Annotated in this window: 104 protein-coding genes, 5 tRNA genes, 1 pseudogene and 1 other annotated feature (2 of these 111 running past the window's edge); of the genes and pseudogenes, 11 read left to right on the top strand and 99 right to left on the bottom strand. The window is 51.1% G+C overall.

Annotation, left to right across the window (positions count from 1 at the left end; translation table 11 throughout):
• The 4 genes from KE531_17130 to KE531_17115 all read right to left on the bottom strand — a co-directional run.
• On the bottom strand, positions 1–782 hold the 5' portion of the coding sequence (locus KE531_17130; GenBank protein ID MBR9955313.1) for a YgiQ family radical SAM protein. The gene continues 1,279 nt to the left of window position 1, outside the view; the window shows 782 of its 2,061 coding nt (coding positions 1–782); its start codon is at positions 780–782; its stop codon lies beyond the left edge, outside the window.
• Between the two features lie 7 nt (positions 783–789).
• Complete coding sequence (locus tag KE531_17125) at positions 790–1,449, bottom strand: HAD family phosphatase (GenBank protein MBR9955312.1); 660 nt, start codon at positions 1,447–1,449, stop codon at positions 790–792.
• Positions 1,446–2,171, bottom strand: a complete 726-nt coding sequence (locus KE531_17120; GenBank protein ID MBR9955311.1) for an rRNA pseudouridine synthase — start codon at positions 2,169–2,171, stop codon at positions 1,446–1,448. The genes KE531_17125 and KE531_17120 overlap by 4 nt, the downstream gene beginning before the upstream one ends.
• A gap of 75 nt (positions 2,172–2,246) precedes the next feature.
• Complete coding sequence (locus KE531_17115) at positions 2,247–3,047, bottom strand: M23 family metallopeptidase (protein MBR9955310.1); 801 nt, start codon at positions 3,045–3,047, stop codon at positions 2,247–2,249.
• 53 nt (positions 3,048–3,100) lie between these two features.
• Here KE531_17115 and KE531_17110 point away from each other — a divergent pair, with 53 nt between their 5' ends.
• A complete protein-coding gene (locus tag KE531_17110; GenBank protein ID MBR9955309.1) occupies positions 3,101–4,093 on the top strand; it encodes a nucleoside recognition protein in 993 nt (330 codons plus the stop codon).
• Here KE531_17110 and KE531_17105 read toward each other — a convergent pair.
• The 34 genes from KE531_17105 to KE531_16940 all read right to left on the bottom strand — a co-directional run bounded on the left by KE531_17105 (position 4,050) and on the right by KE531_16940 (position 31,304).
• Entirely contained in the window at positions 4,050–4,631 is a 582-nt protein-coding gene (locus KE531_17105; protein MBR9955308.1) for a vacuolar family H+-ATPase subunit H, read from the bottom strand. The genes KE531_17110 and KE531_17105 overlap by 44 nt on opposite strands.
• 21 nt (positions 4,632–4,652) lie before the next feature.
• A complete protein-coding gene (coaD, locus tag KE531_17100) occupies positions 4,653–5,141 on the bottom strand; it encodes a pantetheine-phosphate adenylyltransferase (protein MBR9955307.1) in 489 nt (162 codons plus the stop codon).
• 24 nt (positions 5,142–5,165) lie between these two features.
• On the bottom strand, positions 5,166–5,720 hold the full coding sequence (gene rsmD / locus KE531_17095; protein MBR9955306.1) for a 16S rRNA (guanine(966)-N(2))-methyltransferase RsmD: 555 nt from the start codon (positions 5,718–5,720) through the stop codon (positions 5,166–5,168).
• 165 nt (positions 5,721–5,885) lie between these two features.
• Positions 5,886–6,098, bottom strand: coding sequence for an alpha/beta-type small acid-soluble spore protein (locus KE531_17090; GenBank protein MBR9955305.1), 213 nt, complete (start codon positions 6,096–6,098; stop codon positions 5,886–5,888).
• A 136-nt stretch (positions 6,099–6,234) separates the two neighbouring features.
• Positions 6,235–7,092 (bottom strand): peptidoglycan editing factor PgeF, encoded by an 858-nt coding sequence (gene pgeF / locus KE531_17085; protein ID MBR9955304.1) that lies wholly within the window; start codon positions 7,090–7,092, stop codon positions 6,235–6,237.
• Positions 7,093–7,106: 14 nt separating this feature from the next.
• A complete protein-coding gene (locus tag KE531_17080; GenBank protein ID MBR9955303.1) occupies positions 7,107–7,454 on the bottom strand; it encodes a YraN family protein in 348 nt (115 codons plus the stop codon).
• A gap of 15 nt (positions 7,455–7,469) precedes the next feature.
• Positions 7,470–8,117 carry a ribonuclease HII gene (locus KE531_17075; GenBank protein MBR9955302.1) on the bottom strand — a complete coding sequence of 216 codons (648 nt, stop codon included), beginning with the start codon at positions 8,115–8,117 and terminating at the stop codon, positions 7,470–7,472.
• Between the two features lie 3 nt (positions 8,118–8,120).
• Positions 8,121–8,987 (bottom strand): ribosome biogenesis GTPase YlqF, encoded by an 867-nt coding sequence (gene ylqF / locus KE531_17070; GenBank protein ID MBR9955301.1) that lies wholly within the window; start codon positions 8,985–8,987, stop codon positions 8,121–8,123.
• Between the two features lie 10 nt (positions 8,988–8,997).
• On the bottom strand, positions 8,998–9,474 hold the full coding sequence (gene lepB, locus KE531_17065; protein ID MBR9955300.1) for a signal peptidase I: 477 nt from the start codon (positions 9,472–9,474) through the stop codon (positions 8,998–9,000).
• A gap of 149 nt (positions 9,475–9,623) precedes the next feature.
• Positions 9,624–9,971 carry a 50S ribosomal protein L19 gene (gene rplS, locus KE531_17060; protein MBR9955299.1) on the bottom strand — a complete coding sequence of 116 codons (348 nt, stop codon included), beginning with the start codon at positions 9,969–9,971 and terminating at the stop codon, positions 9,624–9,626.
• Between the two features lie 120 nt (positions 9,972–10,091).
• Entirely contained in the window at positions 10,092–10,865 is a 774-nt protein-coding gene (gene trmD, locus KE531_17055; protein MBR9955298.1) for a tRNA (guanosine(37)-N1)-methyltransferase TrmD, read from the bottom strand.
• A 13-nt stretch (positions 10,866–10,878) separates the two neighbouring features.
• A complete protein-coding gene (gene rimM / locus KE531_17050) occupies positions 10,879–11,391 on the bottom strand; it encodes a ribosome maturation factor RimM (protein MBR9955297.1) in 513 nt (170 codons plus the stop codon).
• Between the two features lie 63 nt (positions 11,392–11,454).
• Positions 11,455–11,682, bottom strand: coding sequence for a KH domain-containing protein (locus KE531_17045; protein MBR9955296.1), 228 nt, complete (start codon positions 11,680–11,682; stop codon positions 11,455–11,457).
• Positions 11,683–11,697: 15 nt separating this feature from the next.
• Positions 11,698–11,943 carry a 30S ribosomal protein S16 gene (gene rpsP, locus KE531_17040; GenBank protein MBR9955295.1) on the bottom strand — a complete coding sequence of 82 codons (246 nt, stop codon included), beginning with the start codon at positions 11,941–11,943 and terminating at the stop codon, positions 11,698–11,700.
• A gap of 68 nt (positions 11,944–12,011) precedes the next feature.
• A complete protein-coding gene (gene ffh, locus KE531_17035) occupies positions 12,012–13,367 on the bottom strand; it encodes a signal recognition particle protein (GenBank protein MBR9955294.1) in 1,356 nt (451 codons plus the stop codon).
• Between the two features lie 18 nt (positions 13,368–13,385).
• The gene (locus KE531_17030) at positions 13,386–13,727 is read right to left on the bottom strand and encodes a YlxM family DNA-binding protein (protein MBR9955293.1); all 342 of its coding nucleotides are present in this window, start codon (positions 13,725–13,727) and stop codon (positions 13,386–13,388) included.
• Between the two features lie 554 nt (positions 13,728–14,281).
• On the bottom strand, positions 14,282–14,689 hold the full coding sequence (locus KE531_17025) for a hypothetical protein (GenBank protein MBR9955292.1): 408 nt from the start codon (positions 14,687–14,689) through the stop codon (positions 14,282–14,284).
• A 175-nt stretch (positions 14,690–14,864) separates the two neighbouring features.
• Entirely contained in the window at positions 14,865–16,007 is a 1,143-nt protein-coding gene (locus KE531_17020; protein ID MBR9955291.1) for an aminotransferase class V-fold PLP-dependent enzyme, read from the bottom strand.
• A gap of 203 nt (positions 16,008–16,210) precedes the next feature.
• Positions 16,211–16,447 (bottom strand): DUF3343 domain-containing protein, encoded by a 237-nt coding sequence (locus KE531_17015; GenBank protein ID MBR9955290.1) that lies wholly within the window; start codon positions 16,445–16,447, stop codon positions 16,211–16,213.
• A 12-nt stretch (positions 16,448–16,459) separates the two neighbouring features.
• Positions 16,460–16,666, bottom strand: coding sequence for a sulfurtransferase TusA family protein (locus KE531_17010; GenBank protein MBR9955289.1), 207 nt, complete (start codon positions 16,664–16,666; stop codon positions 16,460–16,462).
• A 5-nt stretch (positions 16,667–16,671) separates the two neighbouring features.
• Positions 16,672–17,757 (bottom strand): YedE-related selenium metabolism membrane protein, encoded by a 1,086-nt coding sequence (locus tag KE531_17005; protein ID MBR9955288.1) that lies wholly within the window; start codon positions 17,755–17,757, stop codon positions 16,672–16,674.
• Between the two features lie 139 nt (positions 17,758–17,896).
• A complete protein-coding gene (locus tag KE531_17000; protein ID MBR9955287.1) occupies positions 17,897–18,826 on the bottom strand; it encodes a LysR family transcriptional regulator in 930 nt (309 codons plus the stop codon).
• A 10-nt stretch (positions 18,827–18,836) separates the two neighbouring features.
• Positions 18,837–20,747 (bottom strand): selenocysteine-specific translation elongation factor, encoded by a 1,911-nt coding sequence (gene selB / locus KE531_16995; GenBank protein MBR9955286.1) that lies wholly within the window; start codon positions 20,745–20,747, stop codon positions 18,837–18,839.
• Positions 20,748–20,753: 6 nt separating this feature from the next.
• A complete protein-coding gene (gene selA, locus KE531_16990) occupies positions 20,754–22,172 on the bottom strand; it encodes an L-seryl-tRNA(Sec) selenium transferase (protein MBR9955285.1) in 1,419 nt (472 codons plus the stop codon).
• 37 nt (positions 22,173–22,209) lie between these two features.
• A tRNA-Sec gene (locus tag KE531_16985) sits at positions 22,210–22,303 on the bottom strand.
• Between the two features lie 250 nt (positions 22,304–22,553).
• Positions 22,554–23,672 (bottom strand): glycine reductase, encoded by a 1,119-nt coding sequence (locus KE531_16980; protein MBR9955284.1) that lies wholly within the window; start codon positions 23,670–23,672, stop codon positions 22,554–22,556.
• Positions 23,673–23,702: 30 nt separating this feature from the next.
• Positions 23,703–25,253 (bottom strand): glycine reductase, encoded by a 1,551-nt coding sequence (locus KE531_16975; protein ID MBR9955283.1) that lies wholly within the window; start codon positions 25,251–25,253, stop codon positions 23,703–23,705.
• A 94-nt stretch (positions 25,254–25,347) separates the two neighbouring features.
• Positions 25,348–25,821 (bottom strand): glycine/sarcosine/betaine reductase complex selenoprotein A, encoded by a 474-nt coding sequence (locus tag KE531_16970; protein MBR9955282.1) that lies wholly within the window; start codon positions 25,819–25,821, stop codon positions 25,348–25,350.
• 156 nt (positions 25,822–25,977) lie between these two features.
• Positions 25,978–26,295 carry a thioredoxin gene (locus tag KE531_16965; GenBank protein MBR9955281.1) on the bottom strand — a complete coding sequence of 106 codons (318 nt, stop codon included), beginning with the start codon at positions 26,293–26,295 and terminating at the stop codon, positions 25,978–25,980.
• A gap of 36 nt (positions 26,296–26,331) precedes the next feature.
• A complete protein-coding gene (gene trxB / locus KE531_16960; protein MBR9955280.1) occupies positions 26,332–27,273 on the bottom strand; it encodes a thioredoxin-disulfide reductase in 942 nt (313 codons plus the stop codon).
• Between the two features lie 37 nt (positions 27,274–27,310).
• Positions 27,311–28,624, bottom strand: coding sequence for a glycine reductase complex selenoprotein B (gene grdB, locus KE531_16955; protein MBR9955279.1), 1,314 nt, complete (start codon positions 28,622–28,624; stop codon positions 27,311–27,313).
• A 9-nt stretch (positions 28,625–28,633) separates the two neighbouring features.
• The gene (locus KE531_16950; protein ID MBR9955278.1) at positions 28,634–29,914 is read right to left on the bottom strand and encodes a glycine/sarcosine/betaine reductase component B subunit; all 1,281 of its coding nucleotides are present in this window, start codon (positions 29,912–29,914) and stop codon (positions 28,634–28,636) included.
• A 21-nt stretch (positions 29,915–29,935) separates the two neighbouring features.
• Positions 29,936–30,325 (bottom strand): GrdX family protein, encoded by a 390-nt coding sequence (locus tag KE531_16945; protein ID MBR9955277.1) that lies wholly within the window; start codon positions 30,323–30,325, stop codon positions 29,936–29,938.
• 226 nt (positions 30,326–30,551) lie between these two features.
• A complete protein-coding gene (locus KE531_16940) occupies positions 30,552–31,304 on the bottom strand; it encodes a hypothetical protein (GenBank protein MBR9955276.1) in 753 nt (250 codons plus the stop codon).
• Between the two features lie 157 nt (positions 31,305–31,461).
• Between KE531_16940 and KE531_16935 the strand changes: the two genes are divergently transcribed.
• Positions 31,462–32,442, top strand: coding sequence for a sigma-54-dependent Fis family transcriptional regulator (locus tag KE531_16935; GenBank protein ID MBR9955275.1), 981 nt, complete (start codon positions 31,462–31,464; stop codon positions 32,440–32,442).
• A gap of 27 nt (positions 32,443–32,469) precedes the next feature.
• Complete coding sequence (gene selD, locus KE531_16930) at positions 32,470–33,507, top strand: selenide, water dikinase SelD (protein MBR9955274.1); 1,038 nt, start codon at positions 32,470–32,472, stop codon at positions 33,505–33,507.
• Here selD and KE531_16925 read toward each other — a convergent pair.
• The 24 genes from KE531_16925 to KE531_16810 all read right to left on the bottom strand — a co-directional run bounded on the left by KE531_16925 (position 33,504) and on the right by KE531_16810 (position 63,346).
• Positions 33,504–34,073 carry an SOS response-associated peptidase gene (locus KE531_16925; protein ID MBR9955273.1) on the bottom strand — a complete coding sequence of 190 codons (570 nt, stop codon included), beginning with the start codon at positions 34,071–34,073 and terminating at the stop codon, positions 33,504–33,506. The genes selD and KE531_16925 overlap by 4 nt on opposite strands.
• Before the next feature lie 12 nt (positions 34,074–34,085).
• Entirely contained in the window at positions 34,086–34,862 is a 777-nt protein-coding gene (locus KE531_16920) for a hypothetical protein (GenBank protein MBR9955272.1), read from the bottom strand.
• Between the two features lie 176 nt (positions 34,863–35,038).
• A complete protein-coding gene (gene thrS, locus KE531_16915) occupies positions 35,039–36,976 on the bottom strand; it encodes a threonine--tRNA ligase (protein ID MBR9955271.1) in 1,938 nt (645 codons plus the stop codon).
• Between the two features lie 115 nt (positions 36,977–37,091).
• Positions 37,092–37,291, bottom strand: a binding site (T-box leader).
• Positions 37,292–37,397: 106 nt separating this feature from the next.
• Positions 37,398–38,657 (bottom strand): chloride channel protein, encoded by a 1,260-nt coding sequence (locus KE531_16910; protein ID MBR9955270.1) that lies wholly within the window; start codon positions 38,655–38,657, stop codon positions 37,398–37,400.
• 9 nt (positions 38,658–38,666) lie between these two features.
• A complete protein-coding gene (locus KE531_16905; GenBank protein ID MBR9955269.1) occupies positions 38,667–39,893 on the bottom strand; it encodes a threonine ammonia-lyase in 1,227 nt (408 codons plus the stop codon).
• A gap of 8 nt (positions 39,894–39,901) precedes the next feature.
• The gene (gene ftsY / locus KE531_16900) at positions 39,902–40,855 is read right to left on the bottom strand and encodes a signal recognition particle-docking protein FtsY (GenBank protein ID MBR9955268.1); all 954 of its coding nucleotides are present in this window, start codon (positions 40,853–40,855) and stop codon (positions 39,902–39,904) included.
• Between the two features lie 12 nt (positions 40,856–40,867).
• Positions 40,868–44,428, bottom strand: coding sequence for a chromosome segregation protein SMC (smc, locus tag KE531_16895; GenBank protein MBR9955267.1), 3,561 nt, complete (start codon positions 44,426–44,428; stop codon positions 40,868–40,870).
• Between the two features lie 13 nt (positions 44,429–44,441).
• Positions 44,442–45,149 (bottom strand): ribonuclease III, encoded by a 708-nt coding sequence (gene rnc / locus KE531_16890; protein MBR9955266.1) that lies wholly within the window; start codon positions 45,147–45,149, stop codon positions 44,442–44,444.
• Positions 45,150–45,242: 93 nt separating this feature from the next.
• Positions 45,243–45,473, bottom strand: a complete 231-nt coding sequence (gene acpP, locus KE531_16885; GenBank protein MBR9955265.1) for an acyl carrier protein — start codon at positions 45,471–45,473, stop codon at positions 45,243–45,245.
• A gap of 21 nt (positions 45,474–45,494) precedes the next feature.
• Positions 45,495–46,517 (bottom strand): phosphate acyltransferase PlsX, encoded by a 1,023-nt coding sequence (gene plsX, locus KE531_16880; protein MBR9955264.1) that lies wholly within the window; start codon positions 46,515–46,517, stop codon positions 45,495–45,497.
• Positions 46,518–46,663: 146 nt separating this feature from the next.
• Positions 46,664–47,878 carry an LL-diaminopimelate aminotransferase gene (locus KE531_16875; GenBank protein MBR9955263.1) on the bottom strand — a complete coding sequence of 405 codons (1,215 nt, stop codon included), beginning with the start codon at positions 47,876–47,878 and terminating at the stop codon, positions 46,664–46,666.
• A 12-nt stretch (positions 47,879–47,890) separates the two neighbouring features.
• Positions 47,891–49,639, bottom strand: coding sequence for a CTP synthase (locus KE531_16870; GenBank protein MBR9955262.1), 1,749 nt, complete (start codon positions 49,637–49,639; stop codon positions 47,891–47,893).
• 278 nt (positions 49,640–49,917) lie between these two features.
• Positions 49,918–51,903 carry a carbohydrate-binding domain-containing protein gene (locus tag KE531_16865; GenBank protein MBR9955261.1) on the bottom strand — a complete coding sequence of 662 codons (1,986 nt, stop codon included), beginning with the start codon at positions 51,901–51,903 and terminating at the stop codon, positions 49,918–49,920.
• A gap of 20 nt (positions 51,904–51,923) precedes the next feature.
• Complete coding sequence (locus KE531_16860; GenBank protein ID MBR9955260.1) at positions 51,924–52,601, bottom strand: DUF4956 domain-containing protein; 678 nt, start codon at positions 52,599–52,601, stop codon at positions 51,924–51,926.
• The gene (locus KE531_16855; GenBank protein ID MBR9955259.1) at positions 52,594–53,319 is read right to left on the bottom strand and encodes a polyphosphate polymerase domain-containing protein; all 726 of its coding nucleotides are present in this window, start codon (positions 53,317–53,319) and stop codon (positions 52,594–52,596) included. Before KE531_16855 ends, KE531_16860 begins: the two co-directional genes overlap by 8 nt.
• Positions 53,320–53,477: 158 nt before the next feature.
• Positions 53,478–56,552 carry an insulinase family protein gene (locus tag KE531_16850; protein ID MBR9955258.1) on the bottom strand — a complete coding sequence of 1,025 codons (3,075 nt, stop codon included), beginning with the start codon at positions 56,550–56,552 and terminating at the stop codon, positions 53,478–53,480.
• Positions 56,549–57,385 carry a CPBP family intramembrane metalloprotease gene (locus KE531_16845; protein MBR9955257.1) on the bottom strand — a complete coding sequence of 279 codons (837 nt, stop codon included), beginning with the start codon at positions 57,383–57,385 and terminating at the stop codon, positions 56,549–56,551. The genes KE531_16850 and KE531_16845 overlap by 4 nt, the downstream gene beginning before the upstream one ends.
• A gap of 101 nt (positions 57,386–57,486) precedes the next feature.
• A complete protein-coding gene (locus KE531_16840) occupies positions 57,487–58,290 on the bottom strand; it encodes a response regulator (protein ID MBR9955256.1) in 804 nt (267 codons plus the stop codon).
• On the bottom strand, positions 58,290–59,579 hold the full coding sequence (locus tag KE531_16835) for a histidine kinase (GenBank protein MBR9955255.1): 1,290 nt from the start codon (positions 59,577–59,579) through the stop codon (positions 58,290–58,292). Before KE531_16835 ends, KE531_16840 begins: the two co-directional genes overlap by 1 nt.
• Before the next feature lie 114 nt (positions 59,580–59,693).
• Positions 59,694–59,876, bottom strand: a complete 183-nt coding sequence (gene rpmF / locus KE531_16830) for a 50S ribosomal protein L32 (protein MBR9955254.1) — start codon at positions 59,874–59,876, stop codon at positions 59,694–59,696.
• 2 nt (positions 59,877–59,878) lie between these two features.
• Positions 59,879–60,406 (bottom strand): DUF177 domain-containing protein, encoded by a 528-nt coding sequence (locus KE531_16825; GenBank protein MBR9955253.1) that lies wholly within the window; start codon positions 60,404–60,406, stop codon positions 59,879–59,881.
• A gap of 193 nt (positions 60,407–60,599) precedes the next feature.
• Complete coding sequence (locus KE531_16820; GenBank protein MBR9955252.1) at positions 60,600–61,790, bottom strand: acetate kinase; 1,191 nt, start codon at positions 61,788–61,790, stop codon at positions 60,600–60,602.
• Positions 61,791–61,880: 90 nt separating this feature from the next.
• Positions 61,881–62,882: a phosphate acetyltransferase gene (pta, locus tag KE531_16815; GenBank protein ID MBR9955251.1), complete on the bottom strand. Its 1,002-nt coding sequence runs from the start codon at positions 62,880–62,882 to the stop codon at positions 61,881–61,883.
• Positions 62,883–63,013: 131 nt separating this feature from the next.
• The gene (locus KE531_16810; protein ID MBR9955250.1) at positions 63,014–63,346 is read right to left on the bottom strand and encodes a cyclic-di-AMP receptor; all 333 of its coding nucleotides are present in this window, start codon (positions 63,344–63,346) and stop codon (positions 63,014–63,016) included.
• Positions 63,347–63,598: 252 nt separating this feature from the next.
• Here KE531_16810 and KE531_16805 point away from each other — a divergent pair, with 252 nt between their 5' ends.
• Complete coding sequence (locus tag KE531_16805) at positions 63,599–64,816, top strand: nucleotidyltransferase family protein (protein ID MBR9955249.1); 1,218 nt, start codon at positions 63,599–63,601, stop codon at positions 64,814–64,816.
• Here the strand turns inward: KE531_16805 and KE531_16800 are convergent.
• From KE531_16800 to KE531_16770, 7 genes are all read right to left on the bottom strand, one after another.
• Entirely contained in the window at positions 64,811–65,989 is a 1,179-nt protein-coding gene (locus KE531_16800; GenBank protein ID MBR9955248.1) for an SAM-dependent methyltransferase, read from the bottom strand. The two genes, KE531_16805 and KE531_16800, sit on opposite strands and share 6 nt — an antisense overlap.
• Positions 65,979–66,623 carry a histidine phosphatase family protein gene (locus KE531_16795; GenBank protein ID MBR9955247.1) on the bottom strand — a complete coding sequence of 215 codons (645 nt, stop codon included), beginning with the start codon at positions 66,621–66,623 and terminating at the stop codon, positions 65,979–65,981. Before KE531_16795 ends, KE531_16800 begins: the two co-directional genes overlap by 11 nt.
• A gap of 13 nt (positions 66,624–66,636) precedes the next feature.
• Entirely contained in the window at positions 66,637–67,434 is a 798-nt protein-coding gene (locus tag KE531_16790) for an MBL fold metallo-hydrolase (GenBank protein MBR9955246.1), read from the bottom strand.
• A complete protein-coding gene (gene coaE, locus KE531_16785; GenBank protein MBR9955245.1) occupies positions 67,421–68,023 on the bottom strand; it encodes a dephospho-CoA kinase in 603 nt (200 codons plus the stop codon). Before coaE ends, KE531_16790 begins: the two co-directional genes overlap by 14 nt.
• A gap of 3 nt (positions 68,024–68,026) precedes the next feature.
• Positions 68,027–70,660: a DNA polymerase I gene (gene polA / locus KE531_16780; GenBank protein MBR9955244.1), complete on the bottom strand. Its 2,634-nt coding sequence runs from the start codon at positions 70,658–70,660 to the stop codon at positions 68,027–68,029.
• Between the two features lie 19 nt (positions 70,661–70,679).
• The gene (locus tag KE531_16775) at positions 70,680–71,033 is read right to left on the bottom strand and encodes a zf-HC2 domain-containing protein (GenBank protein ID MBR9955243.1); all 354 of its coding nucleotides are present in this window, start codon (positions 71,031–71,033) and stop codon (positions 70,680–70,682) included.
• 75 nt (positions 71,034–71,108) lie between these two features.
• On the bottom strand, positions 71,109–72,074 hold the full coding sequence (locus KE531_16770) for a pyridoxal-phosphate dependent enzyme (GenBank protein MBR9955242.1): 966 nt from the start codon (positions 72,072–72,074) through the stop codon (positions 71,109–71,111).
• 176 nt (positions 72,075–72,250) lie between these two features.
• On the opposite strand from KE531_16770, the gene KE531_16765 reads away from it, so the two are divergent.
• Together KE531_16765 and KE531_16760 are read left to right on the top strand one after the other, a co-directional pair.
• On the top strand, positions 72,251–75,613 hold the full coding sequence (locus KE531_16765) for an Ig-like domain-containing protein (protein ID MBR9955241.1): 3,363 nt from the start codon (positions 72,251–72,253) through the stop codon (positions 75,611–75,613).
• 525 nt (positions 75,614–76,138) lie between these two features.
• Positions 76,139–77,329, top strand: a pseudogene (locus KE531_16760) (IS256 family transposase).
• Between the two features lie 432 nt (positions 77,330–77,761).
• Here the strand turns inward: KE531_16760 and KE531_16755 are convergent.
• The 15 genes from KE531_16755 to KE531_16685 form a co-directional block, all read right to left on the bottom strand.
• The gene (locus tag KE531_16755; GenBank protein MBR9955240.1) at positions 77,762–78,619 is read right to left on the bottom strand and encodes an FAD-binding protein; all 858 of its coding nucleotides are present in this window, start codon (positions 78,617–78,619) and stop codon (positions 77,762–77,764) included.
• Between the two features lie 28 nt (positions 78,620–78,647).
• Complete coding sequence (locus KE531_16750; protein MBR9955239.1) at positions 78,648–79,724, bottom strand: hypothetical protein; 1,077 nt, start codon at positions 79,722–79,724, stop codon at positions 78,648–78,650.
• The gene (locus KE531_16745) at positions 79,721–81,232 is read right to left on the bottom strand and encodes a polysaccharide biosynthesis C-terminal domain-containing protein (GenBank protein MBR9955238.1); all 1,512 of its coding nucleotides are present in this window, start codon (positions 81,230–81,232) and stop codon (positions 79,721–79,723) included. Before KE531_16745 ends, KE531_16750 begins: the two co-directional genes overlap by 4 nt.
• 22 nt (positions 81,233–81,254) lie before the next feature.
• Positions 81,255–82,301, bottom strand: a complete 1,047-nt coding sequence (locus KE531_16740; protein MBR9955237.1) for a polysaccharide pyruvyl transferase family protein — start codon at positions 82,299–82,301, stop codon at positions 81,255–81,257.
• A gap of 80 nt (positions 82,302–82,381) precedes the next feature.
• Positions 82,382–83,632, bottom strand: coding sequence for an O-antigen ligase family protein (locus tag KE531_16735; GenBank protein MBR9955236.1), 1,251 nt, complete (start codon positions 83,630–83,632; stop codon positions 82,382–82,384).
• Between the two features lie 21 nt (positions 83,633–83,653).
• Complete coding sequence (locus KE531_16730) at positions 83,654–84,781, bottom strand: glycosyltransferase family 4 protein (GenBank protein ID MBR9955235.1); 1,128 nt, start codon at positions 84,779–84,781, stop codon at positions 83,654–83,656.
• Positions 84,782–84,791: 10 nt separating this feature from the next.
• Positions 84,792–85,925 carry a glycosyltransferase family 4 protein gene (locus KE531_16725; protein MBR9955234.1) on the bottom strand — a complete coding sequence of 378 codons (1,134 nt, stop codon included), beginning with the start codon at positions 85,923–85,925 and terminating at the stop codon, positions 84,792–84,794.
• 1 nt (position 85,926) lies between these two features.
• Positions 85,927–87,114, bottom strand: coding sequence for a polysaccharide pyruvyl transferase family protein (locus tag KE531_16720; GenBank protein ID MBR9955233.1), 1,188 nt, complete (start codon positions 87,112–87,114; stop codon positions 85,927–85,929).
• Positions 87,114–87,896, bottom strand: coding sequence for a glycosyltransferase family 2 protein (locus KE531_16715; protein ID MBR9955232.1), 783 nt, complete (start codon positions 87,894–87,896; stop codon positions 87,114–87,116). Before KE531_16715 ends, KE531_16720 begins: the two co-directional genes overlap by 1 nt.
• Before the next feature lie 752 nt (positions 87,897–88,648).
• On the bottom strand, positions 88,649–88,939 hold the full coding sequence (locus KE531_16710) for an acyltransferase family protein (GenBank protein ID MBR9955231.1): 291 nt from the start codon (positions 88,937–88,939) through the stop codon (positions 88,649–88,651).
• Between the two features lie 6 nt (positions 88,940–88,945).
• Entirely contained in the window at positions 88,946–90,178 is a 1,233-nt protein-coding gene (locus KE531_16705; protein ID MBR9955230.1) for a nucleotide sugar dehydrogenase, read from the bottom strand.
• 114 nt (positions 90,179–90,292) lie between these two features.
• The gene (locus KE531_16700; GenBank protein MBR9955229.1) at positions 90,293–91,342 is read right to left on the bottom strand and encodes a GDP-mannose 4,6-dehydratase; all 1,050 of its coding nucleotides are present in this window, start codon (positions 91,340–91,342) and stop codon (positions 90,293–90,295) included.
• A gap of 1,471 nt (positions 91,343–92,813) precedes the next feature.
• Positions 92,814–92,896: transfer RNA gene (locus KE531_16695), tRNA-Leu, on the bottom strand.
• A gap of 237 nt (positions 92,897–93,133) precedes the next feature.
• Complete coding sequence (locus KE531_16690; protein ID MBR9955228.1) at positions 93,134–94,312, bottom strand: phosphoribosylaminoimidazolecarboxamide formyltransferase; 1,179 nt, start codon at positions 94,310–94,312, stop codon at positions 93,134–93,136.
• Between the two features lie 17 nt (positions 94,313–94,329).
• A complete protein-coding gene (locus KE531_16685) occupies positions 94,330–95,046 on the bottom strand; it encodes an IMP cyclohydrolase (protein ID MBR9955227.1) in 717 nt (238 codons plus the stop codon).
• A gap of 188 nt (positions 95,047–95,234) precedes the next feature.
• Here KE531_16685 and KE531_16680 point away from each other — a divergent pair, with 188 nt between their 5' ends.
• Both KE531_16680 and upp read left to right on the top strand, forming a co-directional pair.
• Positions 95,235–96,053, top strand: a complete 819-nt coding sequence (locus KE531_16680) for a DUF4163 domain-containing protein (protein MBR9955226.1) — start codon at positions 95,235–95,237, stop codon at positions 96,051–96,053.
• Between the two features lie 87 nt (positions 96,054–96,140).
• A complete protein-coding gene (gene upp, locus KE531_16675) occupies positions 96,141–96,770 on the top strand; it encodes a uracil phosphoribosyltransferase (protein ID MBR9955225.1) in 630 nt (209 codons plus the stop codon).
• A 49-nt stretch (positions 96,771–96,819) separates the two neighbouring features.
• Here upp and KE531_16670 read toward each other — a convergent pair whose 3' ends face one another.
• The 9 genes from KE531_16670 to KE531_16630 form a co-directional block, all read right to left on the bottom strand.
• Positions 96,820–97,497: a UDP-N-acetylglucosamine pyrophosphorylase gene (locus KE531_16670; GenBank protein MBR9955224.1), complete on the bottom strand. Its 678-nt coding sequence runs from the start codon at positions 97,495–97,497 to the stop codon at positions 96,820–96,822.
• 33 nt (positions 97,498–97,530) lie between these two features.
• On the bottom strand, positions 97,531–98,277 hold the full coding sequence (locus tag KE531_16665; GenBank protein ID MBR9955223.1) for a PD-(D/E)XK nuclease family transposase: 747 nt from the start codon (positions 98,275–98,277) through the stop codon (positions 97,531–97,533).
• 129 nt (positions 98,278–98,406) lie between these two features.
• Positions 98,407–100,458, bottom strand: a complete 2,052-nt coding sequence (locus KE531_16660; GenBank protein ID MBR9955222.1) for a type IA DNA topoisomerase — start codon at positions 100,456–100,458, stop codon at positions 98,407–98,409.
• Between the two features lie 477 nt (positions 100,459–100,935).
• A complete protein-coding gene (locus tag KE531_16655) occupies positions 100,936–101,985 on the bottom strand; it encodes a galactose mutarotase (GenBank protein MBR9955221.1) in 1,050 nt (349 codons plus the stop codon).
• A 21-nt stretch (positions 101,986–102,006) separates the two neighbouring features.
• Positions 102,007–103,092, bottom strand: a complete 1,086-nt coding sequence (gene asd, locus KE531_16650; GenBank protein MBR9955220.1) for an aspartate-semialdehyde dehydrogenase — start codon at positions 103,090–103,092, stop codon at positions 102,007–102,009.
• Positions 103,093–103,174: 82 nt separating this feature from the next.
• Positions 103,175–103,891 carry a purine-nucleoside phosphorylase gene (deoD, locus tag KE531_16645; protein ID MBR9955219.1) on the bottom strand — a complete coding sequence of 239 codons (717 nt, stop codon included), beginning with the start codon at positions 103,889–103,891 and terminating at the stop codon, positions 103,175–103,177.
• A 24-nt stretch (positions 103,892–103,915) separates the two neighbouring features.
• Positions 103,916–106,153, bottom strand: a complete 2,238-nt coding sequence (locus tag KE531_16640) for a DNA topoisomerase 4 subunit A (protein MBR9955218.1) — start codon at positions 106,151–106,153, stop codon at positions 103,916–103,918.
• Positions 106,154–106,165: 12 nt separating this feature from the next.
• Positions 106,166–108,085 (bottom strand): DNA gyrase subunit B, encoded by a 1,920-nt coding sequence (locus tag KE531_16635; GenBank protein ID MBR9955217.1) that lies wholly within the window; start codon positions 108,083–108,085, stop codon positions 106,166–106,168.
• Positions 108,086–108,196: 111 nt separating this feature from the next.
• Positions 108,197–108,781, bottom strand: a complete 585-nt coding sequence (locus KE531_16630) for a LysE family transporter (protein MBR9955216.1) — start codon at positions 108,779–108,781, stop codon at positions 108,197–108,199.
• A gap of 114 nt (positions 108,782–108,895) precedes the next feature.
• On the opposite strand from KE531_16630, the gene KE531_16625 reads away from it, so the two are divergent.
• The 3 genes from KE531_16625 to KE531_16615 all read left to right on the top strand — a co-directional run bounded on the left by KE531_16625 (position 108,896) and on the right by KE531_16615 (position 110,692).
• Positions 108,896–109,447: a helix-turn-helix transcriptional regulator gene (locus tag KE531_16625; GenBank protein MBR9955215.1), complete on the top strand. Its 552-nt coding sequence runs from the start codon at positions 108,896–108,898 to the stop codon at positions 109,445–109,447.
• 118 nt (positions 109,448–109,565) lie between these two features.
• Positions 109,566–110,108: a chromate transporter gene (locus tag KE531_16620; protein MBR9955214.1), complete on the top strand. Its 543-nt coding sequence runs from the start codon at positions 109,566–109,568 to the stop codon at positions 110,106–110,108.
• Entirely contained in the window at positions 110,108–110,692 is a 585-nt protein-coding gene (locus KE531_16615; GenBank protein MBR9955213.1) for a chromate transporter, read from the top strand. Before KE531_16620 ends, KE531_16615 begins: the two co-directional genes overlap by 1 nt.
• A gap of 42 nt (positions 110,693–110,734) precedes the next feature.
• Here the strand turns inward: KE531_16615 and KE531_16610 are convergent, their stop codons facing one another.
• From KE531_16610 to KE531_16585, 6 genes are all read right to left on the bottom strand, one after another.
• Positions 110,735–111,691, bottom strand: a complete 957-nt coding sequence (locus KE531_16610; protein ID MBR9955212.1) for a DUF4340 domain-containing protein — start codon at positions 111,689–111,691, stop codon at positions 110,735–110,737.
• 236 nt (positions 111,692–111,927) lie between these two features.
• Positions 111,928–112,000 (bottom strand) — tRNA-Thr (locus KE531_16605).
• 3 nt (positions 112,001–112,003) lie between these two features.
• A tRNA-Glu gene (locus KE531_16600) sits at positions 112,004–112,075 on the bottom strand.
• A gap of 10 nt (positions 112,076–112,085) precedes the next feature.
• Positions 112,086–112,159 (bottom strand) — tRNA-Pro (locus KE531_16595).
• A 178-nt stretch (positions 112,160–112,337) separates the two neighbouring features.
• Positions 112,338–113,705: a sodium-dependent transporter gene (locus KE531_16590; protein ID MBR9955211.1), complete on the bottom strand. Its 1,368-nt coding sequence runs from the start codon at positions 113,703–113,705 to the stop codon at positions 112,338–112,340.
• A gap of 40 nt (positions 113,706–113,745) precedes the next feature.
• A protein-coding gene (locus tag KE531_16585; protein MBR9955210.1) for a PolC-type DNA polymerase III crosses the window boundary here: on the bottom strand, positions 113,746–115,343 show its end. The gene runs 2,983 nt beyond the window's last position; only the last 1,598 of its 4,581 coding nucleotides appear in the window; the start codon falls outside the window, past its right edge; the stop codon is at positions 113,746–113,748.

Genomic DNA, 115,343 nt, shown 5'->3' with positions numbered 1-115,343 from the left:
GGCGGATTCTGCACCACGAACACGTCGCCGTAGGGCTCCGCTAACCGCTTCCCGGAAAACGGGTCGGTGTTGCTGTACTGGATATAAAAGCTCTCCGCATACTTTCTCTTTTCCGCCTTCAGCTCATCATAATCCGGCAGGAATACGGCGTCGTAAATGCTGTCCTTTTTCTTTGTCTTATAAACTGTCCCGTCAATAAATGTAATGTCCTTTACGTCAAGGCCGGAATTTAAGGCATCGGCAATCTCCACAATGGATTTTTCCCCCATGCCGTAGGAAATGAGATCCGCCTGGGAATCTAAAAGGATCGACCGCTTCATCTTCCCCGACCAGTAATCGTAATGGGCCAGGCGCCGTAAGCTGGCTTCGATGCCGCCGATGATAACCGGCGTCTTCTTATAGACCGTGCGGATCAGGTTGCAGTAGACGACCGTCGCATAGTCCGGCCGCTTTCCCATGACGCCGCCCGGCGTGTAGGCGTCCTTCTCCCTTCTGTGCTTGGAGACGGAATAGTGGTTCACCATGGAATCCATGTTTCCGGCGCTCACCAGGAAACCGAGACGCGGCTCGCCGAGGGCCATGATGCTCTCCTTGTTTTTCCAGTCCGGCTGAGCTAAAATTCCCACCTTATAGCCATGGGACTCCAGCACACGGCTTATGATGGCATGTCCGAAGGACGGATGATCCACATAGGCGTCGCCGCAGACATAGACGAAATCGCACTGCTCCCAACCGCGTTTTTTCATATCATCCCGGCATACCGGAAGAAAGTCCTGTATCATAAAAACCTCACTGAAGTAATTCAAAATAGTCGCGGATGAAACCGTCCGCAAGCTCTCGTTTCTCTGTCTCCAAATCCTTTGAAAATTCATCCTGGACGGCCAGCACCGTCATACCGGCCCTCTTTCCGGCCACGATTCCAGCCGGGATATCCTCGAAAACCAGGCACTCCTCCGGCTCTACGGAAAGCCGTCTTGCCACCTCCAGATAGATATCCGGCTCCGGCTTCCCGGCCTCCACCTCGCAGGCCGTCGCTACCTCACCAAGATAATCCCCGATTTTTAAGGATTCAATCACCGCGTCCACCATGTCGCGCCCGTTGCTGGTGGCGACACCCGTGCGGATCCCGCGCTCCCGGCAGTATTTTAAAAACTCCAGGGCGCCGGGCTTTAACCCCACTTCCGTCCTGTATTTTTCGATGGACATGGCAATCCAGCAGTCCTTGATCTCCTCGACCGTCATCGGGAGCGAGAACCGCTCTTTAAAATAAGAAGCCGTCTCCGAAAAGCTCATGCCCTCGATCTCCCTCTGGAGATCCTCCGGCAAACCGTATCCGAACCGTCCCAGAAACTCGATGTCGATGTCCTTCCACATCCACATGGAATCCACCAGCGTCCCGTCGAGATCAAAAAGGACGGCTTTTTTCCCATTTAAAAATTCGTTCCTCATATCTGCTTTAAAAGCTCCAATTCTTCTTCATTTAACGGCCGGTACCCGCCGGGGGAAAGGCTTTCATCAAGCGTAAGCGGCCCCATGGAAAGGCGCTTTAAGTAGCGGACGGGGCAGCCGATGGCTTCCATCATCCGCTTCACCTGATGGAACTTCCCCTCGTGAAGGGTCAGGCGCACTTCTGCTTCGCCGTCTGTCCCGTCCGCGAGAACCTCAAGCTCTGCCGGCATACAGGAAAGCCCGTCGGGAAGCAGAAGTCCCTCCCGAAACTTGGAAACCGCATCCTCCGGGATTTTCCCGCCGCACCTGGCGTAATAGACCTTGTCCACATGGCGCTTCGGCGACAAAAGCCGGTGGGCCAGCTCCCCGTCGTTTGTGATGAGAAGGAATCCCTCCGTGTCCAGATCGAGCCGCCCCACGGGGAACAAGTCCTTCCTGTTCCGCCCGTCAATCAGGGAAAGTACCGTGGGATAACGGCCGTCCTCGGTGGCGCTGACGGTGCCGGCCGGCTTATAAAGCATGTAATATTCAAAATCCACATAGCCGACGGCATGTCCGTCAAACTCCACCTGGTCACATTCCGGATCCACCTTCATCTCCGGCTCTTTTACCGTTTCGCCTCCCACGGATGCCCGGCCTTTTTTTATGGCATCGCGGATCTGGCTCCTGGTTCCAAGCCCCATGTCCGCCAGATATTTATCGAGACGCAGCTTCTTTGCCATCTGCCTTTTCCTCCAATATCTCCCGCTGTCCTTCTATCATACCAGAATTAGGCGGAAAGTACAATTCCAAACGCGCTAATAGGCGTATTCCAGCCGGTATTTTTCCAGAAACCGCAAAATCCAGTAGGGATTTACGGAAAGCTCTTCATAGTGATCCGTCCTTAAATAGACGCCGAGATGGAGATGGACATCGAACATGCCCGTCGTTCCCTCTGGCCCGTAGCCGGAATCCCCCATGAATCCCAAAAGCTCCCCGGCGCGGACTTCATCGCCCTCGCTCCATTCCTTTTCATACCGGTACAAATGGGCATAATAAAAATAAGCCCCCGACGGTGCGCGGATGCCGATGCGCCATCCGCCCTTTTCCAGCCAGCCCACCTTCTCCACGGTGCCGTCGGTGATGCTGACGACGGGGTAAAACCCGCGCTCCCGCTCGCTTCCCATGATGTCGCAGCCCTCATGTCCCCGCTCGCCGCCGTAGCTTCTTTTCTCCATCCAGCCGTCGGAATAGGAAACGTCCGGCGTATCGGAAAACAGGCTTTTCGGCACCGGAAAATATTTGAGATCGTCAAACAGCATCCCGTATGCGGCAGAAAGCTTTTTAAAGCCTGCCGTCCTCTCCTTCGGATAACGGATGGAAAGCGGCGTCCGAAGCTTAAAGCCCGTAAGGTCAAAGCCATGTTCTGCCATAAGCGCCGCCACGGCATCGCCGTCCAGGTTCGCTTCTCCCGCAATGGCCTCACCGAGCTTTAAGGCGCGAAACTCGTCGCTCTCCCAGGCATAGGAAGAAAGCCTGTCATAGTTGGTATAAGAGTCCAGCCACCCGGCAAGGAAGCTGTTAAAAGCCGCCAGAAGGAAAAGGAGCAGAAGCCTCATACAATCGCCGCCGTTTTCATAAGCTTTATCAATGAGATTCTATTCAGGTGCCCATGAAAAAATCCGCCGCTTCCCTGGTTTCTTCTCTTCTCCTCTGCGCCCTCTGCCCACTCATGCTCCTTCATTCTGCCTATGTGACGGAAGGCGCAAAAAACGGTCTGCTCCTGTGGTACAGCTTCGTAGTTCCGGCCCTTTTTCCCTTTATGGTGCTCTCCGGCCTCATCGTCTCCGGCGGCGGCATCGGGATCCTGACGGCGCCCTTTCATCTTATTCTCGGCCCGCTTCTTGGCCTCTCAAAGCCAGGCGTCTACGTGCTCTTGGCCGGTTTTTTCTGCGGCTGCCCCATGGGCGCCAAAACATGCGCCGACTTTCTGCACGAAGGGCGGATTTCCGAAAACGAAGCGCGGTTCCTTCTCGCCGTCTGCAACCATCCGAGTCCCATGTTCCTGTTGGGGTACGTCTGGCCGCTTTTTTCCGGGCAGGCGTCCCTTTTTTCCGTCGTTTTCTCCATGTACGGGCCGCTTCTTCTCATCGTCCCCCTCGCCATGGTTCTCTATCCCGGACGTCAAAGAGAACGGAACCGTCCCGGCGGGCTTTTGCGGCCTGCGCCCTCCCAGACAAGCGACGAGGCGATCTTAAACGCCATGGGAATCCTCTGTAAAATCGGCGGGTATTTAATGATTTTTTCCATTGCCATCGTTTTCTTAAAAAGCAGCCGGGTTCTCCCGCCTCTTTTAAGGCTCCTTCTCATTGGCGCCATGGAAATGACGACCGGCATCAAAGAACTGGCCGCCGCCCTGCCGTTCCCCTTTTCCGGCGCCGCCTCCATGGCTGCGCTGGCCTTCGGCGGCTTTTCCGGCCTGTTCCAGACAAAAGCTGTCCTGGCCGTTCCGGATGCGCCAGAAACTCCGGCGGCAGACGAAAAAAAGGCCGGACTTTCCATCCGGCACTATTTTTTCTGGAAACTCCTTCACGGGGCGCTTTCCTTTTTCTTTTTCTTTCTTACTGTTCGCCGCTTTCCTGGCTTTCCTCTTCTTTTTCCGTGATGATGCCGGCGGAAAGCTCCTGACGGTTAGAGGAAACGATATCATAGCTGGACTTCATGGAATTCATGTAGGCGTCGAAACGGCTCTGAGCGCCTTCCATGGAGTGATTGATGATGGTCTGAAGGCTCTTTAACATGTCGTCCGTGTACTGGATGGAGCCCTGGCGGATGTTGTTGGCGTCGTTCACCGCGTTGTCCAGGATGGCCTGGGCCTGCGCCTGGGCCTGTTCAATGATCTCGTTGGCGTGGGCATATGCCTTCTGCATGATCTCATGCTCGTTCACAAGCTCGTTTGTCTGAGCCGTCGCGTCGGCTAACATGGCGTCGGCCTTTGCCTGGGCATCGGAGATAATCGCATCCTGATTGCTGATAATCTTCTGATACTGCTTGATCTCATCAGGGATCCGCAGCCGCAGCTCCACAAGAAGCTCGTCCAACTCCTCTTTATTTACAATGATTTTCGTCGTAGACAGCGGCTGGAATTTACAGCTGTCGATATATTCTTCAATTTCGGTGATTAACTGCTCGATTCTGCTCATAACCTCTTACCTCGCCCTTTCTTATTTTTCTATCCTTTGAAACTTTTCATGAACCCGCTCTTCCACATACGGCGTCACAAACGAGCTGATATCGCCGCCGTAGGCTGCCACCTCCTTGACGGAGCTGGAGCTTAAATACGCATATTTCAGATTTGTCGTGAGAAATACCGTGTCAATCTCCGGCGCAATCACCCGGTTTAGCTGGGCGAGCTGGAGTTCGTACTCAAAATCCGTGACTGCACGAAGCCCGCGCACAAGTGCATGGGCGCCGCATTCCCTGGCAAATTCCACCGTCAGGCCGCCGAAGCTTAAAACCTCTGTGTTGGGGATGTCCTTCGTGACCTCCTTTAACATATGTACCCGTTCCTCCACGGTAAAGAGCGGCTTCTTCGCACTGTTATTGAGAACGGCAATAATCAGGTGGTCGAAAAGCTCCGCAGAGCGCCTGATTATGTCGATATGTCCAAGTGTGACCGGGTCAAAGCTGCCCGGATAAATTGCATTTTTCATGGTTTTGCTGTCTGTCCTTTGCTTTTATCTTTTTTTAAAGAATACATGCTTATTGGTCTTATAGACCTTGCACCGCACAAGCTCGTACCCCAGTCCTTCGGCATAGGAGAAGTCCGTCTCCTTTGAGGCCTCTGCGATGATGAGGCTGTCTTCATCAATGAGCGGCGATGCTTTTAACGCCAAAAGGACGTTTTTTTCGTGCTCCATTCGGTAAGGCGGATCCATGAACACGAAATCGAACCGGAGCCCGCGCCTTTCCAGCTCACGAAGCCCCGAAAGCACATCCGAAGCCAGCACCGTGGCTTTCTCCGCCAGATGCGTCGTCTTAAGGTTTTCCCGGATGCAGGAAAGCTGTTCCGTGCCGTTTTCCACGAACACGGCGCACTCTGCGCCGCGGCTTAAGGCTTCGATGCCGATGGCGCCGCTGCCGGAAAACAGATCGAGGAACCGGCTCCCGTAAATGTCATCCTGAAGCATGTTGAATAAAGTTTCCTTGATTCGGTCGGTCGTCGGCCTGGTCTCCATTCCAGGGGCGGTTTTTAGCTGCAGCCGCCTCGCGCTGCCGGCAATTACTCTCATAGGCATTCCTTTCTGACGCTGTTTCTGTTTCATTATAATATCAAAAGCTCTGAGATACAAGCTGTTTTTCCCGAAATTTTCCGGCTTTCTCCCGCCGGCCGCGACATAGAAAATCCCCTTCCGAAATTTCTTCGGAAAGGGACCTTCTTCATGGCTTTTTATGCTTTATTTGCCAGCCATCTGCTTTTCCTGGGCCTCGATCATCTTCTTAACCATATAGCCGCCGACGCTGCCGTTCTGGTAAGACGTCAGGTTCCCATTATAGCCATTGGTAAGCGGCACACCTAACTCGGTAGCAACCTCCATTTTGAACTTGTCCATAGCCTCCTTGGCTTCCGGTACGGATACACGGTTGGAAGAACTGTTTGTGTTAGACATAAAAACGCCTCCTTTTTTAGTATTACCGGAGTCAGATTCAAGTGATTGCTCCGGTGCTTCTTGGTACATTCCTAGTATGGACGCAGAAAAAGAATATACACTAGAAGGTTTTTCGTTTTTTGTCATTAACAGGAAATTATGAACGATTCAAACAAAGGAACGCACAGAGGTTGCCGCGCTTTTCGGGGCTCCGCCTGTGGGAGAACAAAAGCTCCGGGTTGCAGTGGGTGCAGATATCCGTCACAGAAAGATTTTCTTCCCGGATCCCGGCGTCCGTGAGGACAATCCGGTTGGCCTCCCATAAATTTAACATGTACTTCCCATTTTCCTTTTTATAAAAAAGCCGGTCATGGACGGCTTCCGGAAATTCAGCCGCGAATTCCTCGATGACCTCGCCGCCGACCTCGTAGCAGTCCATGCAGATGCTGGGGCCGATGCAGGCGGTCACATCCTCCGGCCGCGTCCCGAAGGCCTCCGCCATGGTCTCAAGGGTCTTTTCGCCCATCCGCTTCACGGTGCCGCGCCAGCCGGAATGGGAAAGCCCGATGGCATGGTTCTTCTTATCCAGAAAATATAAGGGCACACAGTCGGCAAAAAATGTCACAAGCGTAACGTCCGGCATGTCCGTCACAAGCCCGTCCACATCCCGGTAGTCCCGCTCCTTTATAATCCCCTTCCCAAGGTCTTCCTCGGAGACGACACGCACATTCGTCGTGTGAGTCTGCCAGGTGAGAACCATCTTTTCCATGTCCACGCGGAGGGCTTCTGCCATCCGCCTGTAATTTTCCCTCACGGCCTCCGGGTCATCGCCGCGGGTAAAGGAAAAATTCATCGTGGCATACGGCCCTTCGCTTACGCCGCCCATCCTGGTGGAAAAGCCGTGGCGCACCATGCCGCTCTCTAAAAGCGCCGGGAACGCAAGATATGTAACGCCGGCGCTTGTGATCTCACGCATCGGCGTGCTGCTGTTGTCTTTTCGGATCCACTGATACATAAAATCCCTCCGGGTCAAAATGCGTCCTTCCTGTACGTGACAGTCTCCCCGTCAACTCCCGCCGCATCAAACCGGCAGGGCGTGTCCTCGGGAAGCCCTTTTTCATAGAGATAGTAAGCTGCGGTCTGCCTGACCTTCAAAACCTTTTTCGGCGAAATGGCTTCCAGGGCCGTACCGGCCGCGCCGCTTTTCCGGTATTTGACCTCAATAAACACAAGGTACCGTCCGTCCCTTGCAATCAGGTCGATCTCCCCGCTCCGGCACCTGTAATTTTTTTCAAGAATCACAAACCCGCGCTTTTCCAGATACGCGGCGATTTCTCTCTCGTAACGGCTTCCGGTTTCCCTGTTATTGTACCCCATTTTCCCTCTTTCGGCTTACTCGGAAACGAAATTTTTGATAAAGCTCTTTCGGTGGATCGGGCACGGCCCAAACTCCCTTAAAGCCGCAATATGCGCCGCCGTTCCGTACCCCTTGTGCTTTTCAAAGCCGTACTCGGGGTAGAGCTTCGCATACTCCGCCATCATATGATCCCTCGTCACCTTAGCTAAGATGCTGGCCGCCGCAATGGACACGCTTTTGGCGTCGCCTTTGATGATCGGCACCTGGCGCAGCGCAATGTCTGGAATCGTCACCGCATCGTTTAAAAGCACCTGCGGCTGTACGGAAAGCCCTTCGATGGCCTCCCGCATGGCCTCATACGTGGCGTTTAAGATATTGATTTCGTCAATCCGCTCCGGGGAGGCCATGCCGGTGCTCCAGGCCACGGCCTTTTCCTGAATCTCCAGAAACAGTTCCTCTCTCCGCTTTTCCGAAAGCTTCTTGGAATCGTTTAAATAAAGGATTGTGCAGTCGGCAGGAAGTATGGCCGCCCCGGCAACCACCGGCCCGGCCAGGGGCCCTCTCCCCGCCTCGTCGATGCCGCAGACAAGGCCAAAGCCCTCATATTCCCGCTCAAATTCCTTCATGGCGTCAAGCCTTAAAAGCTCTTTTTCCAGCCGTTCTCCCTTCAGTGTCCTTCCCATTGCCTACTCATCCGCCTTTTTGTATTCCTCCGGGAACTCCAGCGTAATCCGCCCCAGCTTCCCGTTTTTAAAATCCTCCAAAAGCAGCCTTGCCGCCCGTTCCGTGTCGAACTCCCCGCCTTTTTTTAAGCAGGAGCGCGCCTCTGCAATATCGCCAAGGACCTCAGCCGGGGCGCCGTTTTCATCCGGAAGGCCGTATTTTTCCGCCAGAAGGCCGGGATTCCGCCCGGAAAGCCATGCAATCAGCTCACATGCCAGCTCTTCCTTGTTTAAGATCTCCTCGTTGATGGAACCGAGAAACGCCAGTTTCAGACCCACGGCCTGATCCTCAAACTTCGGCCACAAAATTCCCGGCGTGTCGAGAAGCTCCACCTGCTTATTTAAGCGGATCCACTGGTTCCCCTTCGTCACGCCCGGCTTGTTCCCGGTTTTCGCGCAGGCTCTTCCCGCCAGGCTGTTGATAAACGTGGACTTTCCCACGTTGGGAATGCCGGCCACCATGGCGCGGACGGGACGGTTTAAAATTCCACGCTTCCTGTCCCTCTCGATTTTTTCCCGGCAGGCCGCCTGGACAGCCTGGCTGATCTGCTTTAACGTCCCCTTGGCGCGGGCGTCGATTTTTAAGACCTCAAAGCCAAGCTCCTTAAAATACCGGCTCCATGCCTCATTTCCCGCCTCGTCTGCCAGGTCAGATTTATTTAAAAGGATCAGGCGTCCCTTCCCCTTTCCAAGCTCATCAATATCCGGATTCCGGCTGGACATGGGAGCCCTGGCATCCACCAGCTCAATAATCAGATCCACAAGCCGGATATCTTCCTTCATGGCGCGGACCGCCTTTGTCATATGTCCCGGATACCACTGTATATGCATAAATTTCCTCCTAAGAATGGATCAGCCCGAATTCCGAAAAGGGTTCCAGTCGGAGCCAGACCTTTCCTAAAATCTGCTCTCGCTTCACATTTCCCGTCCCGGAAAACCGGCTGTCCTCGCTGGAATCCCGATTGTCGCCCAAAACAAAATATTCGTTTTCCGAAAGTTCCACAGGGAACTCCGCCGCGCCTGCGATGGAGACGGCTTCCAGACCGCTCTCCGCCTCCAGGCGCTCGCCGTTGATGTACACGGCCTGATCCCGGATCTGAACCGTCTCGCCAGGAAGGCCGATGACACGCTTGATGCTCACGGCCGAATCGCCCTGCCGGAACGCGATAATGTCAAACCGATCCGGCTTTCCCAGGTCATACGCCAGGCGGTTTAAAAGAACCACATCCCCCGAAGCCAGCACCGGCTCCATGGAATGCCCGTTCACTGCCGCCCGGCCGCCGAAGGCATAGACCGTATAGCAGGCCAGCACAATCATCACAACAATGTCCACGATCCAGTTCACGACGAGATGGATCCGATTCTGCTCCAATTCAAACACTCCTTCGCCGGTCTGTGCCGGCCTGTTGCATGCGTATATATAGAACAAGGGACAATTTGCATTGTCCCTTGAATCCGCCAGATCAATTACTTAACCAGTTCTTTTACCTTAGCAGCCTTGCCGACGCGGTCTCTTAAGTAGTAGAGTTTCGCACGTCTTACCTTACCTCTTCTTACGACTTCCACGTTCTCTACGGACGGGGAGTGAAGCGGCCAGGTCTTCTCAACGCCGATACCGTTGGAATTCTTTCTTACGGTGAAGGTTTCTCTTACGCCGCCGTTCTGTCTCTTGATGACAGTTCCTTCAAATACCTGGATTCTCTCGCGGTTGCCTTCCTTGATCTTTGCATATACCTTAACGGTATCGCCTACGTTGAAGCTCGGAACAGTCTCTTTTAACTGAGCAGCTTCAATATTCTTAATAATATCGTTCATGTTTCATGAACCTCCTTGATATAGTCGACGTTCTTACCCGCAAAATCAGGCGGCAGAGGAACATCTCTTGTTTCACGAGTTAAAATTATAGCATAAGGGCCTTAAAAAAGTCAAGCCCAATTACGGCAAATTTTCCTTCTCCTGGGCCGTCTCTTCCTGCCGTCTCTCCTCCAGAAGCTTTTCTAAAAATGCCCGCTCTTTTTTGGAAAGCTCCGCCTCCGAAAGGAGCTCCGGCCGCCTCTCGAGCGTGCGGATAATCGACTGCTCCCTGCGCCATTTGTCAATGTTGGCATGATGGCCGGAAAGCAGGATTTCCGGAACCTTTCTCCCCATGAACTCCTCTGGCCTGGTGTACTGGGGATATTCCAGAAGATTGTCATGGAAAGACTCAAACTCCGCCGAATCGCCGTTATTTAAAACGCCGGGGATCAGCCTGGAAATACAGTCGATCATCATCATGGCCGGAAGCTCTCCGCCGGTCAGCACATAGTCCCCGGCCGACAGAGAATCCGTCACGATCATATCCAGAACCCGCTCGTCAACGCCCTCGTAATGGCCGCAGAGAAACACAAGCTCTTCCTCTTTTGACAGCTCCTCTGCGATTTTCTGGTTGAACACGCGGCCCTGGGGCGTCATGTAGACGACCCGCGGCCGCTTTCCGATCCGCCCGCAGAGCACCTCGTAAGCCCGGTAGATGGGCTCCGCCTGCATCACCATGCCTGCGCCGCCGCCGTAAGGATAATCATCTACCTGCCCATGGCGCTCCAGCGTATAATCCCGGATATTGACAGCCTCAAAAGACAAAAGCCCCTTGGAGGCCGCCCGCCCCAGAATGCTGGTGTTTAATCCGTTTGTCACCATCTCGGGAAATAAAGTCAGAACATGAAAATTCATCCCGTACCTCCGCTTAAAGATCCAGAAGGCCGTCCATCACATGAACGGTCATTTCCTGGGCTGCAAGATCCACCTTCAAAACGCATTCGCCGATGGCTGGAAGCAGAAGCTCCTTTCCCGCCTCCGTCTTCACCACATACACATCGTTGGCGCCGGTCTGGAGCACGTCCGAGAGCGTCCCGAGCCGCTCCCCGTCTTCATCCACAACCGAAAGGCCGATGAGATCCGCAATGAAATATTCATCCTCCGAAAGCTCCACTGCCTGCTCCCTCGTCACGAGGAGATCCTTTTTCCGGAAGCCCTCCACGTCGTTCATGGAATCGAGCCCTTTAAATTTCAAAATTACCAGGTTCTTAAAGAAACGAACCTGCTCGATCTCCAGCGTCCGTTTCTCCCTTCCAAGATCCAGGATCACGGATTTCAGTTTTTTAAAGCGTTCCGCGTCGTCGGTAGTCGGGAAAACCTTGACCTCCCCGCGGACGCCATGGGTCGTCGTCACGACGCCCACCCTGAGAAGCTGTTCCATCAAATTCTCCTTTATCAGAAAAAGAGCCGCAATCAAAGTGAACTCTGATTACAGCCCTCTGCGTTACTGAATTTCAACAATAACTTTCTTTTCCATCTTGGAGGATGCGGCCTTTACGACGGAACGGATCGCTTTGGCGATTCTGCCCTGCTTTCCGATTACCTTTCCCATATCGCCGGAGGCAACCTTCAGCTCGACAATAATCTCGTCTTCCTTCTCCGTTTCCGTAACCACAACCTCGTCTGGATTATCAACCAGTGCTTTAGCAATCACTTCGACCAATTCTTTCATCAATCACACCTCGCATTACTGGATGATGCCGGCTACTTTTAAAAGCTTGCCAACTGTCTCTGTCGGCTGAGCACCTGTGGATAACCACTTTTTTGCTGCTTCCTCGTTGAACTTCACTACGCTCGGCTCACAGTTCGGATCGTAGTATCCAACCTCCTCGATGAATCTTCCATCTCTCGGGGAACGGGAATCAGCAACGACAATTCTATAAAAAGGAGCCTTTTTCTGACCCATTCTTCTAAGTCTCATCTTTACTGCCATGTTATTTTCACCTCCTTGGAATCTGTTTCTATAAGCATGCGGAATGCATTGCTGTCTTCATTTTGCGGCTAGAACGGGAGCTTAAACTTGCCCATCATTCCGCCGAGGCCGCCCCTTCTCTTTCCGCCCATCATGCCGGGAAGCTGTTTCATGAGCTTCTTCGACTGCTCGAACTGCTTGACGATCCGGTTGACTTCGGCGATATCGACGCCGGCGCCCTTTGCGATCCTCTGCTTTCTCGAGGGGTTCAAAAGAGACGGATTGGTGCGTTCCTCTTTCGTCATGGACAGGATAATGGCTTCCACCCGATCCATGGACTTTTCATCTATATCAAGATTTCCCTTCATCTGGTTCATGCCGGGCATCATCGTTAAGATACTCGCCATGCCGCCCATCTTTTTGATCTGGCGCATCTGATCCAGGAAATCATTGAAATCAAACTCGGCCTTCCGGAGCTTCTGGCTCATCTCTTTGGCCTTTTCCTCGCTGACATCGAATTCAGCCTTTTCGATCAAGGACAGGATATCTCCCATTCCAAGAATCCTTGAGGCCATCCGGTCAGGATAAAACTGTTCCAAATCGGAAAGCTTCTCTCCCATACCGACGTACAGAATTGGCCGCCCCGTCACTGCGCGGATGGAAAGCGCCGCGCCGCCTCTCGTGTCGCCGTCCAGCTTCGTTAAAATCACGCCGTCGACGCCGATTTTCTCATTGAAGGTACCGGCCACATTGACGGCATCCTGGCCCGTCATGGCGTCCACCACGAGGATCGTCTGATCCACCGTCACGGCCGCCTTGATGTCCACCAGTTCATCCATCATGGATTCATCAATCTGGAGACGTCCGGCCGTATCGAGGAACACCAGGTTCATGCCCTCTTTTTTCGCATGCTCAATGGCCGCTTTGGCGATATTGACCGGGCTCTGGCTGTCTCCCATGGAGAACACCGGCACGCCCACCTTCTCGCCGTTGACCTGAAGCTGCTTGATAGCCGCCGGGCGGTAGATATCGCAGGCCGCAAGAAGCGGCTTCCTGCCCTTGGCCTTAAACTTTCCGGCTAACTTCGCCGTCGTCGTCGTCTTGCCGGCGCCCTGGAGACCAATCATCATGATGACCGTAATCTCGCTCTGGGGCTTTAAGGCGATTTCTGTCGTCTCGGAGCCCATGAGCTTCACAAGCTCTTCGTTTACGATTTTTATGACCATCTGCCCCGGCGTCAGGCTTGTCAGCACATCCTGGCCGACGGCCCGCTCCTGGACAGAGCTTATAAACTGCTTTACAACCTTAAAGCTTACGTCCGCCTCGAGAAGCGCCATCTTGACTTCCTTTAAGGCTGTCTTCACATCGGCTTCCGTAAGGCGGCCCTTGCCTCTTAAATTCTTAAAGACGTTCTGAAGCTTATCGGCCAAACTCTCAAATGCCATGCAATCTCTCCTTCAATGTCAAAGCTGTCCGATTTCCCCGGAAATCTCTTCGATGCGGTCGATCAGGCTCATATCGCCGGTTTCCTTATAAGCACCGGCCAGCGTCCTGATTTCCTCGACCATTTTCTTCGTCCTGTTGAACTTGTCAACAAGCCCGAGCTTTTCCTCGTAGCCGCCAAGAATCCTGTCACAGCGCTTCACCAGGTCATGAACCCCCTGCCTGCTGATCCCCTGTTCCTCGGCGATTTCGCTTAGGGACATGTCATTGAAGACCACATCCTCATAGATGTGCCTCTGATGCTCGGTCAGGAGCTCACCGTAAAAATCATACAAAAGCCCCTGTTCCACAATTTTTTCCATTTCCGATCACCTGCGTAATCATACTATAAAACAGGGCGGGTGTCAAGTGTTTTTTCTTTACGAACTTATGTTCTGTTTCTTCCTTCTCCTGCGCTGGTTTACTAAAGGAAATTCTGCACGTGACAGATCGGTTAAAAGAAAGAATCCGCTTGCACCATGCCGCCGGTTGTGTTATATTGATAATAGAAAGAAGGAAAGCCAGAAACACACGGCCTACCCTCAACAATAAGTAGCTTTACCTCACACGAGGTCAGCCGTCACTATTGCTGGTAGTGGCGGCTATTTTCTTCCCTTGAGCATCTGATAAATCAGACTTACAAGGGCTACAATGAATATTCCAATCTGGACTAAGTCCTGATATGTAACATACATTGGCTCGCCCTCCTTTCTTTCATCTGGAGGGTTAGCCCCTCCGATCTTGGGAGGGTAGGCCGCCATTATGATGTGCTCTGACTTTCCGTGTCACCAGTATAACACATTCTTTCCGGCTTCTCAATGACAGGATTCTGTTTTCCCTGTGTGCTGACAGAAATACCGACAAATTTCCCATCCCGTCACTGCGCCCGGTTCTCATGCAGTCGAATAAGAATCCCCGCTCCCATTTCAAAATACATGAGAGCCAAAAGCAAAACAGCCGCATCCGGCAAAGGAGCTGTCTTCGCTTCAAAATTCCTTACAGTAAGAGCGGCAACCAAAAGCATGCTGACAACCGGAAATCCGAACATCCTTTTTCCTTTCGGCAAAGCAGAAAGGATACCGCTCTGGGCATCCAGCGCAAATAAAAGCGCCATCGTAAAATGCATCAGAAAAACGAATCTCTCTAAAGGCTGAAACAGAGAAAACATTTGCGGGAAAATGCAGCCAAGCCATGCTCCCTCCGCTATGACATACATCCACAAAAGTGTGTTCTCCATGCTTTCCGCTTCCATCTCCCGCTTCCACACATGCCCTTTTCGGAGCATCAGGCAAAAATTCTCCCGATTTTTCCACACGAGGAAAAAGGCTGCGGCCCGAAGGATTAGAAAAAACGCCGCAAAAATGCGAAGCCATTCCTCTCCCGGTTCAAGAGGCCGAAGAAACTGCCAAAAGCAAATCAGCCCCAGCAAAAAGTACCATACATAAAGTTTTTTATACATTTTACTCTTCCGCAATCTCTCTCACCGCTCTTATGGCCTCATCGATCTCTTCTTCCGTATTGAACCAGGAAATCGAAAACCGCACCATCCCCTGTTCCACGGTTCCCATGGACTCATGCATGAGCGGCGCGCAGTGGGCGCCCGGCCGCGTGGAAATCCCATAAGTAAAGGAAAGCTCGTCGCTGATCTCCGACGAATCGTAGTCCCGGATATTGATGGCGATGACGGCCGCCCGGTGATCCGTGGAGAAATCGCCGTAAATCTTCACGCCGGGAATGTCCTTAATCCCGTCATAGAACCGCCGCATCAGCCGGACTTCCTTTTCATGGACCGCATCGGTGCCCGTCTCCATAAGGAAGCCTAAAGCCGCATGGAGCCCGGCAATGCCGTGGCCGTTTAACGTCCCGGCTTCAAGAGCCGTCGGCATCTCATGGGGATGTTCCTTTAAATATGTCTGCACACCGCTGCCGCCGGATTTCAGCGGCGCCACCGCAACGCCTTCCCGGACGCAGATTCCGCCGGTACCCTGAGGGCCGTAAAGCCCCTTGTGCCCCGTAAAGCAGAGGACATCAATGTTCATCTTTTCCATATCAATCGGAAGAACTCCTGCCGTCTGGGAGGCGTCCACCACAAAAAGCAGTCCGTGTTCCCGGCAGAATTTCCCGATAAACTCCAGGTCATTGGCATTCCCCGTCAGGTTCGACGCATGAGTGCAGACAACCCCCTTCGTCTCCGGCCGCAGCGCCGAGGAAAGCAAGTCTGTCCGCAGCCTGCCAAGCTCATCGCAGGGAAGGAACGTCACCGACGCCCCCTGCTTTTCCATACGGTAAAGGGGGCGCAGCACCGAGTTGTGCTCCATCACCGTGGAAATAATATGGTCACCGGGCCCGAAAAGCCCGAAAATCGCCGTGTTTAACGCCTCTGTGGAATTGCAGGTGAACGCCACCTGTTTCGGGTTCCCCAAATGGAACATGGAAGATAACCGCTCCCTTGTCTCAAAAATCACCCTGGACGCGTCGAGGGACGCCTCGTGGGCCCCGCGCCCGGAATTTCCCATATGCCTCATGGCTGACACCACCGCGTCAATCACACAGTCCGGCTTTTTCATGGTTGTCGCCGCATTGTCAAGATAAATCTCTGCCATACCTTTTCCTCCTCGTATAAAAAAGTGTGCGCTACGGCGCACACACGCGCCAAAGCGCGGCTGCGCCGGCAGCCATATTCCTCTGCGCGAAGTGCACATCCTCGCGGAGCGTTTTTGTTACATAGGACGCAATTTCCTATGAAACAAAAAGGGCATCCGGCCATTCCCCGGAAAGCCGGTGAAAACCATCTGCCCTTTCATCCTTAGTATAAAATCTCCGCCATCTCCTCTGACTCCAGGTTCAGGGAAGAAAGCAGCCCTTCCATCTTTTCCCGGCCCTCCGGCGCCATGCACCAGGCTAAACCGCAGCCGGCGGAAAGCTCCCTGGGAACCGGAATCATCCGTCCGGGGATTTCCCTTTCCTTACACGCCTTCTCCACCGCAATGGCATCGGCCGTCGTATGGAAGGTAACAATCAGTTTCAGCTCTTTTTTTCTCATGAAATCTCTTTTCTACTGGATCACCAGCTCAAATTCGTCGCCCTTTTCCGTCACCGTCACGGTACGGCCCTGGCTCTTTGCGAATTTCTCCACATTCGCACGTGTATGCGGCTCGCTGACAAGAACCTTGATGGCTTCCTTTCCATGGCTCTTTAAAGCCTGGGACGTCAGCATAACCGGCTCCGGGCACGACAATCCTCTTGCATCTACTTCATACATGGCAGTTACCTCTCTTTCTTTCCAAACCCGATGATGAACAGCACCACAATACAGATAATAACGGCTGCCTGTCCGTAGATTCCCGGGCCGCCTGCAACAGCCGCCGTCGTCTCCGTAGCCGCCGCGGCAGCAACGCCTGCCAGGCTGAAATTATGGCAGAAGGCAGCACCCACAAGAAGGCCTAAGAACGTCACGGCAGAGTCAGAGGAACCCTGACCGGCCAGAATCAGCTGTCTTAAGGGGCATCCGCCTGCCAGGACAGCAGCAAATCCTACGGCATAAAGGCCAAGGAAGTTCCAGATGTGCTGTGCATGGGCAACGGGCTGTCCGTCGAAGGAGAGCTTAAACCCGCCAGTGGCCAGGTTAAAGACTAACATCACGGCGAAAAAGCCGCCAATGATGGTAATCAGGTCGAAATTCTTCATTAAAATCACGTCGCGGATGCTTCCTGCAAAGCAGGTTCTGCATCTCTGGGCGATGGCTCCGAATACGAGGCCGCCGATCAGAGAAACGAGAAGCGGCGCATGCATGCTTCCGGGGCCGCTCTCACTGAAGGCAAATAACGGCGTGGCAACGCTTAAAATCAGAAGGAAAACAAGCACAATCGGAAGGATGGCTCCCGATGCCTTCTGGATCGTATAGGAACGTCCCAGGGAGAAGCCGCGCTTTAACGCCAGCGTTCCCGTAAAGATACCGGCCACAAAGCCCACGAAGCCTACATAAGCGTTCAAATCACCGGCAGACATACGGATCACCATACGCAGCGGGCAGCCAAGGAAGGCCAAAGACCCGATCATCATGATGACGCCGAGGATAAACCGGATCATCGGCGACGAACCGGCCGTCGAGCGGTACTCCTTCATGCAGACGGAAACCAAAAACGCGCCGCAGACAATGCCGACAATTTCCGGCCGCATGTACTGTACAATAGGCGCCGTATGGAGCTTCATGGCACCGGCCGAATCACGGATAAAGCAGGCGATACACATCGCCATGTTCTTCGGGTTCCCCATATAAGCGAGAACCGCGGCAATCACGCCGAGAATGACGCCTGATACAAGGAGCGTCTTTTTGTTAGCAGCTAAATTCATCTCAAATACCCCTTTTCTTTTGGCAAACTTGGACGGAACGAACGAAAAACGTCCCAGTCCGTACCGTCAATTTTACCAAAAGAACCATCTTTCGTCTAATTCAAAAAACCAATTCATAGGAATATTCGATAGAAAAATCCTATACCTGGCAATAACTGCCCTCCTGCACTGCCCTGGCCTCCCGTTTGACAAAGGTCAGAAACTCCTCGGCCGCCGGCGACAGGCAGCGGTTCTTATTGTAAGTCAGATAGAAAATCCGTTTTTTCTTAAGGCCCTCGATCTTAAAATACCGGAGTCCCTCGCTTTCCGCACAGTGGCGCACCGCCAGCTCCGACACGATGGAGACGCCAAGCCCCAGGCTCACGGCCTGCTTGATGGCCTCCATATGGTTCATCCGCGCCACAACGGCCACATTCTTAAAGACGGCTTTCCCGTCCACCAGCGCCTTTTCCATCTCTTCCTTCGTCCCGGAGCCCTCCTCCCTGAGGATGAACGGGCATTTTAAAAACATCTCCGCCGGCATTTTATCACCGTTCTTATAATCGGCATAGCAGGGCTCGTCCGGCGTAATAAGCACCATGTCGTCGGTGAACACCGGCTCGTAGGCCAGCCCGGAATTCCCCTTATAGCCGGTAAAGCCAAGCTCGCCCTTCTGGTTCAAAAGGTTCTCGTTGACGTTCCGGCTGTCCGACTGCTCCACGTAAAAGCGAACCTTCGGATTCTTTTCGTGAAACCCCTTCATGAGCCTGGGAAGAAGGTACTGTCCCGGAATCGTCGAAGTCTGGATATCCAGGATCCCGGAAAGCTCTCCGCTCCCGCCGTGTACCGAAAGGAGCGCCTTGGCTCTCGTATTTAAGAGGGACGTAGCGTAGGGATAAAACTCCCGCCCCTGGGGCGTCAGGGTAATTTCCCTGCCGTTTCTGTGGAACAAAAGCACGCCAAGCTCACTCTCTAAGTTGCTCACATGGGCGCTGATGGTGGGCTGGCTCAAAAACGTCGCATCGGCCGCCCGCGAAAAGCTTTTGTATTTTACGGCATTGACAAATGCCTCAAGCTGTCTGAATTCCATGGCCGCCCCCTTACTTTAAGAGCACCCGGACATCATCCTGCTTCTTCGTAATTTTCTGCTGATCCAGATACTCTAAAATCATCAGCACATACTTTCTCGACGTCCCAAGCATATCCCGGAACTCTGCAAGCGACATGGTCGCGTTCGTCTCAAAATGCTTGTGAAGAAGCGCCATGGCCCTGTCATAATGGGTCTTATGGATGTAGGCGCCGGGATTTAACTTCACAAGCGTTCCATCCTTAAACAGATCCATAAGCACCTGCTTCGCCTGCTTCTTATCCTTAAACTGCGCCATCACATCCTCCGTCGCCGGCGCCTCCACGCCTGCGTCCAGATACACCTTTAAGATCTTGTCACGCATGCCGGAATGCTCGTCTGAATACTTGGCGAGGAAGCCGGCCGCAGCCACGGTGCTTCCGGAAGCCGTAATGGTTCCGCGCTTGATTAACTCATTTAAAAGCACGTCGCCCTTTTTCGCATCCTTCAGATAGAAATGGTCGAGAAGGCGGCTCTTAAACTCTTCCTTCTCCATACCGGCCGCAATGGGATTTTCCTTATGGAATGCCGTCAGGATCGAAAGTCCTGCCGCCGTCACCTTATCCCAGAAATTCTTATGGAAGAAGTTGCCGTCGTTTAAAGACAGCGCTTTTTTCTTCTTCTTTAAGGTCTCCAGCATGTCTCCGGTTTCCTTGTCCGTCCAGTTCATCTTGGCTGCCAGCCAGTGAACGCTGGGGAAGCGGATGCTCTCCTCCTCCAGAACAAGCTCCAGGACTTCCTCGTCGGTGCCGGATTCCCGGATCGAAAGGCTCTTAATCAGCTCCTCCTGGTGTCTCTTATGCTTGGCCGGGCTGGCGTCTAAGATCACGCCGCCGCCGAAGGTCTCCACCGGCGAATAGAAGCGGATGATAAACCGGTCGGTACGCTTGACGGCCACCGGCTCGTCAAACCGGAGCTGCACAAAGGCGCCGTCGCCGGGATCCACCGCGTCCTTATCAAGCAAAACTGCCTTTGCGATGGTCTGCGCCGAACCGTAGTTAAAATGGATGCGGTCGCCGTTTTTAAGCTGGCGCTCCGTCGTCTTAAACAGGTTGATTTTTACGTCCAGGAACGTGCTGTTCGTGAGGGAGCCGGGTGATGCCAGCACCTCGCCGCGCAGCAGATCCTCTTTTTTCACATTCGCCAGGTTGATGGCCGTACGCTGGCCGGCAAAGGCCTCGTCCTCTTTCTGTCCGTGGCTCTGGATCCCGCGGATTTTAAGCACCCGCTCCTGGGGATAAACCATGACCTCCTCGCCGGCCTGACAGCTTCCCTCAAGAAGCGTCCCCGTCACGACGGTGCCGAAGCCCTCCATCGTAAAGACACGGTCGATGGGAAGTCTAAAAAGCTCCGGTTCGCTGCGCCTCATGCCGACGGAACGCACCTTATCGAGGATCATGTTCTTTAATACGTCAATATTTTCTCCCGTAAAGGAGGAAACGCGGATCCTGTCGGCATGCTCTAAAAAGCTGCCTTCCACAAGCGCCGACACATCCTCTTCCACCATCTCGGCCCAGTCCTCATCCACCAGGTCGGACTTGGTAAATACGATGATGCCCTGGCGGATATGGAGCATCTTTAAGATCTCAAAGTGCTCCACGGTCTGCGGCATGACGCCCTCATCCAGGGCGATCACCAAAAGCACCAGGTCGATGCCGCCGATACCAGCCAGCATGTTCTTCACAAACTTCTCATGGCCCGGCACGTCGATGATGCCGATATGGAGCCCCTCGTCATTGGGCAGGTTCGCAAAGCCAAGCTCGATGGTAATGCCCCTCTTTTTCTCTTCTTTAAGCCGGTCGGTGTCCACACCGGTCAGCGCCTTAATCAGGCACGTCTTTCCGTGATCCACATGACCCGAAGTTCCTACGATTACATTCTGCATCCGCCGCTACTCCCCCTTTGATCCGTTATCCTGGGCTGCCGCGAAAGCGAAAGCCTCCGCCACTGCCGCCATCTCCTCCTCGCGCACCGTTCTGACAGAAAGGACAATCTTATCGTGGGCGACCCGCACGATAACCGGCACGGCCGCCTTCCTGAGAAGCCGCTCCAGCCGCTCCGCCGTCATATGCTCCGACGAAACCGTCACCGCATAGCCGGAAAGCAGCGTCGTCGGCGCCGAACCGCCGCCGATCTGATCCTTACAGGGCTCCGTCCCGAGGGTAAACGCCTCTGTCTTCTCCGAAATCCGCTGTTTTAAAAGCTCTGCCCGGCTCTTAAGCTCCTCGGTGGATGTGGTAATCATCTTTAAAACCGGAACCGAGCGTTTTGCGCTCTCCATGTCCAAATACTCAAAGAACGTCGCCTCCAGAGCCGCCAACGTCAGCTTGTCGACGCGGAACGCCCTGGCAAGAGGATGCTTTTTCATCAGATCCACATATTTTTTCTTTCCGATAATAATGCCGCCCTGTGGCCCGCCAAGAAGCTTGTCACCGCTGAATAACACCACGTCGGCCCCGTCCTTTAAGGCGTCCAAAACCGTCGGCTCATCGACGCCGTAGCGGGAAAGGTCGGTCATCAGGCCGCTTCCCATATCATAGATCACCGGAAGCCCAAGCTCTTTTCCGAGAGCTGCCATCTCCTTCACCGTCACCTCCTCGGTGAAGCCAAGGATCCGGTAATTGCTTGTATGCACCTTCATAAGGGCACCGGTGTGCTCCGGGTCATAGGCATTCCGGTAATCGGCCATCTTCGTCTTATTGGTCGTTCCGACCTCCTTTAAATGACAGCCGCTCTGTTCCATGATCTCCGGCACCCGGAAGGAACCGCCGATTTCCACCAGCTCGCCGCGGGAGACAATGACCTCCTTTTGCCATGCCATAGCCGAAAGGCAGAGCATGGTGGCAGCCGCATTGTTGTTGACAACCATGGCCGCCTCAGCGCCGGTGATCCGCGTGATGATCTTCTCCACGTGGTCATGGCGTGAACCGCGAATACCGTTTTTCACATCGTATTCCAGGTTGGAATAGGAATCGGCCACGGAGAGGATGCTCTCCACCGCCGCACGGCAGAGGTTGGAGCGCCCCAGGTTCGTGTGCAACACAACGCCTGTGGCATTGATGAGGTTTCTCAAATCCCGCTTCTTCTCGCCTGTAACCTGCGCGCAGATGGCGGCAATCATCTCATCCTTTCCGGGAACCTCTGTCCTCTCCCCCGATAAAATCTCTTTTCTTACCCGATCCGTAATCTCTCTTGCCGCGTCAACAACCACGGCTCTCGGCGTCGATTCCATAAAAAAAACGAGCTGCTCATCCAGTAGCAACTCATCCATTTTAGGAATACTCCGCAGAATCTCCTGCTTTTTTTCCATATGCTGTTTCCTCCTACACTACTTGATGGGATAAAAACGGAGGAGGTGGGAATCGAACCCACCCAGGAGGCTCTTAACCCCCTACAACGGTTTTGAAGACCGCGCGGCACACCAGCAACCGATCTACCTCCACATCTTGCAGTATAACATGGCCGATTGTACCATCTCGACTATCGTCTCGATGGAAATGCCCGTCAAATGGTTGCCCATGCAAGCATAGCAGCCACTTTCCTCGCCATTTTACCATGTATTTTTCACTTTGTCAACGACAAATTGAGCGAAATTTCGCAACAATTAAGTCATTTTATGGTATGTCAAAGAAGCACTGGGCCGGCGCCCTGCGGGACATTCCGCAGGGCCTCCGATCCAGCACGGAAAGGATTAGCCGACGTATCCGGCTTCCTTTAAGATCTCGTATGCGCGCTCCTTCTTGTCGGCAGCCATGAGCACAATCGGGCCGGTACAGCCCATGCCGCTCTCGGCGTAAATGCCGGCCTTCCAGAGGGCCTTTACAGCATCCTCCAGATCCATAACCTCGATGCCAGGGATCTGATCGGTGCAGATTTCCTTCGGCGGAGCTACAACGGTCTCCTCAGCAGCAGCTTCCTTCTTGCCTGCGGAACGAATCTCGTCGAGAATTGCGTCGAGACCGGCCTTCTTTGCCTTTGCAAATTCAGCGTCCGCAACAGCCTTCCAGTTGTGCTTAACCAGGTTCGTTGCAAACTCCATGGCGCCTGCGATTACAGGTGCGCCGGAGGCACGGGATACGATCATAATCAAACGGCCATAGCCGTCGCCGATTCCCGGGCCGTATCCGAAGCCCAGGGACTCGTAGCTTCCGCCTGTTGTATAAGCGGAGAAAATCTTCATCATCAGGTTTCCGGTCAGGGAATCCATAACCATGATGTCCGGCGTACCGGCAAGCAGGTCATTTCCTCTCATGACGATTCCGCCGTCAGCCCTTGCAGACTGTGCGAAATTGATGTCATAGCCCTGCTCTGCGAGCTTTAAGAGAGCCTTCTCTGTCTGTCTTGCGCCGTCGATGTTTGCGATGCCGACCGTCGGGTTCTCAATGCCCTCAGCCTTGGCCGCAATGATGCCGTAAATGGCATTCTTTACCATGCCGCAGACACGGTCCGTATCGGACGTACCTGTGGTCGTGGCAATATACATAGCCTTTCCGATGCCGGGGGTGATGACCTTTCCGACGGTGGAAACGCCGATGGGGAATGGATAATGCATCGTAACGGCAGCGTCAATCTCGCCGGAATCCAGCATCTTCTCCATATCCTTATGGATATCTTCCCCTTTAATCAAAACAGCTTTGAGGCCCTTGGCGGCTGCCAGCTCCATCGCTCTTTCGATATTATCCTCACCATGCTCACTGCCTTCGCTGGCAAAGCCGATCACCGGCTGTTTTCCATACTGACCGGTTTCCAGGGCGTCTGCCACTTCCAGGAAGGTTTCCGCAATGAGCTTTTTAATTTTCGTATCTGACATAAAACCTCAATCCTTTCTGACAGCAGATGCTTATTCGCCGAGAAGTCCCTTTGCAAAGTCTCTCATGGCCTCGCCGATCATGGTCTTAACCTTTGCCTCATCGAAGCCAGCGTCGCCGCCGTCTTTTGCGGAGCCGTCGTTAGCCTGGACAACAAAGGAAACGCCGTCGAACAGGTTTGTCATTCTTCCAAGGAACAAGCTTCCCTTGCCGATGATCATGGCGCGGTTGGTCTCTCCTGCAAGAACCTCATCGCGCAGCGGCCCAAGGTACGGAACGCCGGACGGGATGTGGCCCTGGGTCGGAGCCCAGCCGGTCATACCATGCTCTTTTACGAACTTGGCAATGTCAGCACGTGCGATCTCGCCCTTCTTAACGCCGAGGGCTGCGATCATCTTATAGTTTGCCTCCGGAACATCGCCTGCGCCGGCCGGCTTTGTGATATCCGGATTCTGCATCTCCGGAGAATACTTGTCGATATCAAGGATTCCAAGTCCTGCTGCATCAAGCGGGTTGGTAACCAGGGCAGAAATTACGTTCTGCGGAGCAGAACCTGTGCCGATGGTGTGGCGTCCCACGATATCCGTGCGGATCTGCGGGCTAACGCCGTCATCCTCGCTGATTAAAACAGAGAAGCCTGCAATGGCATCCTCAAGGATCGGAAGGCCTTTCTTTACATGATCCTTGCCGTTCATACCGAGCTTAGCGGTACAGCCGCCAGCCGTAACGACAACGTGCTTGAAGGTTCCTGCCTTAACCATAGCAGCAGCATGCAGAAGCGCATGAGCCGGGCCGGCGCAGAAACCGCGGACATCGGAACCTGTTGCGTTTGTGAAGCCGGCAATCTCAGCAGCAGCTTTCGCAAAGTTTCCGCCGCCTCTCTGGTTCATATCGCCGCAGGCCTCCTCGCAGCAGTCGATGACATAGTCCACTTCCTCCGGATTTACGCCGGCCTTCTTAACCAGCTCGATCAGGGAAAGGACGTTGGAAGCCTTCGTCACAAGGTTCTCAAGCATAACATGAGCAGACAGGTTTACGTCTACGTCATGGGCACGCTTTACAGCGCCTACCAGCTTGCCCTCGTGATAGAGGCCCTCGGAATGCTCATCGTTTACGAGAGCAGCGATTTCCTCCGAAGTGCTTGTGTTTTTATCAAGAACTGCCAGCTGATCTTCTTTCAAAAGATTCTGGGCAGCCAGTTTCGCCTTTACAGCCTGTGCAAAATCTTTCTCAAGCAGCACCAGGTCAAAAACATCACAGATCTGCATCAGTCCGTAGAACTCGTCCTGCGGCATGATCTGACCGTACTTGCCGTCGCGGGAAGCGTCCGGCCACTTCTTGTCATAGAACGGAAATTCCGTAGCAGCCAGGTCTGCCGGCTTGGCATTTCCAATATACACCTGATTCGGTATGTAGGATACCGCATCCTCAAAGCTTCTCAAATGTCCCGGAAGTTCCTTTAAATACTCGGAGTCCGGATTCACGACCATTTCTGTTGTCTGTGTCGTACCGTTATGGATTACCATATCCGGTGTAATTGCCAGTGTATAACTGGCCCCTTTTAATACTGGATACCCGTTCATCACTACACCTCATATTTTGAAATGGGGGCGCTTTTTACGGCGCCCCTTTACGTTTGCCACAGCGCACAAGAAGGCTGCCGGGCAGGCAGTTTTGTTACAGATACTTACAATACTGCTCGCGGATAGAGGACATCTCGTTTGCAATATCGTCCACATCCATAACCATTTCCATCATACTAATCTGCTCATCGTAGACAGCGGCATCTACCTCTGCCTTCATCTCGTCCTCACAAATGTGATATACAGTCAGTCCCAACTGGACTCCTGCTAATGGGCCTGCGAACGTCGGGTCACCCGCAGTAACGGTCTCGGCTGCCAGTCCGGCTGCCTCACCCTCAGCGGCACCGAGAACAACAACTAAATTCTCCGGTCCGTATTTTTCTGCGAAATCTTTAACCCTCTTCTGGTTCTCAAGGTCCATAGCACCCGCGGACGTTCAGACAAAGCACTCGGTAGATGAAAATACTACATCTGCGCCTGCCGTCTTAACGCATGCTTCGATGGATGGCCCTGGAATACCGTCGCGGTCTCCGATGATAACTACTTTCTTACCATTCAGGATAGCCATAGCATCTTTTCCTCCTTTATTTATTTGTGGCTTTCAGCACAGGAAACCCTGCGCCGCTGCATTTGCCTGCGGCATCAGAGACACCGCAGATTTTTGAAAAACACATAAACGTGTAATTCACATCTTTAGTCTGCCGCGAAATACGGCATCTCATCCTTACAGATGAGCCTTGATCATAGCCTCAATGTTCTCAACGGTTGCGTCGTCCTTTACGCACTCAGCGATCTTCTCGCCGTCCTTGTAAAGAGCGATAACCGGAAGGCCCAGGATCTTCTGGCCGATAGCCAGACGGCGAGCCTTTGTGGTGTTGAGAGCCGTGAATTTGATGTCCTTGCCGTAGGTGTCTTCCATAGCATGAACATGCGGCATCAGAGCCTGGCAGGGAACGCAGCCGTCGCCGTAGAAGTCTACGAGAACAGTGCCCTCAGCCTTTAATACTTCTTCTTCAAAGGTTTCCTTTGTTAACTCTACCATATCTAAGACATCCTTTCTTCCATATATGTATGGAAATTAGTGAAGGTCAGCAATATACTTCTCAGCCTGCTGTGCAGCGATAGCGCCGTCAGCAGCAGCCGTTACAACCTGGCGGAGGCTCTTTACACGGATATCACCTGCCGCATATACGCCCGGGATATTGGTGTGCATGTTGTCATCCGTCTTGATGTAGCCGTTCTCCATGTCGATCATGCCCTCGAACAGTTCGCTTCTCGGGTTGTAGCCGATGAAGCCGAAGAGGCCGAACATGCCGTCATCGGGATCTGCATCAATTCTCGTAAGTTCGCCGGTCTTCGTATTCTTGACCGTCATTCCGTCGAGGATGCCGTCACCGTGGAGCTCGTCCACAACCGTATCCCACATGAAATGCAGCTTCGGGTTCTTGAATGCTTTCTCCTGGATGGATTTGGCAGCGCGAAGCTCATCTCTTCTGTGGATAATCGTGACCTTCCTTGCGAATTTCGTCAGATACATTGCCTCTTCCACAGCGGAATCTCCGCCGCCGACTACGAATACTTCCATATCCTCGAAGAAGTTTGCATCACAGGTGGCGCAGAACGATACGCCCTTGCCCATGAATTCGCCCTCTCTCTTGCAGCCGATTGGCCTCGGGAATGCACCTGTCGCAATGATCAGTGCGCGGCACTGATAGGTGTCTTTGGTTCCGTAGAGCTTCTTGATGTCGCCATCCAGCTCTACCTTGTTGATGGTGTCGCTCACGCGCTCTGCGCCGAACTTCTCCACCTGCTTTGTCATCCTCTCGATCAGGGACGGGCCGCTCTCGCCTTCCACCATCTGACCGGGATAATTTTCGATTTCATCCGTGATTGCGATCTGCCCGCCATCCTTGGCCTTCTCGATTACCAGGGTGGAAAGGCGATATCTTCCGGAGTACAGGCCGGCTGCTAATCCAGCCGGGCCTGCCCCCAGGATAATCACATCATATATCTTATCCATGGGATGTCTCTCCTTTTTTCGATTGATTTAACTGAAACTATTTCCACTCAAAAACAGTCTGGTCTTCAACCGGTGTCTGTAATGCTTCCAAAGCCTTGGAAACAATCTTTCTCCTGATTTCCTTCTCTTCCTCAAGAGTCAGGGCGGGGTTTCCTAACGGATGCGGAATTGCGACAGCCGGGACGATACGGTTTGCGCCCACGGTCTGGGAAATCGGGACTACGGTTGCAATATGAACAACCGGAATACCATAGCTCTCAATAGCCTTAACCATCGTTGCACCGCAACGAGTACAGGTACCTCAGGTCGAGGTGAGAATTACGGCATCAACATGGTCGTCAACCAGCTTCTGGCCGATCTCCGTCGCAAACTTCTTCGCATTCGCTACCGCCGTTCCGTTACCAACGGTGGTGTAGAAATACTTATGAAGGCTGCCGATTTTTCCTTCCTTAATGAATTCGGTGATGATATCAATCGGAAGTACGCGGTCTGCGTCTTCGTTCGCATATACCGGGTCATAGCCGCCGTGAGCCGTCTCATACGTCTCAGCAGTCAGATCGGTAACGCCCTCAATGTCGTACTGTCCGTACTTGGAAGCACTGGAGGACTCGATATGATCCGGGTTGCCCTTCGGTACGATACCGCCGGATGTAACCAGGGCAATTTTTGCCTTGGACATGTCTTTGATCGCCTCACCAGGAGCAACACGGTCAAAGCTCGGCATCTCATACTCGGTCTCAAACTCTTTGCCTGCAAGCTTCTTAACAAGCATCTCAACGGCACGCTCGGAACCTCTCTTCTTCTCGAAGAAGTTCACACGAAGGCCGTTCGGCATGTAGCCTTCCTCAGCGGAAGCGCCGATCTTCTCACCCTTGGCAACCTTTAATGCCAGGGGAGCCATCTTCTTAACGGCGTCTCTCATGCCGGCTGCGCTGTTCTTTGTAGAAACGATATATACGTCTTTCTTGTACATATCAGCGCCCGGGTTCTCCTTGTACATACCGGTAACAACCGGAAGTCCAAGCTCTTTCTTTACGGCAGAAGCTACGGTACCGCAGGCTACGCCGTAACGTCCGGCGTTGAAGGCCGGTCCGCAGATTACCAGATCCGGATTCTGGCTCTTGATCATGTCAAGAACCGTCTTCGTTGCGGAGTCTACGTTCTCGTTGAAGTAGGAGTCGCCGCAGATAACGGTAGCAACGATCTCTGCCTCTTCACCGAAAGCCTGGTTGAAGGCCATACCAGGTCCAACCACGCCTTCCCGCAGTTCCGGCTGATAATCAGCTTTTTCTTCGCCGCCGATGTTGGCGAAGAACTGATTAATGTAGTGAACTACTCTTAACTTCGACATCTTTTCCTCCTATCTGGCGCTCAACTTGTTGAAGCCCATCTCGTTTGTAGCGCCGGTGATAACCTGAAGCTCAGCGACGATGGAGCCGTCCTTCTGAAGGCTGCCGTCAAATCCGCCTGCGATGATATCCGCAACTTCCGGATATCCGATTACCTTGTCCATCGGGCCAAGGTGAATCACTTCATTGGCATTTCCGCCTGTTACTACTGCGTTTGCAGCAGCATCAGCATCTGCTAAGGACTGGGAAGCGCCGTCGCGGCCTGCGTACTCATCGGTGATGATAACAGTCTTAACGCCCTTGCCCTCGATCTTCTTGCAGTTCATGATCAGGTCGGTATCCGGGTTTCCGAAGCCTTCCTGGGATACGATTGCGCCGTCTAAGCCAAGCCACTCGCAGAGTTTGCTTGTCCAGTCAGAGGAACGCATCTTATCAGCCAGGTACACGTTCTCATTTGTAATGATAACGCCTACAAAGTTCAAGGTCTTGCCATGCTGAGCAAACAGATCCTTGATAACCGGATTGTTCAGATGGTGGTAGGTGGTGTTCTTGTCGCATGCAGAAACGCAGTTTCCGCTTAAGATTGCGCCATCCATGGTTTCTGTCGGATTGATGATGGTCGGCAGAGACTGTTTCATGTCCACACCGTAGACATAGGTGTCATGCATAAGTCCCTGGCTCTGAAGCATCAGAACATAAGCGACTCTCGGAAGCTCCGGCCATTTTGCAAGGCCTTCCTTCACAGATACGGTCTCATACGTTTCAACCTCTTCTGCCTCAATGTCCTTAGCCAGCTTGCCGATGTAATCAGCAGCCTTAAGGCCAGCCATACGGACTGCATGCTCATGGGCATGCTTTGCAAGTCCGTCCACAGGCTCGCAAACAACCACCAGGTTGTTTAACTTGGAGAACGGTGTGTACTCCGCTCCTGTGCCGCACATGTCAATAATGCCTTCCTGGAATCCCACGATCTTTCCTGTGGTTACAACTGCGCTTCCGCGAAGGACGTTTGTACGTCCGCTTCCAACGGTTGCCACCTTGGAAATTACTCCTGGGAACATTGCCCCTTCTCCGCTAACCTTCACGCGCGGTTCAATTACATCTTTGACCGGCATGATGCGAACGCTCTCGCCCGGTTTGGCAATGTCAAACTCAACGGACTTGAGAGATTCGTCTTCCAGCAGAAGGGCTTTCAACTCGTCGGCATTCACATAGATGGTACCGTTTTCCACCTTGGATTCTGCTCCGAACTGAATGTCGCTAATCGGAATGATTCCTAATTCGAGTTTCATCGCTCTGCTTCCCCCGCTTTCTTAAAAATTTAGGATTTTTTGTAGCGCCCCTTCAATCAGCGAAAGATCCACTTCCCGGTAGTCTTCCCTGAGATGCTCCGGCCAGTCCGGCGTCTGCCGGATCGCCTGAAACTTCTGACAGATACTGACGCTGTTTTCCATGGTGATTTCCTGATTGTAGAAATCTTCACGGTCCACAGGCCGGTTCGAGATCATAACCGATTTATATGGGGTCTGGTTGGGCTTTAAGCTTCCCGTCATCGGATGTGTCTCCAGGCACCAGCCTTTCTGGATATAGTCCTTTACCTTCAGGAGCACGTCGAGATAGCTCCCGTTTTCCAGATAATCCATTTCGACCTGGCTGCCGTATTTATCACGGCAGAGCCTGTTGTTTGTCACAATCCGATACATCGCTTTCCACCCTCTATTGATTCAGGACATGTCCTGTTTCAATCTTTTCTATGCACACAAAAACCAGTATAGTTTTTTTCTATGCATCTATAAGATAACATACTTTTATCTGTTTGAAAAGAGGATTGAAATTTTTTTCTCCACTTTTCTCCAATGAGACCGAAGTTTTTTTCTCTCTTCGGAAGTTTTTTTCTCATTCGACGGCCGTTACACGGATAAGCCGCCGTTATGTGACTAATTTCCCCACCATACTGAGGATCAGCAGATGGAGCGGATAATAAATATAGAAGAAATACTTCCCGTTCTTCTTTCCCTGCGTCCCATCATACAGCCGGATTAAAAGGAAGGCAAGAGGCGCCGTCACCTCCACGGAGACGATGGCTGCGCCAAAAAGGAGCTGGTTTCTCTTATCGTTCCGAAACAGGTACAGGACGGAAACGAGAAGCGGCCCCAAAAAGCCGTAGTCACAGCAGGCAAGTTCCGCCGCCAGGCAGAAGGCCCCGGTCAGGAGAACGGCCCCGCCGAAAAAGGCAGGCATCTGTGCGCTTTTCGCCTCCCAGCGCGCCAGCGCTTCCATAAGCGCCAGGCAAAGGAACAGGGCTGCAAACACATTCTGGCTTTCAGGATCAAACCATGTCCCGGCCCGTGCCATATCATAAGGAAATTCTGAGACAACAGCAAAGCATGCAAGCCGAAGGGCATACCGTTTCCGGCTCCGCGTATGGAGAAAGCCTTCCGCAAGAAGGAAGCAGAAAATCGGGAAGGCCAGACGGCCGGCGTACCGGAGTACCACATCGAGCCAGTAAAGATAAGATGTCTCCCCTCCGGTCAGGAATGTTTCCGCCGCATAGGGGTTCGAGAATCCGGGGATTTTTGGTTCCACGAGGACAGCGCCGATGTGATCGAGCGTCATGGAAAGGACGGCAATCCATTTTAATTCCCGTCCGGTGACGGTCCGCTTTGTCTGCTGCTCTCCCATCAAGCCTTTCCTCCGGCCAAAATTCTCCTAATTTAAGTTTAAGCCCCTTTGGCCCATTTGTCAAGGAATCGTTTGGTTTTTAGAAACCATTGTCATTTTCCATGAAATCCGCTATAATACCAGATAGAATCTCACAGCGCTTTGAAAGGATCCACAGATGAATCAGCAGGAATTTGAAAGTTCCTTTTTCATGAAAACAAAATCAGCCGCCTACCAGAGGACGCTTCAGGACTGCCGGCGGGTGGCGGCTTCCAATGCCAACGTGCTTTTAATCGGCGAGTCGGGAACGGGAAAGGACGTGGCGGCGCAGTATATCCACCTTCTGAGCCGCCGTTCGGACAAGCCCTTTGTGGCCGTAAACTGCAACGCTTACACCGAATCCCTTCTGGAGCCGGAGCTTTTCGGCATGGAGCCGGGCATCTTTTCCGACACCATAAGGCGGCGGGTCGGAAAGTTTGAGCTGGCCGATCACGGGACGCTGTTTCTTGATGCCATCGGTGACGTCAGCCTGACGACCCAGGTGAAGCTTCTGAGGGCCATCGAGACAAAGGAAATCGAGCGGCTCGGCGGGAACAACAAAAAATATCTGGACTTCCGCCTGATTACGGCCACCAGCCGTGATCTGCCCACCGAGGTCTTAAACGGCACCTTCCGGGAAGACTTTTTCTACCGGGTCAGCACCATCGTCATCCGGATCCCGCCTTTAAGGGAGCGCAAAGAGGATTTGGAGGGGATGATCCACTTTCTTTTAAAGAAGGCCCAGGAGGAAAACGAGATCCGCATTGATAAGATCGAGGATAAAGCCTGGGAGTTTCTCACAAGTTATGACTATCCGGGAAATATCAGAGAGCTAAAAAACACCATCGACCGGATGGTTGTCCTGTCCCAGAACCATGTGATTACCACGGAGGGGCTCCCGATCCTCTATAATCTCCACAGGACGACGCCGACTTCCTCTTACAGCACCCATGAGATGATCTCCTGGAAGGAGTTTAAGAGGCGCAGTGAAAAGGAATATCTGGAATGGGCGCTCCGGCAGACCGGCTGGAACATCAACGCAGCAGCCAAGGAGCTAAACATCAGCGCCCGCCAGATTTTCAATAAAATCAATGAATATAACATCGAAAAGCCCTTCTAGGGGCGATCAGAAAAGGAGGTTGGCAGCATGTCATCCATCAAGCTCACATCCATGACAAAGCAGGGCGGCTGAGCGGCCAAGGTGGGCCCCGATGCCCTGGCACAAGTTTTGTGTCACCTGCCCAAATTTTCCGACCCGAACCTTTTAGTCGGCTTCGACACCAGCGACGATGCCGCTGTCTATAAAGTAAACGAGGAACTGGCACTGATCCAGACCGTCGATATTTTCCCGCCTGTGGTGGACGATCCCTACGAATATGGGAAAATCGCGGCGGCCAATTCCCTAAGCGATGTGTACGCCATGGGCGGCCGTCCGAAGTTAGCCATGAACGTGTTCTGCTTCCCGGAGGATCTCGCAAAGGAACACCTCCAGGCCATTCTCCAGGGCGGCTACGAAAAAGTGGCCGAGGCCGACGCCATGGTGGTCGGCGGCCATACCATCAAGGATCCCGTGCCCAAATACGGCCTTTCCGTCACCGGCTTCGTCCATCCGGACAAGGTGCTTAAAAACAATGCGGCGCCGGCCGGCGATGTGCTGATCCTCACAAAGGCATTGGGCTCCGGAATCCTGACGACAGCCGACCGCGGCGGGATCCTTACGCCGGCGGAGCACAAGGCGGCCGTGGATTCCATGGAATTCCTCAATAAGTACGCGGCGTTAGTGATGGAGAAAGAGCCCATCATCCATGCCTGCACCGACGTGACCGGCTTCGGCCTTCTGGGCCACTGCTACGAAATGGCGGCCGGCAGCGGGCAGAGCTTTTTCATCGACAGCAAAAAAATACCGGCACTCCCCGGGGCGCTGGATTACGCCTCCATGGGGATTGTACCGGCAAATGCATACAAAAACCGCGGATATCTGGACGGCCTCGTCTCCATTTCGGATTCCGTGCCCGAAAATGTCAGTGACCTGCTCTTTGACCCGCAGACGTCGGGCGGCCTCTTAATCGCCGTCCCGGAAGCGGCCGGCGAGGGCTTTTTAAGGCGGTTAAAAGATTTGGTTCCCGTGGCGGAAATCATCGGCCACACGGAGCCGTACCGGGAATACCCGATTTACGTCGGTTAAAACAGACGAAGCTGTTCATAGTCGGAGGAGCGAAGAAGCTCCTCCGGCCTTTTTTTCAGAAGCTTTCCGGCGGACTCTTCGTCGGCACACCAGCCGGCCAGTTCCTCTCTTTTAAGAAGCAGCGGCATCCTGTCGTGAACCGGCGCCATGGAGGCATTGGCCTCTGTCGTCAGAACCACGAAGCGGCCGCCGTCCTCTTCCTTCCTCCATAAGCCTGCCAGATACAAAAGCGGGCTGCCGCTCCCGTCTTCAAATTTCATCTTCTCTTTTTCCCGGTTCCACTCATAGAACCAGGAGGCGGGAATGATGCAGCGGCGTTCTTTGAAACACTGCTTAAACATCGGCCGCTCCCCGGCGCTCTCCGACCTGGCGTTGAAAACAAGGCCGCTTTTTCCTTCCGGGCGGAAGCCCCATCTCAAAATCTTCAGTCCCGGCTTCTCATCAAAGAAAAAGAGAACCGGCGACAAATCGCCGGGCCGGATCTCTCCTTCTTTAAATTCTTCAAAGCCGGGAAAGCCCTCCAGGAGCTTCTTCCCCCGGAGGCTTATGTGAAACCGGCTGCACATTGCATTTCCTCCTTACGCTGCCAAATCCAGCTCACTGATGTCAATTTCCGTGTACCCTTCCGTGGACGGGATCTCTACCGTAACCGGCTGGCCCGGGTTGTTGATGACTGCGTCCATGGAAACTGTCATCTCCACTTCCGTGCCTTCCACCGTCATTTTAAAGGTCATGTCAAGCTTCATATCTTTATAGTAGCCGTCTTTTCCCACCGTGTAGACGCCGGAGACGCTCTCGATTGTCATTCCGGAATCCGCCAGCTCATCAAAGGCGCCGGATGCGCCGAGAAGCTCCTGGACATAGGAATCCATCTTCGCCGGATCGGCTGTGAAGGTCAGGATCTTGTCATCACCGGACTCTTCCATGGAAATTTCGCTGATCCAGTCGGCCTCCACGGTGTCGATTCCCGCCTTTTCCGCTTCTTCCATCATCGTTTCTATATCCATGGCGTATTTCATCTTGTCCCCTTCCATGTCCAGATAATAATAGCCTTCCGTGTAAAACATGGTCATATTCAGGGATGTTCCCATAATGTTTGTCGAGGTCTCGGCATAGTATTTCAGATCGTCGGAAGACGCTCCGGACATTTTTACATCCATATCCGTACCGAAGTCAAGACTGTTTTCGCCCATCGCCATCGTCATGTTCATGGAGCTTGTCATGTCGATGGAGTCCAGCTCGGCATTTTTCTCAGCAGCCTTCTTGAACACATCCATCGGTTCTTCTTTCTTCTGGCACCCGGCGGCGGAAAGTGCCACAGTAACGGCCAGCAGGCAAGCAAATAACTTTTTCATAGAATTTCCTCCCATATCACTTATTTTCTCCTATTATATCGGAAAATTCTCCGAAAATCCCGCACTTTTTTCTTACATTTTCCCAAATATTTCTTCCAGTTTCGGAAATCTATGGAAACACAAACGTCCCGGGGAGAAATCCACCGGGACATTTGCATAAACGGCCTGCCGCCGCATTATTTTTCTTCTTTTTTCACTTCCACCTGACGGATTTCCCGGGAGGCAGTCTCTTTTTTGATGCTTTCGATGAAGTCGGCAAGGTTTGCAGAGCCTTCGTCGCCTTTGAAGCGGCTTCTCACGGAGACAGTGCCCTCTTCTTCCTCTTTCTGTCCTGCAATCAGCATATACGGGATCTTCTGGGTCTGAGCCTCGCGGATCTTGTAGCCGATCTTTTCGTTTCTCAAGTCGATTTCGGCGCGGATGCCGGCAGCATCCAGCTCATCCTTGATCTTCTGGGCATACGCTTCATGCTTTTCGGAGATCGGGAGCACCTTTACCTGTACCGGAGCCAGCCAGGTGGGGAATGCGCCTGCAAAATGCTCAATCAGGATACCGATGAAACGCTCGATGGAGCCGAACGCCACGCGGTGAATCATGATCGGGCGGTGTTTCTCGCCGTCTGCGCCGATGTATTCCAGCTCAAACCGCTGCGGAAGCTGGAAGTCAAGCTGGATCGTACCGCACTGCCAGGTACGTCCGATGGAGTCTTCCAGATGGAAGTCGATCTTCGGGCCGTAGAAGGCGCCGTCGCCTTCGTTCACCACGTAATCGACACCGAGGTCGTCCAGGGCGCCGCGGAGAGATTCTGTTGCCAGCTCCCAGTCCTCGTCGCTTCCCATGCTGTCCTCCGGCCTTGTGGAAAGCTCCACATGGTACTTGAAGCCGAACAAGGAGTAAACCTCATGGATCAGCCTTGCTACGTTCTTGATCTCGTCGCGGATCTGCTCCGGCGTCATGAAAATGTGGGCGTCGTCCTGGGTAAAGCAGCGGACGCGCATCAGGCCGTGGAGCTGGCCGGATTTTTCATGGCGGTGGACGATGCCCAGCTCACCCATCCGCAGGGGCAAATCACGGTAGGAGCGCGGTTCGGAGGCGTAGACGAGAACGCCGCCGGGACAGTTCATCGGCTTGATGGCATAGTCTTCCTCGTCGATGACCGTCGTGTACATGTTATTTTTATAGTGATCCCAGTGGCCGGAGGTCTCCCAGAGCTTCCTGTTTAAGATGATCGGCGTGGAAATTTCCACGTATCCGGCCTTCTTGTGGATCTCGCGCCAATAGTCGAGAAGCGTATTCTTTAAAATCATGCCCTTCGGAAGGAAGAACGGGAAGCCGGGGCCGGCCTCATGCATCATGAAAAGGCCAAGCTCTCTTCCGAGCTTTCTGTGGTCGCGCTTTTTCGCTTCCTCCATCATCGTGATGTATGCCTCCAGCTCTTCCTTTTTCGGGAATGCCGTCGCATAGATTCTCGTGAGCATCTTGTTTTTCTCGCTTCCGCGCCAGTAAGCGCCGGCGATGTTCATAAGCTTGAAGGCCTTGCCCACGTCTTTCGTGTTCATCAGGTGGGGGCCGGCGCAGAGGTCGGTGAACTCGCCCTGCTTATAGAAGCTGATGACGGAGTCTTCGGGAAGGTCTTCGATCAGCTCTACCTTGTACGGTTCGTCTTTTTCCTTCATGAGTGCGATGGCCTCGGCCCGCGGAAGCTCGAACCGCTCCAGCGGCAGCGCCTCTTTGATGATTTTCTTCATCTCAGCCTCGATCTTCTCCAGATCCTCGGCCATGATCGGCTCCTCGGAGTCCACGTCGTAGTAGAAGCCGTCTGCGATGGACGGGCCGATGGCAAGTTTGGTGCCCGGCCACAGCCTCTTGATGGCCTGTGCCATCACATGACTGGCCGTGTGGCGGAGTGCGGAAAGGCCCTCCGGATCCTTTGCCGTTAAGATGCTTAAATGGCAGTCCTTATCGAAAACCGTTCTCAGATCGGCCTCCTCGCCGTCGATCTCAGCGACGCAGGCCATCCTTGCCAGGCCTTCACTGATGTCCTTTGCGATGTCCAGGACGGACATCGGGTTCTCGTACTCTCTTACGGAGCCGTCTTTCAATGTGATCTTCATACTGATTCTCCTTTTTATGCCATCGGTTTCGTTTCCGCGGCCTCTTGTTTCTGACAGACAGATTTTCGGGCTACGAAACAAAAAAACGCCCCCTGGCCAATCCTCTCCGGATCTGCCAAGGGACGACTTTTACATCGCGGTTCCACCCTGCTTGCATGAAAATTTCATGCCACTCATTTGATGATAACGGAATCACCGTTCCCGATTAAGGGACACTCCAGGGTGGTCTTCCTCCTGATTCCCGTGAGGCGCTCACACCAAATGCACCTCTCTCTGAACCTTCCTCAGGGCTACTCTTCCTGTCAGCGTGTTTGCAATTTCATTTGTTTCTCTAGTATAGCATCTGGGCGCCGTTTGTCAAGGACTTTTTTCCGACGCCGCACTGCGGGCGCCGTTTTTTGGCATGCCGCAGGCGCGATTTTTAATTTGCCTTCCTGTTTATGAATTCCGTCTTTGTCTTGGAATATGTAAATTTCTGGCTGCTGTAAAGGCCGTAGTAGCCGGACATGGCAAAGCTTAACGCCACGGTCACAGCGAAATACAGGATCCCTTCCGTACCGAAAAGCTCAAAGCCCAGAAACAGCGAGGCCACCGGGCAGTTTGTGACGCCGGAAAACAGCGACAGCATCCCGCAGGCCGCGCAGAGCGCCGGAGAAATCCCAAACACGTTCCCGAAGGCCGCGCCAAGGCATGCGCCCACCGAAAGGCTTGGGCCAATTTCTCCACCCTTAAAACCGCCGCCAAGGGTCACAGCCGTAAAAAGCATCTTTAAAAGAAACGCCGCATACGGCACGCCGCCGGTCATGGCTGCGGCCATTAAGCCGGCGCCTGTGCCGCAGTAGTCCCGGTTCCCCACAACGGCCGTAAGGGCGATGAAAACTGCCGAGGCCGCCAGGATTCTCAGAAAAATGTTCCGGATCCGCGAAAGGAAAACCTTTCGTACGCCTCTTAAGAGGATGCAGAATAAGCCGCTGCAAACGGCCCCCGAAACGGCCAGAAGAAGGATTAAAAGGAACAGGCGGACGTCCGCAGCCGGCAGCGTTTCCAGAGGGAATTTATCGCCGGTGACGCCGAAAAGCCCCGCCACATGGGCAGCTAAAAACGCCGACAGCACACAGGGAAGAAGCGCCGCATAGTAAAGGACGCCGACGCTTATGACCTCCATCCCGAAGACAGCCGCCGCCAGCGGCGTGCCGAAGATGGCCGCAAAGCAGCCGCTCATGCCGCTCATGATGAGCACCTTTTTGTCTCTCTGGTCGAGATGGAAGATCTCTCCCACTATATTTCCAAAGCAGCCGCCCATTTGAAGTGATGCCCCCACTTTACCAGCAGAACCGCCGACAAAATGGGTAAGAATCGCCGAGCTGAAAATACACGGGAGCACCGACGGGCTGATTGTTTCATCCGAGGAAACGGATTCCAGCACCAGGTTCGTCCCCTTGTTTCCCACCTGATGAAACAGCTCATGGATCAGTACGATTACAATCCCGGCCGCCGGCATCAGGTATAACAGGAAGCCCAGGCGGCCGAAGGTTTCGGAAGCCAGGGACAAAAGCCGGCCGAAGGCGGCGCCGATCAGGCCGCAGCCGGTTCCCATCAGAAGGGAAAACCACAGCCACTTCGCCAGATAGACAGCGTTCTGTCTGGCTGCTGCCAGATATTCCTCTTTCTCCGTCTCCATGGCCGTCTCCTACATGTAAATTCCCGTGGGCCGCTCCACTTTCGGGGAGTATCCGGCTTCCTCGAGGGCCGCCACGATGGAATTCTTGTGGTCAGTTCCGAAGGTCTCCAGGGTGATCTTAAGCTCCACGGCGGAGTTTCGGTTGATGGTGGCAAACTGGTTGTGCTCCAGGCGGATGACGTTGCCCTGAAGCTCTGCGATTAACGCCGACACCTTGGCAAGCTGGCCGGGGCGGTCAGGAAGCCTTACGGATACGGAGAAGACGCGGTCGCGCTGGAGAAGGCCGTTCTGGACGACGGACGCCATGGTAATCACGTCCATGTTGCCGCCGCTTAAGACGGACACCACTTTTTTGTTTTCAAAATTTAAGTGCTTTAAGGCCGCTACGGTCAGCAGGCCGGAGTTTTCGACGATCATCTTGTGATTTTCCACCATGTCGAGGAAGGAAACGATCAGCTCGGAATCGTCCACGGTGATGACGTCGTCCACGTTCTTCATCAGGTACGGGAACAGCTTGTCGCCAGGCGTCTGGACGGCCGTGCCGTCGGCGATGGTGTTGATGTGGGGCACCGTCACCACATGGCCGGCTTTTTTCGACTCATACAGGCAGGCGGCGCCTTTCGGTTCCACGGCAATGACCTTGATGTTGGGATTTAAAAATTTCGCCAGGGTGGAAATACCTGTGCAGAGGCCGCCGCCGCCCACCGGCACCAGGATGTAGTCCACGGTCGGCAGCTCTTTTACGATTTCCATGGCGATGCTGCCCTGGCCCGTGGCGATTTCCAGGTCGTTGAAGGGATGGACGAAGGTGTAGCCGTACTCGTCCGCCAGCTTGTAGGCGTGGGCGCAGGCGTCGTCAAAAACCTCGCCCTCCAAAACCACCTCAGCGCCGTAGCCCTTCGTGCGGTTCACCTTGATGAGCGGCGTCATGACCGGCATGACGACCGTGGCCTTTACGCCGGCCAGCCTGGCCGCGTAGGCGACGCCCTGGGCATGGTTTCCGGCCGACGCCGTAATCAGGCCCCGCTCCCGCTCTTCTTTCGTGAGCTGGCTGATTTTATAGTAGGCGCCGCGCACCTTGTAGGCGCCTGTGTACTGCATGTTCTCCGGCTTAAAATAGACCTTGTTGCCGGTGCTGGCAGAAAAGTATTCGCTGTACACGAGCTTTGTCTCCAGCGTGATTTCTTTTACGATTTCCGATGCCTCTTCAAATTTTTCCAGTGTCAGTTCTTCTATCATCTCTGTCAGCCCTCTTCTTTCTCTCTGCTTTCGTCTCTCTGGAACAGTGCGTTTACAAAATCATGGGAATTGAATTTCTGGAGGTCGTCGATCTTCTCGCCGACGCCGATGTATTTCACCGGGATGCCAAGCTCCGACTGGATCGCCACGGCAATGCCGCCTTTGGCCGTCCCGTCTAATTTTGTGAGGATGATGCCCGTAATATTTGCCGCCTCCATGAACTGTCTTGCCTGGACAAGGGCGTTCTGGCCGGTGGTACCGTCCAGGACTACAAGTGTTTCCCGGTAAGCCTCCGGGTACTCCTTGTCGATGATGCGGTTGATCTTTTTTAATTCCTCCATCAGGTTCTTTTTGTTGTGAAGGCGGCCTGCCGTATCACAGATCAGGACGTCGGCGTTTCTGGATTTTGCCGCCGAAATGGCGTCATAAATCACGGCCGCCGGGTCGGAGCCCTCTTTCTGTGCGATGATCTCCACGCCGGCCCGGTTGGCCCACTCCGTGAGCTGTTCAATGGCCGCGGCGCGGAAGGTGTCGGCTGCCGCCAGGATCACCCGCTTTCCATCGGCTTTTAGCTGGTCGGCCAGCTTTCCGATGGACGTGGTCTTTCCGACGCCGTTGACGCCGATCACCAGGACGACGGATTTTCTGTTTTCAAATTCGTAGGCGTTTTCGCCGAGATCCATTTTTTTCCGGATGCTCTCGATTAACACCTCCCGGCACTGGGACGGATCCTTGATATGCTGTTCCTTTACGGTCTTTTTCAAATCCTCGATGACAGCCATCGTCGTCTGGATCCCCATGTCCCCCATAATCAGCGTCTCTTCCAGCTCTTCATAAAAGTCCTCGTCAATGGCGGAAAAGCCGGAAAAGATCGAATCCATTCCCGAGACGATGTTGTCCCTGGTTTTGGAAAGTCCCGCCACAAGACGGGAAAAAAAGCCTTTTTTCTTCTCTTCCATGGGAAGTCCTCCTTATTTATCCAGATCATTTTCTATGAGACTGACGGAAACAAGCGTCGAAACACCTTTTTCCTGCATGGTGATACCATACAGCCGGTCCGCTGACACCATGGTGCCGCGCCGGTGGGTGATGACGATGAACTGGGTATTTTTCGTCAGCTTGTGTAAGTATTTTGCGAACCGGTCCACGTTGGAATCATCCAGGGCCGCCTCAATCTCGTCAAGCAGGCAGAACGGCGACGGCTTTAAATTCTGGATGGCAAACAAAAGGGCAATGGCCGTCAGCGCCTTTTCGCCGCCGGACATCTGCATCATGTTCTGGAGCTTCTTTCCCGGCGGCTGCGAGATAATCTGGATCCCTGCCTCTAAGATGTCCTCGTCCTCGATGAGCTCCAGGGTTCCGTGGCCGCCGCCGAACAGTTCTTTAAACACCCGGTCAAATTCCCGTCGGATCTCGGCGAATTTTTCCGCAAACTGGCGGCGCATGCCGGTGTCCAGCTCCTCAATGATTTTATATAAGGTCTCCTGGGCCGCCGTCAAATCGTCGTGCTGGCCTTTCATGAACTCATACCGCTCTGAAATTTCCTTGTAGTCCTCGATGGCATTGACGTTGACATTTCCAAGGGCGCGGATACTTGTTTTTAACTCATGGATCTGTTTTTTCAGCTCGGGAACCGGCACTTCTTCACCGTTTGAAAGCTCTGCGGCAGTGGAATAGGTGAGCCCGTATTCGCTCCACATGTAATTTACGAGGCCCTCCTGGCGCTCCTCCTGCTTTTCCTTCTGATTTTGAAGGCGGAAGGCTTCTTTGTCAAGCCTGGAAATCCGGTCGGAAAGCTCTTCCCGCTTTTCGGAGAGCTGTCTTCTCGTCCTGTTCTTTTCCTCTTTTGCCTCCGAGGCCTGGCCGGCCTCCTCCGAGAGGGCGGCCGCCCGTTTTTTCTCCTCTTCAATCCGAATGAAAAGCGTTTCGATTTCTTTCTTTTTCCCTGCCACGGCCTCGGCGCTCTGCTCGGTGCCTCCGCTCAGGGCTTCTTTTTCTTTTAAAAGCTTTTCTTCTTCTTCCCCGAGGCGCTTCATGTTCTCCAAAAGGAAGTCCTCTTTCTGGGATAAGGAAGCCGCCGAAAGCTGGATGCCGGAAAGGAAACGTCTGGCTTCCTCTCTGTTTTCTCTTGCTGTCTCCAGGGCTTTCGTGTCCTCCTCGATGCGCCGGTTCCTGGCTTCATTTTCCTCTTCCAGGACTTTCATCGCCGCCAAAAGCTTTTCCGTCTCCGAGCGGATCTCCTGCATCTGTTCCTCCAGCTGGCGGTTTTCTAACTTCATGTCGGCCGAGGACTCCAAAAGCTCTGTCTGGCGCTCGGAAAATTTGGAGAGGTTCATGCCGGCCGTGTTTTCCTCCAGATACCTGGCCTGAAGCTCTTTCTTTACGGTCTCTAACTCCCCGCTCCGTTCCTCCAGAAGCCCCTCCTGGAACACCAGCTCCTTCTGGATGCTGTCCACCTGGAGAAGTGCCTTTTTGCAGAGCTCTTCAAACTCCTCCATCTCCCGCTTTCTGCCGAGAAGGTTGCTGGAGTTTTTATAGGCGCCGCCGCTCATGGAACCGCCGGGATTTAACAGCTCGCCGGCCGGCGTCACGATCCGAAAGGAATGGCGGTATTTTCTTGCAATGGCAATGGCCGTGTCGATGTCCTTTACCACCAGGACGCGCCCCAAAAGATACTGAATCAGGCCGTCATACTGCCGGTCTGCCTTCACGAGGCTGCTTGCAAGGCCGATGGCGCCCGGCTCTTTTAAGGCCTCCGGCCGCTCGAACCCGCCCCGCGCCGAGATACTGGTGAGCGGAAGGAAGGTGGCGCGGCCGAACTTGTTCTTCTTTAAGTATTCGATCAGCACCTTTGCCGTCTCTTCCGAGTCGGTGACGATGTTCTGGATGCTGCCGCCGAGAGCCGTCTCGATGGCCGTCTCGTATTCCTTCGGCACGTCAATCAGGTCTGCGACGACGCCGTGGATCCCGTGCACCCTGTCCCTCGTCTCCATCACCCGGCGGATGCTGTTTCCGTAGCCCTCGTACCGCTCCGCCAGGTTCCGCAGGGATTCGAGGCGTGTGGACGCCCTGTGGTATTCCTGCTGGGTATTGTTGAGGTTCCTGTTGAGCCTTGCAATCTCCCCGGAGGCCGCCTTGATCTCCTCCTCCAGGCCGTCTGCCCTGGCAAGCAGTTCTTCGATGGCCGCCTCCAGCTCCCTCTTTCTTTCTTCCTCTTCTTTTATCTTAAGGGCCCAGCCCTCTTCGTCGCTTTTTACCTTCAAAAGCTTCTGGGCCACCTCCGAGCGGCGCACCTGCACCTGCTCGAGCATCGTATCGTACCGCTGTTTTTTTACGGAAAACGAGGATTTTTCGTTGAGGGCGTCGATGATCCCGGCCTTCGTCTCCTCAATCCCCTGTTCCAGGCTGTCTGCCTCGGCTGTCCTGGCGGAGAGCGCCTCCTCGGCTTCCTCAAGGCGCTTTTTCATCTCCTCGGCCTGTCCTGTGAGGCCTTCCTTTTCACTTTGGTACTCTTTCTTTCTTTCTTCCCGCTCTTTCAGTTCTCCTTCGATGGCGGTGATCCTGTTTTTGATATGTTCGGCGTTCATCTCCTCGGTCCGGATCTGTTCCTTTAAGACATTGACCTGTCCTTCCAGGTTTCCGGCCGTCATGAGCGCCTCGTTTCCCGCCTCCTGCTTTTTTCGCTGGGCTTCCTCAAGGACGCGGATTTCCTCTTCCAGCGCCTCCTGGGTCTCGCGGATCCCGGCCGCCTCTGTGCGTGAGTTTTCCATGTCGCCGGTGACGACAGAGAGGTTTTCAGTGATTTCCGAAAGCTGTTCCCGTATCACTGCCGTCTCCGAGAGGAACAGGCCCACGTCGCACCGTTTTAAATCTTCTTTTAACCGCAGGTACTCCCTGGCCGTCTCCGACTGTTTCTTTAACGGGCCTACCTGCTTTTCCAGCTCGCTTAAGATATCGCTTATGCGGATTAAGTTCTGTTTTTCGTCTTCCAGTTTTTTCTGGGCAATGGCCTTTCTGCGCTTAAATTTCACGATCCCGGCCGCCTCGTCGAAAAGCTCCCGCCGTTCCTCGGGGCGTCCGCTTAAAATTTTATCAATCTGGCCCTGTCCGATGATAGAGTAGCCCTCTTTTCCGATTCCCGTGTCGTAAAACAGCTCGTTGATGTCCTTTAAACGGCAGGGGCTCCCGTTTAACATGTACTCGCTCTCACCGGAGCGGTAGATGCGCCTGGAAACCGTCACCTCGTCAAAGTCGATGGCAAGCTTGTGGTCCTGGTTGTCCAGGGTGATAGCCACATAGGCAAAGCCCTGGGGCTTTCTCGTCTCCGTCCCGGAAAAGATCACGTCCTGCATGCTGGCGCCCCTTAGCTGCTTGATGCGCTGTTCGCCGAGCACCCACCGGACGGCGTCGGCCACGTTGCTTTTTCCGCTGCCGTTGGGGCCCACGATGCCCGTGATCCCGTTGTGGAAGTCGAAGACGATTTTATTGGCAAAGGACTTGAAGCCCTGAACTTCGATACTCTTTAAATACATGTCTCACCTTTTCCTACTTTTTTACGGTACAAATCCCGTGGTAGGCCGCCACCTGCTCTGCCGCCTTCTTTGTCCGGCCGGTTCCGCGGCCGATTTCCCGGCCGCCGAGCTTTACGCATACCTCAAAGCTTTTGTTGTGGTCGGGCCCTTCCTCGCGCAGAAGCTCATAGGACAGGGATTCCTTCGACTCCGCCTGAACCATTTCCTGCAAGATAGTTTTGCTATCATAAAAGAGCTGTTTATGTTCAATGTCGTTTAAAATAAACCGGTGAATGAACTCTTTTGCATTAGCAAGACCACCATCCAGATAGATCGCGCCGATGACGGCCTCCATGGCATCGGAGACGACAGACGGCCGTTTTCTCCCGCCGGTCAGTTCCTCGCCCCGCCCTAAGAGCAGGTAGTCGCCGAGGCCGAACTGTTCGGCGCAGTAGGCCAGCGTCGGCTCACAGACAAGGCTGGCCCGAAGCTTCGTCATCTCCCCCTCCGGCATGGACGGATAGTGGGTGAACAAAAATTCGCTCGCAGCCACCTCCAGGACGGCGTCGCCTAAAAACTCCAGACGCTCGTTGCACTTCGTCTTGTCCCAGTGCTTTTCGTTGGCATAGGAGCTGTGGGTCAGCGCATGGGACAAAAGCCTCGGTGACTGAAAGCGGTATCCGATGATGTTCTCCAGTTTTTTCCATTTTTCTTCCAAAGCGGTTTCCTCTTTTCGTTTCATGGTTTCGCGGGCCGTAAGCCGTTTTTTTCGCCTGCCCGCGTAAATGGAAAATAAGGTGCCACCGTAACGGGACACCTTTTTTTCCAATGATCCTTAATTCAATGAAGTTCTGATCTGTTCTGCGGCATCGCCGACCGTTACGATTTTTTCGGCGGCTTCCGTCGGGATTTCGATGTCAAACTCCTCTTCGATTCCCATGATGATCTGGAAGATGTCAAGGGAATCGGCTCCCAGGTCGTCTACGAACGTGGTCTCCATCGTGATTTCCTCCGGATCCACGTTAAGCACCTCTGCAATGATCTGACGCAGTTTTTCAAATTCCATACGCTTCATCCTCTCTCTGCTTTACGCTTCCTGTGCATTCATATTTTCCTTTTTCCCCAGGCGTTCGCCGATTTTCTCGCCGATGGCCTGCTCTTTGAAGGAAATGCACTGAATAATCGAATTTTTCACCTCGTTGGCCTTGGAGCTTCCGTGGGTCTTTACCACAAGCCCCTTTAAGCCGAGAAGCGGCGCGCCGCCGTACTGGCTGGCGTCAAAGCTCTTCATGGTCCGCTTTAAGGCCGGCTTTATCAAGAGGGCGCCGATTTTGCTCCGAAGATCCGACATCAGGCCTTTCTTCACCATGGAAAGCATCGTGGCGCCGACGCCTTCATAGAGCTTTAAAATCACATTTCCCACAAACGCCTCGCAGACGATCACATCGGCGCCGCCGTGGGGGATCTCCCTGGCCTCGATGCTGCCGATGAAGTTGATGCCGGGGCATTCTCTTAAAAGCGGGAAAGTTTCTTTTACGAGGGCATTGCCCTTTTCTTCCTCAAGGCCGATGTTTACGATGGCCACCCGCGGATTTTTGATTCCCACCACATGCTCCATGTAGAGGGAACCCATCTGGGCAAACTGCACCAGGTGGGACGGCCTGGCGTCCACGTTGGCGCCGCAGTCGATTAAGAGGGATACGCCTGTCTCCGTCGGGATTAGCGGCGCAAGGGGCGGGCGCTCCACGCCCTTGATGCGGCCGACGATCACCTGGCCGCCCACTAAGATGGCGCCGGAGCTTCCGGCCGAAACGAAGCCGTCGGCCTCGCCGCTTTTTACCAGGTTCATGCCGACTACGATGGACGAATCCTTTTTCTTTCGGATGGCATTGACCGGCGGTTCTCCCGTTTCGATCACCTCCGAGGCATTCACGACGGTGATCTGGTCTTCTTTATACGTATGTTTTTTTAATTCCTGTTTTACCACATCTTCTTTTCCCGTCAGGAATACGTGGATATCTGTTCTCTCATTGACCGCCTCCACGGCGCCCTTTACGATTTCCGCCGGGGCGTTGTCGCCGCCCATGGCGTCCACTGCAATTTTTATCATGATTCTTATCTCCCTGCCTAAATCTACCAACTACTATACTAGATAAGATTCATAAAATCAATAACTTTTTCCGCCGTCTAAGCTCCATACGAAAATCCCGCCCCGGACATTTTCTTCCTTCCGGGGCGGGGATATAAGGCCGCTTTTTATAAATTCTTAATCCGCTCCAGGGCCTTTACGGAATTCTCGTAGGTTCCGAAGGCAGTCAGACGGAAATATCCCTCTCCCGACGGCCCGAAGCCGGCGCCCGGCGTCCCGACGATGCCGGCCTTGTTGAGAAGGAAGTCGAAAAACTCCCAGGAGGTCATGGAGCCCGGCGTCTTCATCCAGATATAGGGGGAGTTGACGCCGCCGTATGCCGTATAGCCGGCTTTTTGCAGGCCGTTTACGAGAAGCGCCGCATTTTCCATGTAACGATCCACCTGGGCCTTTACCTGGACGCTGCCCTCCGGCGAGTAGACGGCCTCGCCGGCCCGCTGGATGATGTAAGGTGTCCCATTGTACTTCGTACCCTGGCGGCGGCTCCAGAGGCTGTTAAGCGTAACGCCCTTCCGCTTTAAATCCTTCGGGATTACCGCGTAGCCCAGGCGAAGGCCCGTAAAGCCGGCTTTCTTGGAAAAGCTCCGAAGCTCGATGGCGCATGTTCTCGCACCGCGGCATTCATAGATGGAATGGGGGATCCCGTCCTCGCGGATATAGGCCTCGTAGGCCGCGTCAAAGAGGATGATGGCCTCGTTTTCATTGGCATAGTCCACCCACTTCTGAAGCTCGGGAAGACGGATGGCTTCGCCGGTGGGGTTATTGGGGAAGCAGAGGTAGATGATGTCGGCACGCTCTTTGGGAAGCTCCGGGACGAAGCCGTTTTCCTCAACGCACGGCATGTAAACCACCTTTTCAAAGCGGCCTGTCGCCTCGTCGTAATTTCCCGTCCTGCCGGCCATGACGTTGGTGTCCACATAAACCGGATACACCGGGTCGCAGACGGCCACAATGTCGTCGGCGCCGAAGATTTCCTGAATATTCCCGCAGTCGCATTTGGCTCCGTCGGAAATAAAAATCTCATCGGGGGCAATGTCACAGCCGCGCTCCGCAAAATCCTTTTCTGCGATGACCTTTCTTAAGAATTCATAGCCCTGTTCCGGCGCATAGCCGCGGAAGGTCTCGGCCTTTCCCATCTCGTCCACAGCCTTATGAAGCGCCTCAATGATGGCCGGGGCGATGGGCTGGGTCACGTCGCCGATCCCTAAGCGGATGATCTCCGTGCCGGGATTTTGTTCCTGGAACGCTGCCACCTTTTTCGCAACGGCTGCAAACAGGTAGCTCCCCTGTAATTTCAGATAATTTTCATTGATTGTAAACATCGTATTTTCCTCCTAATCTTCCGGCATTAACATCGTCACCATCTGGGCGCTTTCCATCATGGTGCGGCCTGTATCCATACTCGTCTTCTGGAGATAGCGGTGTGCCTCCGCCTCCGTCAGATGATTCCGTTTCATCAAAAGCTTTTTTGCACGTCTTAAAATCCCCTGTTCCTCGGCACTCTCCACGAACCCGGCAAACAGCGGGTGTACCCGGTTGGGCCTGGATTTGAATTCGGGATGGGCCTGGGTGCCAACGAAAAACGGGTGGTCGGAAAGCTCGATCATCTCCACGATCCGTCCATCCGGGGACGTACCGGAAATCATCATCCCGTTTTCTGAAAATGCCTGGCGGTAGTCGTTGTTCACCTCGTAGCGGTGGCGGTGGCGCTCGCTGATCTCCGGCTTCCCGTAGAGCTTATATGCTTTCGACTCTGCCGCCAGCACGCAGGGGTAGGCGCCGAGGCGCAGGGTGCCGCCGATGTTTTCCACACCGTTCTGTTCCGGCATGAGATCCACCACGGGGTGAGCCGTATCCGGGGCAAATTCCGCGCTGTTGGCATCGGCAAAGCCAAGGACGTTTCTCGCAAAGTCCACGATGGCCATCTGCATGCCAAGGCAGATTCCAAGGAACGGCAGCTTGTTTTCTCTTGCATAGCCGGCCGCCAGGATCATCCCTTCCGTGCCGCGGCTTCCGAAGCCGCCGGGAATCAGGATGCCGTCGACGTTCGCCAGATACTCGTCCAGGTTCTCCTTTGTCAAAAGCTCCGAATCCACCCATTTCATCTGCACCTTCGTGCGGTTTGCGATTCCGCCGTGCTTTAAGGCCTCTATAACGCTTAGGTAGGCGTCATGGAGCTTCACGTATTTTCCAACCAGGGCAATGGTCACTTCACTCTGGGGATTTTTTAAGGCGTCCACCATGTACCGCCAGTCGGCAAGCTTCGGCTCCGGACAGGGGAGATTTAAACAGGTGCAGACCGCGTGGGCCAGGCGCTCCCGTTCCATCACGAGGGGTACCTCATAGAGCGATTCCATGTCGGGATTCTGGAGCACGTTTCCCTCCGGCACGTTGCAGAACAGGGCGATTTTTGACCGCACATCTTCGGAAAGTGGAACCTCCGTCCGGCAGACGATGATGTCCGGGAAAAGCCCCATGCCCTGAAGGGCCTTTACGCTCTGTTGGGTGGGCTTCGTCTTAAGCTCGCCGGACGCCCTTAAATACGGCACAAGCGTCACATGGATCAGGACGCAGTTCTGGTAGCCGATCTCCTGGCGAAACTGGCGGATGGCCTCCAAAAACGGCTGGCTCTCGATGTCGCCGACCGTGCCGCCCACCTCGATGATGGCGATCCGGTTCTCTTCGGGATCTTTTCCATGGTAGAAGCGATTCTTGATTTCGTTTGTGATATGCGGGATCACCTGCACGGTGCCGCCGCCGAAATCCCCGTGGCGCTCCTTCTGGAGCACCGTCCAGTAGATTTTTCCTGTTGTCACATTGGAATTCCTATCAAGGCTCTCGTCGATGAACCGCTCGTAATGGCCGAGATCCAGATCTGTCTCCGTCCCGTCGTCGGTGACGAATACTTCGCCGTGCTGGATCGGGTTCATCGTCCCGGGATCCATATTGATGTATGGGTCAAACTTCTGCATTGTCACCTGGTATCCCCTGGCCTTTAAAAGCCGGCCTAAGGACGCAGCCGTGATGCCCTTTCCAAGGCCGGACACGACTCCGCCGGTCACAAAAACGTATTTCACTGACATGCTGCACCTCCGAAAACTTTCTGCTTTATAAAGAAAAAAGGTGACAGAATCCTCAGGACTCTGACACCATTGTCTTGACACCCAATCTGTTCTTATATTCTTTTCCAAAAACCGTTTTTCATACGGAATCTGTTCTTTTCATAGAAAGCACTTTACCGCTTCCCCGTGACAAAAAAATATGGAACTACTATATTCCTTTTTTGCCGATTTGTAAAGCAGTTTTTTCAGAAATTTTTAAGGGACGCCGGATTTTTTCAGCGTCCCATGGTTTTGTCTCTCTACACATCTTCTGCCCCGCCGGAAGCGGCTTCACTTTCCGGCGGCTGCTGGGATTCTCCGTCTGCCGAGGGCATCCGATCACCTTCTCCCGGCTTTTCCGGCCGTTCAGGGCCGTTTGTTCCGGCCTCCGGGGCTTCGGATTCGCTGTCCGGTTTCTCGAAGGCTCTTGGAGCTCCCGTCTCGCCTTCCGGTCTCTCAAAGGCTCCCGGAGCTCCGACCTCGCCTTCCGGCTTCTCGAAGGTGCTCGGATCTCCAGCTTCACCTTCCGGCTTCTCGAATGCGCCCGGCTCGCCTGCTTCGCCTTCCGGTCTCTCAAACGCTCCCGGATCCCCCGTCTCGCCCTCCGGCCTCTCAAACGTACCTGGTTCTCCCATCTCGCCCTCCGGACGCCCTTCCGCGCCGTCCAACCGGCGGCCTCCGGCGCCGCGGCCTCCGCGTCCCTGGAAGCCGCCATTTTCCTGGCCGGATTTTGTAATGGTACCGTCAATGGTAAGTTCTGTCTCCTCTTCGCCGGTCACAAGCCGGTACACATCCCCGTCCGCAAACTCCGGCAGGCTCAAAAGCAGGCACTCATACGTCTTTTCCGGCGTCCAGGAGAAGACCTCGTCCCCATCGGCGTTTGTCAGGCTGATGAACGTCCCAGCCTCTTTTCCTTCCTCATAGAACACATAGATCATCTTCTGTTCCGAATCCGAAGAAAAGCTCTGCATCATCCGGCTGCTGCCGACAGCAGCAAACACGCCGCCGCTTATCTCGGCCGTCCCGTTATAATCCAGGGCGCCGTCTCCGCCGGACTCCGGCCCGTTGATATAGGCGGTTCCGCCGGTCACATACAGGTTCCCGTTGGAGTCGATACCGTCGGCACCGGAATTCACGGTAATTTCCCCGCCGGAAATCCGCACATACACATCCGGATTGGCTTCCATTTTAGCTCGCTCGTCTTCCTGCTCATCGCCGGTGGAGACGGCCGCCGCATTGATCCCGTCATCGGTGGCATTCACCGAAATGATACCGCCGTTGATGTCGATTTTCATGGCCTCCAGCCCTTCATAGCTTTCCGTCACGTCAATAGTGCCGCCGTTGATGGTAAGCCAGGTCTCCCCGTGGATGCCGTCGTCGCCTGCCGTCACGGAAATAACACCGCCGTCGATCACCACATAGCCCTTGTCGGGATCGCTGTCGTTGTTGGACTTTAAGCCATCCTGTCCGCTCACGGCGGTAATCTCACCGTCCCGGATCATCAGGGCATCCTTTCCCTTGATGGCGTCGTTCTCCGCCGTCACCTGAATCGTTCCCGACACAATCCGCAGATCATCCTTGCTGCGGATGCCGTTGCTGTAATTTCCTTCTACCGTAAGGCTGCCCGTCCCGTTGATCGTCAAATCGTCCTTGCTGAAAATGGCAGCGTCCGGCTCATCGTCCTCCTCGCTATCAAACACATAAAGCGTCCCGTCCGACACGGTATTTTCCGTCCCGCCGGCCAACGTCAGGATCAGCTTCCCGCACTGGAGCCCGTAGACCGGCGACGATGTCACATGGGAAATGGAAAAGCCGTCGAACACCAGCCGTACTACGTCGTCCTTACCGGCATCCACCAGAATCTGTCCCTCATAGTCTCCACGGAACACATACGTTCCGGCGGCATTCACGGTCAGAACTCCGTTTTCCTCCGAAATTCCGCTTCCCTGAATTTCGGCCTCTTTCCCGCTGCACGCAATCACAGCGGCCGCTTCCTCCTCCGACCATTCCGCATTCAGGTCGTCCTCGTCATAGGAGGCGGAAATTCCTCCGGCCGCTTCCAGGCTGTCCTCGGCGGCTGCTTCGCTGCTCTCCGCCGCTTTTGTCTCCGCCTCTGTCCCGGCCGTGCTCTCCTCTGTCATGCCAGGCCCAACCTCCGTACTTTTCCGGCAGCCTGTCACCTGGAAAACCAGGCAGGCCACCATGAAGGCCGCGGCCCCTTTCGTCCACAGCAATCGTTTTCTCATCCCGTTCTCCTTCCTGTTCTCTATAAAACGCCGTCCTCCCGCTCCGCCAGCCGGGCGCAGGAGACCGTCAGGTTCCCGTTTCGGCAGCGGACAGCGTCCAGCATCTCTTTTTCCTTTTCCTGCTTCTTTAATAAAATCTCATATTCCAGCTCATAGAGGCTTCCCATGTTCACGGTCTTTGCCCGTACCAGGCTCGCTTTTCTTGTGTACTCCTTAAAAATATCGTCAAAAATCCCGGCGTACTCCAGGTTCTCCGGTATGGTGACCTTTAACGCCTTCTTTAACATTCTATCGTCCTCCGCGGGAATTGCAAGGAAAAGGAGCGTAAGCCCCGAAACCGCCGCCGCCAGGAACGCTGCCGCGCCAAGATATCCCATTCCCGTCGCAAGGCCGATGGCCATGGCGGCAAACACACTGGTAATCTCCCTGGCACTTCCCGGCATGGAGCGGAACCGCACGAGGCTGAAGGCGCCCATCACCGCGACTCCCGCGCCGAGATTCCCGTTTACCAGCATAATCACCATCTGCACGATGACCGGCAATAGAATCAGCGTCATTAAAAAGCTGCGGCTCGCGCTGTTTTTGTACCGGTGCACCGCCGCTAGGCACAGGCCAAGTACGGCTGAGCAGGCCGTACAGACGAAAAGATTCGCGGCTGTCATATCCACCGTACCATTTAATAAAAAACTCTCAAGCACAATCTTTGTTCTCCTCTCTCGTTTCTCTGCATGCCGCCTCAAGCTTCCGATAATACGTGCCGTATTTGGAAAAGGAACACGGGAAAATCCCGTTTTCGCTTAAGGCATGGCAGAGCCACATGGGAATGGCCCCGGCTGCCTTAAGCTCCATTAACACAAGCCCTTCCTCGATGATCCGGCTCCCGTAGCTTCCAAGGGAAAGCTCCAGCTCATAATCCCTGCCAAGAAGCTTCCGGTCAAAGGTGACGCGGAGCGACGGATCCTCTGTCCAGAAATACGCCGTCCGCTCGTAGGATATGTACGCCTTCGGCATGAGCCCGTACCGCGCGGCGGCAAAATCCAGCTCCTTAAAAATCTGGTCGTCCCGCCCCGTTTGCTCCCTGTTATAGAAACAGGCTCTGGCTTCCTTAAGCTCCATGGCGATCCGTCTTTTATAAACCACCGAGTCGTATTTCTTCTTTAACTCCATGAACACCTGGGAGTCGGAGCGCAGCTCCCTCCCATATGCCCGCAGCCTGAGCTTTTCCTTATAAACCGGCTTTTCCAGGGAGCGGCGCACCAGAAGAAAATCCGGCGTGTCAAAGTAGATGTTGCTTATCTGGTATTCCCCGTATTCGTCTTTCTGAAGCCGGCCTCCGGCGGCAAGCATGAGCCGTCCGTACTGGGCCTCCGTCATCAGATATTTTTTCTCCAGTCTCTGAAATACTTCCTGCACCATGCGTCTTTCCCTCCCTGCATGCAGTTTTTCTCTGTTTTCGCATTTAAGGGTACAGGGAAAATGTGACGGCGAGTTGTTCAAATTGTGAAGAAAATGCAAAAAGCGCCGAAGCCCCAGGGAATTTCTCCCCGCAGGCTCCGGCGCCTTTTTCTGTTCCTTTACTCCACTTCTTTATAAGAAATTACCGAATCATATGCTTCTGCCTCCGCCTTCAGCACCGCTTCGTTTCCCACGGTGGCGATGCTGGCGTTTTCAAGCAGCTCCGCAAAGAACGCGGCTGCCGCCTGCTGGTCGGAAAGCGACGCATGCTTCATATCGTTCACCGTTTCCGCCAACCGGCTGTTATCGCGTCCCATGATCTCGTTTTCGATGGCTGCAAGCGGTTCTGCCAGCACACCGCTTACCTTGCCGTAGCTGGAAAGGGCGCTTAAGATGTAGCCGTCCAGCTCTTCCTCCGTAAGCTCAAGCCCTGCAATCGCCTCCGCCAGGCCGTCAAATACGGCCAGGGTCTCTGACGCGTTGGGATCGCTGTAACTGTATGCCATGACGCCGCCGCTATTTGCACTGAATGAGAGACCGGCGCTGTATGCCCCCATCTGGTACCGAAGCTTCGGGACAATATACTGATCCGAGGCGGCCATCAGGAACGGGACATACCTTCCCTGGAACCCATCTGTCTCATACGCATACGCAACCTGTGCCGAATACTGGCTGGCTCCTTCGATGGCTGCGGCCTGCCTCATTCCGTACGCCGGGATCTGTATTTTTACGTCTCCCGCCTCCTGCTCCGGCAGAGCCCCAAGCTGCGCCGCGGTCACATTCCGGATCATCTCCAGCGATTCCTCCGGCGCCGCACACGCAAAAATAATCCGGCCTTTCTTTAGAAGTTTCCCGGAGGTTTCCGAAAGCTTTCCTGCCAGCTCCTCTCCGTAGGATGCGTCTTCGTCCAGCTTCTGTTCGCATTCCTTGAGATACTGATAAAATTCCTGCCCCAGGTAGGTCATCCTGTACGCATAGTCCCGGTTGATACCGGCTCCTGCCAGATCCCTGGCTAAACTCATGGGATCCGATGTTCTGGAAAGGTCGTACTGATCTGCGTTTCTTTCTAAAAGCTCCCGGATACGGGCCGTGTCGCTGTAATCCGCCTGACTGAGCGTTTCCAGAAGAAGCTTAAGGGACGCCTCGTAATCCTCCGTCAGCGCCGTCCAGCTAATCCGATACATCGGACGTCCGTCCTCACCTTCCGGGTAGATTTGAGTCGTACTGAGGGAATAAAAATACTCTCCGCCTAACGCCATGATTTCTTCCGTGGAATGTTCCCCGGTTCCAATTTCGCCGTGCAGCAGATCCACAAGGCCAAGCTCAAACATCTGTTCTTCCGTGAGCTCCCCGGCATCCAGGTAAAGGACGTAGCTCCCTACCTCTTCTGCCTCCGCCGGAGCAAGGAAGTACGTCACGCCGTCCTCCTCTGATTTCGTATAGGAAATATTTGCCTCCACATCTTCAATTTCATCGGGATCCACCACAAAATCATTGTTGGAAACGGTCTGCTCGTTCCATTCACGGAAGCTTTCCGTATCCTGAATTAACTGGTTGATCTCTTCCTCACTCATGGAGGCCTTCTTATCCGAAAGCCACTGCGCCCGCTCCGCATCGAGCTCTTCTGCAAGTCCCGGTTCTGGCACACTGCTCACAAGCGCCGTCCTTTTCGCATCCCTGGCCGCCGCTGCCAGACGGCGGATGGTTTCCTGTTCCGCATCCTGTTCCAGTTCGGAAAGCACGTTCTCAAACGTCTCGTAATAATCCGTCCGCCCGGTGTGAGCCCACTGGTTTATGATATCCGGAAAGGCGTTGACTCCCACGTTGGACGCATTTCTAGTAAGATAGGACGAAGTTTTTATCTGTTTCAGCACAGAATGTAAAAGCTCCTCCTGGATTCCTTCCTCCGCCACCTGGCTTAATGTATCAAGCACCGCTGTCCGGAAGGCCTCTGCCTGCTCCGGCTCGGCATAGGTGAGCACGAAGAACAGATACGGCTTTCCTGTCGTGATCTCCATCTTGACCCCCGCAGGATTCTGGATTCCCTGCGCCTTCAGGTTTTCATAGAAAGCACCGTTCTCCTGATTCAGGACGCTTGCTACCACCTGCCATGCAAGGAGATCCTCCCATGCGGCTTCCTCCATGCTGATCGCATAGTCAATCCGGGAGGCGTTTTCCGAGGCATCGCCTTCATAAGCCGGAACCGGCACCGTCACTTCCACATGGCCGTCTTCTGTCTTCGGATCCTCATAGGCCGAAAGATCCGTACCATTTACACCGGCCTTGGACAGATATTCACTGTCCAGGAACTGAAGCACCCGCTCGCAGTCCATATCCCCGTACAAAAGGATCAGGCTGTTGTCGAAATGGTACGCCCGCTCATAGGTGGCAATGGCCCCCTCGTAGGTCAGATCTTTGTAATTCCGATGCATCCGGCCGATGCTGTTGGCCGCATACTGTCCGGGAAACAGCGCGTCCAACACGTTGTTGTTTGCCTCAGAATTCACATCCGTCAGATAGGCATTGTCCTCGGCAAAGACCGTGCCCGTCATGACAAGCTCGCCGTCGGGGCTGTCAAGCTCATAACGGAGCGCCTCTCGCTTAAACAGATTCTCCTCCGTCAGAATCCCCGGTGCAGCCATGCAGCTCATGTACACATCCATCATTTTTAAAAGCTGGTCTTCACTCTCCGAGGCGAGCGGATACATGGTAAAGACCGAATAGGTAAAGGCATTCACGAACGTATTGTAGCTCTTGCCCATCAGGTCAAAAAACAGCGTCGTGCCGGGATACTTTTCCGACGAGGTGATGATGGCATGCTCAAAAATATGGTTGGTATCGGTCTCATCCACGCACGGCGTGTGATAGCCGATGCAGAATGCCAGCTCCGGATCGCTGTTGGCAATCCACGCCAGCTTTGCCCCGCTTGCTTCATGGGAAAAATGGTAGATTTCTCCCTGAAGAATCGCGCTTTCGGAAACCGAATCCAGGGTAAATCCCGCCGTGGTATTTCCTACCTCCCCAAAACTGGCTTCGGATTCCGCCTCCGCGCTTTCCGTTTCCGGAACCTCCGTGCTGCTTTCTTCTGTCTGGGCAGCCGTTTCCGTTTCCGGCGCCGCGCATCCGACTGCCGCCGCACCTGTCAAAAATGCCGCTAAAAGAAAGACGGCCGCTTTCGTTCTGTTTTTCCTCATCCTTCCTCTCCTTCCCAAAGCTTCCTGATTTCCTCCCTTTTCTCCCGCCGGATCAAATACAGCCCAACCGCCGTATAAAAAATGGTGGTTATGACTGCCGAAATGATCTGAAACATGGAGGTTTCCGGGTCACCCACAAATAAAAATGCCGTGAAATCAATGATGCTGTGGACGATCACCGGCCCCCAGAGGCTGCGCGTCCGCACATATACGGCGCCGAAGAAAATCCCCATTGCTGACGCATAGCATACCTGCAAAACCGTCGCCGGCAGATCTCCGTTTAACAGGTTGATGAGATGCACGAGGCCAAAGGCAATGCCGGAAGCCAGCACGCTCCAGAGAATGTAATTCTCTTTCTCCCTCCATCTTTGCATCATATTTCCCGCAGGAATCCCGCGGCAGGCAACCTCTTCAAAAAAGCCTGGGGCCACGCCGCATAAAAGCGCATAGAACACACCGCCAAGGGAAGCCCTGAACGGGAGTCCCGCCATGGAGTATTCCACCAGGTTTGACGCCGCAACGATGAGCGCAGGTGCCGCAAGCCAGAAGGAAAGCTTCCCATTCTCACTGCTAAAACCAAAGATAAATTTCCCGCCGTTTGTGCGCTTCATGACCGCGATCATGAGAAAGGCCAGCAGAATCCGCAGGACATCGTTGACGATGGCCGGCAGATCCCGGAACACCCGGATTCCCTCTCCAAACACGTTCAAAAGAACCAGGATCACGGCCTGCCCCAAAAGTGCCACCCCAAGGATGCCAAAAACCGGCAGGACAAATGCCGGAACCAGTGGATATTTCAAAAACCAGTGGCTCCGCTGTTTTTTTGTTCGCATGACAGATACCTCCCTTGCCTGCTCCTTTTCAGAAACATAGAATTCTCTGACAGTGTAACAGACCAGGCGCAACAAAAGCGCAACAAATCCGCCATGTTTTATCATTTTCCGCCATTTAAGCCGCGTTCAAATTCAAAGCTTCCGTTCCGCGCCTCGGCCCAGCTATAAGAAGGCAGATAATCGTTCCGGTACTGGTTGACGGCAATCGGATCGCCTTTTAAGAACCGGTAATAATCGCAGTCCATGTTTTCCGGCACAACCGCCATGGAATTGAAGCCTTTCACGAGGATCTCCTCTGCTCCGGCCTTCTTTAACGCCGTTTTCATGCTATGGACAATGGTACGGAAATAAGACTTTCCTGCCACCGAATTTTCCATGTCCTCAAACAGGGCTGCATAGGCCTCTCCCGTCGTCACTGCCGCGCCGCGGTGGTCGATCAGATACGCCAGCAGTTCCTTTGCTTTGGAACGCTCAAACCGAACCGGGACTCCCTCCACAAACACTTCAAACCCGCCGAAGGTCTGGACGCGGATGCGGCATTTCGTCTCCGGCTCCCCGTAAAGGAACGTCAGCTCCCGCTTAAGTGCCGCCTCGCTCACCGGCTTTAAAAGGTACCCCGACGCATGCATGGCAAAGGCCTCCACCGCATAGTCAGCATATCCGGTCACAAAAATAATATGCATGTCCGGGCGGAGGCGCTTTAACCGCACCGCCAGCTCAAGCCCTGTCATGCCGCCCATCTGGATATCCAGAAAAGCCGCGTCTGCCGGAACGGCTCCGGCCGCCGCAAGCGCATCCTCCGGCCAGGAAAAGGACAGGATCTCCGCCTCCGGACGCAGCTTTTTTAACATCATCTCCAAACCGTCCAACATCATTTTTTCATCGTCCACCACCAAAAAGCGCATCAGAACCCTCCCACCAACGGGATCCGCAGAGTCACAACCGTCCCTGCCCCGCTGCTTTCCATCTTCATTTCGCCTTCCACCATGCTCTCCAGCCGCTCCCTCACGTTTTCAAGCCCGATGTGGGCATGGTCTCCCAAATCCGGAAGCCCCGCCGCCTGTTCCATTCCGATGCCGTCGTCCATGACAACAACAAAGGCGTCCTCCTCCGTCTCAAACGTCCGTATGGTGACGGTTCCGCCCTCCTTTTTCTGGAGGATCCCGTGCCGCACCGCGTTTTCCACCAATGGCTGAAGGGACAGGGGCGGAACATAAAAGTCCGTGGCCCGGATGTCATAATTTACCTGAAGCCGCTCCTGAAACCGCTGCTTTTCCAGATACAGATAATGTTTCACATGGGCCAGCTCCTTTTCAAAGGGAATCGGCTCCCGGTTCTTTAAGCTGTCCATATTGGCCCGCAGGAACATGGCAAATTCCTCCGTCGCCCACTCCGCCTTTTCGGGATCCGTCCTGCATAAACAGGCGATGGTTCCCAGGGCGTTGTAAAGAAAGTGAGGCTTGATCTGGCTTAACATGATGTCGATCCGCTGTTCCGCCAGCGCCTTCTCCTGCCGCTTTAAGGCAAGCTCATGTTCAAACTGGATATTCACAAGGATAAATAAAAGCGCCAGGGCCACCCCGATATTGACGACAGCGATGCCGCGCAAAAACATCTGTGCCGCGCCGCAGCCAAGGGGCACAAAAATGTAAAGGAGAAAAAAGATCAGCTCCCGCCGTTTTAACTTCCCGTGGTAAAGGATTAAAAGCAGCGTAAACAAAAGATAGCAGAATAAAGGCACAAGCTGAGAAATCAGGAACAGGCTGCCGCGCTGGTAGCCATTGTCCGTCACATAAAAGAACGCGCCCGTAAAAGGGCTTAAAACTGCAAAAAAGACATGTACGCCGCACACCGCCGTCACCGCCCTGCGGCAGAGGCGCTGCGCCTGCTCCGAAGGCTTTATGTACTCCGTGATATACAGTGCGAAAAAGTACAGCACAAAGGCAGAAGAAACGTAAAAAAGCGCAGAAAGGGCCGCCAGCAGATTCTGCTGAAAGCCCGGGGACGGAGAGTGAAGCACCCAGTCCGCCAGATCCCCCACAATCATAAACAGATTGGAAATGCAGACGCCTAAAAAGAAGCGGTTCAGCTTCTCCTTGTACCGTCCGCCGCTTACAAGATAGACAATCGGGATCAGAGACAGAATGATTCCAAAGCTGTCGAGAGCGATGTTGGCTGCAAGCATTTGTTCCATGGATGATTTTTCCTCCGGTTAATAAAAAGAAGCTGATGAAAAATCTTCAACCAGCTTCCCTTTGTTTCCTGCTTTTCAATTTACACTCTTTGTCCGGATCATAAAGAACTGCAATTAGTCCTCAACCTTGACAATCTCGCGTTTATTATAGCTGCCGCATGCCTTGCACACTCTGTGCGGCATCATCAGCGCGCCGCATTTGCTGCATTTTACTAAGTTCGGAGCACTCATCTTCCAGTTTGCTCTGCGGCTGTCTCTTCTTGCTTTAGAAGATTTGTTCTTTGGGCAGATAGACATGGTTACACCTCCTTAAACTGTTTAAAAATATCCTGGATTACTGCCATCCTTGGATCAAGAGACCTGGTATCGCAGCTGCAAGTCTCATAATTGAGATTTGCTCCACATCTATTACAAATCCCTTTGCAATCTTCTTTGCACAGGACCTTCATAGGCAAACTCAAAGAAAGTTCGTTACACACCAGTTGGTCTGTATCCAGTTGATAACCGTTTAAATAAGATTGTTCATCCAAGTTTTTTACCCGTTCCTCATCGGAGATGCCAAGATCCAGCTCTTCGTCAAATTCCATGCTGCAAATATAGTCCACTGGCTCCAAACATCTGGCGCAGGGAATCCTCAGCGTCACCGACGTGCCGCCTGTCAGGGAAACCTTCCGCTTTCCGAGATTTTTGAGGACAATATGAACCGGCTCCGATGAAACCACCGGATAACTTCCCTCCGCGCCGTCGAAAACCGGCTTTTCAAAGGGGATGTCCCAGGTCTTTTCCCTGCCCTCATGGGTTAAAACTTCAGATAAGTGTATCAGCATATTGATCTCCTAATACGCACCTATGATATTATACATATGCAGGTAGTATTTGTCAACTACAAATTGTAACCGTTTCGCAGTTTCCAATCCATGCTTTCTGCACGGCTTGAACGGCCTGCGGGAAATTATCTGAAAAAGAATGTGGGGATGCAGACGTTCCATCCCCACAAACCTCTTTTCAAATTCTTACGGATTAAACGAGCGCCAGAGTCTCTCTTGCGATTGCTAACTCCTCGTTTGTCGGAACAACCATCACCATAACCTTGGAATCCGGTGCGGAAATGATCGTGTCCTTTCCTCTCACATCGTTGGCTGCGTCGTCGATCTTCACGCCAAGGTAGCTTAAGTGGCTGCAAACAGCCTTTCTCATGTTCTTGTCGTTCTCGCCGAGGCCTGCCGTGAATGCGATTACATCAACGCCGTCCATGGCTGCGGCATATGCGCCAATGTATTTGATTACGCGGTAATTGAAGGCATTCAGTGCCTTTGCCGCACGCTCATTGCCCTCGGCAGCCGCGCCCTCGATGTCACGGAAGTCGCTGGATACGCCGGAAAGGCCAAGAACGCCGGATTTCTTGTTGAGGACGTTCATCACGCCTGCGATGTCCAGGTTCTCTTTCTTTGCGATGTACTCCATGATAGCCGGATCCATATCACCGGAGCGGGTTCCCATGATTAAGCCCTCAAGCGGGGTAAGGCCCATGCTCGTATCAACGGATTTTCCGTTCTTTACTGCGGAAAGGCTTGCGCCGTTTCCAAGGTGGCAGACGATGATCTTAAGATCCTCGTAGGGCTTTCCGGCAAGCTCGGCAGCTTTCTTGGATACGAAGCTGTGGGAGGTTCCGTGGAAGCCGTATCTTCTTACCTTGTAGTTCTCATAGTATTCATAGGGAAGGCCGTAAAGATATGCCTCCTCCGGCATGGTCTGATGGAAAGCCGTATCGAAAACAGCAACCATCGGAGTCTCCGGCATCAGCTCCTGGCAGGCACGGATACCGATCAGGTTTGCCGGGTTGTGAAGCGGAGCCAGATCGTTGCACTCCTCAATAGCCTTGATGGCCTCTTCCGTAAGCAGCGTGGAGGTCGTGAACTTCTCGCCGCCGTGTACCACACGGTGTCCTACGGCGCCAACCTCGGCAAGGCTCTTAATAACGCCCGTCTTCTCATTGGTGAGGGCATCCAGAACCATCTGGATCGCCTGGGTGTGGGTCGGCATCGGAGAAACCGTAACCTCTTTCTCGCCGCCGGCCGGCTGGTAAGTAATCTGGCTTCCCTCAATTCCGATTCTCTCGCAGAGGCCCTTTGCAAGGACTGCCTCTGTGTCGGAGTTGATGAGCTGGTACTTTAAGGAAGAACTGCCGCAGTTAATAACTAAAATATTCATGACAAAAAAACTCCTTATTCCGCGCATTGCGCTTTCTCTCTGGCCGGGGCATCGTCCCCCGGCCGCATTTTTCGTTTCTTTTCAGAAGAATTAAGCCATCTGGGCCTGTACAGCCGTCAGGGCTACAACGCCTACGATATCCTCAGCAGAACAGCCGCGGGATAAGTCGTTGACGGGTCTTGCAATACCCTGGAGCATCGGGCCGTAAGCCTCTGCCTTTGCAAGTCTCTGAACCAGCTTGTAGCCGATGTTTCCGCAGTCCAGGTTCGGGAAAATTAAGACGTTGGCATGGCCAGCCACCTTGCTGCCCTTTGCCTTGGACTCGCCGATTGCCGGAACGATGGCAGCGTCAAGCTGAAGCTCGCCGTCCAGGTTTAACTCCGGATATTTCTCTTTTGCGATTCTCGTAGCCTCTGTCACCTTGTCCACCAGGGCATGCTTTGCGCTTCCCTTTGTGGAATGGGACAGCATTGCGATGACCGGCTCGTCGCCAACAAGGGCGCGGAAGCTCTTGGAGCTGCTGTCTGCGATGGCAGCCAGTTCTTCCGACGTCGGATCCTGGTTCAGGCCGCAGTCAGCGAACAGGAACGTGCCGTTGTCGCCGTACTCGCAGTTCGGAACATCCATGATAAAGAAGCCGGATACCAGCTCGGTTCCCGGTGCCGTCTTTAAAATCTGGAGTGCCGGTCTTAAGGTATCAGCCGTTGCATGGCAGGCGCCGGCAACAAGGCCGTCTGCCTTATTCTCCTTTACCATCATAACACCGTATGTGATAAAGTCATTCTTTAAAGTCTCCTGCGCCTTCTCAAGCGTCATTCCTTTGTGCTTTCTTAACTCATACAGAGCCTCGGCATAGTGGCCGAACTCCGGATCCGTCTCCGGGTCTACGAACGTAACGCCGTTTACGTCTGCGTTCAGGGCAGAAGCCTCTTCCTTAATCTTTGCTTCGTTTCCGATTAAGATCAGGTTTGCCGTGCCCTCCTCTAAGATCTTTGCGGCAGCCGTAATGGTTCTCTTGTCGTCGCTCTCCGGCAGGACAATCGTCTTCTTGTTCTGTCTTGCCTTCTCTTTCATCCGCTCAATGAATGACATGATTGATAAACTCCCTTCTCTTTCCGTTGTATTTGCACGCTGCAATAATTTTATTATATATCAGCAAAATATTCCATACAAGCCGATTTTTTCTTTTTCTTGCACTTTTTTCAGTACCTGGACAGGGAAGGTCAGATTTTCTCGTAATGCTCTACGTCGATGACGAAAATCGTCGCTCCGCCGACCTCTACGGTCATCGGCATCGTGGCACAGTTCATCATGGCAGCCCCGGAGATATAAGGCATGTTGATGGTAATTTTCTGGCGCTTTCCGCACTCCTGCTTGATGGTCTCGATGACGTCTGAGACATGCTCCGCTTCGGTACCGATTAAAAGCGTCGTATTGCCTTTTTTCAGGAATCCGCCGGTGGTGGCAAGCTTGGTGATGCTGTAATGTTTCTTTGTCAGGGCGCTGATCACTTCATCTTCATTGTCGTAACGGACGATTGCGTAAATTAACTTCATAAAATCATTCCTTTCCTGGTTCATTTCCGTCTCCGTCCTGCTTCCCGGCACATGCCGCCGGGGCAAAACAGGAGGCCGGACACCGTCTGCGGGCTTTCGCCTGCATCTCTTCTCCACCATTATAACACAATTATCTCTTAATAACAATTTAATATTGCTTTAAACTTATATTTATTATATATTTAATGGAAAGACCGGACAATATAAAACGAATGCAAAAAATAACAGATAGAACTCCAGGAGCCGACAGCCATGAAAACAGCAGGAATCATTGCAGAATACAACCCGTTCCACAACGGGCACCTCTACCAGCTTCAGAAAACACGGGAAATGACCGGCGCGGACTTTGTGATTATCGTCATGAGCGGCGATTTCATGCAGAGAGGCACGCCGGCCCTTTTTGACAAGTACCTGCGCTGCCGTGCCGCACTCCTTGGCGGCGCCGATCTGGTGATTGAGATGCCGGTGTTCGGCTCCCTTTCCAGCGCCGCCGACTTTGCCGACTGCGGCGTCTCGCTTTTAAATCAGACAGGCGTCACGGATTTTCTCTCTTTCGGCAGCGAATGCGGCGACATCGAGGCTTTAAAGGCGCAGGAAGCTTCTATGGATATTTCGCGGGAGGACGTTTCCGCGAAAATCCGGGATGGCGTAAAAAGCGGGAAAACCTGGCCGCAGGCCAGGGCCGATGCCTTTTTTGCCCTGTCGGATGCCCAGGCTCTGGCCGCCCCCAACGATATTTTGGCCGTCGAATACCTGAGGGCCTTAAAAAAATTCCATTCCAACATAGTTCCATATACGGTACCAAGGTGTGATGATGGCTACCACAGCGAAACCGTTGCCGGCTCTTTTGCCTCGGCCACGGCGCTAAGGCGCGCGTATCTCGAAGGGCGGAATGTGGACTTTGAAAGGGCCGTCCCTGCGTTTCTTCCGGGGCTTTTAAAGGACGGTGGCTGCGTCCCGGTGGAGTTTGACGATTTTTCCATGCTGCTTTCGGAAAAGCTTTTGACCTCTCCATTGGAGCGTCTGAAAGAGACGGCCTCCATGCCGGCGGATCTGGCGGCAAAGCTTTTCAGAGAGCGCCTGAATTTTAAAAAAGCCGGCGGGCTGACGGCGGCCGCCAAGGACAGGCAGTACACCTACACCCGCGTAAACCGTGCCCTCATGAGCGTAATCCTGGGAATTACAAAAGAGGAAACGAAAGCGTTTAAAGACATGGACAGCGCGCCGTGGCTCAGGATCCTTGGCTTTAGGCGGAGCGCCGTGCCGCTTTTATCGGAAATGAAAAAGAAAGCCGGGGTTCCCATGATTTCCAAGGTGGCCGACGCAGGAGAACGGCTTTCCGGGCCTGCCCTCTCTCTTTTTGAAAAGCATTTAAAAACGGCGGAGCTTTACCGCCTCGCCGCCCAGCTAAACCATGCGGCCGGGCGTCCGCTTCCGAACGAATACACCCGGCCGGTCATCATCCTATAAATCCGCTTCCCCGCTTTCGCTAAAAAGCCGGTATAACGTCGGGGTTACGGAAAGTTCCTTTAAAATATCTTCGATTTCATGCCGGTTGTCCTTTTTCTCCCCCTGCCGCACGGCGCGGATTAAAAGGTTTTTCGGCGTGTGTTCCATGTCGATGAACTCCAAAATCTGGACGCGGTAGCCCTGGCTCTCTAAAAGCTGTGCCCGGAGCGCATCCGTAAACAGGGCAGCCGTCCGCTCCTTGATAATCCCGTACTGGAACAGCGGTGCGAACCGCTCACTCTTCATCTGGGCATTTAACTCATGCTGGCAGCATGGCACCGAAAGAATCACCTTCGCGCCCCATTTGACGGCCTTATAAAGGGCGTAGTCCGTGGCCATGTCGCAGGCATGGAGCGTCACCACCATGTCCACATGGTCGACGCCTTCGTAGGAGGCGATGTCGCCGGTTAAAAACGTCAGGTTTTCATAGCCGTATTTTTCCGCAAGGCGGCTGCATGTGCGGATCACGTCTTCCTTTAAATCCAGGCCGATGATGCGGACGGGATACCCCTTTAATTCCTTTAAATAGTAGTACATGGCAAAGGTCAGGTAGGATTTCCCGCAGCCAAAATCCAGGATCACGTTTTCCCTGTTTTTATCAAGCTTCGGAAGCACGTCCTCGATGAATTCCAGGAAGCGGTTGATCTGGCGGAATTTATCGTAGCGGGCATGGACAATCTTTCCGTCCTTTGTCTGGACGCCAAGATCCACGAGGAACGGCACCGGGATTCCCTCTTCGAGGATGTAATGCTTTTTCCGGTTGTGGGACAGGGAGGCGCGCCAGGCGTCGGAAAGGACCGGCTCTGCCTTCTTTTTCTTATGGATCGTGACCTTGCCCTTTTTGCTCACGAGAACCGATGCCTCGAGGGCGGCCGTCTCCGCCTGGAGCTGCTTAAAGGAAGTACCCAAAAGGCCGGTCACGTAGCTTGCAGCCTCTTCCTTCGGAAGATTTTTATGGAAGGCCTGTTTGCCGACGAATTCTTCCGCCTGGAATTTTAACACGCCGCCTGTTAGAACCGGGCGGAGCCGAACCTTCATGGGGCCGTCCGCCTGCAGGCGGCCGCTTAACACCATCTGTCTTAAATCTTCTGTGAGAAGCTCCTCGATTGTTTTAAGAAGCCCGTCATTTTCCATCATTTTTTCCACTCCATCCGCTCCTTAAAAGCTCCGGCCACGGCTCCAGATGCCCGTAGTCGTTGATCCGGTTCACATAGTACCGGCCATCCTCTTTCTTTTCGATCTCCGTGATGCTGCAATTTTCCAGGTGGGAGGCGAACAGCCGGTTTTTCGCAAAGTCCAGGCCGAGGAAATAACAGAGCAGGCTCCGGATCACGCCGCCGTGGGTGATGACGGCAATGCGCTCCATCCCGCTCTCTTCCATCTCCTCGAAAACCGGCAGCACGCGCTTTGCCACATCGGCGCAGCATTCCCCGCCGGGATAGGGAAGATCCCGTTTCATCTTCGCTTTTTCCGCCAGAAATTCCCCGAAGGTTTTCACAATTTCCGCGTCGCTCATGCCCTCCATGTCTCCGAAGGAAATCTCTCTGAGATCCGGCCGGATCACATGGGGAAGGTTCCAGATTGTATTTGCGATTTCCGCCGTCTCCACGGCACGGAGAAGCCCGCTCGACCAGACGGCATCCGGGCGCTCTGCCTCAAGACGTTTGCCGAGAAGCTCTGCCTGGCGGCGTCCCTCCGGCGCCAGCGGCACGTCCACGTTGCAGAGCGGGCTCATCTGCCTTCCGTGGCGGATCAGATAAAATTTCATGGCTTCGTCTCCTCTAAACCGTAAGGATCTCGGACATCTCATCCCGCTTTGCCACGGCAATGTGGAAATCGGAGGCCCGGTATGGGCACTCTCCCATGTCGACTTCCACCTTTACGGTCTCGTAGGCCAGCTCGGGGAGATTGTTTTCCTTGCTCAGATGCCCCAGAAGGATATGTTTTAGCTTATCGTTTAAGATGCAGTTTAAAAGCCGTCCGGCATTCTCATTGGAGAGGTGGCCGTAATCGCCCATGATCCGGCGCTTTAAGTAGTAGGGGTAGGGGCCGGTCTCCAGCATGTGAAGGTCGTGGTTGGACTCCAAAAGGACAGCGTCCAGATCCAGAAGGTGATCGATGGTGTACTGGTCGTAATGGCCCAGGTCGGTCGCCACCGCAATGGACTTCCCGCCCTGCTGGATCCGGTAGGCCACCGGGTCGGCAGCATCGTGGTCGATGTGGAACGGCTTTACGGTCATGTCGCCCACAGCGAAATCCACATCCGGGCGGATCGGGCGGAAAAGCTCTCTCGGGTATTCCCCGAGATACTTCATTTTCCGGATCTCCTCCAGGGTCTTTTCCGTCCCGTAGATGGGGATTTCATATTTCCTCGAAAGGACGCCGAGCCCCCGCACATGGTCGGAGTGCTCGTGGGTGATGCAGATGGCCGAAAGCTCCGACGGCTTTACGCCCACGTCACAAAGCCCCTTTTCAATCCGCTTCGTGCTGATCCCGGCGTCGATGAGGACGTGAGTGGTTTCCGTCCCCGCATAGATGCAGTTCCCGCTGCTCCCACTGGCAATGCTAACAAATCTCATGTTCTAAAATTCCCTTCAGCTGCTCTTTTACTGTCTCCTTATCGCCGTTGTTGTCGATGACAAAGGTGCAGCGTTTTCTGTATTCTTCCTCGGAGTCCTGGCGTTTCATGATGGACTCGCATTTTTCTCTCGTATAGCCCCGGTCTTTCATGAGGCGGAGAATCCGGTTTTCCTTTGTGGTATAGACGTAGCCGACCGCGTCGAAAAAGCCTTCCGGCGCTGTGTCAAAAATCGCCGCCTCCACCACCACAATCGGCTCTTTGGCCTCGTCCGCCTCTTTTTTTATGGTCTCCCACACAAGAGGATGGATGATGGCATTCATGGTTTTCCTGGCCGCTTCGTCATGGAAAATCAGCGACGAAAGCTTTTCTTTGTCCACGGAGCCGTCTTCCTTTATAAAACCGGTTCCAAGGGCGGCCGTCACGCGCGAGAGCCCTTCGCTCCCCGGCTCCATCAGATCATGGGCCACCAAATCGGCCAGGATGATTTTCGCACCGAAGGACTCGGAAAGCACCTGTAAAACGCTGCTTTTTCCGGCCCCGACGCCGCCTGTGATCCCTAGAATCCGTTTTTTCTTCACTTCTTCCATCTCCTACTTGGCCTCAAACCAGTTTTTCCCGTCGTGCATGTCGATTTCCAGCTCCACCTTTAAGGCGGCCGCATGCTTCATCTCCTCGGAGAGGATGGTTTTCACCTGTTCTTCCTCATCCATGCTGGTCTCAATTAAAAGTTCGTCGTGTACCTGCAAAATCAGCCTGGATTTTAACCCCTCGTCGCGGAGGCGCCTGTCCACGCGGATCATGGCAATTTTTATGATGTCGGCCGCCGTGCCCTGAATCGGCGAATTCATGGCGACGCGCTCACCGAAGGAACGCTGCATGAAATTCGACGACTTTAATTCCGGCACCGGGCGGCGTCTGCCAAACATGGTCGTCACATAGCCTTCCGCCTTTGCCGTCTCCACGAGACCGTCTAAAAACTCCTTGACCTGGGGATACGTCTTAAAATACTGGTTGATGTATTCCAGGGCCTCTTTTCTCGTGATGCTGAGGTCCTCGCTTAAGCCGAAGGCGCTGATCCCGTAGACAATACCGAAGTTTACGGCCTTGGCGTTCCGCCTCTGGAGCGGCGTCACCTCGGAAAGGGGGATGTGGAACACCTGGGACGCCGTGATAGCGTGGATGTCCTGGGCGCTCCGGTAGGCCTCAATCAGGCGCTCATCGCCGGATAAATGGGCCAGGACGCGAAGCTCGATCTGGGAATAGTCGGCGTCCAGGAACACAAAGCCGTCCCGCGGCACGAAGACCTTGCGGATTTCCCGGCCCAGCTCCATGCGGATCGGGATGTTCTGAAGGTTCGGCTCGGTGCTGCTGATGCGGCCGGTGGCCGTGATGGTCTGGTTGAAGCGGCTGTGGATCCTGTTGTCGCTTCCGATGAAGGCGTCGAGACCGTCGGCATAGGTGGACTTTAATTTCGTGTACTGGCGGTAGTCGAGGATTTTTTTCACGACCGGGTAGTCGGGCGCCAGCTTTTCCAGCACGTCAGCCGCCGTGGAGTAGCCTGTCTTCGTCTTCTTCCCGCCTTTGATCTGCATGGTTTCAAACAGGACTTCGCCAAGCTGCTTGGGCGAGTTGATGTTGAACTCGCAGCCGGTTTCCTGCCAGATTTCCTTTTCGAGGATTTCAATTTTTCCCTTTAATTTCTCTCCGTAGGCACGAAGCTCTTCCCGGCGGACTTCGATGCCCTCTTCTTCCATATGGTAGAGGGCGTAGATGAGGGGAAGCTCGATGTCATGGTAGAGGGCTTCCATGCCGGTTTCATGGAGGGCTTTCTTTAACGGCTCTGCCGCCATGCAGGCCGTGTACGCCGTATAGCAGGCGCAGCGCTTCACTGTGTCTTCATCCTCTTCCCAGACGGCCTTCCAGCCCTTCTTTCCGAAAAGGTCTGCCTTTGACGGAACCGTAAGGCCGAGGTAATCTCTCGCCAGATCGTCGTATTCGTAGGTATCCGTCAGCGGATTTAAGAGGTAGGCCGCAACGCCGGCGTCGCAGACAACGTCGCCGTAATTTAAGTTTAAAAACGGAAGCTGGCTCTTTAAATCGAGAACCCAGACCTCCCGCGCTTTGCAGAGGGAGGTTAATGCATCCGCCAGATAGCTGCCTGTCAAAAAGCCCTCGGCCGGAAGAAACGCGCTCTCTTTTCCGTCCAGGCAGACGGAAAGGCCGAAAATTTCGTCTTTGTCGGTGAAAAGCTGTGCGCCGGCTTTTTCTGCCGTCTGCGCTTTTTTGAGGAAGTTTTCCGCCTCGGAAAAATCGCGGATCACGGCGAAGGTCTCTTCTACGCTGTTTTCCGACACGCATTCGGCGCCGAACCGCTGGAGCAGGGATTTAAAACCAAGGCGCGCCATCAGGTCATAGGCGGCCTGGGTATAAAGCTTCCCGATTTTGGCGTCGTCTAAGGAAAAGTCGATGGGGGCGTCGATGCAGATTTTCGCAAGGGTCCTGGAAAGCTCTGCCATGTCTTTATGCTCTTCCAGGGCCTTTTTCGCCCTCGGCGGCTTTACTTCGTCCAAATGGGCGTAGATATTTTCCAGGCTGTGGTACTGGACGATCAGGTTTGTGGCCGTCTTTTCACCGATGGAGGGAACGCCGGGGATGTTGTCGGAGGCGTCGCCCATGAGGGCTTTCACGTCGATGAATTCCGCCGGCGTCACCTGGTATTCCCGCTTTACGTCCTCCGGGTAATAGTCGTGGATTTCCGTGGTTCCGCGGCTCGTTTTGGGGATGCGGATTTTGATGTGGGTATCCGCAAGCTGGAGCAGGTCGCGGTCGCCGGAGACGATGGAGACCTCGATTCCCATGGCCTGCGCTTTTTTCGCCGCCGTGCCGAGGATGTCGTCAGCCTCATAGCCCTCTCTCGTTAAAATCGGGATTTCCATGGCAGCAAGGACTTCCTTCATCACAGGCACCTGCTCGTGAAGCTCCTCGGGCATGGGCTTTCTCGTCCCTTTGTAATCTCCGTACATTTCGTGGCGGAAGGTGGGCGCCTTCAAATCGAAGGCCACGGCCAGATGATCCGCCTTTTCCTCTTCCAGTATTTTAAACAGGATATTTAAAAATCCATAGACTGCATTCGTATGAAGGCCCTCGGAATTCGTAAGCTCCGGGACGCCGTAAAAGGCACGGTTTAAGATGCTGTGCCCGTCGATCAGAACAAGTTTTTCCATGTCGCTCTCCTGTGATGTTTTAGAAAAAGAGGAAGCCGGCCTGATGCCAGATCCGAAGCTGCAAGAGCACCGTGACGATGAGGCTCATGGCCATCAGGGTCCGCACGGCATAACGCGTGATCCGGAACATGAGAAGGCTCTTTAAAACGCGTCTGGATTCCGTAAGCTTCCGCTTTAAATCGCCGGCGATGTCGTAGGTTCCGTTGTCTTCGTCCAGATTTTTTAAACCCACGTCTACCATATAGTAGATTTCCAGCTCCTCCCGGCAGTTTTCGCATGTTTCGATGTGCTCCATGAACTCCTCAAGCTCGGAAAGGGACAGCTTATCTTCGATATAGGGAACAACCATTTTTTCCGCTTCCGTACATGTCACGTCCTCACGCTCCCTTCCTGTTTACTGGCTATCATCATACAACAATCCCAGCAGGATTTCAACTGAAATCGGGCATCATGCCTGTCCGGAAGACAGGATGTCCGAGAGCTGGCGAAGGTCGTTGTTTCCGCCGGAAAGGACGAAGCAGACCTTTTCTTCCGGCGTTACCGGAAGCTTTCCGGAGAGGGCCGCCGCGATTCCCATGACTGAGGACGGCTCTGCCACAAGCTTCGCTTTTCCCGCGAGGACGGCCATGGCTTTCTTTATGGCATCATCATCCGCCGTCACCAGCTCGTCCACCAGGCGCTCGATGGCCTTAAAGTTTTCGGGATCCGCATGGTCTGTCCTCGTCCCGTCTGCAATGGTGTCCACCTTTTTTAAGGTCACGGGACGGCCTTCCTTCCGGCTTAAGCTGTAACGCGGCGCGCCTTCCGGCTCCATTCCGATGACGCGGATGTCCGGCTTCATGCCCTTTACGGCCGTGGCGACACCGGTGATGAGACCGCCGCCTCCGATGGGCACGACGACCGTGTCCATATCCGGCTCGTCCTCTAGGATTTCCAGGCCGATGGTACCCTGGCCGGCGCGGACGCCGTCATCGGCGTAGGGGTGCACCTGGGTTCTGCCCTCGGTACGCACAAGTTCTTCGGCCTTCGCCTCTCTCTCGCTCCCCAAAGTCCCCACCAGAAGCACGGGAACGCCGTACTCTTTCACGCCTGCAAGCTTTGCCGGGTTGCAGTTTGTGGGCATGATGATGACGGCGTCGATGCCGCAGGATTTGGCAGCGCAGGCGACTCCCTGAGCATGGTTTCCGGAGGAGCAGGCCACGATTCCGCGGCTTTTTTCCTCGTCGCTTAAGGATAAGATCCGGTTTGTGGCGCCCCGGAGCTTAAAGGAGCCGGTGTGCTGGAGGTTTTCCGGCTTTAAATAGACCTGACAGCCCAGGATGGAATCCAGCGCCGGCACGCGAAGGAGCGGTGTTCTTAATACATAGCCGCTGATTCTCTCTTTTGCGGCTTTTACGTCTTCTAAAGTTATCATGGCAGTTCCCTCCGATTTTTTGATTTATCTTTACTTTACCATGTTTTGGAGCGGGCGGCAACCTTCGGAGAATTTTTATCGGGCAGTTCCTTCTTTTCCTATTTTATGTTATACTGTTGGAAAACAGGTTTCCGCCTTTTGCTTTGGCGGCTGAATCCATGTGAAAGGAGTCCCATATGAAAATCCATTTGTTCAGAAAAACTGCCAGACGGTCCCTTTCGGCTCTGCTGGCGGCGGCCCTTATGATGGGGAACGCATTTTCTTCCATGGGCGTCATGCCGTCTCAGGACAGCCCGCAGGCCGAAGAGGTTTCCTCTGAGCTTCTCCCTTCCCGGTTTTTATCCGCGGAGAATGTCTCCTATGTAAGTTTTCCCAGCCGTTTTGAGGACATGATTCCCGACGGTTATGATGAACAGTATTATGTATTCACTTTGGATGCCGTAAGAGATCTCAGCATCTCGGTGGAGTTTGAAGACAGAGACTTCGGTGTCGGGGCAGAGCTTCTCGACAGCTCTTTTGAAAGCCTTTCTGTCTCCCGCCGGAAAAACGGCCAGCGGATCACAAAAGCCAACACGTCTCCCGGTACATACTTTCTGAGGATCTTCCCTCTTTCCGGAAGCGACGGCTCGCAGCCGTTCCAGGTTTCTCTTCAGAAAATGGACATTGCCACCTCTTCTGTGGCAAAGGTGGACTATTCGGAGCTCCATCTGGCTGCCATGCTCCAGGGCACCGACTCGCCTTACCGCATCAATGGCTTCAGCCCCGAATATGAGAAGTTTTACAGCGATGACGGGGAAAGCTGTTTCTACCGGAAACGGGAAGAGCCCGTCTTTGAGGACGCCGGAGTCAATTCCGGCGGCTTCTATCCCATGCCGCAGCATTACTATTCTTCCTGGCTCGGCCCGGTGGCAGATCGCGTTCTCCCCATATCGGATATTCCGGCCAAAAAGGACTCGGATTCTGATGAGGACTACGCGCGCTTCCTTCAGGAAAAGGGGATCACTTATACCGGCGATCCCACGCCCCTGGTCCATGTGCAGAATGCCATCGCGCTTCCGCCCCGCTTTGCCGAACTGGAAGACGGAAATGAGGAAGAACTGCCTGGATGGGACAGCCATTTAAAGAACGCAATCATGACTTACGGGGCCGTCACCTCCGGAATTTACTGGGGCGGCGCCTCCTGTGAAAAGGAAGAAAACATTTACGTCAGCGGATGGGATTATGCTTGGGCAACGACCTCGGAAGGCAAAAAAGTGATTATCCCCGTCAACTTGTTCGAGGACAGCGATCCCCTGTCGGTGAACCATGAAATCGTCATTGTTGGATGGGACGATGCATATCCGCGGGAAAATTTCCGCTATGCCGTTCCCAAAGGCGTGGCTACCGGCTCGGACGCCCTGGATTCCGACGAATTTCTTCCGGAGCGCGACGGTGCGTGGATTATCCGCAACTCCTGGGGCGAGGATTCCGGCGACGGCGGCTACTATTACGTCTCCTACTGCGACAGACGTCTGGTGTCCAATGACAACAGCTGGGCTTACAGCGCGGCCGAGACGAACGACAACTATAATAAAATGTACACGACTGCCCTTCTGCCCTATGCTTCCGGTGAATACCTGAACACAGGCTCCGATGTCTTCCTGACCTCCACCGTCTTTACGGCTGAGAAAGGCGCGGCCGATGTCCTGAAGGCAGTCTCTTTTGACATTGCCAACAACAACATCCATTATCAGATCTGCGTAAACCGTGGAGATGAGGTCGGCGAGGGATGGAAGGAGGAAAACATCTATGCCTCCGGCTCCAAACAGTATGCCGGTATTTATACGGTTCGGCTGAACAAGCCGCTCCTTTTGACGCCGGGCGAAGAGTTTGAGGTCATCCTGCGGCTGGAAACCGAGGACGGCGATCCGCTCTCCATTCCCATGCTCCGCAATTCTGACACGTACTCAAACCTGCCTTCCAAAGAAGGTCTCGCCTTCTATTCCGACGACGGTGACGAATGGGAGGACTTAGGAAGCGGATTTATGGAACCTGCGGAAGCCAACAATCATTACGGCTATTTTACAACGAAGGCTCTCTGCTATGACGCGAAGATGAAAGACGGCGCTGTCAAGCGCATCCCCTCCATTGAGGTCGATCCGGACGATTATTATGCTCTGACGTCCTCCAACGCTTATGAGGCGGAGGCGACGGAAGAAAAAACGGCTGGCACCCGTTCCCGCTCTGGTGCCGGCGGCCATGTGCTTAAGACCAGGGAAATATCGGTGCTCGGCGAAACGGCTCTTCCGAAAGAAGTGGAAACACAGCTTCCGGAGGCCTTTGACCTCAGAAAGGTCAAGGCGCTCACACCGGTGAAAGACCAGGCTTCCACCAACACCTGCTGGACATTTGGATCCACGGCCTGCGTGGAGTCCAGCTTCCTGTTAAACGGAAGCAACCTTTATAATTACAATTATTCCTCCGGGATCCGGCTCGATACGTCGCTGCCTGTGGGAAGGGATGGAAAAGCTGTCTATTCTTTTGATCTGGGAGACGGGGATACTCTGGATGACGCGCTCTTTTTCCCGGCACTTCTCTCCTGGGACGGCGGCCCCATTGAGGATGCCGGCGGAAAGCTTCGCTGGGAATTTTCCGGCGATACATCGGCCGTAGACCTCACGGAGTTTTATGAGATGACAGATGGCACCGGCATCACGGAAAGCGGAGAAGAATTCCTGCTGTTTGAGCCGGTTGGGAGCGGCACCGTCACCGTGAGCGTCAGCTCTGCCGACGATCCCACGAAGACGGCTTCCTGTGAGATTGTCCTTATGGAGGAAAACCATGTGGAGCAGATCACGGTTTCGCCGGAAACGCTGCGGCTTAAGAGAGGCGCTTCCTATCAGCTTGAGGTTTCCATTGAGGCTGATGCGGATGCCAAGATCACGCCTGTTTTCACATCGGATTCCCCGAACATCGCGTCTGTCGATGACACCGGAAAGGTGCTGGCGCTCCATGCAGGAACCACGGCCGTGCGTGTCCGCGCCGGCGGCAAAGAAGCTGTATGCACAGTGACGGTATGGACAAGTTCCGGCGGAAGCGGCAGCTCCGGTTCTTCCACTTCCCCGCGCTCCGGCGGCAGCCAGGGGGCCCTTTACGGAAACTGGAGCCTTGGAAGCGACGGCTTCTGGCGATTTGAGGTCAATGGAATACAGTACCGGGATACCTGGGCTTATCTTTATAATCCTTATGGGAATGGTGGTTCTGGTGATACGGGCTGGTTCCGGTTTGACGCTGAGGGGCGGATGCTTACCGGTTGGTTTCTGGATGGAGATGGGAACTGGTATTATTTGAATCCGATATCGGATGGCAGCCTTGGGAAGATGTGTGTTGGATGGGTGTGGATTTCGGATGATAGTGGGGATGAGTTTTGTTATTATTTCTACCCGGAGGCGGGGGCACCTATGGGGGCTATGGCGAAGAATGGGGTGACGCCGGATGGGTTTGTTGTGGATGAGGACGGGAGATGGTGTGTGGATGGGGTGGTTATGAAGAGGGGGTAGAGGATTAGAAGGGTTGGGATAGCTCAGGTGGGAGGTGAAAAAGGCGATTTGCCTGAGAGTTTTCCTTCGAGAGTCTGTGGTATCCCTGGATGTCTGTGGTTATTTGGAGTGGTTTAGGACGGGAAAGAGGTAAAGGCATAGGGGGAAAAATACTCTTAACTCTGCGTTTACCTCTTCTTTTGATTAGGTTTCCTTTGACGCAACTCCGGCTCTTAAATTAGCCTATATCACTGCCCTGTTGTGGTCAAGTGTTCAGCGAACACTTGTGGCTAAAAAAGAGTCTGTAAAAATTTTTGTGTCTTTGAAAAGAGATCTTTCGTAAGCGCCAAATATTAATACGGTCAGATACAAAATTATCCCAGCCCTTTGCGAGTTGGAGTAATTCACTATAATTCACATGCGGATTTTGGGAGTATCCCAAAGATTGTGTAAACCTTCAAACTGATGTAAGATAAACTTACCAGTTTGGAGGTTTATTTTATGGCAAGGAAAAAAGATACCCCACAAAAAGCTGCCCTTCGGGAAATGATGGGCAACTATCTGAAAGAAAACAAGGTAAAGGTCAAGGACGGAACCGATGTTAATTCCATTATGCGGGATATGATGTCCATCATCCTGGAAGGCGCGCTGGATCAGGAAATGGATGAAGAGCTGGGATATTCCAAGTATGATTATCGCAACAAAGAAACGGATAATTCCAGAAACGGGCATTCCCAGAAGACCATGCATACCAGCTATGGCGATATGGAGATTGATATCCCCCGTGACCGGAAAGGCGAGTTTGAACCACAGCTTGTCAAAAAGTATCAGAATACGGTCACTCAGGACATGGAAGAAAAGATCATCTCCATGTATGCCAAAGGAATGACCACGAACGATATTGAAAGCCATATGCGCGAACTATACGATATCGAAATTTCTGACAGTACCATCAGCAGGATCACAGATAAGATCCTTCCCATCGTAAAAGAATGGCAGGAAAGACCCTTGGAAGAAATCTATGCGGTCGTTTTTATGGATGCGATCCATTACCATGTCCGCAACGAAGGCCGGATTGTGAAACGCGCGGTTTATATCGCCATCGGGATTGATATGGAAGGACACAAAGATGTGCTCGGCATGTATGTCGGGCAAAACGAAAGCGCAAAATTCTGGCTTTCGATCCTGAACGGGCTGAAAAACCGCGGCGTGGAAGATATCCTGATCGCATGTGTAGATGGTCTGACCGGTTTTCCCCAGGCAATCGAAGCTGTTTTCCCGGACACGGAGATCCAGCAGTGTATCATCCATCAGATCCGGAATACGACAAAGTTTGTTTCCTACAAGGAACTCAAACCGCTGATGGCTGACCTGAAGCGTATATACGCAGCTCCCACGGAAGAGATCGCTCTGGCTGAACTGGACAGCTTTGATGAAACATGGAGCGGGAAATACCCCAAGATCGCAAAGTCCTGGAAGGACAACTGGGCGAATCTTTCGACTTATTTCAAGTATCCGGAAGCGGTCCGCCGCCTGATCTATACCACAAATGCCATTGAAGGATTTAACCGTCAGCTACGGAAAGTCACAAAATCCAAGACCGTATTTCCATCCGATGACAGTCTCCTGAAAATGTTGTATCTGGCCATGATGGATATCACCAAAAAATGGACGGGACACCGGCAGAATTGGGGACAGATTCACTCGCAGCTGGAGATATTTTTCGAGGAACGATTATCCGGATTATATGTCGTTTCTGGGCTGGCAAGGTTGGCCAGGCCAGCCCTGCTTGACATGTCCAGAAACGGTATTATATATAAACCAAGGCAGAACCTCAAAAAAGTGGCTCTGCCCAGAGTAACGAATGACATATCTTATATCAGTTTTTTCAGTTTACACAAAACATGAAACGGTCTCTCAAGCCGCTAAGAAAGAAAAATAATTGGGTATGAAAAGAATATAGACATTGTCTTATAAAACCGCTTTGCGTAACATGCCCATACACTATCAATATGATACATAACCCCTTGGCAACATCTATCCACACAATTCTACCTTGCTTACTTGCTTACTTGCTTACTTGCTTACTTGCTTACTTGCTTACTTGCTTACTTGCTTAACAAATTAAGCCATAATATATTACCTCGTGTCAATTTTTTTCACAAAATTTTAATCAATCCACACCCTTACTTCCGCTCTGCATTTTTGTCCTAGTAATCTATGTACTTTTTTTATATTTTCCAATAGAGAAATGGCCTCTTTAAAAGAGCCTTGAGGGCCATGCAGCATCCAATTCTTCGTTTTATCAGAAAAATGACATCCATTCCTTTTACCTATATGTAAAAGTTTTACCAAAGACATAATATACTTATTAGATTCACAGAATACCGTACCAAAATTAGGTGCAGACATGTCCTGCTTTTCCTTACATAAATCTAGTCTTTCTTTAATCCTATTATCGCATTCAGATTTGCTCATAGACGGAAATTCAAATAAGGCACCTATAATAATACAATTCTTCATTGTCTGAAAACTAGAATTCCTATATGAGAAGGTACCTTCCTCTCTAGGAACGGTATTAAGTATTCCATCAATAAGAACATCGACACTTATAATGTAGTCACTTATGCATTGTTTATGTTTCTTTCCACGGCCAGCATTCATATAAATTGCGCCACCAATCAAGCCAGGTACTGAAAACAAATACTCAATTCCACCATATCCTTCATTATTGATTGTCTTAATTGCTTTTTGCAGTCGAACAGATGCTCCAATATAATATTTTCCATCTTTTATATGCTTGATATCATTATTGAAATTTCTCACGCATAAAACTTCCCCAAATTCCTTACAATCATTAATGAGTAAATTCGACCCTCCCCCAATAATATATTTAGTCAAGTCAGGTTTTTCAGTTATCAGTGACTGTAATTCAGAAACTGATTCCGGAAAATACATTTTCTTAACATTCCCACCCATTTTAAATGTGGTATACATAGCTAATGGTTCATTTTCTTTAATCAGCATTCATCATATCTCCTTTAAAATCATATTTTTAATTTAATCCGATTTTCCTTAAGATGCATTTATCTAAAACAGTCAAAATGCTCGAACACACATATAACGAAAACATTGCCACCAACAAATTAATCAATGCATTGGAAGACAAATAGATATATGGTTGAATATAGGTTCTTGTTGCGTTGCAAAATATAGCACAGTGAATAAACCAGATATTTGTTGCTTGCATACCTAATTTTTTTAAAACCATTTGCAACGTTAATATCATCTTGCATCTATATTTAGAATCACATAAATTTGCGATACCATAAACTATAATAGGTGAATATATGAAATCAAAGGCTCTAATATAATATCTGCTTGCGAATGTTAATGCAAAAGCGACTGCAAATAAAATCGATTGATTTATCCTGTATGTATATCTATGAATAACCCCAAATATGTTGTACTTATTACATATATAACCAACTGCAATACAAGGAAAGTAGTGCTTCAAGTCATTTACCAAATCTGCTAATATTTTAAAACTGATAACCATTTCCAACACTAAGAATAAAACTGTAGGGAAAACTAGCCCCGATACAATAGCGCAAACTAGCGAACGATCAAGTAATTTATAAATTAGAAACATCACTATCAATGCCACGGCATAAAACGGTACATACCAGCAAAATTTCATAAAATCATTAGCTAAACCCAATATTTCTGGCAGCAGGACAATTAGATCAGGTTTGTATCCACATATTACACATGCAAACAACAGGAGTATAATAAACACAATCCAGTACATAATATAAAAAGATAAAATTTTCCTGAATATATCTTTTATTCTTCTTTTCTCTTGAATACAAAAAGCCCATCCTGTTATAAAGGCAAACATACCCACACATATACGAGTAGGTACATTAAAATACATAGCGAATAATAAATTTGGTTCATACCCCCCAATGATCCAATTTGGGAAAGTGAACATATGGTGTACTATCATTAATAGAATCGCAATGCCTTTTATCACCATAGAAGTATCTTTACTAATATAATACTTTTCTATTGAAGAATGTATTAATTTAACCTGATTTATTTGCATATATCTATCACTGTTTCCAATCATTTCTTTCTTTTAAATAATGCATGTTTCAATTTCGTAAACGTCAAACGCAATTCAGTTCTATAAAAGATAAATTCAACCACAAACACCACTAGAATTGCAAGTAATGTAATTGGTATAGCTTGAATTACCCATTCATAATATGAGGATGCATTGCAAAAATTAAATTTTTTACTTAAAATGACTATGCAACATATTGTTATAGCGGATAAAAATAATCTTTTTATTAGTGGAACAAGACTACGCTCTATTATATGATTTGACATATATATACAATATTGAAATGTACGAAATACCGTTGCACATAGTGTTCCAATAGCCACACCTACTAAGCCCAATTTATTTACAAAAATCACAGATACTACTATATTTAAGGCTGCCTCAAAGAAAGCACCATTACGCGTTTGTTTAAAATGTCCCACTGCTTCAACAATTGACTGATACGGAATGCGATAAGCCCCAAACAAAGTAGCAATAACCAATACATATGCAAATGCCGGTCTAATATAATTTGTATCCGTGATCCCTTTTGTATACACTCTAACAAACCCCAAAATCATTACAATTGTCACAGAAAATAGTAGGTTTGATATTGCAAATGTGATCTGCTCATATAATAACAAATTAGAATAAATTTTATTCTTTTCATTTTTTGCAAACATATTGCCAAACGCAGCACCAATTCCATTAACAAAAGTTAATAAAAACTTGCGTATTCCATTCGTTACCATATAATATACCGTATATACAGACACCTCTCTCACATTAGTGAAAACAGTCAATAAAAACATATCTGTATTCGAATTAACAAAATTTGCCACTTGCAGGCCAAAACAGTCCCAACGATCCTTGATTGCATCATTATTTGGCGGTACGGTCTTATCAATCCTATATTTTTTTCTTGCATAAAAATTAATAACTAAAGGGTTCAATGAAAAAGCAACCGCACTTCCCAACTTAACAATATGTATTCCAGCACCAAGCTTAATGAGTAATGCAGCAAATATTGTATTTAATATAGTTGTTCCAATCTGCACAAATGACACAACGCATTGTCTTTGATCTGAGAATAGTAATAATTGATAAGTCAATCCAAAAAAATACTGCACAAAGGTACTGATACCTAATATTAAAACAAGTGTAAAGGTAAACAACCAATCAAAGTCATCTCTAACAAATATTGGATATATGGAAGCAAACAATAATAAGCTAATTGAGAAGATAGATGCTACGCGTTTCATAAATTTATCAGTAGCATTTACTATTCCGCTCATTTCGTACACATTATTTTCAGCTAAGGGTTTATATAATGCTGCCTTTGTAACACCTCCAATTCCAGCTTTCATCAAGGATACATATCCCAAAAATTGTGTTATTGATGATGTTATACCGTTATATCCTGAACCAAAAGCAGATAGTATTAGCCTAGGTAGAATAAATCCACAGATTATTGCTACTAATTCATACGATAGCCCTGCTATTGTATTTAAAATTGCTTTTTTACTTCGCATTATTCATTACTCCTAATACAATCTACTCACAAGTTATTCTATTCCATGCTTGAATAGAAGATTGAATATACCCCATCGACTCTGATCTTGAAGTGTGTAATAACAAATTAATTCGCTCATAATTGATATTTGTATCTAAAATATTATGCAAATCTGAAGATATCGTCACTATACGATCTGTTAACTCGAATTGCTTTAATAAATCTTCTATCTTAGGCTTACCTTTAGCGTATACGGCAAACTGTGTATTATAATTAATTGCATATGCTGTACCATGAAAAGTGTTTGTAATGACAAATCTTGCATTTTCAAACACATAAAAAGGGGTTCCATTAATTGAATGCACCGACCTATCACACCAGCTAATATATTGACCGGCTGAAATTAATGGCATACCAGCAGATTTTGCGAATTTTTTTATCTCTGACACTTCATCGTTGCTAAGCGAACCATAAAATAAGTACACTGCTATATATGGTTTTGTTATATCAGAATCAATAAGTTCAGGCGTGTTTAATAATGTGGGATCTACAGCCAAAAATGGTTCATCCTGAAGAAAACAACTCAGCACTTCTTTAGAATGCAAATCTCTTACACTAACAAAATTAATATCCTTTAGATAACGAATATAATCCGGATTATCTTTCAAATCACTTTCTGTTGCAGTATTCAAAGATGGGGCATATGAAATTTTGAATTGATTCAATCCTCCACCCCAATACATTGGATGCTTACAAACATTTCTGGTCAAATTCCATATTTCATCACTACCTAAAACAACTATATCTATATTTTCGTAAGAGTTCGTGCTGGGTAACTTTTTCCACATTTTGTTTAATTTGACAAACTCTATTAACTCAAACAGGATTCCATAGGCTTTGGCAAGCACTTTGCATTTTGAAAATAGAATTTTTTTTGATTTTCGCATGAACGATCTAAATGCATTTCTTGAGTGAAAATCAATATATACAACATCTCCAAAGGACTGCAAAGCAACACCTAATGCTTTTGCTTGCAAATAACTTCCAAAATTATGGCTGTTATATACTGTAACAATACCGATTTTCAAAACTTCACCCTCTTCATTATTGTACTTTGCTTATAGTTTTTAGATGCACCTAATAATGATCATATAATATAATTAAGAATCTATGTTCGATTTCTAATAGACACACCTTGTTTTTGATGAGTATTGAGCCATTTTATAATAACAAGGACATAAATATAGTGTACAATCATTCTTTCATTGTAATATGCAACCTGCCAATACTCCATAAGCCAAACCGAACATAGCCAAATAATAAAACATTTTCCATAATACTTTACTATTGGATCAATACTTGTGATTAATTTGACAGCTTTTTTCAAAAGTAAAATATATTTACTAATAAAAATGATAGTTCCAATTAATCCAAATCCAACTAGAATTTCAAGATAGTTGCAATGGCTGTATACTCCACCGTTATTAAAATACTGGCGAAATGCATTTGCACCCCAACCCTCAATAGGACGTTGGAGGAAAGCGTCAAATGCCATTGATCTCAGATTACTTCTCAGATTCATAGAATTATCTGCAGATAACTCACCGCTCAAATATACTTGCAGCATTCTTTCAATTCTTGACCCAAGCATATCATAAAAGACAGGAACTTTCATCAGCAGGATGTAGCAAGCAAGTCCAATAACTAATACTCTAACAATAACCCCAATCCTCTTCTTATTGAAATTCTGGCATTCAGGAACAAGAATAAACAATAGCAACGATACCCCCAGCGCTTTTCTTGTAGAAGACAAAATAATCCCTGCGAGTGATATCAACGTTAGAAATAGATATTTCTTATTTTTGTTATGATAATAATATATTATTGCAAATGCGAATGCACATACAGCACAGTGTCCTATCATCGTTGCAACACCTGCATTTATATTCATCCCCAAAAATTGATATGAAACCCCTCGATCAGCGTCGGTTGTTAATCTGAACGAAAACAGGGAACCACCTCTTAGCTGCAAGAATGTTATAAGCAAAATCCCCGCCACAAAGGGATATACTATCGCATTTATTATTTTTTCTAACCTATCCTGTCTTATCAGTATATTGTATAGCAAAAATTCATCTATACAATTTATTGTTAATCTTCTTATCGCACTAAAGGAAACATTTTTCAATACCGCAATTTCTAGCACAATTTGTAGGAATCCGTAAGTTATAAGAGCAATCTGAATATAGAAATATTTATCAGAAGATATTGCCAACTTATTATTTGTAGAACAACATACAAAAAAACCAATAACCAAAAATGTCGTAGCTACAAATAACATAAAATCGTCCGAAGTAACAAATACCAAAAAAGTGTAAATACAAGCTGCTAGCCAACCGATATGTTTCTTATTAATCATCTGATTATCTCCTAGCTTTTTCTAAACAGATTCAACAATTAATCGCATTCTATATCCCCAGTCGAATGTTAACTCCTTACTCCGTATTAACTGTTTTTCCTTAAGGATTTTTAAATTATCGTTGTTGATTACATCTTCAATTTTTAACTTCAGACTTTCAGCATTAGGTTCAAAAAGCCATTCTCTATTCATTAGAATCTCCGGAATCCCACCCCTGTTTGATCCAATTACAGGCACATTATAGAACAGACCTTCCATGACTGTATTTGGACAAGAATCGGCATATGATGGAACAACAAGCAAAGCTGAATTCATTAATATTGGTATTGGGTTATTTAATCTGCCTAGAAATTCTATAGAAGTATAGCAGCTATATTTATTTTTTTCCTCTTCAAGTAGCTTTCCATCTCCTATTATTGCTACATGAATATTATGTCCTTCATCTATGATTTTTTTTACAACTTCCAACAATATATCATGCCCTTTTCGCGTATCTTTGAAATTCCCAATAAATACAATATCATACTTCTTAGCTGAATCAGAGATTATATTATCATTCTTGCCAATCCACGATGGATTAACATTATTGATTTGTACTACACTTTTTTCTTCCACTTTCTTCCTTATAAATGGATGTCTTTTCAAAAGAGAATCAAGATCGTATTTGCATTGCACTACAACTTTGTTTGAACGCATTAGGCACAGTGTCTCAGTAATGTTTGAAATATAAAGTATAATACCCTGTGCTATAGTATTAATATTTCTGTTCTGAAGTTGTATTCTTTTATATGAAATCAAATCTTGTCTAAGAAATAGATAAATATTAGTAATGTTATTGACGACAAGAGAAAAAGCAGCTCGGACATCAAAAACTATAACTCGATCATACTTCTCAATCCTTATTTTCTTGAAAATTTCCTTATTTCCGAATGCCGATCTAAGGCCTATCATTTGCTTTTTTTGATTTTCATTCGTCTTTATTGAAAATCCCTTTATTCCTTGCTTTGCATAATTCTCCTGATCATCGGCGGAGTACAAAGTAACATCATGCCCCGCATCAATTAAGGCGTTCATTAGCTCAACAAATCTTCTTACTCCTCCCGTATGCATTTGAAATACCTGATCAATTGAATACATGCAAATTTTCATAGTCAACATTTCACCTCTCAGTATATTTAATAGTATAAGAGCCGTCTGTAATTGATTTATACACATCTTCCATTAAATCAACACATTTCTGCCACTCATAATGCTCCTTGACCCGTTTCTCTCCGCATAATCCCATTCTAATTCTTTTATCAGAATTTATGGTTAGTTCAATAATTTTATCGGAAAGAGCGTCCACATTTTTCTTTTCAACCACATACCCTGTTACACCATCTTCTACGACTTCAGGGAGTCCTCCCGCATTAGAAACTATTACTGGTCTTCTACACGCTGAAGCTTCTATTACAGCTACACCAAAGGATTCACTATCTAAAATGCTTGGAGCGCAATATATATCAAATCTGTTTAGCCAATAAGGCACATTATCGTGTGCCACTCTACCAATAAAACGAGTTCTATCGCTAATACCTAGATTTTCTGAAATTATTTTTAGCTCATCAACTTGTTGTCCCGGCCCCACCAGTTCAAGATACATTTTGTCTGCAACATTGCTATCTATCTCTTTAATCCTGGCATATGCTTTTGCAAAGGCTTTAATTAAAAATTCGATACCATATTTCCTATCCATTTTTTTAACAGTACCGATAACGAACTCGTCTTTCATTCCTTCCTTATATGCAAATTTATTCATATCAATTCCAAATGGTGTCACCACAATTGGCGTTTTTAAATCAGGAAATACTTTGTATATTTGTCTTCGCATACAGTAGCTAGTTGAACCTATATGTTTATACCAATGCATAATGTAACTAATAATTGGTTTCCACAACTTACTTTTAACTTTATCATACACTTCCCAACCGTATACAGAAACAAACGCTCTCTTTTTATCCGTAAATGTTCCCAAAAAACCATAGCCGAATGCTTGTTGAACATGTATTATATCAGGATTAATTTCCTTCATAATTTTTTTTACATAAGGACCATTCAAAAAGAATCCCTTTTTTCCCTTATACGGCAGCTGCTTTATAATGAACCTCTGATCAACATTATCAACAAACGAATAATTATTTTCTGTAAAAGATTCTTGAGTAACAAAATATAACGTATGACCTCTATCACACATAGCAGTTGCCCAATTATTACTAAGAATACTTCTACCAGGGGCTATCATCATTATCTTCATATTAGCACCTCGACTTTAACTCTTTTATATTTGAAAAAAAACTCTCTGCATATTCCCTTTCTTTCATAACCGATCTCTCCATTTTAGTAATTGGAGGGTTTTCGATCAACGTCTTAACTTTTACCATCAAAGATTCCCATTCAATATCCGACGCATTTTTAGAAGGATAATAAAACTCCATTAGGTTCAGTCTACTCAGCACATCTTCAACTTTAGATGGTATACCAGCCGCTTCTATTTCAGCACTTAAAGATATAACCGGGGTCCCGTTCATTATCGATAGTAAAGTTCCATGAAAATATTTTGAAAATGTAATATCAAAAAGTGAAAAAATCCTACTCCATTCAAAGGGCGTAAGATCCGAAATATAGGGAATATCTGCATACTCGCAATAGGAATAGATAGATACTATTTCATAATCGTTTCCAAAGTAACCTTTTAGATGCTGGATCAAAATCTCCCCTAAATTTCCATTTAGATTTGAAAGCATCAAACCAATATGTTTTTTATTAGCATCCCACTTATATTTCCTTTTTAATTTACCGAGAAGTTTGTCAATGAAATCCTTGTCTAAACCATCTTTTTCAAAATCTAACAAAAAAGTCGGATCACAATTATGTATATATTTTTCAGATTTTGTTGCTCTTTTTACAACATATTCAGTCAAGCTGTCCCTGACACCCAAATATTGGAAATCCGAAAATGCTTGTTCTAGTAATCTAAGTTTATTTTTATCCAGGTTATCAATTTTAATACCGTTGCAGGAGGCAGCGTAGGATACTTTAATACAATTCTTCTGATTAATCAAAAAATAAGGATTTGGCAATCCTCTCTTTTCATAATTCCACACAGCATCACTACCAACAACTATGACGTCATATTTATTTTCAATAAATTTATCAAATGTACGTACATCATCCGAAACTAATTTTTCCGAAGATAAGGGAAGCTTATGATAGGAGTTGGAAAATGCTCTATACATATTAATTCTATCAAAGATTCTTGTTATGCCATTTTTCCCCCTATAAATTGTAAAAAGCTTATAGTATCTGTCCATTCTCTTTGACATATAATCAATTATTTCTACTTCAACACCTTTTATTTCCTTTAGTCGTTGAGATAAGGCATATGCCTGCAAAAATGCACCGTAATTTATGCTTCTATGATAAGTTAGTATGCCTACTTTCATTACATCCTCCTGATATACAATCGTTTCCACACTGCTAGAACCGCATATCTAAAAAAACAATAACAGCTGAATGGTAACGATAAATTTTCTATATCTCGATACAAGCTCCACACTCCTTTTGCTGCCTTAAACTTATCACTAGATAGCGATCCTTCTGTTCGCCTATATTCCGCAAGTATTTCGTCTATACCGTAACAAACAAAACCTGCTTTAAGTATTTGAAGCCATGTAGCAGCATCTTGGCGTCTCCGTATATCAGGCATAACTAGATATTTTTTATCCACCTTATCGGTATCAACCATAATCCCTACTGTTTGGAGTAAATTATTTGTTAGAAAACCAATATAATCAACTTTAGGGAGCATATGCACATACTTGTTCATTGATTTACCGTCATTGTCAATTACCTCGTAAGACGTACAGGAAAAACCGTAATTATTTCTAATCATAAAATCAACTTGTTTTTCTAACTTTTCTGGTTTCCATATATCATCGGCGTCTAAATATGCAATAAATCGTCCTGAAGCACTTTGCATTCCCCTTGTTCTTGCAGCGCCCGCCCCTAAATTATTTTCTTGACGCAATATTTTAACTCTTGAATCGGTTTTTGCAATATTCTCTACAATTTCCACCGTTCGATCCGTTGAACAATCATCCACAATGATCATTTCCCAATTTTTATAAGTCTGATTTTGGACGGATTGAACTGTGTCCTTTATATAACCTTCGCTATTCCATGAAGGCGTTATTATAGATACAGTAAATTCTTGAGTATATCGCATATCATTTATCCTCTCGTCCGTAGTTACTTTTTCACCATTTCACCGTAGAATAAAAACCTTAAAAGCCTGATTTTATCTACCAGGATTTTCTGAATCAAAATAGACCCAAACAGACCACATACAAATTTTAAGGCTACTGTAATCCAGTAAGGCCAACACAAATATCTCCATGCTATTGTTCTTATAACAACCTGGATAGGATTATGAAATAAATATATGCACATTGTGTTTGAGCCTATTCTTACGAGTGCGTTATTAACAGAAATTCGTTGTCTGCTTTCTAGATATAATGCTATTAAAAAACATTCTATGACCCCAAAGAGTGCGATTATCGACCACAGCATCCCTATGTTAAAGACAAAGCATACTGTGAAAGCAATGAGTTGTAATATTGCTGTCCCCGCAATACGCCCCCAAGCTTATCCGTGCGCTATAGCCTTTTATCTTCTTATAACTGTTTCCAAATCCACATCCCAATATAAACCACACATAATTTTGCAAGCTTTTATAAATTATCGTTATTCCTGTAATTTGAGTAGTTCCTATAAATGAGCACACAAAAGCAAAAGTTACCCAATATTTATAGTTTTTACGATTAATTAATAATAACGGTGCCGCCATCATGAAGAACAATGAATACAAAAACCATAAAGCTCCATTTGGATTTACCCCTACGAGAAGTTTCCAAATTTCAGACCAACTTGTTCTTTTTCTGGCAAAAGCCGAAAATAGAATTTTCAATGGGCTATAAATCAACCCATAGCTAAAATAGGGCAACATAAGCCGAAAAAATTTATTTTTAAGACATTTCTTTTTTCAAAAGATGATGTTACTTGAAAAATATATTTTGAAAATGTCACGCCCGAAACAGCAAACATTAATGGCATATGAAATCCGTATATCCAGTCATATAAAATACTTCTAAGTAGCGAATTTTCATTTATACCACTTGCTGTGTTATAAGACAATGAATGCCCAATAACCACAAGAATTATCCCCAAACCACGAACCCAATCAACCGAAAGGTACCGTTCTTTTCCCATTTCTTTTCAATCCCTCTGGAATATATCCCTCGTGTAAACCTTCTCTTTACAGTCATCCAGACACGCATCATACCGGTTAGCAATGATAGCCTGGCTCATTTCCTTAAACTTATCCAGGTCATTCACAACTACTGATCCAAAGAATTTCTCGCCATCCTCCAACGTCGGTTCATAAATCACAACTGTAGCACCTTTGGCTTTCACTCTCTTCATTACACCTTGGATGCTGCTTTGCCGGAAGTTGTCACTATTGCTCTTCATAGTCAGCCGGTACACACCGACAACAACCTCTTTCTCCCGGCTGCTGCTCCACTCATCATTCGCGCCATAAGCCCCGGCAATCTCAAGCACACGGTCAGCGATAAAATCCTTCCTCGTCCTATTACTCTCCACGATTGCTTCAATCAGGTTTTCCGGTACATCCTTATAATTCGCCAACAGCTGCTTGGTATCCTTTGGCAGGCAATATCCGCCGTATCCAAAGCTAGGATTGTTATAGTGCGCGCCAATTCTCGGATCCAGACAAACACCATCAATAATTTGCTTGGTGTTCAGGCCCTTACTTTCTGCGTATGTATCAAGCTCGTTGAAGTAAGCAACACGAAGCGCTAGGTAGGTATTTGCGAACAACTTCACCGCTTCTGCCTCCGTAAAGCCCATAAACAGTGTGTCAATATTCTCCTTAATAGCTCCTTCTTGGAGTAGCTTTGCGAACATTTCCGCCGCCTTAACCAATCTGGCATTTTCCACATCGGTTCCGACGATGATCCTGCTAGGATACAAATTATCGTACAAGGCCTTGGACTCTCTTAAGAATTCAGGGCTAAAGATGATGTTGTCGCAGTGGAATTTTTCTCTGATGCTTGCCGTATACCCTACAGGAATCGTGCTTTTGATCACCATAATCGCTTCCGGATTATATTGGATCACCAGCTTGATTACAGCTTCAACTGCACTCGTATCAAAAAAATTTTTTTTACTATCGTAGTTGGTCGGAGCGGCGATGACTACAAAATCGGTATCGCTATAGGCTACTTCTGCATCCAGCGTAGCTGTCAGATCCAGATCCTTTTCTGCCATATATTTTTCTATGTACTCATCCTGGAGCGGGGACTTTCTCTGGTTAATCAGATCTACTTTCTCAGGTACAATGTCCACAGCTGTAACTTTATGGTGCTGTGCCAAAAGCGTAGCAATAGACAATCCTACATAGCCGGTTCCCGCCACTGCTATCTTCAAATCCTTAAATTCTCTCATAATCTCTTTTCTCCTCCCCCACACGTATACATTCTCTTCAGTCACATCGTGTGGATATCTTGTCCTTTCCCGTGTTCAATATTTCCACGGTAGGTTTTACATATAAAACTCCCGATACCACTCTGCAAAACGTCTTAATCCTTCTCTAAGACTTGTACTCGGCTTAAACCCGAAGTCTTGTTCCAGAGCACTCGTATCCGCATAGGTCACCGGTACATCACCAGGCTGCATCGGTACCAGTTCCTTATGAGAATCAAAATCATAGTCCTCAGGCAGTACACCGGCTCTTACCAATTCCTCGCTCAGTATCTGCACGAAATCCAGTAAGTTTTCCGGGTGATTATTTCCTATGTTATAAAGGGCGTATGGAGGTACAGGTAATCCATCCTCTCCGGTAACTCTATCCGGTGCTTTTCCCATCACCTTTTCCACACCGGTCACAATGTCATCGATGTAGGTGAAATCCCGCTTACAGTTACCGTAATTGAAAATCTGGATTGTTTTTCCAGCCCTCAGCTTATCGGTAAATCCAAAATAAGCCATATCTGGCCGACCAGCCGGGCCATACACGGTGAAGAACCTCAAACCAGTTGACGGAATGTTATATAGCTTTGCGTAAGCATGAGCCATCAATTCGTTTGATTTCTTCGTAGCTGCATAAAGGGAAACCGGGTTATCCACCTTATCATCCGTGCTGTAGGGAACTTTTTTATTGGAACCATACACAGAGGAACTGGAAGCGTAAACCAAGTGCTCTACAGGCATATGACCTTCGTCGTAGGAATAACGACAAGCTTCCAGGATGTTGTAAAAACCAATCAGATTCGATTCGATATAAGCATCTGGATTAATAATGGAATAACGGACGCCGGCTTGAGCCGCAAGGTTCACAACAATCTGCGGCTTGTATTGATCAAATACCTTATTGATAAGTTTCTTGTCCGCAATGCTTCCTTTGATAAAAATAAAGGAAGGATGCACCGACAGTTCAGAAAGCCTTGCTTCCTTCAATCGCACATCGTAATAGTCGTTCATGTTATCGATGCCGATGACTGTCACATCCTCCACATCTTGATAAAGTCTCTTTACCAGGTTGGAGCCAATAAAACCGGCAGCACCTGTCACTAAAATTGTTTTATGATTCAAATCAACATAACTCATCTCATGGTTCCCCTTTATTTTTTGTGATCGAAATTGCTGTATAGAATCATTCCGATATCTATCATTTCTTCTTGATTTCCACAGCAGTCTTTTCTATTACTTAATCATTTAGTCTTTCTCTCAGATCAAGGTCATGTCTGTCCATAAACTCAATACAAAAATCCCATCAAATCAACGCCTGAAATGTTCATTTTCTCTATTCACTTATCAACTATTCCATTTAGGACAGACACCTCAAACATTAACTACTTTATTGGCTTCCATCAGCTTCAATAATTTCATTTGGGTAGAGATGTTTTCTACATAGCAATCGAAAACTGACGCTTTTCATTCATCTAAAATCATTTGGACAGACCTGCCAATCTATAACGCACATCCTCTAAAAATACTGATAAAATCAGGGCTTCTGCCGTGTGGACATCATCTTTCATGCCACTACTTTTGATTTATAATGAAGTAATCACTATCTGCGTCCATCTATCCAAAATGAATAATTTCATCCTCTTCTCAACCAATCAGGCTCCCGACTTTTGATTTATAATAGGAGAGTTCCCGCATCATCCATCTGACTTTCGCTTTATAATGAAGAAATCACTATACAAGTCTTTCTACACAAAAACATTTTTTCCAGTCCATTTTTATGTATTTTCCAGTCCTCATACCGTTTTCCTAACCAACTAATTTTTTAGCCCAACCATTACTAACCATTTCTTCTTTTTCATTCCACCCACCATCCCCCAACCATCTCTCTACCCTTCAAACTCTCCCTCGCTCTATTCACATTCCCCACAATTTCCAAACCGCCAATTCAACCACAAACCACCACTCCCATTCCATTTCCACCCCAGTCTTAGACCACCATGCAGAACTTCCCCATGCCCATACGTTCACATATCAAACTCTTATATATCCAACCCCCAAAAATAATCCCAAGTATAGAACTAACAAAAAACATATCTTCTCTTATCACCACATTGGCGTCATAATTTACGCCCACCAATACACCTATTTCTACGCCTACCCACAGACTTCAAAGCCGTCTTCAAAAGACAGCTTCCATCATGTACATTATCAAAATCAGGATTCAAAAAACGGAATTCACATTCAAGAAAGTCAAAGATATCAATGGTATCATCAGAAAATCACCAGACTCCCATACAACGACAACCAGAAATGAAGTACAAAGCCGTTGAACATACTTGGAAATCTCAAGAAAAACACAGTCTCCGAAAATCCCGAGACCGGTTACACAGATAACAGATTTTATAACACAACAATAGAACTGCTCAGAGACCTGCAAATAAAAGCCACCCCTACAAAAAAGAAAAGCTAAAATACAAAAAAATCCAGGCCGGACCCCGCAGCTACGGATCCCGAACCTGGATTTTCCGAACACGAAAAAAGAGCACCGCTCAATCATCCATCCTGATGATCTTGCAATGCTCTTTTTTCTTCCTGCCGGCGGCCGGACTTGAACCGGCACGAGGTTGCCCCCGTCAGATTTTGAGTCTGATGCGTCTGCCATTCCGCCACGCCGGCGTTTTGCATCTCTGCAACGAAAATTATTTTACCATCTCTGTCCCATTTTGGCAAGCACTTTTTATTTCACAGGAAAGATATTTTTGCAAAACCGCACTGCACAAAACAAAAAACACAGTTTACACCCCCATCGCAGACAAAGTCCCCACGAAACGGGCTTCTTCCCCATCTTCCGCGCCTCAAAACATACAGACCGGAGGCCAGCAAAAAACCAGCCCCCGCCTATATATTTCTACCTTAGTGATGGAACAGACGAATGCCAGTAAAAGCCATCGCCATGCCATATTTATTGCAGACCTCAATGACATTGTCGTCACGGACAGATCCGCCCGGCTGTGCGATGTACTTCACGCCGCTCTTTTTCGCCCTCTCGATGTTGTCGCCGAAGGGGAAGAAGGCATCGGAGCCCAGCGCCACATCCTGCATTTTATCAAGCCATGCGCGCTTCTCCTCTCTCGTAAACACCGGCGGTTTTTCCGTAAAGACCTTCTGCCACTCGCCGTCAGCCAGAAGATCCATGTACTCCTCGCCAATGTAAACGTCGATGGCGTTGTCGCGGTCGGCGCGTTTGATCTTGTCGATAAACGGCAGATTTAAAACCTGCGGTGCCTGGCGGAGGAACCAGTTGTCGGCCTTCTGGCCTGCAAGGCGTGTACAGTGCACACGGGACTGCTGGCCTGCGCCGATACCGATGGCCTGTCCGTCCTTCACATAGCAGACGGAGTTGGACTGGGTATATTTTAAGGTAATCAGCGCAATCATCAAATCAATCTTTGCGGAATCCGGGATTTCCTTATTCTCAGTCACCACGTTGGAGAGAAGTTCCCGGTTAATCTCCAGATTGTTCCTGCCCTGCTCGAAGGTGACGCCGTACACCTGCTTGCGCTCGATCTCCTCGGGCACGTAATTTTCGTCGATCTGGATCACGTTGTAATTTCCGTTTTTCTTGGCCTTTAAGATTTCCAGCGCCTCCGGCTCGTAGCCCGGCGCGATGACGCCGTCAGAAACTTCGCGCTTGATGAGTCGTGCCGTATCAACGTCGCAGACGTCGGACAGGGAGATAAAATCGCCGAAGGAAGACATGCGGTCAGCGCCTCTCGCCCTTGCATAAGCACATGCAAGCGGGGACAGCTCGCCCAGATCGTCCACCCAGTAAATTTTCTTCAGGACATCATCCATCGGCAGACCCACAGCCGCACCGGCCGGGGAAACATGCTTAAAGGAAGTGGCCGCCGGAAGACCGGTGGCTTTTTTTAACTCCTTTACAAGCTGCCAGCCGTTTAATGCATCCAGCAGGTTGATATAGCCGGGTTTGCCGTTTAACACCGTAATCGGAAGCTTGCTTCCATCAGCCATGAAGACTCTGGACGGCTTCTGGTTCGGGTTGCAGCCGTATTTTAATTCCATTTCTTTCATTTTTGATCTTCCTTTCCCTATTTCTGGTTTTTATTTACGATCCTGCTCTCGTATTTTCCTGTTTCAATGTCAATAAAGCGGACAAACAGGGAGACTTTGTTTTCTTCGTTTAAGCTTTCCCATACCATCTTTGTGAATGCATCGATATCGCCGTCGATGGCCACGCGCTTCGGCTCGCCCTCGAAACTCGGCAGCGGGTTTCCGTCGCTCATGTATGTGTGGATGAAATGCCCCTCTCCGCAAAGAGGTTTCTCATAGGCAAAGGTGAAGCGGCTGCAGCTTTCCGGGTTCCCGTCGCTGCTCTTTAAAATGGACATGGCATAATTGTAGCCGCCATTTTCAATATGCATGATGCCGGAAATCCGCGGCGTGAAGTTCGGGCCGTCCGGCTCGAATTCCCTGGAGCGCAGGGACTGCTCAAAGGTGAGCTGCTTGTCCATGCCCTCGTAAATCGTGTCCGTCTGATCGCCGTTTGTGACGATGGTCTTGTTTCCAAGGACGCGGACAGGCGCATAGATGATTAAGCTCGGATCTTCCAGCTTTGCCGGATCAAAGGCCTGGGTACGGATCCCTGCCCCTTCTTCCACGAACACGCGGTTTCTGCTGTTTTCGCTTCTTCCCATGATAAAATATGCCGCTACGGCCGTTTTCCCGTCTTTCGACTTTCCAAGGACGATTCCTCTTCCAGGATAAGAATTGCCCTGTAATTCTTCTGCCAGCGATAAAAGCTTCATGGATGTTCCTCCTCGTATATGAATGCATGTTTGTATTAAGCATACCATATTTTCTCATTAAAGAAAACAGCGAATTGACAATCTGTTACAGAATATTAAGAATTTCTACATATTCTTTCCATGTACAAGACGGGAAAGTTCCAGTATAATGAAGATATGGATTTGATTTACAAAGGAGGAATTCCCTTATGAAAAAGAAAAAATACTACTTTCTGCTTTTGACGGCAGCCGCGTGCCTTTCGTTTTCCGGCTGTAAATCCAGGGAAAAAGTGGATCTGACAAGTTCCCATACAGAGGCGGAATCCATGTCGCCGACTACGGCAGCCGCAAAGGAAACCGAGGCGGCCAAGCCGGAGGAAACTGCTGAGGAGGAAACGAAAAAAGGCCAGAGCTCCGCTTCCGCCTTAAGTGTCCGCTCCCAGATTGCCACCCATAAAGACGGCAAGGTCTCCATTGAATATCCGATCCTCTCCAACTTAAAAAATGCCGACATGGAGGAGACGGTCAACAATCTCATAAAGGAGAAGGCAATTCAGATTCTCACCGATTATGAGGTAAATGCCGCCTCGGATACGGTGGCCGTCCAGTGCACCGTCGTATCACTCGACCGCAGCCGCGCCGTGCTCACCTACGAAGGTTCCCTGATGACGGAGGGCGCTGCCCACCCCACGGCGCTGTTCTACACCACGACGGTGGATCTCGACAAAGGTGTGCTCATGGGCCTTTCCGACTATGCCGATGCCTATACGATGGCCGGATATCTCGTATCCGATGACTGTGTCGTCCATAAGCCGGCCAATTCTTCCGAGGTTAAAGACTATCTGAAATCTCAGTCGCTGGAGGACTGGTGGGAAATTTTAAAGCAGTGCGACTTTACGGCTTCCGGCCTGGAGGGCTTCCCGCAGGCATTTTCCTACGAAAATGAGGGGACGATTTACATCAGTGTCCCGGTGTCCCATGCCATCGGTGATTTTGCCATTGTAAGTTATACGCCGGATACGAAATAGTTGATTTTTCGCTCCGGTTTTGATACCATATGAGAAAAAGTTCCGGAATGGGGCTTTAAAAAACAAGAAAGGCTGGTACACAATACTATGGATAATGTTACAATTATTAACCACCCGTTAATTCAGCATAAGATCTCCATGCTGAGGGACAAAAACACTGGAACCAACGAATTCCGCACCCTGATCGAGGAGATCGCAACCCTGATGGGATACGAAGCACTCCGTGACCTGCCTTTGGAAGAAGTGGAAGTGGAAACCCCGATTGAGAAATGTTTCACTCCGGTGATTTCCGGAAAGAAGCTAGCCATTGTCCCGATTCTCCGAGCCGGCCTCGGCATGGTAAACGGTATTCTGGCTCTCGTCCCGACGGCGAAAGTCGGCCATATCGGCCTCTACCGCGACGAAGTGACCCATGAGCCCCACGAATACTACTGCAAGCTTCCGAGCCCCATCGACCAGAGAACCATCGTTGTGACGGACCCGATGTTAGCGACCGGCGGTTCTGCTGTGGCGGCTGTGGATTTTATCAAGCAGCATGGCGGAAAGACGATTAAATTCATGTGCATCATCGCTGCCCCCGAGGGACTTAAGCGGCTCCATGAGGCGCATCCTGACATCCAGATCTATGTTGGACACCTGGATCGGGAGCTCAATGAAAATGCGTACATCTGCCCGGGGCTTGGAGATGCTGGGGATCGGATTTTTGGTACGAAATAGCAAATTACAGTTTGAGGGCCAGCCGAAACATACGGCTGACCCTCATATTTTACCGTTCTTCTTTCTCTGCCACTTCCCCCAACCTCTTATAAATCGAATTCTCCGCCACACATCCGCGGACGCTGGACAGCGGATAAATATTCGTATTCCTTCCAATCACCGTACCAGGATTTAAAACAGAGCCGCAGCCCACTTCCACGTTATCTCCGAGCATGGCGCCGAATTTTTTAAGCCCGGTCTCCACATCCCCGTCCTCTGCGTGGACTTTTACCAGATGCTTATCGGACTTCACGTTGGAGGTAATGGATCCGGCTCCCATGTGGGCCTTGTATCCCAGGATGGAATCGCCCACATAATTGTAATGCGGAACCTGCACTTTATCGAACAGGATCACATTCTTCAGCTCCGTGGAATTTCCCACGACAGCGCCCTCGCCCACCAGGGCGGAGCTTCTCAAAAACGCACCGTGGCGCACTTCCGCATCCTTTCCGATGATGATGTACTCTCCCAGATATGCGCTTGGATATACCTTTGCACTTTTATGTACCCAGACATTCTCCCCGAGCTGTTCATACTCTTCTCCAGAAAGCGTCTTTCCAAGCTCCAGGATCCATTCCTTGATATGCGGCAGCACCTCCCACGGGTAGGTGTACTGCTCAAGCAGTGGTTTTGCCGCCGTATGAGAAAGGTCATACAGGCAGGTAATTTTTGTCTCCTCTTTTTTCATGATTGGTTCCTCCTTTTTTTATAAAAATGGATATCAGGCCCCTTTTTCACCTGCCAGTGCCTTCACTTCCTGAAGAGTCAGGTCTGCACAGGCTGCGATTTCTTCATGAGATAGTTTGCCGGTTTTTAACAGGCTGGCTGCAACTCTGCGTCTGGCCGCAAGGTCGGCGGCTCTGGCAGCTTCATTCCGCATTTCTTCCATCGCTTTACACATAACAGCCACTCCTTCCTCATCTTCTTTAAAATATCTTGCTCGCTCCGCAAGCACTTTATACTTCATATCTGCCGGATCCGTACAGGAGAAGTCATGCATCAGGATTCCAATGGGAGAGTCATCCCGATATTCCCCGTTTACATACAATATATGTGTTTCATCATCAAATGGCATGCCAGTTTCCTCAACCACACGGTTAATATGGTAAATCGGAAGCATTCCATTCATTACATCTTTTTCTGTAATAAAAATCACATACATTTCCAGCAGATTCTCCATTTTCTCTCCTGGCTCCGTAATATTCGCATCAATCAGGCTGCTGTGGTATCTCGCCCTTTTTGCACCGGCTCCACGGTCCGCACGCTGGATTTCAATATTGATCTTCTTTCCTGTACAGTCCGTTGCAAAGATATCGAGAACGACAGACCGTCCCTGAAGATTTTTTATTAAATGCTGCGTCTCTACTTTCTTTACTTTGATATCATCTCTGCCTAACACAATTTGTATCACAAGTTCCGTACATTCAATGTTATTTTCAAAGCACTTCGTCATAAAATCATCATCCATTAGACGAAATCCACGAAGTCTTTGAAGGTCTTCTTCCGTGAACTGCTGCCTTTTATTCACAAAATCGCCTCTACGCAAATTCCAAAAACCGTTTTTCTATTTCTATCTTACCACACAGTACCCCGTGTTTCAACCGCCCTGCTTCTTATAAAACTGCGCCGCCGCATCGAAATACGGCCGCAAAAGCGCCTGATTATTCACCTGCTTCACGCTGTCGGTACGAAGGGCCACAAACCGGTTCAGCTTTTCCATGTACTCCTCCGGCGTGATCGTGCCCTCGGCCACGTAAGTAAGCCCCTTTTCCCAGCTTGCCGTAAGCTCCGGATTCAGAAGCTGTTTCATGGAGGCGCTCACCACGTCGAAGACGATCTCCCCGAAAAGCGTCGGCGTAATGACCTGGGTTTTCTTTGCCAGGGACAGATACTTGATGTTGAAAAGCTTTTTCAAAATCTCCGCCCTGGTAGCGCTGGTGCCGATGCCGCTGCCCTTGATCTGGGCCCGCAGATCTTCGTCCTCGATGAGCTGACCGGCATTTTCCATGGCAAGGATCATGGAGCCGGAGGTGTACCGCTTGGGCGGCGTCGTCTCGCCTTCCTTGATGGAAAGCTTCGTAAGCTCCAGCTTCTCTCCTTTTTTTAAGCTCTTTAACATGGAAAGAAGCGCCTCGGCCTTCTCGCCCTGGCCGGGATCGATCTCCTGGATCTCCTCTCCGTTTTCCTGCTTTTCGCCGTCCCCGCTCTTTTTCGCTTTCGCAGATTTCTGCGGCGGCGGAGTCACCTTAAAATAGCCCTCCTCGGCCAGCACACGGTAGCTGGAAAAGAAATGTTCGCCCTGTTTTTCCATATGCAGGGAAACCTTCTGATAGACGGCCGACGGATAAAAAATTGCCAGAAACCGCCTCCCGATCAGCTCGTAGACCTTAAGGGGCAGCTCCCCAAGCCCCCGGAGCGCCGAAAGCCCCTGCCCGGTGGGGATGATGGCGTAGTGATCGGTGATCTGCTTGTCGTTCACATAGCGAGTTCCCGCAATCTTTTTATATGCGCCGTTTTCCAGCACCTCCGAGGCAAACCCGGAAAGCAGCGGCACGTTCCGAAGGCCGCCGATGTTTTTCTGGATCTCCTTCGCCACAGCCGACGACAGCACGCGGGCATCGGTACGCGGATACGTCACCAGCTTCTTTTCATACAATTCCTGGACGATTTTCAGCGTCTCATCGGGGCTGATTTTATAGAGCTTTGAGCAGTCATTCTGAAGCTCCGCCAGATTATATAAAAGCGGCGCATTCTTCGTCTCCCGCTTTTTTTCCACGGAAAGAAGCGTCCCCTCCATGGGCGGCTCGGAAAGAAAAGCCACCAGAGCTTCGGCGTCCTTTTTTTCCCGGAAGCCGTTTTCCTTATAGAGCGCCGGCGTCCCGAAATACTTCGAGCCCTCGACGGCACGCCATTCGGCCTCGATGGCCGTCTCCTGCCCCGGCATACGGAAGGTGCCGAGGACGCGGAAAAACGGCGTCTTTACGAAGGTGCGGATCTCCCGCTCCCTGCGGACAACCATGCCGAGGACACATGTCATCACGCGGCCCACGGATAAAACAGCCCGTTTTTCTCTGAGATAGGACGCCACCGACGGGCCGTATTTTAACGTCAGCACGCGTGAAAAATTGATGCCCATCAGATAATCCTCTTTTGCCCGAAGATACGCCGAAGCCGCCAGGTTGTCATACTCCGAAAGCTCCTTTGCCTCTCTGACGCCGCGCAGAATCTCCTCTTCCGTCTGGGAGTCGATCCAGACGCGGCGGCGCGTTTTTCCCTTTACGCCTGCCATCTGTTCCACAAGGCGGTATATGTATTCTCCCTCGCGCCCCGAGTCGGTACAGACATAGATTGTCTCCACATCGCTCCGGTTTAAAAGCCCGCTCACGATTTTAAACTGCTTTGCCACGCCGTCAATGACCTGGTATTTGAATTCCTTCGGAAGAAAGGGAAGCGTATCCATAGACCAGCGCTTGTACACCGGATCATAGGCCTCCGGATAGCTCATGGTGACGAGATGGCCGACGCACCAGGTCACAATGGCGTTTTCCGACTCCAGATAGCCGTCACCGCGCTTTCCCGTAATTTTTAACACCTTGGCAAATTCCTGGGCCACACTTGGTTTTTCTGCAATAAATAATGATTTGCCCATCTGTTTTTTGACTCCTGTACCGAAAATAATAAAGTGTGCGTCTCGCGCACCCTCGCGCCGGAGCGCGGCTGTTTTAACAGCCATATCCTTTTACGCAGAGCGCGTCTCCCTGCGAAGCGTTTTTGTTCCATAGGAAACGAAAAATGCCCGGGCCGCCCCAGGCACTTCTCCTTTTATTTTTCCATCTCGACTACTGTCTCGATGGTTTTTCTCGTCAAATGCGGCTTCCTGCAAGCATGAGCCGCGCTTTCCTCGTTATTCTACCATGTCCGCTGCGCGGCCATGGGCCTCCGGCGGAATTTAGCGCCTGGATTTCTGCGGCAAGCGCAGAAACCAGAATGCGCAGGTATAATGCCCGCTTTGCTGTCATTCTACCATATCCGCTGCGCGGCCATGGGCCTCCGGCGGAACTTAGCGCCTGGATTTTTGCGGTGAACGCAAAAACCAGTATGCGCAGGCAAAATAACCGCAGAACGGTTATTTTTCCACATAAAACCGATACCCTGTCCGGCTCACAAGCTCCGTCCCCGCCTTCAAGATAATAGTTGGGAACTGGGCCTTATTGGCCGAATCCGGATAAAACTGCGTCTCGAAGCAGAACGCCCCGCGTCTTCCGTAGGAAACGCCGCCTTTTCCCGAAACGCCGGAAAGGCCGTTTGCCGTATAAAGCTGGACACCCGGCGCATCCGTATAGACCTCCATGGCCCGACCGCTTCCCGGATCGTGCGCCCAGGCCGAAAGCGCATACTCGCCGGGATGGTGGTTCAAGCACCAGTTCTGGTCGTAGCCGCCGGCCCAGGTAAGCTGGTCGAACTCTGCGTCAATGTCGCGGCCAAAGGCCTTGGCCGCCCGAAAATCCATCGGTGTCCCGTCTACCTTTAGAATCTCGCCGGTGGGAATCGAATCTTTTCCGTTCGGTGTATAGAAATCCGCTTCGATCCTGGCTTCCTGCCCCATAACGCTTCCGCCGTCATGGCCGGCCAGGTTAAAATAGGCGTGGTTCGTCAGGTTCACCGGCGTATCCTGGTCACAGACGACGCGGTAGACAATCTCCACGCAGTCCTTTTCCGAAAGCGTATAGGTGACGGAAATCTTCGCATTCCCCGGATATCCCTGGTCGCCGTCCGGGCTTAAAAGGGTAAAGGTCACGCTGCGGCCATCCCCGCCTTCTTCGGCCTCCCAGAGTCTTCTATCATAATAGTCCAGGCCGCTGTGGAGGTTGTTTTCACCGTTGTTGATGGCAAGGCGGTACTCTGTTCCGTTTAAGAAAAACTGTCCCTTCGCCGTCCTGTTGGCAATCCGTCCCACGACAGAACCAAAGTGCGGGCCGTTGTTTAAATACCCGTCCGCATCATCAAACCCCAGGAGCACATCTTTTTTCGCTCCCTCCCAGTCGGGCGCCAAAAGCTTTACCCAAACGGCGCCGAGATCCGTAAAGGAAGCCGAAACACCGCCGGGATTTTCTATGGTATAAAGGCTCACCGGGCGTCCGTCCGGCATCGTTCCAAATCGTTCTTTCTTTATCATAACTTCCTCGCTTCCGTCCGCTTATCTTGCCTGAATATAGCCTTCCTTTGTCAAAAGCTCGGCGCAGAGAATGGCTCCGCCTGCGGCGCCGCGCACCGTATTGTGGGACAGGCCGATGAACTTCCAGTCATAGACCGTATCCTCCCTGAGCCTTCCGACGGAAATTCCCATGCCGTGCTCAAAATCCACGTCCAGTGTCACCTGCGGCCGGTTGTCATCGGAAAGGTACTGGATAAACTGCTTCGGCGCGCTGGGAAGCTCGTATTCCTGGGGCAGGCCGCGGAAGGAAACCATCCGCTCGATGAGCTCTTCCTTCGTCGGCTTTTTCCGGAATTTCACGAACACGGCCGCCGTATGGCCGTTTAATACCGGCACACGGACGCACTGGCAGGTGATAACCGGTTCCTTCGCCTTCACGATCTCGCCGTTTTCGATGGTGCCCCAGATACGCAAGGGCTCCTGCTCGCTCTTTTCCTCTTCGCCGCCGATGTAGGGAATCACATTCTCCACCATCTCCGGCCATTCCTTAAACGTCTTTCCTGCGCCGGAAATGGCCTGGTAAGTCGTCGACACCACCTCATACGGTTCAAATTCCTTCCATGCGGAAAGCACCGGCGCATAGCTCTGGATCGAGCAGTTGGGCTTTACGGCGATGAAGCCGCGCTCCGTTTTCAGCCGCTTTTTCTGGTGCTCGATGACGGCGAAATGTTCCGGGTTCACCTCCGGGATCACCATCGGCACGTCCGGCGTCCAGCGGTGGGCACTGTTGTTGGAAACCACCGGCGTCTCCGCCTTCGCATACGCCTCCTCGATGGCGCGGATCTCGTCCTTTGTCATGTCCACGGCGCTGAACACAAAATCCACCGTGGCTGCCACCTCTGCTACGTCGTTTACGTTCTTTACAATCAGATTTTTTACGCCCTCCGGCATCGGCGTTGTCATTTTCCAACGGCCGCCGACGGCCTCCTCATATGTCTTCCCTGCGGAGCGGGGACTTGCCGCCACCGTCACCACCTCGTACCACGGGTGATTTTCCAAAAGGGAAATAAATCTCTGGCCAACCATACCAGTCGCGCCGAGAATGCCTACCTTCAGTTTCTTCTCCATGCTGCATCGTCTCCTCATACGGAGCCAGTATCAAAACAGCCCCGCCATATTTGTTTTATCCTACATCAAATCCGGACAAAAATCAAGAAATTTCAAGGGCCACCCGGATCATGTCAAGAAACGACGTCTCCCGCTCCTTTGCAGTGGTCGACTCTCCCGTCACCATGGAATCCGAGATCGTACAGATCGTAAGGGCCTCTGCGCCGGCAAGCGCCGCATTGGCATAGAGCGCCGCCGTCTCCATCTCCGCCGCCAGAACGCCCATGTCGGCAAAGGAAAGGCCCTGATGTCTTGATTTTTCCGGCGTGTAAAAAAGATCGGAGGTCATCACATTCCCCACATGGTAAGGAAGCCCCGCGGCCTCCGCCGCCTCCACGGCCTTTTTAAGAAGCGGGAAGCTGCAAATGCAGGCAAAGTCGCCTGGAAGGCCAAACTGCCTCACGTAATCCGTGGCGGCACAGGCGCCCATGGCAAAGATGAGGTCGCGCACCTTCACATCTTTTCGCATGGCGCCAGCCGTCCCCACACGGATCAGCCGCTTCACGCCGTAGCCATGGATCAGCTCGTGGGAATAAATCCCCATGGACGGGCAGCCCATGCCGGTTCCCATGACCGAAATCCGCTTTCCTTTATATGTCCCGGTAAATCCCAGCATATTCCGCGTGGCGTTAAACTGCACGGGATCCGTAAAAAATGTCTCTGCAATCATTTTCGCCCGCAGCGGGTCGCCGGGCAGCAGGATGGATTCTGCAATCTCGCCGGATTTTGCTTCAATATGCGGTGTGGGCGTCATTTCCATTTGCCATTTCTCCTTTTCATCCATTTAGGAAAGCCGCACCTTATTGCCTTTTCCGTCGCGCTTTGCAGCCTTTAAGCGGGTCAAGTGGACTTCCTTTTCTTTATAGGTAATCACCGGTTCTGTTTCCGGGAAATAAACATGCTCCAGGATATCGCCGTCCGAAAGCTTCATGCCGCGGACGCCTCTAGAATTTTTCTTTAAAAGCGGGATCTCTTCCATGGAGAACCGCAAAAACATGCCCTGGGCCGACTGGAGCACAGCCTCCTTTTCTTCGCCCATCAGGCGGATTTCAGCCACCGTATCGCCGTCCGCAAGCTTCGTTGCCGAAACCATGCGGTTTGCCGTTATGAATTCCTCACCGGGCACAAGCTTTACCATGGACTGAGCCGTCGCAAAGAGAAGCTTCGCGCCGGGAAGCGCCGACGCCGTCATGGCAAGGAGAATCCGCTCCTTTGTGCCGTCAAAGCGGCTGATGTTGTCGAGAGGCACGCCTTTGTCCCGGAGTTTTCCTGCCGGCACATCGGCCGCCTTCACCTGATAGAGCGCCCCGAGATCCGTAAAGAAGCAGAGCCTGTCGTCGGTCATCACAGGGAGCGTCCGGACGCTCTCCGCGTCTGCTGTCTCCTTGTTCTTCTCATAAAGGGCCGGATCCATAATCTTGCAGTAGCCGAACCGGTCCATGACGAAGACGACTTCTCTCGCCGCCTCCTTGACCTCCTCGCAGACGATTTCGCCGCCGTCCTCGATGAGCGTGCGCCGCGGCATGGAAAACTCAGCCTTAATCTGATCCAGGTCTTCTTTTATGACCTCGTCCATGTTTTTCTGGCTGGCCAGGATGTGACGGTACTCGCGGATTTTCTTTAACGTCTCCTTATAGGCCTTCTGGAGCGCAATGATCTCCAGGCCGATGAGCTTATAAAGCCGCATTTCCAGGATGGCCGTGGCCTGCTTTTCCGTAAAGCAGAGCTTTTTCGCGTCCTCCTCGAAGCCCGGCGCCCGGAATTTGATTTTCGATGTGTCGCCGTGCATCAGGCATTCCTTGGCATCCTTTAAGTTTTTGGAGCCGCGCAGCACCGCGATAATTAAGTCGATGACGTCGCAGGCCTCGATAAGCCCCTCCTGGATTTCCTTCTTTTCCAGCTCCTTTTCCAGAAGGACGCCGTACTTTTTCGTCATGTTCCGATACTGGAACTCCAGGAAGGTGTTTAAAATCTCCTTTAAATTCATGGTCTCCGGCCTGCCGTCCGCAATGGCCAGCATGTTGACGCCGAAAGTGTCCTCAAGCTTTGTTTTCTTATAGAGGAGATTGCGGATTTTCTGGATATCCGCATCCTTTTTAAGCTCCAAAACGATGCGGATCCCCTCTTTGTTGGACTGGTTAGAAATGTCCACCACGTCCGGCAGCTTTTTGGACTCCACCAGATCGGCGATGTCCACCAAAAGCTTATTGATTCCCGCGCCGATCATCGTGTAGGGGATTTCCGTAATCACAAGCTTGTCACGGTCTGTCTTCCTTCTTCCAAGCTCCACCTCCATGCGGCCGCGGAGCTTTAATTTCCCTGTTCCCGTCTCATAAATCGAGAGCAGCTCGCTTTTATTGGCAATGATGCCGCCGGTGGGGAAATCCGGCCCCGGCATGTACTCCATTAAATCCGAGACCGTCAGGAGGCGGTTGTCGATATAGGCCTTCAGGGCGTCGATGACCTCGCCCAGGTTGTGGGGCGGGATGCTGGTGCTCATACCCACGGCGATGCCCTCGGCGCCGTTGATTAAAAGGTTCGGTACGCGGACAGGAAGCACCTCCGGCTCCCGCTCCGTCTCGTCGTAGTTGGAGACGAATTCCACGGTCTTATCCAGGTCTTTTAAGTAGACCTCCTCGGCAAATTTCTGAAGCCTGGCCTCGGTGTAGCGCATGGCCGCGGCGCCGTCGCCTTCGATGGAGCCAAAGTTCCCGTGGCCGTCCACAAGGGGCATTCCCTTTTTAAACGCCTGGGACAGAACCACCAGGGTTTCATAAATGGAGCTGTCGCCGTGGGGATGGTACTTACCCATGGTATCGCCGACGATACGCGCCGACTTCCTGTGGGGCTTATCGTGGTTTAGCCGCAGCTCGCTCATGTCGTAGAGCACGCGCCTCTGCACCGGCTTTAAGCCGTCCCTGGCGTCCGGGATGGCGCGGGCCGTGATGACGCTCATGGAGTAGTCCAGATAGCTTTTCTGCATCTCCTCCGAATATTCCGTTCTGATAATTCTCTCAGCCATATGTTCTCCTCACTATGCGTCGATCACTGCCTCGTCGGCATGGTCGTAGATAAACTGCTTTCTCGGCGGCACATCGCTTCCCATTAAAAGCTCCGTCACCTCGGAGGCCATCCTGGCATCCTCAATTTCCACAAGCTTTAAGACGCGGTTTTCCGGGTTTAACGTCGTCTCCCAGAGCTGGTCGGCGTCCATCTCCCCGAGGCCTTTGTACCGCTGGAGCGTGAAATCGCCCTTGTGGGTGCGCCGGTACTCCTCCAGTGCCTTATCGTCGTAAAGATACTTCTCCTCGCCCTTTTTCGGCACCACCTTATAAAGCGGCGGCATGGCGATGTAGACATGGCCGTCGTAGATGAGCTCCGGCATGAACCGGTACAAAAAGGTTAAAAGCAGCGTGTCGATGTGGCTTCCGTCCACGTCGGCATCCGTCATTAAAATGATTTTATCGTAGCGCAGCTTCGTAATGTCGAAATCGTTTCCGTACCCCTCCGAAAAGCCGCAGCCGAAGGCGTTGATCATGGTCTTGATCTCCGCATTTGCAAGCACCTTGTCCATGGACGCCTTCTCCACGTTTAAGATCTTTCCGCGGATTGGCAGGATCGCCTGGAACTGGCGGTCGCGGCCCATCTTCGCAGAGCCTCCGGCGGAATCGCCCTCTACGATAAAGATTTCGCATTTGGCCGGATCGCGGCTCTCGCAGTTGGCGAGCTTTCCGTTGCTGTCAAAAGAAAACTTTGACTTGGAAAGCATGTTGGTTCTGGCCTTTTCCTCGGCCTTTCGGATCTTCGCGGATTTTTCCGCGCAGGCGATGATGGATTTTAAGATTTCCAGGTTCCTGTCAAAAAACAGCTCCAGCTCCTCGCCGCTGATGGCTGCCACCGCCTTTGCGGCGTCGGCGCTTGCAAGCTTCGTCTTCGTCTGTCCCTCAAAAATCGGATCGGGGTGCTTGACAGCGACGACGGCCGTCATGCCGTTTCTCGTGTCTGCACCGGTGAAATTCGTATCTTTTTCTTTTAAAATCCCAAGCTCTCTTGCGTAAGAGTTGATGAGCATCGTAAACTTCGTCTTAAAGCCTACCAGGTGGCTTCCGCCCTCCTGGGTAAAAATGTTGTTGCAGAAGCCGAGGACGTTCTCCTCAAAGGCGTCCACGAACTGAAAGGCCACCTCCACCTCGATGTTTTCCGACGTGCCCTTAAAATACACCGGGGCGTGAACGGCTTCCTTCCCGGCGTTTAATTCCCGCACGTAGGCGATAATTCCGTCCGGTTCGGAAAAAAGAATGGACTCCTCCTCCCCGTGCCGCTTATTCTCGTAATGGATTGTCAGCTTCGGATTCAAATAGGCCGTCTCATGGAGGCGGCTCTTCAGCCAGTCGGCCTTAAATCTTGTCTTTTCAAAAATGCTGCCGTCGGGCCAGAAGCGGATCTCCGTACCCGTAAGCTTCGTCTTCCCTGCGGTCGGGAGCAGCCCGTCCTTTAATTCTACCACGGGAATTCCCTTTTCGTACTCGTCATAGTGAATAAAGCCGTCCCGGAACACGCGGATTTTTAACCGCTCGGAAAGGGCGTTCACCACCGAGGAGCCGACGCCGTGGAGGCCGCCGCTTGTCTTATAGGAATTATTGTCAAACTTTCCGCCGGCATGGAGCGTGGATAATACCACGCGTTCGGCGGAAACGCCTTTTTTATGCATTTCCACGGGAATCCCGCGGCCGTTGTCAAACACCGTGCAGGAGCCGTCGTCCTCCAGGGTCACAAAAATCTCCGTGCAGTAGCCGGCCAGGTGCTCGTCCACCGCATTGTCTACAATCTCATAAATCAAATGGTTTAAGCCTTTTGTGCCGACGCCGCCGATATACATGCCGGGGCGCTTGCGGACGGCCTCTAACCCCTCTAAAACGGTGATGCTGTCCGCATTATACTGTGCTTTCCCCATGTCTTACCTCCAGATCTTGTACTTCCAGTTTACAGTCCGTACCATTATACACTCTTTTGCCCTGAATTGGCAAGTCCTGTCTTTTTCTTTGGGGCGGAAACGGGCAAAAGCTTATGCTGCGAACAGGGAAACGGCGCAGTAGACAAGAAGCAGGGCCATGACCGTATTCACGGCCTTCGCGTACCTGGAAAACAGGATACGGAATGCGGAGCCAAAGGCCGACCAGACAACGGTAAAGGCAAAGCCAATGAACGAAAGCAGCATGGCAAAGCCAAAAAGCGGCAGGGCCTGGCCGTGGTAAATGGGAAGTATGTAAGCTTCCATGGACATGATGCAGTAGATATAGATCTTGGGATTGACAAACTGGAGAAACAAGCCGGAAAAGAATCCGCCGCGGGCAGAAATTTCTTCTATCTCTCCAGTGCTTTTTACGGTTTCCCAGGCCAGGTACAGCATATAGGCAGCTCCTAAAATCAGCATAGGCAGCTTAATTTTCGGAATCAGTGACGACAGAAAGCTGCAAAAGGCCGTGCAGAGGCACATGACCACAGAAAAACCGGCCCATATGCCGAGATTGAATGGCATCGCCTTTAAAAAGCCTTTCTGGCTCCCGTTGGACATGGACATGATGTTGTTGGGGCCGGGAGTTGCTGCCGTGATGACGGCATAGGACAGGAAAGAAAACCATTGGAACATCATTGACATCTCCTTTCGTGATCGCTACAATATTGATAGAAAAGTATTATATATTGTATTTTCTTTTATATTGTACTATTTTTATAATATATTGTCAATAAAGGAGTTCAATCTATGGATGTCACAAATATTGTTGCGGCCAATGCCAGAAAGCTTCGGGAGCAGAAAAAACTGACTCTGGATGCCGCTGCCGCCGTGACCGGCGTCTCCAGGAGCATGTTAGCACAGATTGAAAAAGGGGAGGTGAATCCCACCATTTCCGTCTTATGGAAAATTGCAAACGGCTATAAGGTCTCTTTTACATCTCTTCTGGAAAACCGGGGCGGGGAGGTGGCCGTAATTCGCCAGGACGAAATCCGGCCATTGTCCGAGGATGGCGGCCGTTACTTAAACTACCCGATTTTTGCTTTCGATGAGAAAAAACAGTTTGAAATTTACCGCATTGTCATCGAGGAAAACGGCTTTCTGGCCGCTGCCCCCCACCTTCCTGGCTCCGAAGAATACATTACCATTTTCTCCGGCGAGGCAGAAATCTCCGTTTCCGATCAGACCTTCCGCCTCTCAAAAGGCGATTCCATCCGCTTTTATGCCGACGCGCCCCATACCTACAAAAATACAGGCACCGGTGCGGCCGAACTGAGCATGTTAATCTATTACGGCACATGACGGCGGCTTTTCTGCTAATTTGCCGCACAAGTTGCAAAAAGCCGAAAATGAGCATTGATTTTTGCCGCGTTCTGCTATATTCTTACATAGAGATTTCTATTTGAAAAGGAGAGTCATCATGAACAAGCTTATGGATCTCTTCTTCACCTTCGCCCGGATCGGCGGCCTCACCTTCGGGGGCGGCTACGCCATGCTCCCGATGCTCCAGAAGGAGGTCGTGGAAAAACGCGGCTGGGCGACAGAAGAAGAACTGATGGACTATTATGCCATCGGACAATGTACCCCCGGCATCATTGCCGTCAATACAGCCACCTTTGTGGGCCAGAAAACAGCCGGAATCAGCGGCGGCATCATTGCCACCCTGGGTGTCGTTTTCCCGTCCCTCATCATCATCACGATTATCGCCGCATTCATCCAGAATTTTGCCCATCTGGCCATCGTTCAGAATGCCTTCGCCGGCATCCGCGTCTGCGTCTGTGTATTGATCTTCAACGCAGTCGTAAAGCTCTGGAAAAAGTCGGTCATTGATAAGCCTACGTTTGCAGTCTTTATTCTGGTGCTTTTGGGCTCTGCCCTCACGAGCCTGTCCCCGGTGGTCTTCATCATCCTGGCCGCACTGTTCGGGATCATCGTTAAGAATAAGGAGGCCGCAAAGAAATGATGATTTATTTACAGCTTTTTTATGAATTTTTCAAAGCCGGGCTCTTTGCCATCGGCGGCGGAATGGCAACGCTTCCGTTCCTCTATGATATTTCCGACACGACCGGCTGGTTCACCTACGGACAGCTCGCCGACATGGTGGCGATCTCCGAGTCCACGCCGGGCCCCATCGGCGTCAACATGGCAACCTACGTCGGCTTTACGACGGCAGGGATTTCAGGCGCCGTCGTCGCAACAATCGGCCTCATTACGCCGTCCATCATTATCATCCTGATTATCGCCGGGTTTTTAAAGGCCTTTAAGGACAGCAAGTACGTCCAGTCCGCCTTCTACGGCCTGCGCCCAGCTTCCACCGGCCTCATCGCCGCGGCAGGCTTAAGCGTCGCCGTCCTGGTGCTGTTCCAGAAAGAGCTCTATGAGGCCACGGGAAAGCTCACCGATCTCATCAATATCGAGAGCGTCCTCTTAATCGTTGTCCTCTATGTGTTCACGAATCTTGTAAAAAAGACAAAGGATCTCCATCCGGTTGTCTTCATCGCCGCCTCGGCTGTGATCGGAATTGTGTTCCGGTTCGGAGGGGTATAAAAAGACGGTCTGCTTTGCGGCAGGCCGTCTAATTTTTATCCATTATCCAATTTCTGTCAGCGCACTGTTTCCGTTTAACAGGCTGTCGAGAATTTCCGTCTCCACGTAGCAGATCATGTCGGAGCCCTCAAGCTGTACATAATGGTACAGGCCCTCTACGTCGGAAGCGATTCCGATATAGACCGTCACCGACTGGGTCTCCCCGTTCATGTCAAGCTCCGCTGTGAAGGTGATCCGGCCTTCCTCGTCAAGCTCTGTGCCCTGAAGCGAGGATGCCGATGCATAGTAATCAGAGAACCAGTCCGGCTTCAGCCTCGTAAGGCCGTCTGCAATCCGCGTCATGGCTTCCGTGTCGGAGCTCTTATAAGACGTCGTCTTTCCCTTATATGTCACAGACGCCTTTTTGATGTCCTCCGGTGCCACCGTAAGATCCAGCGTATCCTTCACCACAAGATCGTCGTACTCCATAATCAGGGACTCCACCGTGCTCTTCTTTAACAGGTAAAAATTCTCCCCGTCCAGCGTCGCATAGTAATTGCCGTTTTCATCCTGATCCCCGATGGTGATTTCAACTGCGCCCTTTTCACCGTCCGTCAGATACAGAGAATATGCCGGATAATCCATGTTGTACTCTTCCATGGTCTTTGGGTTTTCCACCTTTTCGATGGCCTTTAAATTCAGGAACTTGTCTGCCATGGAGTTAAACATTTCCTGGTTGATGGGCGTCTCCGGAACCATCATATCCGTCCACTTGCCGTCCTCCATCACAAACAGCATGTCCGTATTGTAATAGCTGTAACAGAATTCAATGGGGCTCTGAAGGGATAAAAGCTCGACAGAAGCCTCTGTCCCGTCGTCCTCTACCGTATGGTCTGCGGCTGCCACTGTCGCCAGGGTGACGTTCGGGGCCGATGTGCCTCCGCCTCCGGAACAGCCGGCGGCTGCCGCCGTCACTGACGCCATCATGGCTGCAAGCAGTACAAGTTTATATTTTCTCATATTTCTTCATCCTTCCGTCGTTGTTCTTCTGCCTATTATAAAGCATTCCTGTGTTTTTTCTGTGAAGCCGGCAATCTTTTTTCCGTCCACATGACCGCTTAATGATATCATATGGTTTTCCAAAATTCAAGGCCGATTGGGGCTTACGGGATTTTCTAATAATTTCGTAATGTTTGCTACCAGGAAATGTAAGACTTTGCAAAAAAAAGACACCGTCCAAAAACGATGTCTTTTCAAGCTCCCGGCCGGACTCGAACCGGCGACCCACGCATTACGAATGCGTTGCTCTACCAACTGAGCCACGGAAGCAAATGACCTGTCCGGGAATCGAACCCGGGTTTACGCCGTGAGAGGGCGTCGTCTTGACCGCTTGACCAACAGGCCGTATTGGGCATCGAGGCGACAGGATTCGAACCTGCGGCCTCTGCGTCCCGAACGCAGCGCTCTACCAAACTGAGCCACGCCTCGATTACGTTTGGTAGTATAATATAAAAACCAGAAAATGTCAATCACATTTTTCAAATTTTTTTAAACAATTTGGCAAACTTCTTTTTCCGCCTGGGGAACGCCCCCAAAGGCCGGGGCGGAAACTTCCCAAACGGAAACATCCGCCGCCAGCCCGGGGCTTTCTCACAGGGCCGCGGTTCTACGCAAACTTGGCCCAATATCCCTGCAAAAAGATCGCAAACACGATCACCGGCAGGACATAGGACACGTAGAACCGGACGCCCCGCGGGAACTTTAACCCCTCTCCCGCGTTGGCCTCCTTTAGGAAATTCTCAAACCCCCAGCCGCATTTGCGCGTGCAGAACAAAAGATAGATCATGCTGCCGATGGGAAGGAGGTTGTTGCTGACGATAAAGTCCTCCAGATCCTGAATCGTGCTTCCTGCGCCGAGGGGCTGGATGGACGACCACACGTTAAAGCCCAGGACGCACGGCATGGAAAGCAGGATCACTGCCGCCATGTTTGCCATGGCCGCCTTCTTTATGCTGCATCCAGTCAGATCCGTGGCAAAGGAAATGATGTTCTGGAACACGGCAATGACCGTCGAATACGCCGCGAAGGACATAAACAGGAAAAACAGCGTCCCCCAGACACGGCCGCCTGCCATGTGGTTGAACACGTTGGGCAGCGTCACGAAAATTAAGGACGGGCCGGAATCTGCCTCGATTCCGTAGGCAAAGCAGGCCGGGAAAATGATAAGCCCCGCCATGAAAGCCACGAACGTATCGAGAACCAGCACGCTGACAGCTTCTCCCGCCAGACGCTTTTCCTTTCCGATGTAGCTTCCGAAAATCGCCAGGGCGCCGATGCCGATGCTTAAGGTAAAGAAGGACTGCCCCAGCGCCGCAAACACAGCCTCCCCGAAGCCTGCCTCCGCCATCTTCCCAAAATCCGGCTTCAAATAAAACTCCAGGCCTGCCTCACCGCCCTCAAGCAGGACGGAGTTTACGGCCAGCACCACCATCAGCGCAAACAGGCAGAGCATCATCACCTTTGTGATCCGCTCGACGCCCTTCTGGAGCCCTCCGGCGCAAATCAGAAAGCAGACAACGACCGTAAACACCATGTACCCGGTCATCGTAACCGGATCGGCCAAAAGGCCGGAAAACACGCCGCCTACCTGCTCTGCGTCCAGGCCTTCAAAGCCGCCGGCGGCCATCTTTACGAAATAATACACCATCCAGCCGCCGACCGTCGTGTAAAACATCATCAGGATATAGTTTCCTGCCATGGCCAGATACTTATTGAGGTGCCACTTCGTCCCTTTTGGCTCCAGCACGTCAAAGGACAGCGCCGCACTCTTTTGGCTGGCACGCCCAACGGAATACTCCATGACGATGATCGGCAGCCCCAGAGCCACCAGAAAAGCCAGATAAATCAGCACAAAAGCAGCTCCGCCGTATTCCCCTACGATATACGGAAAGCGCCACACGTTCCCAAGCCCGATGGCACAGCCTGCGGAAATCAGGATGAACCCGAGCCTGGTGGAAAATTTTTCTCGTTCCATACTTTTTCATACTCCCTTTTGTTTTCTGTTTTTTCCTGCATCAGATGGCAAAGTCAAAGAGCGAAAGCTGGTTCGTCTCCGGCAGGTCGCCTAAAATCCCCAGCTCTGCCATCAGATCGCAGATGGTCTTGCTGACCTTCGTCCTGTTCCTGAAGTCCTCCTTCGACAGGAATTTCCCGTCCTTGGCCGCCTCCTCGATGGAATCGGCCGCCTTTTCCCCGAGTCCGTCGATGCTGCTTAAGGACGGCATCAGCTTGTCGCCGATGATCTGGAAATGCCTTGCCTTGGCCTTATAGATGTCGATGGGCAGGAAATCAAAGCCCCTGGCGTACATCTCCTGGACGACGCGCATGTCGCGCAGGGAATCCTGCTCCTTCTTGGAAAGGCTGTCGGAGCGCCTCTTATAGTCAGCCAGATGGAATTCCAGCTTCTCACGTCCCAGGCACATGAGCTCATAGGAAAAGGCGCTGGCGCGGATGCTGAAAAACGCCGCATAGTAGGCAAGCGGGTAAAAGACCTTGCAGTAGGCGATGCGCCACGCCATCATGACGTAGGCCGCCGCATGGGCCTTGGGGAACATGTACTTGATCTTCTTGCACGACCAGATGTACCAGTCCGGCACGCCGTGCTTCGTCATCTCCTCCTCCCACTCCGGCTTTAAGCCCTTGCCCTTTCGGACGGACTCCATGATCGTAAAGGCCGTGCCTTCTTCAAGCCCCTGCTGGATCAAATACACCATGATGTCGTCACGGGTACAGATGGCCGTCTGAATGGTGGCCTTCCCCTCCTGGATGAGCGTCTGAGCATTTCCAAGCCAGACGTCGGTTCCGTGGGCCAGCCCGGCGATCCGCACAAGATCGGAGAAATACTTTGGCTTCGTGTCCAGGAGCATCTGCATGGCGAAATCCGTTCCGAACTCCGGAACGCCAAGGGCGCCCAGCTTGCAGCCGCCGATGTCCTCCGGCGTGATGCCGAGGGCCGACGTGTTCTGGAACAGGCTCATGACCTCCTTGCAGTCCAGCGGGATGTCCTTTACCGGGTCAAGGCCGATTAAGTCCTGGAGCATGCGGATCATGGTGGGATCATCGTGTCCGAGGATGTCCAGCTTCAGCAGGTTGTGATCGATGGAGTGATAGTCAAAGTGGGTCGTGATGGTCTTCGTCGTCATGTCGTTGGCCGGATGCTGAACCGGCGTGAACGAGTAGATCATCTCGCCTAACGGAAGGACGACAATGCCGCCCGGGTGCTGTCCCGTCGTCCTGCGGACGCCGACACAGCCCTGGACGATGCGGTTGATTTCGCAGTTCCGCTTCCTCTCGTTGTGCTCTTCAAAATAGTTCTTCACATAGCCGTAAGCCGTCTTGTCGGCCAGGGTGCCGATGGTGCCGGCGCGGAAGGTCTGGCCCTTTCCGAAAATGACCTCGGTATAGTCGTGGGCCCGGCTCTGGTACTCGCCGGAAAAGTTCAAGTCGATATCCGGCTCTTTATCGCCCTTAAAGCCGAGGAACGTCTCAAAGGGGATATCAAAGCCGTCTTTTTTCAGGGGCGCCCCGCAAACCGGGCACACCTTGTCCGGCATGTCACAGCCGGCCATACCGGAATACTTCTTCACTTCCTCCGAATCGAAGTCATAGTAGT

The organism is Eubacteriaceae bacterium Marseille-Q4139 (genome assembly GCA_018223415.1).
In the GTDB taxonomy this organism is placed as follows: domain Bacteria; phylum Bacillota; class Clostridia; order Lachnospirales; family Lachnospiraceae; genus CABSIM01.
Note: the sequence above shows the minus strand (reverse complement) of the source record. Positions and strands in the feature narration are given on the sequence as shown.

Bases quoted from the DNA above. Each gene is read 5' to 3' on its own strand.
- KE531_17125 (MBR9955312.1), bottom strand. From the start codon at position 1,449: ATGAGGAACGAATTTTTAAATGGGAAAAAAGCCGTCCTTTTTGATCTC.
- KE531_17120 (MBR9955311.1), bottom strand. From the start codon at position 2,171: ATGGCAAAGAAGCTGCGTCTCGATAAATATCTGGCGGACATGGGGCTT.
- KE531_17115 (MBR9955310.1), bottom strand. From the start codon at position 3,047: ATGAGGCTTCTGCTCCTTTTCCTTCTGGCGGCTTTTAACAGCTTCCTT.
- KE531_17110 (MBR9955309.1), top strand. From the start codon at position 3,101: ATGAAAAAATCCGCCGCTTCCCTGGTTTCTTCTCTTCTCCTCTGCGCC.
- KE531_17105 (MBR9955308.1), bottom strand. From the start codon at position 4,631: ATGAGCAGAATCGAGCAGTTAATCACCGAAATTGAAGAATATATCGAC.
- coaD (MBR9955307.1), bottom strand. From the start codon at position 5,141: ATGAAAAATGCAATTTATCCGGGCAGCTTTGACCCGGTCACACTTGGA.
- rsmD (MBR9955306.1), bottom strand. From the start codon at position 5,720: ATGAGAGTAATTGCCGGCAGCGCGAGGCGGCTGCAGCTAAAAACCGCC.
- KE531_17090 (MBR9955305.1), bottom strand. From the start codon at position 6,098: ATGTCTAACACAAACAGTTCTTCCAACCGTGTATCCGTACCGGAAGCC.
- pgeF (MBR9955304.1), bottom strand. From the start codon at position 7,092: ATGTATCAGTGGATCCGAAAAGACAACAGCAGCACGCCGATGCGTGAG.
- KE531_17080 (MBR9955303.1), bottom strand. From the start codon at position 7,454: ATGGGGTACAATAACAGGGAAACCGGAAGCCGTTACGAGAGAGAAATC.
- KE531_17075 (MBR9955302.1), bottom strand. From the start codon at position 8,117: ATGGGAAGGACACTGAAGGGAGAACGGCTGGAAAAAGAGCTTTTAAGG.
- ylqF (MBR9955301.1), bottom strand. From the start codon at position 8,987: ATGCATATACAGTGGTATCCGGGACATATGACAAAGGCGGTCCGCGCC.
- lepB (MBR9955300.1), bottom strand. From the start codon at position 9,474: ATGATTGTGCTGGCCTGCTATACGGTCTATGCCTTCGGCGGCCGGGCG.
- rplS (MBR9955299.1), bottom strand. From the start codon at position 9,971: ATGAACGATATTATTAAGAATATTGAAGCTGCTCAGTTAAAAGAGACT.
- trmD (MBR9955298.1), bottom strand. From the start codon at position 10,865: ATGAATTTTCATGTTCTGACTTTATTTCCCGAGATGGTGACAAACGGA.
- rimM (MBR9955297.1), bottom strand. From the start codon at position 11,391: ATGGAACAGCTTCTCAGGGTGGGCGTCGTGACGACGACCCATGGCGTC.
- KE531_17045 (MBR9955296.1), bottom strand. From the start codon at position 11,682: ATGAAAGAATTGGTCGAAGTGATTGCTAAAGCACTGGTTGATAATCCA.
- rpsP (MBR9955295.1), bottom strand. From the start codon at position 11,943: ATGGCAGTAAAGATGAGACTTAGAAGAATGGGTCAGAAAAAGGCTCCT.
- ffh (MBR9955294.1), bottom strand. From the start codon at position 13,367: ATGGCATTTGAGAGTTTGGCCGATAAGCTTCAGAACGTCTTTAAGAAT.
- KE531_17030 (MBR9955293.1), bottom strand. From the start codon at position 13,727: ATGGAAAAAATTGTGGAACAGGGGCTTTTGTATGATTTTTACGGTGAG.
- KE531_17025 (MBR9955292.1), bottom strand. From the start codon at position 14,689: ATGCTCCGAAAAGGGCATGTGTGGAAGCGGGAGATGGAAGCGGAAAGC.
- KE531_17020 (MBR9955291.1), bottom strand. From the start codon at position 16,007: ATGGCAGAGATTTATCTTGACAATGCGGCGACAACCATGAAAAAGCCG.
- KE531_17015 (MBR9955290.1), bottom strand. From the start codon at position 16,447: ATGAGAAAAAAAGAGCTGAAACTGATTGTTACCTTCCATACGACGGCC.
- KE531_17010 (MBR9955289.1), bottom strand. From the start codon at position 16,666: ATGTATGAAGTAGATGCAAGAGGATTGTCGTGCCCGGAGCCGGTTATG.
- KE531_17005 (MBR9955288.1), bottom strand. From the start codon at position 17,757: ATGAATTTAGCTGCTAACAAAAAGACGCTCCTTGTATCAGGCGTCATT.
- KE531_17000 (MBR9955287.1), bottom strand. From the start codon at position 18,826: ATGGAATTCAGACAGCTTGAGGCATTTGTCAATGCCGTAAAATACAAA.
- selB (MBR9955286.1), bottom strand. From the start codon at position 20,747: ATGCAGAATGTAATCGTAGGAACTTCGGGTCATGTGGATCACGGAAAG.
- selA (MBR9955285.1), bottom strand. From the start codon at position 22,172: ATGGAAAAAAAGCAGGAGATTCTGCGGAGTATTCCTAAAATGGATGAG.
- KE531_16980 (MBR9955284.1), bottom strand. From the start codon at position 23,672: ATGTCAGATACGAAAATTAAAAAGCTCATTGCGGAAACCTTCCTGGAA.
- KE531_16975 (MBR9955283.1), bottom strand. From the start codon at position 25,253: ATGAACGGGTATCCAGTATTAAAAGGGGCCAGTTATACACTGGCAATT.
- KE531_16965 (MBR9955281.1), bottom strand. From the start codon at position 26,295: ATGGTAGAGTTAACAAAGGAAACCTTTGAAGAAGAAGTATTAAAGGCT.
- trxB (MBR9955280.1), bottom strand. From the start codon at position 27,273: ATGGATAAGATATATGATGTGATTATCCTGGGGGCAGGCCCGGCTGGA.
- KE531_16950 (MBR9955278.1), bottom strand. From the start codon at position 29,914: ATGAAACTCGAATTAGGAATCATTCCGATTAGCGACATTCAGTTCGGA.
- KE531_16945 (MBR9955277.1), bottom strand. From the start codon at position 30,325: ATGTATCGGATTGTGACAAACAACAGGCTCTGCCGTGATAAATACGGC.
- KE531_16940 (MBR9955276.1), bottom strand. From the start codon at position 31,304: ATGGGAGAGCAGCAGACAAAGCGGACCGTCACCGGACGGGAATTAAAA.
- KE531_16935 (MBR9955275.1), top strand. From the start codon at position 31,462: ATGAATCAGCAGGAATTTGAAAGTTCCTTTTTCATGAAAACAAAATCA.
- KE531_16925 (MBR9955273.1), bottom strand. From the start codon at position 34,073: ATGTGCAGCCGGTTTCACATAAGCCTCCGGGGGAAGAAGCTCCTGGAG.
- KE531_16920 (MBR9955272.1), bottom strand. From the start codon at position 34,862: ATGAAAAAGTTATTTGCTTGCCTGCTGGCCGTTACTGTGGCACTTTCC.
- thrS (MBR9955271.1), bottom strand. From the start codon at position 36,976: ATGAAGATCACATTGAAAGACGGCTCCGTAAGAGAGTACGAGAACCCG.
- KE531_16910 (MBR9955270.1), bottom strand. From the start codon at position 38,657: ATGGAGACGGAGAAAGAGGAATATCTGGCAGCAGCCAGACAGAACGCT.
- ftsY (MBR9955268.1), bottom strand. From the start codon at position 40,855: ATGGAAGAGAAGAAAAAAGGCTTTTTTTCCCGTCTTGTGGCGGGACTT.
- smc (MBR9955267.1), bottom strand. From the start codon at position 44,428: ATGTATTTAAAGAGTATCGAAGTTCAGGGCTTCAAGTCCTTTGCCAAT.
- rnc (MBR9955266.1), bottom strand. From the start codon at position 45,149: ATGAAACGAAAAGAGGAAACCGCTTTGGAAGAAAAATGGAAAAAACTG.
- acpP (MBR9955265.1), bottom strand. From the start codon at position 45,473: ATGGAATTTGAAAAACTGCGTCAGATCATTGCAGAGGTGCTTAACGTG.
- plsX (MBR9955264.1), bottom strand. From the start codon at position 46,517: ATGATAAAAATTGCAGTGGACGCCATGGGCGGCGACAACGCCCCGGCG.
- KE531_16875 (MBR9955263.1), bottom strand. From the start codon at position 47,878: ATGTTTACAATCAATGAAAATTATCTGAAATTACAGGGGAGCTACCTG.
- KE531_16870 (MBR9955262.1), bottom strand. From the start codon at position 49,639: ATGTCAGTGAAATACGTTTTTGTGACCGGCGGAGTCGTGTCCGGCCTT.
- KE531_16865 (MBR9955261.1), bottom strand. From the start codon at position 51,903: ATGAGAAAACGATTGCTGTGGACGAAAGGGGCCGCGGCCTTCATGGTG.
- KE531_16855 (MBR9955259.1), bottom strand. From the start codon at position 53,319: ATGGTGCAGGAAGTATTTCAGAGACTGGAGAAAAAATATCTGATGACG.
- KE531_16850 (MBR9955258.1), bottom strand. From the start codon at position 56,552: ATGAGGAAAAACAGAACGAAAGCGGCCGTCTTTCTTTTAGCGGCATTT.
- KE531_16845 (MBR9955257.1), bottom strand. From the start codon at position 57,385: ATGCGAACAAAAAAACAGCGGAGCCACTGGTTTTTGAAATATCCACTG.
- KE531_16840 (MBR9955256.1), bottom strand. From the start codon at position 58,290: ATGCGCTTTTTGGTGGTGGACGATGAAAAAATGATGTTGGACGGTTTG.
- KE531_16835 (MBR9955255.1), bottom strand. From the start codon at position 59,579: ATGGAACAAATGCTTGCAGCCAACATCGCTCTCGACAGCTTTGGAATC.
- rpmF (MBR9955254.1), bottom strand. From the start codon at position 59,876: ATGTCTATCTGCCCAAAGAACAAATCTTCTAAAGCAAGAAGAGACAGC.
- KE531_16825 (MBR9955253.1), bottom strand. From the start codon at position 60,406: ATGCTGATACACTTATCTGAAGTTTTAACCCATGAGGGCAGGGAAAAG.
- KE531_16820 (MBR9955252.1), bottom strand. From the start codon at position 61,790: ATGAATATTTTAGTTATTAACTGCGGCAGTTCTTCCTTAAAGTACCAG.
- pta (MBR9955251.1), bottom strand. From the start codon at position 62,882: ATGTCATTCATTGAGCGGATGAAAGAGAAGGCAAGACAGAACAAGAAG.
- KE531_16810 (MBR9955250.1), bottom strand. From the start codon at position 63,346: ATGAAGTTAATTTACGCAATCGTCCGTTACGACAATGAAGATGAAGTG.
- KE531_16805 (MBR9955249.1), top strand. From the start codon at position 63,599: ATGAAAACAGCAGGAATCATTGCAGAATACAACCCGTTCCACAACGGG.
- KE531_16800 (MBR9955248.1), bottom strand. From the start codon at position 65,989: ATGGAAAATGACGGGCTTCTTAAAACAATCGAGGAGCTTCTCACAGAA.
- KE531_16795 (MBR9955247.1), bottom strand. From the start codon at position 66,623: ATGAAATTTTATCTGATCCGCCACGGAAGGCAGATGAGCCCGCTCTGC.
- KE531_16790 (MBR9955246.1), bottom strand. From the start codon at position 67,434: ATGAGATTTGTTAGCATTGCCAGTGGGAGCAGCGGGAACTGCATCTAT.
- coaE (MBR9955245.1), bottom strand. From the start codon at position 68,023: ATGGAAGAAGTGAAGAAAAAACGGATTCTAGGGATCACAGGCGGCGTC.
- polA (MBR9955244.1), bottom strand. From the start codon at position 70,660: ATGGAAAAACTTGTTCTGATCGACGGGCACAGCATCTTAAACCGTGCC.
- KE531_16770 (MBR9955242.1), bottom strand. From the start codon at position 72,074: ATGATAACTTTAGAAGACGTAAAAGCCGCAAAAGAGAGAATCAGCGGC.
- KE531_16765 (MBR9955241.1), top strand. From the start codon at position 72,251: ATGAAAATCCATTTGTTCAGAAAAACTGCCAGACGGTCCCTTTCGGCT.
- KE531_16755 (MBR9955240.1), bottom strand. From the start codon at position 78,619: ATGCTGATTAAAGAAAATGAACCATTAGCTATGTATACCACATTTAAA.
- KE531_16750 (MBR9955239.1), bottom strand. From the start codon at position 79,724: ATGATTGGAAACAGTGATAGATATATGCAAATAAATCAGGTTAAATTA.
- KE531_16745 (MBR9955238.1), bottom strand. From the start codon at position 81,232: ATGCGAAGTAAAAAAGCAATTTTAAATACAATAGCAGGGCTATCGTAT.
- KE531_16735 (MBR9955236.1), bottom strand. From the start codon at position 83,632: ATGATTAATAAGAAACATATCGGTTGGCTAGCAGCTTGTATTTACACT.
- KE531_16730 (MBR9955235.1), bottom strand. From the start codon at position 84,781: ATGAAAATTTGCATGTATTCAATTGATCAGGTATTTCAAATGCATACG.
- KE531_16725 (MBR9955234.1), bottom strand. From the start codon at position 85,925: ATGAAGATAATGATGATAGCCCCTGGTAGAAGTATTCTTAGTAATAAT.
- KE531_16720 (MBR9955233.1), bottom strand. From the start codon at position 87,114: ATGAAAGTAGGCATACTAACTTATCATAGAAGCATAAATTACGGTGCA.
- KE531_16715 (MBR9955232.1), bottom strand. From the start codon at position 87,896: ATGCGATATACTCAAGAATTTACTGTATCTATAATAACGCCTTCATGG.
- KE531_16710 (MBR9955231.1), bottom strand. From the start codon at position 88,939: ATGGGAAAAGAACGGTACCTTTCGGTTGATTGGGTTCGTGGTTTGGGG.
- KE531_16690 (MBR9955228.1), bottom strand. From the start codon at position 94,312: ATGAAAGAAATGGAATTAAAATACGGCTGCAACCCGAACCAGAAGCCG.
- KE531_16685 (MBR9955227.1), bottom strand. From the start codon at position 95,046: ATGAAGCTTTTATCGCTGGCAGAAGAATTACAGGGCAATTCTTATCCT.
- KE531_16680 (MBR9955226.1), top strand. From the start codon at position 95,235: ATGAAAAAGAAAAAATACTACTTTCTGCTTTTGACGGCAGCCGCGTGC.
- upp (MBR9955225.1), top strand. From the start codon at position 96,141: ATGGATAATGTTACAATTATTAACCACCCGTTAATTCAGCATAAGATC.
- KE531_16670 (MBR9955224.1), bottom strand. From the start codon at position 97,497: ATGAAAAAAGAGGAGACAAAAATTACCTGCCTGTATGACCTTTCTCAT.
- KE531_16665 (MBR9955223.1), bottom strand. From the start codon at position 98,277: ATGGATGATGATTTTATGACGAAGTGCTTTGAAAATAACATTGAATGT.
- KE531_16660 (MBR9955222.1), bottom strand. From the start codon at position 100,458: ATGGGCAAATCATTATTTATTGCAGAAAAACCAAGTGTGGCCCAGGAA.
- KE531_16655 (MBR9955221.1), bottom strand. From the start codon at position 101,985: ATGATAAAGAAAGAACGATTTGGAACGATGCCGGACGGACGCCCGGTG.
- asd (MBR9955220.1), bottom strand. From the start codon at position 103,092: ATGGAGAAGAAACTGAAGGTAGGCATTCTCGGCGCGACTGGTATGGTT.
- deoD (MBR9955219.1), bottom strand. From the start codon at position 103,891: ATGGAAATGACGCCCACACCGCATATTGAAGCAAAATCCGGCGAGATT.
- KE531_16640 (MBR9955218.1), bottom strand. From the start codon at position 106,153: ATGGCTGAGAGAATTATCAGAACGGAATATTCGGAGGAGATGCAGAAA.
- KE531_16635 (MBR9955217.1), bottom strand. From the start codon at position 108,085: ATGGGGAAAGCACAGTATAATGCGGACAGCATCACCGTTTTAGAGGGG.
- KE531_16630 (MBR9955216.1), bottom strand. From the start codon at position 108,781: ATGTTCCAATGGTTTTCTTTCCTGTCCTATGCCGTCATCACGGCAGCA.
- KE531_16625 (MBR9955215.1), top strand. From the start codon at position 108,896: ATGGATGTCACAAATATTGTTGCGGCCAATGCCAGAAAGCTTCGGGAG.
- KE531_16620 (MBR9955214.1), top strand. From the start codon at position 109,566: ATGAACAAGCTTATGGATCTCTTCTTCACCTTCGCCCGGATCGGCGGC.
- KE531_16615 (MBR9955213.1), top strand. From the start codon at position 110,108: ATGATTTATTTACAGCTTTTTTATGAATTTTTCAAAGCCGGGCTCTTT.
- KE531_16610 (MBR9955212.1), bottom strand. From the start codon at position 111,691: ATGAGAAAATATAAACTTGTACTGCTTGCAGCCATGATGGCGTCAGTG.
- KE531_16590 (MBR9955211.1), bottom strand. From the start codon at position 113,705: ATGGAACGAGAAAAATTTTCCACCAGGCTCGGGTTCATCCTGATTTCC.